This is a genomic window from Halomonas fontilapidosi (assembly GCF_014192285.1).
Lineage (GTDB): Bacteria > Pseudomonadota > Gammaproteobacteria > Pseudomonadales > Halomonadaceae > Halomonas > Halomonas fontilapidosi.
On the sequence record NZ_JACHXQ010000009.1, the window covers coordinates 1 to 113,194 of the forward strand.

100 protein-coding genes, 1 pseudogene and 1 riboswitch (1 of these 102 cut by a window edge) are annotated in these 113,194 nt (G+C 66.3%); of the genes and pseudogenes, 57 read left to right on the forward strand and 44 right to left on the reverse strand.

Features of this window, described 5'->3' with window-relative positions; all coding sequences use genetic code 11:
- Positions 1 to 38: 38 nt before the first annotated feature.
- Entirely contained in the window at positions 39 to 686 is a 648-nt protein-coding gene (locus tag FHR95_RS12760; protein WP_183314654.1) for an FAD-dependent oxidoreductase, read from the reverse strand.
- 422 nt (positions 687 to 1,108) lie between these two features.
- Here FHR95_RS12760 and FHR95_RS12765 point away from each other — a divergent pair, with 422 nt between their 5' ends.
- From FHR95_RS12765 to FHR95_RS12785, 5 genes are all read left to right on the forward strand, one after another.
- Positions 1,109 to 1,558, forward strand: coding sequence for an OsmC family protein (locus FHR95_RS12765; protein ID WP_183314655.1), 450 nt, complete (start codon positions 1,109 to 1,111; stop codon positions 1,556 to 1,558).
- A 27-nt stretch (positions 1,559 to 1,585) separates the two neighbouring features.
- Entirely contained in the window at positions 1,586 to 2,386 is an 801-nt protein-coding gene (locus FHR95_RS12770; RefSeq protein WP_183314656.1) for an enoyl-CoA hydratase, read from the forward strand.
- Between the two features lie 171 nt (positions 2,387 to 2,557).
- Positions 2,558 to 4,198: an AMP-binding protein gene (locus tag FHR95_RS12775; protein WP_183314657.1), complete on the forward strand. Its 1,641-nt coding sequence runs from the start codon at positions 2,558 to 2,560 to the stop codon at positions 4,196 to 4,198.
- 79 nt (positions 4,199 to 4,277) lie between these two features.
- The gene (locus FHR95_RS12780) at positions 4,278 to 4,760 is read left to right on the forward strand and encodes a methylenetetrahydrofolate reductase C-terminal domain-containing protein (protein ID WP_040184244.1); all 483 of its coding nucleotides are present in this window, start codon (positions 4,278 to 4,280) and stop codon (positions 4,758 to 4,760) included.
- Positions 4,757 to 5,800: a methylenetetrahydrofolate reductase gene (locus FHR95_RS12785; RefSeq protein ID WP_040184245.1), complete on the forward strand. Its 1,044-nt coding sequence runs from the start codon at positions 4,757 to 4,759 to the stop codon at positions 5,798 to 5,800. Before FHR95_RS12780 ends, FHR95_RS12785 begins: the two co-directional genes overlap by 4 nt.
- Positions 5,801 to 5,849: 49 nt before the next feature.
- On the opposite strand, the gene FHR95_RS12790 is transcribed toward FHR95_RS12785, so the two are convergent.
- The 3 genes from FHR95_RS12790 to FHR95_RS12800 form a co-directional block, all read right to left on the reverse strand.
- The gene (locus FHR95_RS12790) at positions 5,850 to 6,809 is read right to left on the reverse strand and encodes a LysR family transcriptional regulator (RefSeq protein ID WP_183314658.1); all 960 of its coding nucleotides are present in this window, start codon (positions 6,807 to 6,809) and stop codon (positions 5,850 to 5,852) included.
- 173 nt (positions 6,810 to 6,982) lie between these two features.
- On the reverse strand, positions 6,983 to 7,984 hold the full coding sequence (locus FHR95_RS12795; protein ID WP_183314659.1) for an ion transporter: 1,002 nt from the start codon (positions 7,982 to 7,984) through the stop codon (positions 6,983 to 6,985).
- 92 nt (positions 7,985 to 8,076) lie between these two features.
- Positions 8,077 to 8,931, reverse strand: coding sequence for a sirohydrochlorin chelatase (locus tag FHR95_RS12800; protein ID WP_183314660.1), 855 nt, complete (start codon positions 8,929 to 8,931; stop codon positions 8,077 to 8,079).
- 212 nt (positions 8,932 to 9,143) lie between these two features.
- Here FHR95_RS12800 and FHR95_RS12805 point away from each other — a divergent pair, with 212 nt between their 5' ends.
- The gene (locus tag FHR95_RS12805) at positions 9,144 to 9,392 is read left to right on the forward strand and encodes an HP1242/YdcH family protein (RefSeq protein WP_040184252.1); all 249 of its coding nucleotides are present in this window, start codon (positions 9,144 to 9,146) and stop codon (positions 9,390 to 9,392) included.
- 72 nt (positions 9,393 to 9,464) lie between these two features.
- On the opposite strand, the gene FHR95_RS12810 is transcribed toward FHR95_RS12805, so the two are convergent.
- The gene (locus FHR95_RS12810; protein WP_183314661.1) at positions 9,465 to 10,532 is read right to left on the reverse strand and encodes a phytoene/squalene synthase family protein; all 1,068 of its coding nucleotides are present in this window, start codon (positions 10,530 to 10,532) and stop codon (positions 9,465 to 9,467) included.
- A gap of 202 nt (positions 10,533 to 10,734) precedes the next feature.
- On the reverse strand, positions 10,735 to 11,067 hold the full coding sequence (gene hmuQ, locus FHR95_RS12815) for a heme-degrading protein HmuQ (protein ID WP_040184281.1): 333 nt from the start codon (positions 11,065 to 11,067) through the stop codon (positions 10,735 to 10,737).
- A 99-nt stretch (positions 11,068 to 11,166) separates the two neighbouring features.
- Between hmuQ and FHR95_RS12820 the strand changes: the two genes are divergently transcribed.
- Positions 11,167 to 11,862 carry an aspartate/glutamate racemase family protein gene (locus FHR95_RS12820; RefSeq protein ID WP_183314662.1) on the forward strand — a complete coding sequence of 232 codons (696 nt, stop codon included), beginning with the start codon at positions 11,167 to 11,169 and terminating at the stop codon, positions 11,860 to 11,862.
- Between the two features lie 55 nt (positions 11,863 to 11,917).
- On the opposite strand, the gene FHR95_RS12825 is transcribed toward FHR95_RS12820, so the two are convergent.
- Positions 11,918 to 12,205: a sll1863 family stress response protein gene (locus FHR95_RS12825; RefSeq protein WP_040184255.1), complete on the reverse strand. Its 288-nt coding sequence runs from the start codon at positions 12,203 to 12,205 to the stop codon at positions 11,918 to 11,920.
- 333 nt (positions 12,206 to 12,538) lie between these two features.
- Between FHR95_RS12825 and FHR95_RS12830 the strand changes: the two genes are divergently transcribed.
- A complete protein-coding gene (locus FHR95_RS12830) occupies positions 12,539 to 13,957 on the forward strand; it encodes a sensor domain-containing diguanylate cyclase (protein ID WP_183314663.1) in 1,419 nt (472 codons plus the stop codon).
- A gap of 148 nt (positions 13,958 to 14,105) precedes the next feature.
- Complete coding sequence (locus FHR95_RS12835) at positions 14,106 to 14,438, forward strand: DUF427 domain-containing protein (protein ID WP_183314664.1); 333 nt, start codon at positions 14,106 to 14,108, stop codon at positions 14,436 to 14,438.
- An 86-nt stretch (positions 14,439 to 14,524) separates the two neighbouring features.
- Here FHR95_RS12835 and FHR95_RS12840 read toward each other — a convergent pair whose 3' ends face one another.
- The 3 genes from FHR95_RS12840 to FHR95_RS12850 all read right to left on the reverse strand — a co-directional run bounded on the left by FHR95_RS12840 (position 14,525) and on the right by FHR95_RS12850 (position 17,199).
- Complete coding sequence (locus tag FHR95_RS12840) at positions 14,525 to 15,517, reverse strand: serine hydrolase domain-containing protein (protein ID WP_183314665.1); 993 nt, start codon at positions 15,515 to 15,517, stop codon at positions 14,525 to 14,527.
- 146 nt (positions 15,518 to 15,663) lie between these two features.
- Entirely contained in the window at positions 15,664 to 16,287 is a 624-nt protein-coding gene (locus FHR95_RS12845; protein ID WP_221199326.1) for a hypothetical protein, read from the reverse strand.
- Positions 16,288 to 16,542: 255 nt separating this feature from the next.
- Positions 16,543 to 17,199, reverse strand: coding sequence for a 5'-methylthioadenosine/S-adenosylhomocysteine nucleosidase (locus tag FHR95_RS12850; protein WP_183314666.1), 657 nt, complete (start codon positions 17,197 to 17,199; stop codon positions 16,543 to 16,545).
- 576 nt (positions 17,200 to 17,775) lie between these two features.
- On the opposite strand from FHR95_RS12850, the gene FHR95_RS12855 reads away from it, so the two are divergent.
- The 5 genes from FHR95_RS12855 to FHR95_RS12875 all read left to right on the forward strand — a co-directional run bounded on the left by FHR95_RS12855 (position 17,776) and on the right by FHR95_RS12875 (position 23,142).
- Entirely contained in the window at positions 17,776 to 18,690 is a 915-nt protein-coding gene (locus tag FHR95_RS12855; RefSeq protein WP_183314667.1) for an AbiJ-NTD4 domain-containing protein, read from the forward strand.
- Positions 18,691 to 18,826: 136 nt separating this feature from the next.
- Positions 18,827 to 19,900: an ABC-three component system protein gene (locus FHR95_RS12860; protein ID WP_183314668.1), complete on the forward strand. Its 1,074-nt coding sequence runs from the start codon at positions 18,827 to 18,829 to the stop codon at positions 19,898 to 19,900.
- Positions 19,900 to 20,400: an ABC-three component system middle component 2 gene (locus FHR95_RS12865; protein ID WP_183314669.1), complete on the forward strand. Its 501-nt coding sequence runs from the start codon at positions 19,900 to 19,902 to the stop codon at positions 20,398 to 20,400. Before FHR95_RS12860 ends, FHR95_RS12865 begins: the two co-directional genes overlap by 1 nt.
- A complete protein-coding gene (locus FHR95_RS12870) occupies positions 20,397 to 22,253 on the forward strand; it encodes a coiled-coil domain-containing protein (protein ID WP_183314670.1) in 1,857 nt (618 codons plus the stop codon). The genes FHR95_RS12865 and FHR95_RS12870 overlap by 4 nt, the downstream gene beginning before the upstream one ends.
- Before the next feature lie 100 nt (positions 22,254 to 22,353).
- Positions 22,354 to 23,142, forward strand: a complete 789-nt coding sequence (locus FHR95_RS12875) for a DUF2971 domain-containing protein (RefSeq protein ID WP_183314671.1) — start codon at positions 22,354 to 22,356, stop codon at positions 23,140 to 23,142.
- A 182-nt stretch (positions 23,143 to 23,324) separates the two neighbouring features.
- Here the strand turns inward: FHR95_RS12875 and recD are convergent, their stop codons facing one another.
- The 4 genes from recD to FHR95_RS12895 all read right to left on the reverse strand — a co-directional run bounded on the left by recD (position 23,325) and on the right by FHR95_RS12895 (position 33,748).
- A complete protein-coding gene (gene recD / locus FHR95_RS12880; protein ID WP_183314672.1) occupies positions 23,325 to 25,571 on the reverse strand; it encodes an exodeoxyribonuclease V subunit alpha in 2,247 nt (748 codons plus the stop codon).
- Positions 25,568 to 29,458, reverse strand: a complete 3,891-nt coding sequence (gene recB / locus FHR95_RS12885) for an exodeoxyribonuclease V subunit beta (RefSeq protein WP_183314673.1) — start codon at positions 29,456 to 29,458, stop codon at positions 25,568 to 25,570. The genes recD and recB overlap by 4 nt, the downstream gene beginning before the upstream one ends.
- Positions 29,455 to 33,156 (reverse strand): exodeoxyribonuclease V subunit gamma, encoded by a 3,702-nt coding sequence (gene recC, locus FHR95_RS12890; RefSeq protein ID WP_183314674.1) that lies wholly within the window; start codon positions 33,154 to 33,156, stop codon positions 29,455 to 29,457. Before recC ends, recB begins: the two co-directional genes overlap by 4 nt.
- Before the next feature lie 100 nt (positions 33,157 to 33,256).
- Entirely contained in the window at positions 33,257 to 33,748 is a 492-nt protein-coding gene (locus tag FHR95_RS12895; protein ID WP_183314675.1) for a methylated-DNA--[protein]-cysteine S-methyltransferase, read from the reverse strand.
- Positions 33,749 to 33,958: 210 nt separating this feature from the next.
- Between FHR95_RS12895 and FHR95_RS12900 the strand changes: the two genes are divergently transcribed.
- The 4 genes from FHR95_RS12900 to FHR95_RS12915 all read left to right on the forward strand — a co-directional run bounded on the left by FHR95_RS12900 (position 33,959) and on the right by FHR95_RS12915 (position 36,879).
- The gene (locus tag FHR95_RS12900; RefSeq protein ID WP_183314676.1) at positions 33,959 to 35,275 is read left to right on the forward strand and encodes a DUF2252 domain-containing protein; all 1,317 of its coding nucleotides are present in this window, start codon (positions 33,959 to 33,961) and stop codon (positions 35,273 to 35,275) included.
- 109 nt (positions 35,276 to 35,384) lie between these two features.
- Positions 35,385 to 35,837 carry a hypothetical protein gene (locus tag FHR95_RS12905; RefSeq protein WP_183314677.1) on the forward strand — a complete coding sequence of 151 codons (453 nt, stop codon included), beginning with the start codon at positions 35,385 to 35,387 and terminating at the stop codon, positions 35,835 to 35,837.
- A gap of 78 nt (positions 35,838 to 35,915) precedes the next feature.
- Complete coding sequence (locus tag FHR95_RS12910; protein WP_040184309.1) at positions 35,916 to 36,530, forward strand: flavin reductase family protein; 615 nt, start codon at positions 35,916 to 35,918, stop codon at positions 36,528 to 36,530.
- A gap of 97 nt (positions 36,531 to 36,627) precedes the next feature.
- The gene (locus FHR95_RS12915; protein WP_246378571.1) at positions 36,628 to 36,879 is read left to right on the forward strand and encodes a hypothetical protein; all 252 of its coding nucleotides are present in this window, start codon (positions 36,628 to 36,630) and stop codon (positions 36,877 to 36,879) included.
- Positions 36,880 to 36,915: 36 nt separating this feature from the next.
- Here the strand turns inward: FHR95_RS12915 and FHR95_RS12920 are convergent, their stop codons facing one another.
- From FHR95_RS12920 to dctP (FHR95_RS12945), 6 genes are all read right to left on the reverse strand, one after another.
- Positions 36,916 to 37,665: a haloacid dehalogenase type II gene (locus FHR95_RS12920; RefSeq protein ID WP_183314679.1), complete on the reverse strand. Its 750-nt coding sequence runs from the start codon at positions 37,663 to 37,665 to the stop codon at positions 36,916 to 36,918.
- A gap of 11 nt (positions 37,666 to 37,676) precedes the next feature.
- Entirely contained in the window at positions 37,677 to 39,194 is a 1,518-nt protein-coding gene (locus tag FHR95_RS12925; protein ID WP_183314680.1) for a malonate--CoA ligase, read from the reverse strand.
- Positions 39,191 to 40,546: a malonyl-CoA decarboxylase gene (locus FHR95_RS12930; protein WP_183314681.1), complete on the reverse strand. Its 1,356-nt coding sequence runs from the start codon at positions 40,544 to 40,546 to the stop codon at positions 39,191 to 39,193. Before FHR95_RS12930 ends, FHR95_RS12925 begins: the two co-directional genes overlap by 4 nt.
- A gap of 13 nt (positions 40,547 to 40,559) precedes the next feature.
- Entirely contained in the window at positions 40,560 to 41,894 is a 1,335-nt protein-coding gene (locus FHR95_RS12935) for a TRAP transporter large permease (protein ID WP_183314682.1), read from the reverse strand.
- Between the two features lies 1 nt (position 41,895).
- Entirely contained in the window at positions 41,896 to 42,411 is a 516-nt protein-coding gene (locus FHR95_RS12940) for a TRAP transporter small permease subunit (protein ID WP_183314683.1), read from the reverse strand.
- 65 nt (positions 42,412 to 42,476) lie between these two features.
- Positions 42,477 to 43,478: a TRAP transporter substrate-binding protein DctP gene (gene dctP / locus FHR95_RS12945; RefSeq protein WP_040184334.1), complete on the reverse strand. Its 1,002-nt coding sequence runs from the start codon at positions 43,476 to 43,478 to the stop codon at positions 42,477 to 42,479.
- 214 nt (positions 43,479 to 43,692) lie between these two features.
- On the opposite strand from dctP (FHR95_RS12945), the gene FHR95_RS12950 reads away from it, so the two are divergent.
- Positions 43,693 to 44,364, forward strand: coding sequence for a GntR family transcriptional regulator (locus FHR95_RS12950; protein WP_183314684.1), 672 nt, complete (start codon positions 43,693 to 43,695; stop codon positions 44,362 to 44,364).
- A gap of 58 nt (positions 44,365 to 44,422) precedes the next feature.
- Here FHR95_RS12950 and FHR95_RS12955 read toward each other — a convergent pair whose 3' ends face one another.
- Positions 44,423 to 45,307, reverse strand: a complete 885-nt coding sequence (locus FHR95_RS12955) for a DMT family transporter (RefSeq protein ID WP_183314685.1) — start codon at positions 45,305 to 45,307, stop codon at positions 44,423 to 44,425.
- 123 nt (positions 45,308 to 45,430) lie between these two features.
- Here FHR95_RS12955 and FHR95_RS12960 point away from each other — a divergent pair, with 123 nt between their 5' ends.
- Together FHR95_RS12960 and FHR95_RS12965 are read left to right on the forward strand one after the other, a co-directional pair.
- Entirely contained in the window at positions 45,431 to 46,303 is an 873-nt protein-coding gene (locus FHR95_RS12960; RefSeq protein WP_183314686.1) for a LysR substrate-binding domain-containing protein, read from the forward strand.
- A gap of 105 nt (positions 46,304 to 46,408) precedes the next feature.
- Positions 46,409 to 47,881 (forward strand): protein adenylyltransferase SelO, encoded by a 1,473-nt coding sequence (locus FHR95_RS12965; protein WP_183314687.1) that lies wholly within the window; start codon positions 46,409 to 46,411, stop codon positions 47,879 to 47,881.
- A 74-nt stretch (positions 47,882 to 47,955) separates the two neighbouring features.
- Here FHR95_RS12965 and FHR95_RS12970 read toward each other — a convergent pair whose 3' ends face one another.
- From FHR95_RS12970 to katG, 5 genes are all read right to left on the reverse strand, one after another.
- On the reverse strand, positions 47,956 to 48,348 hold the full coding sequence (locus tag FHR95_RS12970) for a cupin domain-containing protein (RefSeq protein WP_183314688.1): 393 nt from the start codon (positions 48,346 to 48,348) through the stop codon (positions 47,956 to 47,958).
- A gap of 83 nt (positions 48,349 to 48,431) precedes the next feature.
- A complete protein-coding gene (locus FHR95_RS12975; protein ID WP_183314689.1) occupies positions 48,432 to 49,334 on the reverse strand; it encodes a helix-turn-helix transcriptional regulator in 903 nt (300 codons plus the stop codon).
- 190 nt (positions 49,335 to 49,524) lie between these two features.
- Positions 49,525 to 52,917: an efflux RND transporter permease subunit gene (locus tag FHR95_RS17170; protein WP_246378573.1), complete on the reverse strand. Its 3,393-nt coding sequence runs from the start codon at positions 52,915 to 52,917 to the stop codon at positions 49,525 to 49,527.
- Positions 52,914 to 53,927: an efflux RND transporter periplasmic adaptor subunit gene (locus tag FHR95_RS12985; protein WP_183314690.1), complete on the reverse strand. Its 1,014-nt coding sequence runs from the start codon at positions 53,925 to 53,927 to the stop codon at positions 52,914 to 52,916. The genes FHR95_RS17170 and FHR95_RS12985 overlap by 4 nt, the downstream gene beginning before the upstream one ends.
- A gap of 377 nt (positions 53,928 to 54,304) precedes the next feature.
- On the reverse strand, positions 54,305 to 56,488 hold the full coding sequence (gene katG, locus FHR95_RS12990) for a catalase/peroxidase HPI (RefSeq protein ID WP_183314691.1): 2,184 nt from the start codon (positions 56,486 to 56,488) through the stop codon (positions 54,305 to 54,307).
- Positions 56,489 to 56,873: 385 nt separating this feature from the next.
- On the opposite strand from katG, the gene FHR95_RS12995 reads away from it, so the two are divergent.
- Complete coding sequence (locus FHR95_RS12995) at positions 56,874 to 58,883, forward strand: sensor domain-containing diguanylate cyclase (protein WP_343065216.1); 2,010 nt, start codon at positions 56,874 to 56,876, stop codon at positions 58,881 to 58,883.
- Positions 58,884 to 58,919: 36 nt separating this feature from the next.
- Here FHR95_RS12995 and FHR95_RS13000 read toward each other — a convergent pair whose 3' ends face one another.
- The gene (locus FHR95_RS13000; RefSeq protein WP_183314692.1) at positions 58,920 to 59,867 is read right to left on the reverse strand and encodes a LysR family transcriptional regulator; all 948 of its coding nucleotides are present in this window, start codon (positions 59,865 to 59,867) and stop codon (positions 58,920 to 58,922) included.
- A 250-nt stretch (positions 59,868 to 60,117) separates the two neighbouring features.
- Between FHR95_RS13000 and FHR95_RS13005 the strand changes: the two genes are divergently transcribed.
- Positions 60,118 to 61,617, forward strand: a complete 1,500-nt coding sequence (locus tag FHR95_RS13005; protein ID WP_183314693.1) for a CoA-acylating methylmalonate-semialdehyde dehydrogenase — start codon at positions 60,118 to 60,120, stop codon at positions 61,615 to 61,617.
- A gap of 58 nt (positions 61,618 to 61,675) precedes the next feature.
- Here the strand turns inward: FHR95_RS13005 and FHR95_RS13010 are convergent, their stop codons facing one another.
- Complete coding sequence (locus tag FHR95_RS13010) at positions 61,676 to 62,206, reverse strand: superoxide dismutase family protein (protein ID WP_183314694.1); 531 nt, start codon at positions 62,204 to 62,206, stop codon at positions 61,676 to 61,678.
- A 249-nt stretch (positions 62,207 to 62,455) separates the two neighbouring features.
- On the opposite strand from FHR95_RS13010, the pseudogene FHR95_RS17045 reads away from it, so the two are divergent.
- The 3 genes and pseudogenes from FHR95_RS17045 to FHR95_RS13025 all read left to right on the forward strand — a co-directional run.
- Positions 62,456 to 62,841, forward strand: a pseudogene (locus FHR95_RS17045) (peroxidase-related enzyme); the annotation flags it as partial.
- A 174-nt stretch (positions 62,842 to 63,015) separates the two neighbouring features.
- The gene (locus tag FHR95_RS13020) at positions 63,016 to 63,987 is read left to right on the forward strand and encodes a DUF3427 domain-containing protein (protein ID WP_343065217.1); all 972 of its coding nucleotides are present in this window, start codon (positions 63,016 to 63,018) and stop codon (positions 63,985 to 63,987) included.
- 102 nt (positions 63,988 to 64,089) lie between these two features.
- Entirely contained in the window at positions 64,090 to 64,677 is a 588-nt protein-coding gene (locus FHR95_RS13025; protein ID WP_183314695.1) for a peroxidase-related enzyme, read from the forward strand.
- 89 nt (positions 64,678 to 64,766) lie between these two features.
- On the opposite strand, the gene FHR95_RS13030 is transcribed toward FHR95_RS13025, so the two are convergent.
- Complete coding sequence (locus FHR95_RS13030; RefSeq protein ID WP_183314696.1) at positions 64,767 to 65,441, reverse strand: hypothetical protein; 675 nt, start codon at positions 65,439 to 65,441, stop codon at positions 64,767 to 64,769.
- A 114-nt stretch (positions 65,442 to 65,555) separates the two neighbouring features.
- Positions 65,556 to 65,674, forward strand: a riboswitch (TPP riboswitch).
- Between FHR95_RS13030 and FHR95_RS13035 the strand changes: the two genes are divergently transcribed.
- The 18 genes from FHR95_RS13035 to FHR95_RS13120 all read left to right on the forward strand — a co-directional run bounded on the left by FHR95_RS13035 (position 65,664) and on the right by FHR95_RS13120 (position 82,567).
- Positions 65,664 to 67,067: an SLC5/6 family protein gene (locus tag FHR95_RS13035; protein WP_183314697.1), complete on the forward strand. Its 1,404-nt coding sequence runs from the start codon at positions 65,664 to 65,666 to the stop codon at positions 67,065 to 67,067. Its footprint overlaps the riboswitch before it by 11 nt.
- Entirely contained in the window at positions 67,067 to 67,762 is a 696-nt protein-coding gene (locus tag FHR95_RS13040) for a TenA family protein (RefSeq protein ID WP_183314698.1), read from the forward strand. Before FHR95_RS13035 ends, FHR95_RS13040 begins: the two co-directional genes overlap by 1 nt.
- 154 nt (positions 67,763 to 67,916) lie before the next feature.
- On the forward strand, positions 67,917 to 69,605 hold the full coding sequence (gene ilvD, locus FHR95_RS13045) for a dihydroxy-acid dehydratase (protein WP_183314699.1): 1,689 nt from the start codon (positions 67,917 to 67,919) through the stop codon (positions 69,603 to 69,605).
- Between the two features lie 264 nt (positions 69,606 to 69,869).
- On the forward strand, positions 69,870 to 71,321 hold the full coding sequence (locus tag FHR95_RS13050; RefSeq protein WP_040184368.1) for a YfcC family protein: 1,452 nt from the start codon (positions 69,870 to 69,872) through the stop codon (positions 71,319 to 71,321).
- Positions 71,322 to 71,371: 50 nt separating this feature from the next.
- Complete coding sequence (locus FHR95_RS13055; protein WP_183314700.1) at positions 71,372 to 72,619, forward strand: arginine deiminase; 1,248 nt, start codon at positions 71,372 to 71,374, stop codon at positions 72,617 to 72,619.
- 18 nt (positions 72,620 to 72,637) lie between these two features.
- Positions 72,638 to 73,639: an ornithine carbamoyltransferase gene (gene argF, locus FHR95_RS13060; protein WP_183314701.1), complete on the forward strand. Its 1,002-nt coding sequence runs from the start codon at positions 72,638 to 72,640 to the stop codon at positions 73,637 to 73,639.
- 1 nt (position 73,640) lies between these two features.
- The gene (gene arcC / locus FHR95_RS13065) at positions 73,641 to 74,552 is read left to right on the forward strand and encodes a carbamate kinase (RefSeq protein ID WP_183314702.1); all 912 of its coding nucleotides are present in this window, start codon (positions 73,641 to 73,643) and stop codon (positions 74,550 to 74,552) included.
- 9 nt (positions 74,553 to 74,561) lie between these two features.
- A complete protein-coding gene (gene atpD / locus FHR95_RS13070; protein ID WP_183314703.1) occupies positions 74,562 to 75,956 on the forward strand; it encodes a F0F1 ATP synthase subunit beta in 1,395 nt (464 codons plus the stop codon).
- Positions 75,953 to 76,366: a F0F1 ATP synthase subunit epsilon gene (locus FHR95_RS13075; protein ID WP_183314704.1), complete on the forward strand. Its 414-nt coding sequence runs from the start codon at positions 75,953 to 75,955 to the stop codon at positions 76,364 to 76,366. Before atpD ends, FHR95_RS13075 begins: the two co-directional genes overlap by 4 nt.
- Positions 76,363 to 76,671, forward strand: a complete 309-nt coding sequence (locus tag FHR95_RS13080; RefSeq protein ID WP_183314705.1) for an AtpZ/AtpI family protein — start codon at positions 76,363 to 76,365, stop codon at positions 76,669 to 76,671. Before FHR95_RS13075 ends, FHR95_RS13080 begins: the two co-directional genes overlap by 4 nt.
- Positions 76,658 to 76,963, forward strand: coding sequence for an ATP synthase subunit I (locus FHR95_RS13085; protein WP_183314706.1), 306 nt, complete (start codon positions 76,658 to 76,660; stop codon positions 76,961 to 76,963). Before FHR95_RS13080 ends, FHR95_RS13085 begins: the two co-directional genes overlap by 14 nt.
- Positions 76,954 to 77,688, forward strand: coding sequence for a F0F1 ATP synthase subunit A (locus FHR95_RS13090; protein WP_183314707.1), 735 nt, complete (start codon positions 76,954 to 76,956; stop codon positions 77,686 to 77,688). Before FHR95_RS13085 ends, FHR95_RS13090 begins: the two co-directional genes overlap by 10 nt.
- The gene (locus FHR95_RS13095) at positions 77,685 to 77,972 is read left to right on the forward strand and encodes a F0F1 ATP synthase subunit C (RefSeq protein ID WP_183314708.1); all 288 of its coding nucleotides are present in this window, start codon (positions 77,685 to 77,687) and stop codon (positions 77,970 to 77,972) included. Before FHR95_RS13090 ends, FHR95_RS13095 begins: the two co-directional genes overlap by 4 nt.
- Before the next feature lie 3 nt (positions 77,973 to 77,975).
- Positions 77,976 to 78,746, forward strand: a complete 771-nt coding sequence (locus tag FHR95_RS13100; RefSeq protein WP_183314709.1) for a F0F1 ATP synthase subunit B family protein — start codon at positions 77,976 to 77,978, stop codon at positions 78,744 to 78,746.
- Positions 78,736 to 80,268, forward strand: coding sequence for a F0F1 ATP synthase subunit alpha (locus tag FHR95_RS13105; protein WP_040184390.1), 1,533 nt, complete (start codon positions 78,736 to 78,738; stop codon positions 80,266 to 80,268). The genes FHR95_RS13100 and FHR95_RS13105 overlap by 11 nt, the downstream gene beginning before the upstream one ends.
- On the forward strand, positions 80,252 to 81,196 hold the full coding sequence (locus tag FHR95_RS13110) for a F0F1 ATP synthase subunit gamma (RefSeq protein WP_040184391.1): 945 nt from the start codon (positions 80,252 to 80,254) through the stop codon (positions 81,194 to 81,196). Before FHR95_RS13105 ends, FHR95_RS13110 begins: the two co-directional genes overlap by 17 nt.
- 308 nt (positions 81,197 to 81,504) lie before the next feature.
- Complete coding sequence (locus FHR95_RS13115) at positions 81,505 to 81,693, forward strand: hypothetical protein (RefSeq protein ID WP_040184396.1); 189 nt, start codon at positions 81,505 to 81,507, stop codon at positions 81,691 to 81,693.
- Positions 81,694 to 81,778: 85 nt separating this feature from the next.
- Positions 81,779 to 82,567: an SDR family NAD(P)-dependent oxidoreductase gene (locus FHR95_RS13120; protein WP_183314710.1), complete on the forward strand. Its 789-nt coding sequence runs from the start codon at positions 81,779 to 81,781 to the stop codon at positions 82,565 to 82,567.
- Between the two features lie 154 nt (positions 82,568 to 82,721).
- Here FHR95_RS13120 and selD read toward each other — a convergent pair whose 3' ends face one another.
- The 8 genes from selD to dctP (FHR95_RS13160) all read right to left on the reverse strand — a co-directional run bounded on the left by selD (position 82,722) and on the right by dctP (FHR95_RS13160) (position 94,020).
- Positions 82,722 to 85,040, reverse strand: coding sequence for a selenide, water dikinase SelD (selD, locus tag FHR95_RS13125; protein ID WP_183314711.1), 2,319 nt, complete (start codon positions 85,038 to 85,040; stop codon positions 82,722 to 82,724).
- A gap of 105 nt (positions 85,041 to 85,145) precedes the next feature.
- Positions 85,146 to 88,259, reverse strand: coding sequence for a molybdopterin dinucleotide binding domain-containing protein (locus FHR95_RS13130; RefSeq protein WP_183314712.1), 3,114 nt, complete (start codon positions 88,257 to 88,259; stop codon positions 85,146 to 85,148).
- On the reverse strand, positions 88,252 to 89,433 hold the full coding sequence (nrfD, locus tag FHR95_RS13135) for an NrfD/PsrC family molybdoenzyme membrane anchor subunit (protein ID WP_183314713.1): 1,182 nt from the start codon (positions 89,431 to 89,433) through the stop codon (positions 88,252 to 88,254). Before nrfD ends, FHR95_RS13130 begins: the two co-directional genes overlap by 8 nt.
- Positions 89,417 to 90,193, reverse strand: a complete 777-nt coding sequence (gene dsrO / locus FHR95_RS13140) for a sulfate reduction electron transfer complex DsrMKJOP subunit DsrO (RefSeq protein ID WP_040184406.1) — start codon at positions 90,191 to 90,193, stop codon at positions 89,417 to 89,419. Before dsrO ends, nrfD begins: the two co-directional genes overlap by 17 nt.
- Positions 90,194 to 90,453: 260 nt before the next feature.
- Positions 90,454 to 90,732 (reverse strand): XRE family transcriptional regulator, encoded by a 279-nt coding sequence (locus FHR95_RS13145; RefSeq protein ID WP_183314714.1) that lies wholly within the window; start codon positions 90,730 to 90,732, stop codon positions 90,454 to 90,456.
- Between the two features lie 321 nt (positions 90,733 to 91,053).
- A complete protein-coding gene (locus FHR95_RS13150) occupies positions 91,054 to 92,337 on the reverse strand; it encodes a TRAP transporter large permease (RefSeq protein WP_246378579.1) in 1,284 nt (427 codons plus the stop codon).
- 125 nt (positions 92,338 to 92,462) lie between these two features.
- Entirely contained in the window at positions 92,463 to 93,008 is a 546-nt protein-coding gene (locus FHR95_RS13155) for a TRAP transporter small permease subunit (protein ID WP_040184410.1), read from the reverse strand.
- The gene (gene dctP, locus FHR95_RS13160) at positions 93,001 to 94,020 is read right to left on the reverse strand and encodes a TRAP transporter substrate-binding protein DctP (RefSeq protein ID WP_183314715.1); all 1,020 of its coding nucleotides are present in this window, start codon (positions 94,018 to 94,020) and stop codon (positions 93,001 to 93,003) included. The genes FHR95_RS13155 and dctP (FHR95_RS13160) overlap by 8 nt, the downstream gene beginning before the upstream one ends.
- A gap of 360 nt (positions 94,021 to 94,380) precedes the next feature.
- Here dctP (FHR95_RS13160) and glaH point away from each other — a divergent pair, with 360 nt between their 5' ends.
- The 5 genes from glaH (at position 94,381) to FHR95_RS13185 (ending at position 100,339) form a co-directional block, all read left to right on the forward strand.
- Positions 94,381 to 95,361 carry a glutarate dioxygenase GlaH gene (glaH, locus tag FHR95_RS13165; protein WP_183314716.1) on the forward strand — a complete coding sequence of 327 codons (981 nt, stop codon included), beginning with the start codon at positions 94,381 to 94,383 and terminating at the stop codon, positions 95,359 to 95,361.
- Between the two features lie 83 nt (positions 95,362 to 95,444).
- Positions 95,445 to 96,641, forward strand: a complete 1,197-nt coding sequence (gene lhgO / locus FHR95_RS13170) for an L-2-hydroxyglutarate oxidase (RefSeq protein ID WP_183314717.1) — start codon at positions 95,445 to 95,447, stop codon at positions 96,639 to 96,641.
- 172 nt (positions 96,642 to 96,813) lie between these two features.
- Complete coding sequence (locus FHR95_RS13175) at positions 96,814 to 97,773, forward strand: TAXI family TRAP transporter solute-binding subunit (RefSeq protein ID WP_183314718.1); 960 nt, start codon at positions 96,814 to 96,816, stop codon at positions 97,771 to 97,773.
- 6 nt (positions 97,774 to 97,779) lie between these two features.
- On the forward strand, positions 97,780 to 98,304 hold the full coding sequence (locus FHR95_RS13180) for a DUF1850 domain-containing protein (protein ID WP_040184414.1): 525 nt from the start codon (positions 97,780 to 97,782) through the stop codon (positions 98,302 to 98,304).
- A 25-nt stretch (positions 98,305 to 98,329) separates the two neighbouring features.
- Positions 98,330 to 100,339: a TRAP transporter permease gene (locus tag FHR95_RS13185; protein WP_183314719.1), complete on the forward strand. Its 2,010-nt coding sequence runs from the start codon at positions 98,330 to 98,332 to the stop codon at positions 100,337 to 100,339.
- A 68-nt stretch (positions 100,340 to 100,407) separates the two neighbouring features.
- Here the strand turns inward: FHR95_RS13185 and FHR95_RS13190 are convergent, their stop codons facing one another.
- On the reverse strand, positions 100,408 to 100,965 hold the full coding sequence (locus FHR95_RS13190) for a hypothetical protein (protein WP_183314720.1): 558 nt from the start codon (positions 100,963 to 100,965) through the stop codon (positions 100,408 to 100,410).
- Between the two features lie 221 nt (positions 100,966 to 101,186).
- Here FHR95_RS13190 and purE point away from each other — a divergent pair, with 221 nt between their 5' ends.
- The 6 genes from purE to FHR95_RS13220 all read left to right on the forward strand — a co-directional run bounded on the left by purE (position 101,187) and on the right by FHR95_RS13220 (position 106,679).
- Complete coding sequence (gene purE, locus FHR95_RS13195; protein WP_183314721.1) at positions 101,187 to 101,699, forward strand: 5-(carboxyamino)imidazole ribonucleotide mutase; 513 nt, start codon at positions 101,187 to 101,189, stop codon at positions 101,697 to 101,699.
- 11 nt (positions 101,700 to 101,710) lie between these two features.
- Complete coding sequence (locus FHR95_RS13200; protein ID WP_183314722.1) at positions 101,711 to 102,823, forward strand: 5-(carboxyamino)imidazole ribonucleotide synthase; 1,113 nt, start codon at positions 101,711 to 101,713, stop codon at positions 102,821 to 102,823.
- Positions 102,824 to 102,994: 171 nt separating this feature from the next.
- On the forward strand, positions 102,995 to 104,248 hold the full coding sequence (locus tag FHR95_RS13205) for a ferredoxin reductase family protein (protein ID WP_183314723.1): 1,254 nt from the start codon (positions 102,995 to 102,997) through the stop codon (positions 104,246 to 104,248).
- Positions 104,245 to 104,598 (forward strand): cytochrome b5 domain-containing protein, encoded by a 354-nt coding sequence (locus tag FHR95_RS17350; RefSeq protein WP_183314724.1) that lies wholly within the window; start codon positions 104,245 to 104,247, stop codon positions 104,596 to 104,598. The genes FHR95_RS13205 and FHR95_RS17350 overlap by 4 nt, the downstream gene beginning before the upstream one ends.
- Positions 104,599 to 104,686: 88 nt before the next feature.
- Positions 104,687 to 105,889 carry a cation:proton antiporter domain-containing protein gene (locus FHR95_RS13215; RefSeq protein ID WP_221199328.1) on the forward strand — a complete coding sequence of 401 codons (1,203 nt, stop codon included), beginning with the start codon at positions 104,687 to 104,689 and terminating at the stop codon, positions 105,887 to 105,889.
- Between the two features lie 55 nt (positions 105,890 to 105,944).
- On the forward strand, positions 105,945 to 106,679 hold the full coding sequence (locus FHR95_RS13220) for a glutamine amidotransferase-related protein (protein ID WP_183314725.1): 735 nt from the start codon (positions 105,945 to 105,947) through the stop codon (positions 106,677 to 106,679).
- A 76-nt stretch (positions 106,680 to 106,755) separates the two neighbouring features.
- Here the strand turns inward: FHR95_RS13220 and FHR95_RS13225 are convergent, their stop codons facing one another.
- From FHR95_RS13225 to FHR95_RS13250, 6 genes are all read right to left on the reverse strand, one after another.
- A complete protein-coding gene (locus FHR95_RS13225; RefSeq protein ID WP_221199329.1) occupies positions 106,756 to 107,526 on the reverse strand; it encodes a transporter substrate-binding domain-containing protein in 771 nt (256 codons plus the stop codon).
- A gap of 146 nt (positions 107,527 to 107,672) precedes the next feature.
- A complete protein-coding gene (locus FHR95_RS13230; protein WP_040184424.1) occupies positions 107,673 to 108,404 on the reverse strand; it encodes an ABC transporter permease in 732 nt (243 codons plus the stop codon).
- Positions 108,404 to 109,108, reverse strand: a complete 705-nt coding sequence (locus FHR95_RS13235; RefSeq protein WP_040184427.1) for an ABC transporter permease — start codon at positions 109,106 to 109,108, stop codon at positions 108,404 to 108,406. The genes FHR95_RS13230 and FHR95_RS13235 overlap by 1 nt, the downstream gene beginning before the upstream one ends.
- 24 nt (positions 109,109 to 109,132) lie before the next feature.
- Entirely contained in the window at positions 109,133 to 109,903 is a 771-nt protein-coding gene (locus FHR95_RS13240; RefSeq protein ID WP_183314726.1) for an ABC transporter ATP-binding protein, read from the reverse strand.
- A gap of 208 nt (positions 109,904 to 110,111) precedes the next feature.
- Positions 110,112 to 111,098 carry a succinylglutamate desuccinylase gene (locus FHR95_RS13245; protein WP_183314727.1) on the reverse strand — a complete coding sequence of 329 codons (987 nt, stop codon included), beginning with the start codon at positions 111,096 to 111,098 and terminating at the stop codon, positions 110,112 to 110,114.
- Positions 111,088 to 111,915 carry a DUF1338 domain-containing protein gene (locus FHR95_RS13250; RefSeq protein ID WP_246378580.1) on the reverse strand — a complete coding sequence of 276 codons (828 nt, stop codon included), beginning with the start codon at positions 111,913 to 111,915 and terminating at the stop codon, positions 111,088 to 111,090. Before FHR95_RS13250 ends, FHR95_RS13245 begins: the two co-directional genes overlap by 11 nt.
- A gap of 243 nt (positions 111,916 to 112,158) precedes the next feature.
- Here FHR95_RS13250 and FHR95_RS13255 point away from each other — a divergent pair, with 243 nt between their 5' ends.
- Both FHR95_RS13255 and wrbA read left to right on the forward strand, forming a co-directional pair.
- Positions 112,159 to 113,034 carry a methyltransferase domain-containing protein gene (locus tag FHR95_RS13255; protein WP_183314728.1) on the forward strand — a complete coding sequence of 292 codons (876 nt, stop codon included), beginning with the start codon at positions 112,159 to 112,161 and terminating at the stop codon, positions 113,032 to 113,034.
- 121 nt (positions 113,035 to 113,155) lie between these two features.
- Positions 113,156 to 113,194, forward strand: partial view of an NAD(P)H:quinone oxidoreductase gene (wrbA, locus tag FHR95_RS13260; protein WP_183314729.1) — the beginning only. It continues 558 nt past the right edge of the window; only the first 39 of its 597 coding nucleotides appear in the window; its start codon is at positions 113,156 to 113,158; its stop codon lies beyond the right edge, outside the window.

A 113,194-nucleotide genomic window follows, 5' to 3' on the forward strand; every position in this document is an offset into this window, starting at 1 on the left:
CGTTGTCGGAGATCTCGTAGCGTCCTGCCATGGGTCACCTATACTGCTTCGGCATCGACGACATTAGCAGATTCGACTTTTCGGACAAAACCTAGTCGATGAAGGGCCTGCCCCAGTTCCAGCGCAATCACTCCCGTACCGATCACGGCTACCGAGCGGGGCAAGTCTTCCAGCTCGAAGACCGTATCGCTGGTGAGAACGCGGGCCATGACGGGCTCGAACACCTTGCTGATCGCAGGTCTGGAGCCGCAGGCGAGAATGAACCTCTTGGCATTGACCTCGACTGATTCATCCACCCTGAGGCGACCGGGTCCGATAAACCGGGCGCGCCCCTCAAGCTTGTGGTGGGCCGGAATCTTGTCGACGTAGCGGAGATTGTTGGCGACAAATCGGTTATCCCGCTCTCGGCGCAATCGTTCGAACACCTTGCGGCCATCCACGCGACCCGTCGCCGTCACCCCGAAAAACTCGCTGGTCGTTAGGTGGTGTGCGTAATCGGCCGCGGTGATCATCAGCTTGCTGGGCATACAGCCGACGCGTGCACAGGTGGTACCGTAGGGGCCGTCCTGAATCATCACCAAGCTGTCGGTCTGGCGGCTGATCTTGGAGTAGGCGCCCAGCCCGGCGGTGCCGGCGCCGATGATCGCGTATTCAACATTCATGGTTTTCATGGCAGGTTCGCTCATGCGGCGCCTCATCGTAGAAGGTGTTTTGCTGTTCAAGTCGTCATTTGGCGGTTGAGGAGCGTCACAATTGGTTTCGACCCTCGACCAAGTAATTGTCGGCCAGTGAAGTGCTGTTCAAAAGCGTGCGGCGTTTTTCAAGTGAGACAGAGTCAATGCCCTCAGCCCAGGGCAGGCTATCCACGGCCTGTCTAGCGGTAAAGCGATAGATTCTAAGTGTTCGGGTTATTTTTTCTAATCCAAGGGTGATCGTCTTCCGGGCCGGACCGCACCTGGCGCAGGGTGAAGATGCGCACAGTTGCCGCCCTTGCAGGGTGGCAAGCTCTTGCGTTAGCTGGGCTAATCCTACTGCTTAGAAATCGTCGCTTTCCAGGCGTTTCCCGGATCACATACGATTCAAGGATTCGCAGACAGGAAGGCTCGCTATGTCAGTCCATCAGTCCGCCATTCAATGGCAACGCAATCCGCACGAAACCGATGCAAGCACCTACTCGCGTAATCATTCTGTGTCGTTAAATGGTGGCCAGCAAGTCAATGCTTCCGCGTCGGTTGAATTCAAGGGCGATGCCAGCTGCGCCGACCCGGAGCAAATGCTGGTCAGCGCGGTGTCCAGCTGCCATATGCTTTTTTTCCTGGCCATTGCCGATTTTCAGGGGTATCAGGTCGAATCCTATGACGACAACCCAGTCGGCTATCTCGAGCGCAACGATAAAAAGGGGATGGAGGTGACACGTATTGAGCTGTCACCCCGCATCACCTTCGGTGGTGATAAGGTTCCGGACCAGGAAGCGATATCCAGGATTCACGCCGGTGCCCATAAGAACTGTTTTATCCGTAACTCGATCACCGCCACCGTGACGATCAGTGCTATTTAATCAGCCAGCTATGGCGGGAGTTGTTTTATGAATCACAGTCAATCTTCAGAAGACATTCTTCTCAGGGATGATAAGGCAGGGGCTGTCTATCTCACGTTGAATCGTCCGGATAAATTCAACACCCTCTCCGAAGCCATGCTGGCTGTGTTGCAGAAGGAGTTGGATGCGATTGCTGCCGATCCGGCGGTCCGCTGTGTGGTAATCAGCGGCAAGGGACGGGGATTTTGTGCCGGACATGATCTGAAGGAGATGCGTGCCAATCCGGACCATTCCTATTACCAGGAACTTTTTCGCAACTGCAGCCGGGTGATGAAAAGCGTCGTCGCGCTGCCGGTGCCGGTCATCGCGCAGGTTCACGGTATGGCCGTGGCGGCGGGCTGTCAGTTGGCGGCCAGCTGCGACCTCGTTATCGCTGCCCGATCGGCCAGCTTCGGGGTGTCGGGCATCAACGTGGGCTTGTTCTGCTCCACCCCTGCGGTGGCGCTGTCACGCAGCGTTTCTCCCAAGCGGGCGTTTGACATGCTGGTGACAGGCGAATTTATCGATGCGGATACGGCATTGCAGTGGGGGCTGGCGAGTAGCGTATTCGCTGATGCCGATCTGCAGACTGCCGTGGCCGATAAGGTGGAAACGATCCTGAGCAAGAGTCCGACGGCGGTGCGTTTCGGCAAGTCCATGTTCCATCCCCAGCGTCAGATGGCGTTGGCCGATGCCTATGATTTTGCCGGCAACGTGATGGCCGACAATATGATGAGCCCTGATGCAAGCGAGGGGATCGATGCCTTTCTTGCCAAACGTAAAGCCCATTGGGCACAGCCAGGTCGCTAACGCCACTGTTTGCGTCGTGTGCATCCAGTGCCGTCCAGGCCGCGTGTCCCATGGCGTCATGGCAGGTGTCAGGGGTGGTGAAAGCCGAACAGCCAGTGGCTCGGCACGTTCGTCGTTCCGATCGTAAGGCCGGGTTATGAACCCTTCCTTAAAACAATAAGGGGTAAGACCGTGAGTGAAATCTGCCATTACAATGATGCTCTCGAGAAAACAGCGGCCAATTATGTCCCGCTGTCACCCTTGAGCTTTATCAGACGCGCGGCTGCCGTATATCCCGACCGGACGGCGTTGATCTACGACGAGAGGCGTTACAGCTGGCACCAGACCTATACTCGCTGTTGTCGTCTGGCCTCCCTGCTGAAGCATTTCGGCATCACCAAGGGCGATACGGTGGCCGTCATGTTGCCGAATGTCCCGGCCATGTATGAAGCCCACTTCGGCGTGCCCATGGTGGGAGCCGTGTTGAATGCGATCAACATCCGCCTGGATCCGGAGGCGGTGGCCTTTATCCTGGACCATAGCCGCTCGCGTCTGCTGTTGGTTGACCCTGAGTACGTTGAGGTGGTCGAAAAGGCCCTGGCCCGCCTGGAAGGACCGGTGCCCACGGTGATCAATGTCTCCGATCCGAGCCAGGCCATGGATCGCGCCATCGGCGAGCTGGAGTACGAGACGCTGCTGGCCGATCAACCGGCGTGGGACGACTGGCAGTTACCGGCCGACGAGTGGGATGCGATTGCGCTGGGCTATACATCGGGCACCACCGGCAACCCCAAGGGGGTTGTCACTCACCATCGTGGCGCCTACCTGAACGCGACCAGCAATGTTCTGGCCTGGAACCTGCCCCCCTCCGTGGTCTACCTGTGGACCCTGCCGATGTTTCACTGCAACGGCTGGTGCTTCCCGTGGACACTGGCGGCGATTGGCGCGACCAACGTTTGCCTGCGGCGCGTCGACCCCGAGCACATCCTCACGTTGATCAGGCAGCACGGGGTGAGCCATTTCTGTGGCGCTCCCATCGTCCACGCCATGATTGCCGACGCTGCCGATGCCGCGCAGGAGCCGATCGAGCACAAGGTCTGTGGGCTGATCGCCGGTGCGGCGCCGCCGGCATCGGTGTTTCATCGTATGGAAAAGATCGGCATTGAACTTACACACGTTTACGGGCTGACGGAGACCTATGGCCCCGCCTCGATTTGCGTCAAACAGGATAGCTGGGGCCAGCTTGCCCTGGACGAGCGGGTCCGGCTCAATGGACGCCAGGGCGTGACGTATCCTCTGCAAGAAAGCATTGCGGTGCTCGACTCGGTCACCATGGAGCCCGTCCCTGCCGACGGCCAGACGGTCGGCGAGATCATGTTTCGAGGCAATATCGTCATGAAGGGCTATCTGCGAAACGATGCCGCCACCCGTGAGGCCTTTTCCGGCGGCTGGTTCCACTCCGGTGACCTGGCAGTGGTGGAACCGGACGGCTACCTGAAGATTCGCGATCGGCTGAAGGACGTGATCATCTCCGGTGGGGAAAACATCTCCTCACTGGAAGTCGAGGACATCATTCAACGGCACGGCGATGTCGAACAGGTGGCGGTGGTGGCGATGGCGGATACCAAGTGGGGCGAAGTGCCCGCCGCCTTTGTCCAGCTGCGTCCCGGCAGCGAGCTGAGTGAAGACGCTCTGATCCGTTTCTGCCGGGAGAATATCAGTCGCTTCAAGGTTCCCAAGAAGATCATCTTTGGCCAGCTGCCAACCTCCTCGACGGGCAAGATCCAGAAGTTCCAGCTGCGCCAGCGGCTCGAGACCGGCGCCTCAGACTGAGTAGATCCAGGAATAGGCAGTTGACGCAGCGGCGCTGGCGCAGTGAGGCCACTACCCCTCGACGAAGAAGGAAAATGTCATGTACAGGATGCGTCGCTGGGTGGTTCGCCATTCCAACGTCTTCGAGATGATCTACCGACGCTTCGAGCCGTTGCTGGTCAAGCTCGACCCGGTGTGGCGGCGATTGGGTCACGAGCGCGTCGAGGCGCCGGTGAAGGTTGTGGAAAAGGCCGTCAAGGGAGCGCTGTTCGATTGCCAGATGTGCGGTCAGTGCATCCTCTCTTCCACCGGCATGTCGTGTCCCATGAACTGCCCCAAGTCACTGCGCAACGGCCCCTGCGGCGGGGTGCGTGCCAATGGGCACTGTGAAGTGAAGCCGGACATGATGTGTGTCTGGGTCGATGCCTGGGAAGGCAGTCGTCGCATGAAGCATGGCGATCGCATCGACGCTGTCCAGTTGCCGGTCGACTATCGGCTCACGGGAACGTCTGCCTGGCTTCGTGAGGTTCGTCAGCAGAACGGGTCTTCCTCTTCAACCGACAATAGCGAGACAACAAAATGAAGTTCGATGACGAGCCCGTGCCGGGCTACTCCCTGCCGATCCTGCCAGGCCATGTTTCCCCCGGGCGGCTGGAGCGGGTGCTGCGGGCAGGCAAGTTCGCGATCACCAGCGAGATCGACCCGCCGGACTCTGCCGACCCGGCAGAGGTGCTCAAGCGTGCCGCCATCTTCGATGGCTACGTCGATGCCATCAATGCCACGGATGGCTCTGGCGCCAACTGTCATATGTCCAGCGTCAGCGTCTGCTCGCTGCTGACCCGGGTTGGCTACGCCACCATCCTGCAGATATCGTGCCGCGACCGTAACCGCATCGCCATTCAGGGCGAGATCCTCGGTGGGGCGGCCATGGGCGCCTGCAACCTGCTGTGTCTGACCGGTGACGGTGTGCAGGCCGGCGATCATCCCCAGGCCAAGCCGGTGTTCGACCTCGACTCCATGTCGCTGCTCGAGATTGCCCGGCGGATGCGCGACGAGCAGCGATTCGATAGCGGGCGGCGCATCGAGATGCCCCCGCGGATTTTCCTTGGCGCGGCCGAGAATCCCTTCGTGCCGCCGCTGGACTGGCGACCACATCGGCTGGCCAAGAAGGTGGCAGCAGGCGCGCAGTTCATCCAGACCCAGTACTGCTTCGATATCGAGCGGCTGCGCGAATTCATGCTCAAGGTGAATGACCTCGGTCTGCTGGAAGGCCCCGACCGGGTCTTCATTCTGCCCGGGATCGGGCCGCTGGCCTCGGCCCGCAGCGCCCGCTGGATCCGCGAGAATGTCCCCGGGGTGCATATCCCTGACGCGGTGATCTCGCGGCTCGAGGGGGCCGAGAACCAGAAGGAGGAGGGCAAGCGACTGTGCATGGATCTGCTTCACGAAATCCGCGACATTCCCGGCGTCAGCGGCGCTCACATCATGGCCTATCGCCAGGAGCGCAGCGTGGCGGAGATCATCGAGGCGACGGGGGTGCTCGACGGCCGCGTGCCCTGGTACCCCGGGCGCGACGACCCGAAAGCGCTCAACCCCGAATCCCCGGAAGCCGTGCCGCTCTAATTTGATGGACCGCGATACCGGCACCGGGACGGTGCCGGCCTACCCCTCGCTAAGCCGGCGCGGCGTCACCGGCTAGGCCGGGCGAGGGGATATTGGCTTCATCCAGCAACCATTCACGAAACTGTCTGGCGATCGGTCGCTCCAGGCCTTCCCCCGCACTGACCACGTAGTACGCCTGGTCGGAGTTCAGGGGACGATCGGCCAACACCGACAACTTTCCGGCACACAGCTCCGCCTGGTGGAGATTCCGGCTGCCGAGCAGCACACCCTGGCCGGCGATGGCCGCCTCTAGCGCCAGCAGCCCGTTGCCAAATCGCAGCTCCCGCAGCGTTCCGATGTCACATCCCTGTTGCTTGAACCATTCTTTCCAACCGTAGGGCTCGTTGACGCGGGTGAGGGTGCTGTCACACAGCAACGACAGCCCGCGCAGTGCGTCGATATCCACCACGGTGGCGGCCAGTTCCGGTGCGCCGATGGGCACCAGATCCAGATTCATCAGCCGCTGGGGCGCCAGGTCCGCGTAGTTGCCGTAGCCAAGTCGCACGGAAACGTCGATGCCCGCGCGCTTGAGGTCGGTCACACCGAAGGCGCTATCACGGACGCGGTCCACCGTATGCAGGCTCGCCTGCAGCCGCACTTCGGCCTCCGGGCATCGGGCGTAGAAACGGTGCAGGCGTGGCACGATCCATTTGGTCGCGAACAGGGGCTCGGCGCACACGGTGACGATCAGGCGCTCTTCGCCATAGGCGCGGATCTGGTCAACCGCACGACCCAGTGCATGAAACCCCTCCTGCAGCTCAGGTAGGGCCATGCGCGCGGCCGGCGTCAGGCTGACCTGCCGGTGGTGGCGGACGAACAGATCGACGCCGAGATACTCCTCAAGCGACTTGATCTGGTGGCTGATCGCCGCCGGCGTGACATTGAGCTCCTTGGCGGCCGCAGCGAAGCTCCTGGTTCGCGCGGCAACCTCGAAATAGGAGAGGGCGATCAGGGGGGGGAGTCGTGACATGGCGAATTCTCACGGCAATGGCGGTGGGGCACGGCGTGATCAAGTGCCACGTTCAAGGGCGACGATAATGGCGGCTGGCGACTGAAGTGTAGCGCTCCGAATGACCCTCCGTGATCCCCGTCTGGCGGCGCGGAACCCGTGGCCGGCTCAGTCGCTCGCGGCCGGCGCGGGCATCAGGCGTACTTTTGCTTCCAGTCCTTGACCGCTATCTGCTCCTTGAGCAGCTCCAGCATGTCCACCATCACCTGCTCGCTGACCTGTTCGGTATGTGGGTCGGTGCGCAGCCAGGCCTCAAAGCCGCTCTCGGTCAGGTGCTCCACGAGCGCGGAGAACTCCGCCGACTGCAGGCCCGCCAGCGCCTCATTGACCAGCCGGCACGCCAGGTCGGAGAGCGAGGCCTCGAGCCCGCGGCTCAGCTGGCCGCCGAGCGGCAGTCGCGACAGTCGGCGAATCTCCGGACTCTCCGCCAGGGTGCGCCCGACCAGGCCCCGCACGTAGCGCAGGGTGTCGTCTCGGTTGTGGGCGTAGGCGCTGCCGGCCATGGCCTCCAGCCGCTGGCTGATCTCGTGGATCAGCGCCTGCTGGCGGGGGCGCATGACTCGCTCCACCATCTGCCCGGAAAGCCCGTCGCTGGAGCGAATCTGGGACTGCACGTTGTCGATCAGGCGAACGGCGATGCGGTCGGTGAGCTCCTCCATCAGGATCTCATAATACTTGACGACCACGCTGTAGAGGTACCAGCGGCGAACGTCGATCAGGCCCAGCCGCTGGAGGCGATGCAACAGCGAGATGACGCGCAGGATGCGCAGCAGCCGAAAGCCGCCCACCGGAATGCAGCCAAGCACGTCGTACCAGTGCACGAAGGGGTAGAAGAACCAGCGGTGATAGCGACGCTCGGCGATGGCCACCGCCCAGCCCAGCAGCACGTCGAGCAGGAAAACGGCCACGAAGGCCAGGTCGATAGTGATGAAGTTGGCACGAATGACCCGGCCATAGGCGTCGTGCAGGGCGGGGGCCGTGGCCTCGAAGGCGACATTCAGCGGTTCCAGCAGGAAGAGGCTGTCGAACAGCAGCAGCGTCAGATTGGCGACCACCAGCGCGATGACCAGCAGGTCCCACACCAGGTGAGCGCGCTCCAGCACGGGGTTGAGCGATTTTCTGCGGTTTTCCTGCATGGCGCCTCCTTGAGCTCGCTGTCGAAACGGTGCTGCCCTGTCTCCCCCATTGCGCGACCCCGGTGATGCTCGCTAACGCCCAGAGGCGGGTCTCAGTCGCTCGCCGGTAGCGCCAGCAGCAGCGGCGCGCCAACCAGACCCTCGGAGAGACGGGTGGTGAGCACCTCGAGGATGCCATCGTGCTCGCCGGCCAGGCGCGTCGTGGTGACGTTGAGGCCGGGCGATTGTGCCATCGCCTGCGCGCAGATCTCCGCAATGTCGCCGCCCTCGCCGGCGTGGCGCCCCGGGGAGAGAAACAGCATGGCCAGGATGACCTCGCTGCCGGCCAGGGTCGGTGAGGCCAGCAGGTCTTCCAGCAGCGGCTCGTTGAAGCGGTAGGCCTCGCCTTCGCGACGCTCCATGGAGGCAAAGGTCACGCAGCTGGCCTCCTCGCTGAGCAGCACGCTGAGCTGCCCGGCCAGGTAGTTGCGCACCGCCGTGACCTCTGGGATCGGGCTGCCGTGGTCGACCAGCACCACCTTGGGCTGGCCGCGACCCTCCATCTGCTCGCGCACGTTGTCGGCCAGCAGCTGGGCCAGGCGCAGGTCCGGGGGCGTCCGGCTATCCACCAGCGGCAGCGCCACCTTGATGGCCAGCCCCGGATAGCGGGCCTGCACCTCGGCCAGCCGTTCGGGCAGGTAGCGGGTCAGGGCCTGGCTGGGGCCGAAGAAGAACGGCAGGATGACCAGCTCGGTGGCGCCCTGTGCCGCCAGCTGCTCGGCCAGCGGGCCCAGCGACACCGCCTTGCGGCCTTCCAGGTCTTCCGCAGGAATCTTGTAGGAGTGCAGCAGCGAGGCGGCTTCGACGTCGTGGCCGGTGGTCTGGCTCAGCGCCTGGGCCAGACGTCGCAGGTTGAGCGTGGCCTGGGGGCGCAGGGAGCCATTATCGACAAGCAGGATCTTTCGCATGAGGGCCTCTTGGCGGGAGCGGAATTCGGGAACTGGCACGGGGGACGCCAGCTGACATCACACTACCGGGCGGACCTGTCGGTCAAGCGACGTTCCTGCCGGGCACCGCTGGTCGCGGTGGCAGACTGGCCGATCGGTCGCGCTTACTGGTAGGGTCTATTTCGATTCGCCTAGCCACTTGCAAAGCCACGACCCTCAATTCTGGAGTTACCATGAGCCACACGCCGCACCAACTTGCCGAAGAATTTCCCGATCATGCCGAGCGCATTCACGACCTCAAGGAGTCCGACGCCCATTTCGCCAAGCTGGCCGATGAGTACCAGGAGGTGAATCGGGAAATTCATCGCATGGAAACGGAAGTCGAGCCGGTTGCGACCCACATCGAAGAAGACGCTCGCAAGAGGCGCCTCGCGCTGAAGGACGCTATCGCGGCCTATCTCGGGCGCCCCGTCTCGACCTGAGTTTTCGCCTGGCGCCGACCGGCCAGCCGGCTGATACGCGCCCCGCACCAACGTACCCTCAGGGTCATGGGGTCATGGGTGGCCATCCCCCGTGACCCGCACCGCCAGCAGTTGCCCGATCTCCTCTGCCTGGACATTTGGCAGCCGATAGCCGCCGAGCCGAAAGACGCCGCGCAGCAGCGTATCGTTGCCGACCGCAAGATTGTTCGTGGCGACGATCAGGCGCAGGTGTCGGCGCGAGATCTTGACCTGCTCGCTGGCGGTGTAGCCCGGATGCTCGGCGATCTTGCGCAGCGTCGAGAGCGCCATGCCGATCGACCAGCTGCAGAAGCGCCGAATGCCGACCTCGGAGGCCGGAATGCGCAGCGTGTACTCCTGTGCTTGCCGCAGGTGATAATGGGCGACCCCCACCAGAAAGCGGATGCCCTCGCGATATCCCGCCTGATCCTGCCAGTCATCGGTTTGCACCAGGTCGACGCCGTGCGCCGCGAACAGATCCCGCGGTAACCAGCAGATGCCGCGCTGGCGGTCATCCCAGACGTCCTTGAGGATGTTGGTCATCTGCAGCCCCTGACCGAAGGCCACCGACAGCCGCTGCAGCGCCTCCTGCTGGTCGCGAATGCACGGATGACTCTCGGCGAACAGGCGGGTCAGCATCTCGCCGACGCAACCGGCCACCACGTAGCAGTAGTCTCGCAGGCAGCCGCCATCGGCCAGGCCATGCGGGTTCTTCATGCGCTCGAACTCGGCCATGCCATGGCACATGGTGGTAACGCAGTCGCGCAGGGCCGCCTGCTGTGCGGCCGGCAGTTCACCGAAGGCCTCCAGCACGCCGGGCGTCTGGGCGATCAGTTCCTGCTCCAGGGGAGATTGCACCAGTCCGGTGCCGAGCAGCGCGTCGGAGAAGTCGCGGGCCGCGCTGGCGTCATTCAGCCCGGCGAGCAGACGCCGGTAGTGGGCATCCTTGTCGTCGGCCGGCATCTCGGTGCTGTCTTCCACCGTATCGGCAATGCGGCACAGCAGATAGGCATTGGTGATCGCCGGGCGCAGCGCTACCGGCAGCTGCGGAATGGTCAGGGCGAACGTCCGGGAGACGCCGGGCAGCAACCGGTCCTGAAGGGCGAGTGATGCAGGCGTCATGTCGGCAACGGCCCCCGGTATGCGGCGGCGGCCGAGGGCAGCACGGAGTCGCCGGGCTCGGTGGCCCGGTGCGGAAGGATCGATTCGGTGCGGATACGATAGCTCATGCCGGCATTATCGCCGATTTCGGCGGCGGAGAGTGAGGCCGGCCCGTGGAGAAAGGCAACATGAGCCATGCCTCGCGACGAACCTCCGCGCGGAGTCAGTCGCCGCTCTCGTTGCCGATGGTCTGGATGACCTCGAACCCCTCGAACGTCGGCGGGCCCAGGTAGAGCCCCTCGCGACGGCTCTGGCCGGCGTTGGCGTGCGCGGCACGAAACGCCTCGGAGTGCGTCCAGGCCTCGAAGTCCTCGCGCGAACGCCAGATGGTGTGCGAGGCGTAGAGCACGTGGTCCTCTTTCTCGGGGCCACGCAGCATGTGGAATTCGACGAAACCGGGCAGGCCCTGCAGATGGGTTTCCCGCTCCAGCCAGATCTGCTCGAACTCTTCCCGTCTTTCGGGATTGACCTGAAAACGGTTCATGGCGATGTACAAGGCATTGGCTCCCAGGGTGGGTGGATGCTGCTGGGACGATGACATCCCGCTCGCGGCGAGGCAAGCTGGCACAAGGCACACGGCGAGGGAGAGCATGCCATGCAGACCATCGGGCTGATTGGCGGCATGAGCTGGGAGTCGACCCAGACCTATTACCGCCTGATCAATCAACAGGTGAGAGCGCGGCTGGGCGGCCTGCACTCGGCCCGGCTGGTGCTCTACAGCGTCGACTTCGCCGAGATCGAGGCCCTGCAGCAGAGCGGCGACTGGGTGGCGGCCGGCGAGATACTTGGCTCGGCCGCCCACTCGCTCGAGGTCGCCGGGGTGGACTTCCTGATGCTCTGCACCAACACCATGCACAAGGTCGCACCGTATATCGAGCGCGCCGTCGCGGTGCCCCTGCTGCACATCGCCGACGCCACGGCTGAGGCGTTGATCGCCGAGGGTGTGCACCGCGTGGGGCTGCTGGGCACCCGCTTCACCATGGAGCAGGCGTTCTACCGCGAGAGGCTGGAGGCGCACGGTATCGAGGTGCTGATTCCCGATGAGACGCAGCGCGAGGTTATACACGACATCATCTTTCGGGAGCTCTGCCAGGGCGTGACCACACCGGCCTCGAAAACCGCCTATCTCGAGGTGGTGGAGGTCCTGGCGGGTCAGGGTGCCCAGGGGGTGATCCTGGGCTGTACCGAGATCGGGCTGCTGATCCAGGCGGGGGATACCGAGATTCCGCTCTTCGATACCACCGCCATCCATGCCGAGCAGGCGGTGCGTCGCGCGCTGGCGCAGGGCTGAGCCGGCAAGGGGCGCCCCCCGCGGCCTGGTAACGGCCGACAGGGGCGCAGGTAGATTACTTGAAGCGCGAGCGGGCTGACTTGAGCGATTCGCTCAGGGAGTCCCAGGCGCGCTCTGCCCCAGCCTTGATGTCGTCCCAGGCGTCGTCGCTGGAGTGGCGCAGTTCCTCGAGCTTCTGGCGCATCTGCTCGCGCTTCGCCTCGAGTTCATCGATCTCCTTCTCCCGCTCGATACGCGCGTCGGCTTCGGCGGAATCCGCCTTGGCCTTCAGCTTGTCTACCTCGGCCTGCAGCTCATCCAGCTTGGCTTGCAGCTTCTGCTCGTAGGCATCCCTGTTGCTCATGAAGCACTCCTGTCCGTTTTCCGGTTCGTGGAAGCTTGAGGATAGCCCGTCCGCGAGCGGACGGGGGCACGACTTCAAGGGTGGCATACGGGGTGGGGGCTGTTCGAATGAAAGACGCGGAAGACCCCGTCATGCGGTAGGCGCGGTAGACGGAAAAGGCAGGCTTGGCATCCTGGCCCGGATCGGCGATGCTGGCCAGCATTCCCTGTTTTACAGGATGCTTACATTTTGTCAGGCCAACCTGCGCGCCCCCCGGAGCTGGCCGCGCCCGACCCCGCTCCAATCGATACCGCGGACTGCCTGGCGGCGCTGAGCCGAGGTGGCAGAACCCTGATGAGCGCCGACCATTGGGCAGAGGGCGTCGACCGCCTGCTGGCCGAGATCGGTCCCGTCACCGGGGCGAGTCGGGTCTGGATCTTCCAGCTCATGGAGGTGCAGCCCGATGCCGTGGTTCAGGACTACGTCTTCGAATGGGCCTCGTCGGAAGGCTATCGACAGCTCAACCAGAAGCGGTTTCGCTTCTTCTCCTCGCCGCTGAAGGACCCGATCTATTGTCGTCTGGTCGAGGAGCGCCAGGCGGGGATGTCCCACGACTTCTGTATTCCCGTCATGCCGCCGGGTCCGCTGCGCAGTGATCTCGAGGGCCAGGCGATCGAGTCCATGGCCACGGTGCCCATTTTCGTCAACGGCCAGTGGTGGGGCACCCTCGGCATCGATGATTGCGAGCGCCCCGTCAGCTGGCGCGGGCCGGGCCTCGACCTGCTCGAGGCCGCCGGCCAGCTGATCGCGGCGGCCGTCTACCGCTACCAGCTGAGCCATCGCTCCCGTCAGATCGAGCTCTTCCACAAGGTGGCCGACTGTGGCGTCTGGGAGGTCACGCTTCGCAATGGGCGGGTATGGTGCTCCCAGGCGCTCAAGACGGCGCTGGGCTACCCTGAGACCTATCCGCGGGTGTCCCTGCGACGCCTGCTCGCCCGCCTGCATCCCGACGATCGCGCTGCACTTCGGGCGCGCTTGAGGGGGCTTCGGGGCGCGGCCGAATCCACCCAGTTCCGCCTCGACGCGCGGGTGAGGCTGGCCGGCCCGTCATGGATCTGGCACGAGATCATCGGCGAGATTCAGCACAACGAGGCGGGCCGGCCGGTCGCTGTCGCCGGCCTGCTGCTTGATATCAGCCGGCGCAAGCAGGGGGAGCAGCAGGCGCTCGCCGCCTCGCAACTCGACGCCCTGACCGGTGCCCTCAACCGGCGCGGCATGACGCGGCACCTCGAGACGCTCGGCGCGGCCATGGAACCCGGCCACGTCATCCTGCTCGATATCGATCACTTCAAGCAGATCAACGACACCCATGGGCACCTGGTCGGCGATGTACTGCTGCGAACGATGGTGGAGCGACTGCGCCACGAGCTTCGCCCCGGTGATGGGCTGGTGCGCCTGGGCGGCGAGGAGTTTGCCATCCTCGTCGGCGGCATGCGCGATGAGCAGGCCATGGCGCTGGCCGAGCGCCTGCGTCGCAGCGTCGACGCCGACCCTTTCCTGGTGGAAATGCCCGACGACGACCAGCCATTGAGGGTAACGATGTCGATCAGCCTTGGGGTCGCCCGCCAGGACGATGACGCCTTCCAGTCGCCGGAACAGCTGATGGCCCAAGCCGACCAGGCGCTCTATGCCGCCAAGCACGCCGGCCGCAACACTGTGCAGTTCTTCAGCGCGGCGACCGAGCCTCGCGCTGTGAATCTCGATACCGAATAGGTCTGTTCGCCTCGGGGGCCGATCGCCTTCCGGCAAGATCATTCCATGCCGGTTCGTTGTCCCTCTGCACGCGACGAATCATTCTCTGCTGCTAGGCTGAATCTCACAACAGCATAACGACACCGTCCATGACGCAAGGGATCGCACTATGGCAACGCACGCCTCAGAGCCCCGCATTACGCTGCACCCGCACGCGCGCCGCGTGCAGGTCGTCCTCGACGGCACTCAACTCGCCGACACCACCCGCGCCATCGAACTCCGTGAACGCGGTTACCCACCTCGCCAGTATATCCCCCGCGGCGACGTGCGGATGGACCTGCTGACCCCGTCCAAGACCGTGACCCACTGCCCGTTCAAGGGCGATGCTAGCTACTACTCCTTTGGTGAACACCAGGATGTAGCGTGGAGTTATGAAAAGCCGCTGGAGGAGTTGAAGGACATCGAGGGAAGGGTGGTGTTTTACCAGGGCGTCAGTGAATGACCGCTGGTGACCCGGCGTGGCCGTGACCACTCCTGACTCGTGGCAGAGCATTGGTCTCGACGGGCTGCATGACTCGATGCTCCCGGTCACTGGTTCGCCAACTGCCTTATCGGACCCTCGAGCAGCCCCATGAGGTCACCGAAGTAGCCCTCCGAGCGGGCGGGGCGGTTCGGATCCGAGGTGATCGCGACGGCCAGGTCGAGCTCTGAGTGTGCCGCGATGATCTGCCCCCCATAGCCGCGTGCCAGCACGAAGCCGCTATCGCTGATGAACCAGCCGTAGCCATACCCCATGCCCGAATAGGGTGAGCGCCCCCTGGGCACAATGGAGGCGCGGATCCAGTCGGCGGGGATCACCTGCTGGCCGGCGAAGCGGCCGGCATCCCGCATCAGCAGCGCCAGCGAGAGCATCGCGCGGGGCGTCAGCGCCATCTCGTTGCCGCCGAGGTAGTAGCCCTGTGGATCGCGCACCCAGGGCGGCACCTCGAACCCCAGCGGCTCTCCCAGGCGCTGTCGGGCGAGCCGCAGCAGGCTCTGCCCCGAGGCCTCGGCCAGGGCGGCGCCCAGCACGTGAGTCGTGCCGGTGGAATAGATCATGCGGCCACCGGGATCGGCCACCATGGGCCGGGTCAGGGCATCGGCCACCCAGTTCGGCGACGCCACCCAGGCGCCGTAGCGTTCCCCCGAGGTGCTTTCGAGCCCCGCCTGCAGCGTCACCAGGTCCTCCATCGTCACCTCGTCCACGCCCTCTGTGGCCTCCGGGGGCACGATCGAGGGCGATACCTCGACCAGGCGGCTGGTGACCGAGGGAATCTCGCCCCTGGCGATGCAGGTCCCCAGCAGCAGCGCCACCACGCTCTTCGAGCAGGACTTGATGTTTGCCAGCCGCTCCAGGCCGGGGCCTCTCGGGGCTTCCGCCACGATCACCTCGTCGCCGAGCTGAACCTGGATCGAGTTCAGCTGGTCGAGCGCCGCCAGGGCCCGGTCGAGCGTGGCGATGGGCTGTGCGAGCGCCGAGGGCACGAAGGGGACGGCGAGTCCTGCCAGGGCGAGCTGGATGAAGGCGCGGCGAGTGAGCATGGGGCGCTTTACCTGTCGGGTGGCTGAGGGCACGGCCGGGGCGGCATTCACCGCCAACCATCTCACCGCGACGTGGCGGCTTGCCTTGTCAGGGCAGCTGGCACCCTGCGCGAAGCGGCCGGGTTTCAAGGCCCGGCCGCAGGGTGTCATGCCTTGCGGTGCTGGCAGGTCACCGTCGGGTTGAACGGCTCGAGGTTGCCGTTGGGGTTGTCGCGAAACCACAGGTGTTGATCGTAGTGGGCCTGGAAGTGGTGGGCCTCCTCGGTAGTCGTGGCCGGGTCATCGACCATATAGTCCCAGCTGCGCCCGGCAAGGGCCGGCGGCCCGCCGTTGCCCGCGGTTTCCCAGGCCTTACGGAACACCAGGTTCTCGACCCCAACCAGTACCAGGGAGCCGTCTTCCTGGGGTTCATAGAGCAGGATGGCGGGGTTCATGAAATCGGTATGGGTGCCGGTGCCGTCGACCCGCGGCGCGCTGACCGTCAGGCCAAGCAGGTCCGGGCGCAAGTAGTGGATGCCCATGGCACCCAGTTCGGCGGGCAAGCCATGGGCCTTCGCCGTCACGCACTCCCCGGAGGGATCCGGCACGTAGCCCTCCGCCAGGGACACGTTGACGTCCTCGAAGCGCCGCGTGGCGGCGCGCACCGATTCGATCAGTGCTGTCGCCTCGTCGCTTTGGATCGCGTCCTGGTCCGGCAGCGAGTGCGCTGCTATTAATGGCGCTGCCGTCAGACCCGCCACGATCACCCCACCCCACAGGATGGCACGCATGTGATTCTCCTCCCGGCGTTGCCGGGCCAGCCGCATCGGGCAGTGGCCCAAGAGCGTTACCAGCCGAGCCCCCTTGCGGCCAAGATGAGGTGGCTCGAAACGCGTCGACCAACCTTATCACTATAGTGGAGCCGGCCCCTTGGCGTGCCCTTCGCCGTGCCGCGAAACGAGATGGAAGATGCCATACGAGTGCCTGTTGCGCGGGGCATCAGCCTACGCCGAACCGGACCAGGCAATGGCCCCTTTGGCCATCCGTCAGCGCTTCACCAGCCCCTGGCCGAGCGCCGCACCGAGACGGTCCACGGCACCGGCCAGCTTTTCGTCGATGACGTGCAGGTACTCCGTCCAGTCGTCGATATGGTTCAGCTCCGCCTTGCCGTCGGAGATGCCGCGCAGCACCACCAGCGGCACCGAAAAGCGGGTGCAGGCGCGCAGGCTGGCGTAGCTCTCCATGTCCACCATGTCGGCTTTGATGGCGTCATAGGCCGCGCCCGAGACGATATCGGCGCCAGTCGAGAGCGTTGCCTCGCGAATCCCGGGAATGCGCAGCGGCAGGGGCAGGGTGGCCGGCAGGTCGAGAAAGGGCGTGACGCCCGTTGCGAAGCCGAGCGGCGAGGCGTCCATGTCGCGGTAGGCCACCGAGGTCGCCTGGTAGACCTCGGTCTGCTCCAGCGCCCGGCTGCCCGCCGAGCCCAGCGACACCACCAGATCCGGCAGCCGCCCGCGCGCCTCGAGTCCCGCCAGCGCCGCGGTGAGCTCCACCGCCGCCTCGACCGGCCCCACCCCGGTCATGAAGGGTGTGAAACGCTTCCGAAGATGCGGGCCGTATTCAGGCTCAGCCGCCATCACGAAGAGGATATTGCGGCCACCGAGCGCCGTCAGCGGCGCCGGTGCGCGTGGTGTCTGGTTCATCCCTTGAATCTCCCGCAGCTGATAAACGCCACCATCATGGCGGGCAGGGGCGCAGGCGCCAAGCGCTTGATAGTTCGGTGGGGTCGAGTGCGCTGTGATCTGGAGAAGGCGGACTAGACGAATTGACCTAAGAAAAATTGTCACTGAGCACTGACATTCTGTCTTTATCGCCCTACGCTGATGAATCAGCCGATAGCAATGGAACTGCCGATGGCCGATCAACGCGCTGAACCTCGCATTACCTTGCATCCGCATATCCGCCGGGTGCGCATTCTTGATGGCGACACCGCGATCGACGATGCCCGGTCGGCTGGACTTCGATCCCGGCAAGAATACGGAAATTGTGGAGTGAAGTCCGCTATCGACCCAAAGCGGCCGTGGCGGCATGCTCGTTCATTGGGGTATGTCGTATGCACGAAGATCGGTTTTATATAGCCAGGCTGTACTTAATTTTCAGTTTTTTCAATAAGATAATAGGCGGCTGACTGTGCGGCATAACATTATTGAGCGCGCGTGCACGTTCAAGTGGAATGTCAAGCACGCGATATAATACCTTTTCTGCGTCATAGGCAACGTATGTCGGAATATTTCAGCGATAGGGAACGGGGGCCTCAGCCACGCACTGAGGAAACGATTTCTCCCGCAGTTTGGGGCGGAGTTGTAGGGCTAATCAATTCTTTGGTTTCTACAGGAGCTTTGGGGGCAAAGTATCCCGAGCTATGTCCAGATGGTCAGGGGCCAATTGGAACCGATGAAAACAGCTTGCAACTGTCCTTGCTCGCTGAGATTCCTGGTTTGGCTTGGCCCTTGGAGACAACAGGCTCGGAGTCCGATGGCTTCCTTGTACGGCGTGAGCCATATGCTCCTGACACATTGCTGATACTCGATCTGGTTGAATTCGTTCACGATCGCGTGGCAAAACCGACCCAGGGAACATTTCATTCCTTCTTCAATCATCATCATCTGAACTTCGATGAGTCCGATGGACAGTTCGAGTTTAGGAGAGACATCAATCGACTGTTCGCGAGGAATGGCCTTTCGTACGAACTGGGAGAGGATGGTCGAGTTACACGTTTGGCTCCTACTGCGCTAAGGGAGACCCTGGCAGTTGCTGCATTCCGCACAGGGGACGCCACCTTGGACGGAATGCTCGAAGAATGCCGTGTCAAATTTATTAATCCAGCACCCACTGTACGTCGAGAGGCAGTCGAGCGACTTTGGGATTGTTGGGAGCGGCTGAAATCACTGGACGATCCACAGAACAAGCGGAAATCAGTTGGCACATTGCTAGATCAAGTGACTACAGAATCAGCGTTTCGTCAGGTTCTAGAAGATGAGGCAAGGGCCTTGACTGATATTGGCAACTCATTCCACATACGGCACTCGGAGGTCACACAATCTATGGTTGTGGCTCCGAAGCAGGTTGATTACCTGTTTCATCGTCTTTTCGCTCTAATTAGCCTATTGCTTAATGCGCGTGGTGAGAAATGACGCCGAACAAATCGCTGCAGCGGACATTTGACCCGCCACATGCTTTTGCTATCGCAAAATCAGGCGTCGCCTCAAATGCCGCTGAGCACAGGCGTTGGGCAGCCGGGCGTAGGCAGAGCGAGAGAGGACTCCGACCATGAGCCTTTTCAAGGCAGCGACGCAGCCGCTGAAGGAGCCCACAGTAGACACCGTGGCGCCAACGCCCGCGAGCAGCACGATTGTGCCCGCCATCGACCTCCTGCGCGTCTTCTCCCCAGGCCAGTGGGAGGACTTTGCTCTGGAGTGGGCCCACAGCCTGAAGAGCCGGTACCAACGCGTTGAGCGCTGCGGCGGAGCGGGCGACCTCGGTCGCGACGTTGTGGCATTCGTCTCCGACGACGAGTGGCACAACTACCAGTGCAAGCACTATAAGGACCCGCTGCAACCGAACCAGGTCGTCCTCGAGCTGGGGAAGCTCTGCTACTACGTTCACGAGAAGGCGTTTTCGGCCCCAACCGAGTACTACTTCGTGGCTCCCCAAGGGGCAGGGAACAGTCTGTCGCTGCTCTTCAAGAAGCCCGAGGAACTCCGCGCGAGGCTCATCAAGGACTGGGCGACAAAGTGCGAGGAGCACATCACCTCCACGAAGAAGGTCCCGCTGACCGGCGAGCTCCTGGATTTCGTCGAGGGCTTCGACTTCAGCATCGTCAGCTACGTCCCGCCGATGGATCTCATCGAGCAACATGCGCTGACGCGCTGGCATGCCGCTCGATTTCCAGGGGGCCTACCGCCTCGGCCGCCAGCCGAAGTCCCGCACATCGACGAGGAGAAGTTCGAGAGCCCATACATCGGTCGACTCCTAGAGGCTTACTCCGATCACACCGGCGTGGCCCTGAGTGTCGCGGACTTGGCCGCACGCGAGCCTCTCCATCGGCATTTGATGCGGAGTCGCGAGCGATTCTTTCATGCTGAATCACTCCGTAACTTCTCCCGCGACATCCTTCCACCTGGGCAGTTCGAAGATCTTCAGGAGGAGTTCTTCGATGCAATCATCGACACCGTGGAGGACATCACCCACGCCGATGGGTTACAGCGGGTGAAGGCCGCGACAGGAGTCGCGCAGCAGCTTGACCCGACGAACAACGCTCTGCGACAGGTACTCGGGGTCAAAGACAAGGCTGGCATCTGCCACCAGCTCGCCGACAACGCTCGACTCAAGTGGGTTCCGTGATGGGTGCGCCGGACGCGACAACATCGTGGGTGTTCAACTCGCCAGTCGAGCTTGGGCTGCGCTCGCTGTGCGTCCTCGTCGAGCTCGACCCTCACCGCCACGACCTTCAGCGGCTCGTTCTGCTCGACTACCTTCTGGTCCACTCGGCCGACGTGGATGGAGGTCCCGAGAGCCTCCATCCTGCTGTGCCACAACGCGGAGCTGAGGTTCTCGTGCGACGTGCCGTGCTGGAACCTGGCCTTGCCCTGTACGCCAGGCGTGGTCTTGTCTCAGTGACGATGGACGCGAACGGTTTCAGCTACGGCGCAACGGATCGGGGCGGCTGCTTCCTGGACACGCTGCGCAGCAGGTATGTCGAAGCCTTGCGGAGCCGCGCGAGCTGGATCGCCGCAAGCTTCGGGGAGTTGGAGACCAGCGAGATCACCCGATACGTCAGTACCGAGCTCGATCGGTGGGGTGGGCAGTTCGCCGAGTATGGTGGATTGGGGAGGACACCATGATGAACGGTAGCGCTCGACGCGGGTTCGAGCTTCGGGAGCTTCGTCTCTGTGGCCCGGGTCAGGTGCCCGGAAGTCTCGTCTTCGCGTCGGGGCTCAACGTCATCGAGGGCTCGTCGGACACGGGAAAGTCGTACGCGCTGAGTTGTATCGACTTCGTGATGGGCTCTGGCACGCCTCCCGAAGAGATTCCGCAAGCGCGACTGTACGATGTCGCCTATCTCTGCATCCAAGCGGCGGGCGGCCAGCTCTACACTCTGAAGCGTGCGCTCGTTGGCGGGAAGATCGGAGTCTTTCGTGGGCGGATTGATGATGCTCTCGGAGCCGATGACGAGTGGGAGGTACTGGGCGAGACCACCAACGCCAAGGAGTCTGTCTCCGGCTTCTTGCTTGGCCTGTGTGGCCTTGATGACAGGCGAGTCCGCAAGAACGACAGCGGGACGACTCAGGAGGCCAGCTTCAGGGTCCTATCCAAGGCCCTGCTCGTCGATGAAGAGCGGATTATCGCGAAACGCTCCCCCCTCTACGGTTCCCAGAACACCGGCAATACCGCCGCCGCAAGCACAATCCGGATGTTGCTAACGGGCATCGATGACTCCGGCATCGTGCAGCCAGAAGACCCGAAGACGTCCGCGGGCCGGTTGGCCGGACGGAAGGAGGCGATTGAGGGTCTGCTTGAGCGCGATCAAGCCGCGCTTGACGAGCTCCTCGAGAACATGGATGTGACGCCCGAGCTGGTGTCCGAACTTGAAGCCAAGCTGCGTGAGCTGGGCGAGCTGTCGAGCACGGCTTTGGCCGATCTTCGCGCCGCTGAGTCGAAGCGAAGAAAGCTCGTGAACCAGCAACGAGAGCAACGCGGACGGTTGGATGAGCTCGACGGGATGCTCGCACGTGCTTCGTTGCTCGACGCGCACTACGAGTCTGATCTGCTTCGGCTCGAGTCCATGGGAGAGTCTTCCTATCTCTTGCAGATGTACGGCGACAAGTCGTGCGACTATTGTGGCGCTGAACCAGAACATCAGCGGCATGCTGATGCGCAAGCACCCGAGTCCACGCTCCGGGCCGCTCAGGCGGAAGCGGCGAAGGTCCAGCGCCTCCGAGCGGAACTTCGCATTGCAGCGGACCAGCTGTCCACCGAGCAGCGTGTCTTTGCGGCGAGCCTGGGGGAGATCGATGCAGCGATCCAGGAGATCTCCGAAGAGATTGAGGTAGCCCTCGCACCGAAAGTCCGAGCCACGGCCAACGAACTCCGAGCGATCCAGGGCAGCTATGGAGCGTTCGTCAGGGTGGAGCAACTGCGCGACCAGATCGACTCGCTCAAGAGCCAAATGCTCGACCTGGATGCCACGCCCGACAAGGGGGAGAAGTTGGAGTTCATCAAGCTCACAGCGAACACCATGTCCGACGTGTGCTCGCGCATCAGGGCACTCCTCATCGCATGGAGGGTGGCTGACGACATTACCGTGGCATTCGACGAGAAGAGCGCTGATCTCGTTGTGAATGGCCGGAAGCGAACGAGTCATGGCAAGGGCGTGCGTGCGGTCATGTGCGCTGGCTACGTGATCGGACTGATGCAAGAGGCACTCGGGGCGAACACGGGGCACCCTGGCTTCGTCGTCCTGGATACCCCGTTGAACCCGTACAAGGAGGCCGACGCCGACGACGATGGTGAGGTCGCCACCTCGGTGAAGGATGCCTTCTATCGGAACCTCTGTTCGTCGAGCGCGCTTGGCCAGGTGGTCGTCTTTGAGAACGTGGCTCCTCCTGCCGATGTGCAAGCGTCCTGCAACCACGTCCACTTTTCGAGGAGCTCTTCGGGACGGTACGGCTTCTTGCCGGTTTCCATGCGGCCGTAGTGCTTCAGCTGCGCGTAAGTCGGAGTGAACGCGAACCTATTGCCTACGAAGATCCGAGAGACGCTGCCCAACTTTGACATTAGCTGTATTGAGGAACGCCATGATCCTTTACAAGTACATGAGCGCGGAGGTGGCGAGGAAGGTTTTGCACGGCAATTCAATTGCCTTTGCAATCGCCAGCGAGTTTAATGACCCTTTTGAAACTATCGCCGGATATCCAGTCCATCCATCAAACCCGATCGGAGAGCTATTCGATGGCATTCGTTCTTGGGGATCGCGTCATGTATGGACGGAAAACAGTGGTGTGCTGAGCCTAACTCGAACCGCGAAAAATCCGCTGATGTGGTCGCATTATGCAAATGAGCATCACGGTGCGGTAATCGGGTTTGATGCTCAGTTGGCAGGCTTTACCGACGAAGAGACCTGCCTCATTCCCGCCCAACATGGAAGCATTATTTACACGCAAACGCGCCCATCTACCCCCCTGACAGCTACTCCCAAAGGTGACCCCGTGAACGTCGGCCACACTCATCACTATCCCGTTGATCATCACGAGAAATTGAGTAGGCTCTTCTTGCATAAGTCCATGTGTTGGGCCTATGAGGAAGAGGTGCGAGTTGTGAAATGCATCGCCGATAGGGATGAGGCTGGAGCCAACGCCAGCGGACATTTTGAAGTGGTTGAAGCTAACGGACGTCGGTTGTATTGCTATCGCTTGCCAGCAGGAAGCATCAAGGAAATTTGCCTTGGGTTGAGGCACGAGGCGTTATCTTCCCACCAGGCATTTTCGGATTACTCTGCAACCGCAGAGCAGGTGCAGCCTGGAGTTAAGATCTTGACTTGTCGCATGGCAGATAAATCTTGGGATATTGAAGTTGGCATTCCGTAGCAAATAAGCAGCTAACAACACGTTGCAGCGGACATCTGACCCGTTACCCATTTTTGCTAGCGTAAAAAGGAGCATCGCCTCAAATGCCGCTGAGCTCAGGTGTCATATGAGGATTCTCAGAAAGTCCGCTTCTGGCCGAAAGCGGCTTTCCTTCCTCGCTTGCTTGAAATATGAGACGCCAATCAACTCCCCAACCCACTCACCCGCATCACCCGCCGCTGTGCTGCGTCCATCAGCTGGCCGCGGCCGGTTTCCACCAGCGTCAGCCAGTGGCGGGCGCGGGTGATGCCGGTGTAGACCAGCTCCCGGGTGAGGATGGGGTTCGGCGCGTCGGGCAGCACCAGGGCGGCGTGGGTGAACTCCGAGCCCTGGGACTTGTGCACCGTCATCGCGAACACCGTCTCCACCGCCTGCAGGCGCGAGGGCAGCACCCACTTGATGCGACCGGTGCCATCAGTGGCGGGGAAGGCCACCCGCAGCAGGCGGCGGCTGCCGTCGCCGGGCATGCTGCCAGGGCGTGGCATGTCCAGGGTGATGCCGATATCGCCGTTCATCAGCCCCAGGCCGTAGTCGTTCTTGGTAACGAGCACCGGGCGGCCGGGGTACCAGCGCTGGCGCCCGTCCTGGCTGTCGATCAACTTCTCTTGCTCCAGCGCCTGGCGCACCCGCTCGTTCAGGCCTTCCACGCCCCAGGGGCCGCGGCGCAGCGCGCACAGCAGCTGGAAGTGGCCGTGGGCCGAGAGCACGGCGCGGGCCCAGTCATCGAAGGCCTCCTGATCCGCGTCGTCCGCCGGGCGCCGCTCGGCCATCACGCTCAGGAAGTGGCGATAGCCCACCGGCGGCGCGTCGGCCGTTTTGGCACTGGGAAAGCGCTCGGGGCAGCCGGTCACCGCCAGGCGGGCCAGGCTGCGCTCGTCGTCGGCGGATAGCCTCAAATGCGAGAGGTCCGCGAAGCCTGCGGTGAGCGCCGTGGTGATGGCGCGGCGCTTGGCGGCGGGCTCGGCGTCCAGGTTGATCGCCGCGGCCAGTTGGCCGATGCCGCTGTCGGCGGTGAAGCGGTGGCTGACGCGCAGCATGGCGATGGCCTGGTCGAGTGGCTGGCCGCCGGCGTCCAGCGTGTTCGCGGGCAGCGGCTGGCCGGTGGCATCAAACAGCCACTCGGCGGTAGCCGGGGTGTAGTGGCCGCCCTCGGCCCGGGCGCACAGGTCGCCGAGCACCGAGCCGGCCTCCACCGAGGCGAGCTGGTCCTTGTCGCCGAGCAGCACCAGCCGCGCCCGGGGCGGCAGCGCCTCGAGCATCGCGGCCATCATGCCCACGTCCACCATCGAGGCCTCGTCCACCACCAGCACGTCCAGCGGCAGCGGGTTGTGGCGGTCGTGGCGGAAGCGGCGGGTGTCGGGTCGCGAGCCGAGCAGCCGGTGCAGCGTACTCACCTCCTTGGGAATCACCTCGCGCAGCCGCTCGGGATCGTCGGCCAGGCCGGCGAGGTCGAGCTTTGCCACCTGGCCGGCGATGGACTCGTTGAGCCGGGCGGCGGCCTTGCCGGTGGGGGCGGCCAGGCGAATGCGTAGGGCCTGCTTTCCTTCGTCCTCGCCTTCCCCCTGGCCTTCACCGAGCGCCAGCGCCTGGAGCAGGGCGAGGAGGCGCACCACGGTGGTGGTCTTGCCGGTGCCGGGGCCGCCGGTGATCACCGCGAAGCGCGAGCGGCCGGCGAGGGCGCAGGCGGCCTTCTGCCAGTCGATGGCTTGCGGGGCATCGCCGCGGTTGGGGAAGAGGGCGTCGAGGATCGGGCGCAGGGTGGCAGGATCCATCGGGCGCCTGTCGGCGCCATCGCGCAGCAGAGCTGAGCTCCTACAAGGGGAGTCGAGCCGCTCATTGATCCGGGTGTGGATATCCTGCTCGTGCTGCCAGTAGCGGCGCAGGTAGAGCCGGGGGCGGGCGGCAGTGCCGGCGAGTACCAGCGGCGTGCTGCCGGGGCCATCGGCCACGAGCTCGGGCTGGGCCAGCGCCGCACGCCAGGCGTCGAGGTCGAGCGTGGCCATCACCCGGCTGGGCAGCGGCGGCGGGTCCTCCAGGCTGTCGCCCTCCGGCGGCAGCGAGAGCGCCAGGTCCGGGGTGGCCAGCGTCTGGGCCAGGTCCAGGCAGACGTGGCCGCGGCCGAGCTGGTGGCTGGCGAGTGCGGCCGCGAGCAGCAGCAGGGGGGAGGCCTCACTTACCTCATGCCCCTTGCTCGCCTCGCGATGCAGGAAAGCGGCGAAGGCGCGGTCCAGCGAGCGCAGCCAGCCGCGCGCCACCCAGCGGTCGAGCAGGGCGAACAGCGCCGCATGATCGGCTAGCGCGTTTTCGGGCGCTTGAATTAGCGCCTGTTCGGGCGCTTGCATCAGCGCGGCTTCGGGCGCGGCAGTGTGGTTCGGGGTATCCGGCATCATGCGGCGTCCTCCTCGGCGCGGAACAGGGCATCGAGCGCGAGGATCAGCTCGCTCGGCGGGCGCTCGGCGTGCACGCCGCGGGAGGGCGCGCGGGTGCCGCGCAGGAAGACGTAGAGCGCCCCGCCCAGGTGGCGCTCGATGTCGTAGTCCGGCAGCCGGGTCTCGAGTAGCCGGTGCAGGGCCAGCAGGTAGAGGCAGTACTGCACGTCGTAGCGCTTCTCGAGCACGGCCTCGCCCATCGCCGCCTCGGTGTAGGCGGAATCACTCGCGCCCAGGTGGTTGGACTTCCAGTCGAGCACGTAGAAGCGCCCCTCGTGCTCCACCACCAGGTCGATGAAGCCCTTGAGCATGCCGTTGAGGGTGTCGGGCTCGAGCGCCGGCCGCGGCCGGCCGCCGAGTGTGTGAGCGCTTACGAGGGCGTCCAGCCGGCGGGTGTTCACCCGGTGGGCGGCGAACCAGAACTCCAGCTCGACCCGGTAGCCGAAAAGCGCATCGAGGCGCAGCGGCGCGGCCTCGCCATCGCCCGGCTCCGGCACCGGCAGCGGCGTGGTCAAGAGTTCCGGCAGCCACTGTTCCAGGGCAGCGATCTGGCCCTCCCAGCCGCGGCGGTTGGCGCGCCGGGCCAGGGTGTCGAAGCGCAGGTCGGCGTCCTCGGCCACCCGGGCGAAGCCCTCCTCGCCGGCCCACTCCAGCAGGCCGTGCAGGAAGGTGCCCGCCGAGGGGCCGCGGGGGAAACGGTGAAGCGAGCCTTCGCTTACCGTGGCGGCGCCGGCGTCGAAGGGCTCGTCGATCACCTCCATCGCCGTGGCTTCAATGGCGGTAGCGGGCTCGGGGGCCGGCTCGGCCGTGACGGCGATATCACCCCCTTCTTCCGGGGTGGCGCCGGTGCGCAGCGCCGAGTAGCTGGCGATCCACCAGTGCTCGCGGATCGTCCGAGTCGGGGCGCGGGCATGGCCGAGCGGCGTGTCGTCGGTGGCGAGGTGGACTGGCGTGGCATCGGCCTCGGGGGCGTCGATCACCGTCACCCGTCCCCTGTCGTGACCATCAGCGTCCGCCAGCGCCTCGAGCGCCGGGCGCAGGGCCTCGGGCGAGAGCGCTTCGCCCCCGGAGAGCAGGTGACCGACGGCGCTGCGCTCCATGGCCTCCAGCGGTGCCAGGCCGAGCCAGGTGGCGTGGCGGGCGCGGGTCAGGGCGACGTAGAGCTTGCGCAGGTCTTCCCCCAGGCGCTCGCGGTCGGCGCGGGCGAGGGTAGCCTCGTCGGCGCTCAAGGTTAGGCGCAGGTTCCCGTCGTCATCGTGCCAGCGCAGCGGCAGGTCGCCCTGCTTCACCGGGCGGAAGGCGGCGATGAAGGGCAGGAACACCAGCGGGTACTCCAGGCCCTTGGACTTGTGGATGGTCACCACCTGCACCAGGTCGGCGTCGCTCTCCAGGCGCAGGCGGTGGGTATCGGACTGCGCATGCGGATGCGCGCGGGACTCGGCGAGAAAGCGCAGAAGGGCGTGCTCGCCGTCGATCTCGGCGCTGGCCTCCTGCAGCAGCTCGCCGAGGTGCAGCAGGTCGGTGAGCCGTCGTTCGCCCTCGGGCACCGCCAGCAAGCGGCCGGACACCGCGAAGTCGGCCAGCAGCCGATGCAGCATGGGCAGCACGCCGCGGCGCTGCCACTGGCGGTGGTAATCGCGGAACTGCATTACCCGCGCCTCCCAGGCCAGCTCGTCCTGCTGGGGGCCGCCGTTCAGGGCGTCGAGTTCGGCGAGCGAGAGACCCAGGCTCGGTGTGGCGAGCGCGGCGCGCAGGGCGCGCTCGTCGTCTGGGGCGGCGCAGGCGGCGAGCCACCCCTCCAGCTCGGCGGCGGCCTCGGTTTCGAACACGCCCTCCTTGTCGGAGAGGTAGACGCTGCGGATGCCGCGGGCCAGCAGGGCGGCGCGGATGGCGCGGGCCTCGGAGCCGTTGTTGACCAGCACGGCGAGGTCCGACGGCGCCAGGGGGCGCAGTTCGCCATCCTTGGTAAAGCCCGTCTGGCCTGCCTGTCCCTCGCGCAGCAGGGCGGCCATCTCGGTGGCGCAGCGCCCGGCGAGTTCGCTGAGGTAGGCGCCCTTGGAAAGCGTCTCGTCGGCGGCCAGGTGCCAGAGCGTCAGCGCCGGCGGTGTCACGCCGTTTCGCGTGAGGGCGTCCTTGCGGCCGTTGGCGTCGACCGGCGCGAAGGGCACCGGGTTATCGTCGCCGCGGCGGAACAGGAAGGCGCCGGCGTCGCTGGCCTCGGCGTGCTCGAACACCCGATTGACCGCCTCGACCATGGGTTCGGCGGAGCGGAAGTTGGTGCCCAGCGTGACGTGGCGGCCGGCGGTGTCGCGCCGGGCCTGCAGGTAGGTGTGGATATCGGCGCCGCGGAAGGCGTAGATCGCCTGCTTGGGGTCGCCGATCAGCAGCACCGCGCTCTTTTCATCATCACCAGCGCTGCCACGATTCTTGGCCAGTTCATAGACCCGGTCGAAGAGCCGGTACTGCACCGGGTCGGTATCCTGGAACTCGTCGACCAGCGCCACCGGGAACTGCTGGCGTATGCGCGCGGAAAGCGTCACGCCGGCCTCGCCCGCGAAGGCGGCGTCGAGCCGGTGCAGCAGGTCGTCGGGGCCGAGCTCGGCGCGGCGGCGCTGCACGGTCTCGCGGCGTGCGGCCATCCAGTGCACGGCGTGGGCGAGCAGGTCGGCAAAGGGGTCGAGCAGCGCGGCGAGCTTCTCCGGCAGCTCGGCCAGGGCCTCCAGCGCCGGCAAATTCGGCACCGGATCTTCCTTCCAGATTTCGGCGATGCCCTCGGGCGTCAGGCGCTTCCAGGCGGCCTCGGTAAGCGCTGGCTTGGCCAGTTCCGGGTCATGGGCCCAGTCGCGCAGGGCGGCGAGCCAGTTGGCGCGGCTCCTGGCGTTGAGCTTCTGGCCGTTGAACGCCTTGCGCTGGGCGGCGGCATCGAGCAACTCCTCCAGCTCGTCGAGCCAGGCCGGCCAGGGCGCCTTGAGCTCAGCCAGGGCCGCGGCGCGCTGCTCGCGGTAGTTCGCTAGCGCCTCGGCGGGCGGCGGCGCCGCCGGCAGGGCGGCGGCGTGGGTGCGCAGCCGGCCGGCGGTGTCGTTCAAGGCGTCCGGCGTGGTCCAGTAGCGGGCGACGATCGCCAGCGCCTCGGGGTCGAGGTCGTAGTAGAAGCTGCGCCAGTAGTCCCGGGCGATCTCCAGGTCCATCTCCGACTGGTCCAGCGACATCTCCAGGGCGAACAGGCTGCCGCTGTCGAAGGCGTGCTCGCGCAGCATGCGGTGGCACCAGGAGTGGATGGTGGAGACGGCGGCCTCGTCCATCCACTCGGCGGCCAGCCGCAGGCGGCGGGCGCAGGTCGGCCAGCGCTCGCGGGGGTAGCTGTCGCGGAGTGCTATCAGCGGATCATTAGACGGGGCTTTCCCTGGGGCAGGTCTCTGCGGAGGCGCTGTGAACCCCTCCCTGGGCGCTACCGATGCCATCCCTGGCATAGGACCTCCGCTACGACCTGTCCCAGGCGCCCCTTCGGCCGCGTGATCTGGGTCTGTCCCCGATTGAAATGCATCGGCGGCTTCGACGAGGCGGGCACGGATGCGGTCGCGCAGCTCCTGGGTGGCGGCGTTGGTGAAGGTGACCACCAGGATCTCGGGCGGGGTCAGCGGCCGCGGGAAGCTGGCCGCGTCCTCGGCGTCGCGTGGGCCGAGCACCAGGCGCAGGTAGAGCAGGGCGATGGTGAAGGTCTTGCCGGTGCCGGCGCTGGCCTCGATCAGCCGGCTGCCGGTGAGCGGCAGCGCCACCGGGTCGAGGCGCGGCGTTTCGGCCGCCTGCACGGTTTCCGCGGTGTTTCGAGCGGATTCGGGCGAGTTCATGATGCCTTGCCTCCCTGGCCCTTGCCGCCGTTCTTCCTGTCGCTGCCTTTGCTCTTCACCACATCGTGCAGCGGGGCGTAGAGCGCCGCGGTCAGCTCGGTGAAGCGTCGGCCGGCGGCTTCATGGCGCACGAGGCTCGCAAGGTCGCGCCACTGGCGGGCGAGGTACGGGTCGCGGTCGCGCTCGCCGGCGGTGTAGTCGTCGCCCTCGAAGACGCGCGCGGCGGCCTTCCAGGCCTTGAGGTCGGCCTCTTCGGCTTTGCTTGTCTGTGAAGAGCCGTCGCTGCCGAAGACGCGGGCCAGGGCGCTCTCGTCGCCGCCCTTCTCATGCCAGGCGAAGGCGGTGTCCCGGGCCAGCGGCAGCGGGGCGGTCATGCCGGCGCGCCAGGCGCGGGCGATGGCCTTCAGGTGCTGGCGTGCGTCGGCCGCGTCCAGCGGCGCCAGGGTGCCGCCGCCGGCGCGGGAGAGCAGCACCGTGGTCATGGGGCCGAGGGCGAGCTGGCCGGCGAGATGGCCGACCCAGGGGGCGAGCCAGTGCTTCCAGTTATATTTGCCCTTGTTGACCAGGCTGCTGGTCATCAGCACCAGCCGGCAGCGCTCGCCGGCGTCGTTCTCGCGCAGGCCATCCAGCCAGTCCTCCACTCGTAGAGAATCAGTCGACAGCGGGCCGTCTGCGGTGGCGAGCTCCAGTGACACGGACGCCGGCGTCTCCCAGGCGTGGGGCCAGGCCTCGAGCTTCTCGGCATAGGCCTCGAAGAGGTCGTCCAGCGGCTCGACGAGATGCGCGCGCATCAGCTCGGCGAAGCCGCCCATGGCGAGCCGCCCCTCACGCTCCAGGCGCGCCAGGGTGTCGTGGACGGCGGGGGTGGGCGATGCGCCATCGTCCACGGCGCGGCGCCCGGCCTCGATCAGCGCCTGCTGGAGCTGCCAGTGATCGAGGCCGTCCAGGGCGAAGGGCTCGTGGTCGGGGCTCTCCAGCGCCTCGCGCTCGAGGTAGACGCCGAGTCGGGTGGTGAAGAAGGCCTTTACCGGGTCCTTGAGGAAGCCACTGAGGCGGGCCAGGGGCAGGGAGGTGTCGAGCTCCATCGGCGGCAGTACCCCGTCGGCCACGGCATCCGGCGCGGCCTGGTGCACCGCCCGCCATTCCTCGGCGTAGGTAAACAGCCGGGCGTTGTCGCCGAAGCTTTCTACCGCGCCCGACCCCGCGCGGAAGTATTTTCTGCTGAACGGCTGCAGCGGATGCTCGGTGGTCAGGGCGTCGACCAGCGCCTGGCCGGCGTCGTCTTCATGCTCTCGTCCGGCGAGGCGCCAGCCGGCGGCCAGGTGGTCGCGCAGCTGGCCGAGCAGCACCGAGGGCGGGCGCGGCTCGTTGTCGTGGATGCTGCGGCCGACCCAGCTGATCATCAGGCTGTCGCGGGCCGAGAGCAGCGCCTCGAGGAACAGGTAGCGGTCGTCCTCGCGGCGCGAGCGGTCGCCGGGGCGGTAGTCGTGGCCCATCAGGTCGATGTCGAGCGGGCGCTGGACCCGCGGGTACTCGCCGTCGTTCATGCCCAGCAGGCAGACGTGGCGGAAGGGGATGGCGCGCATCGGCATCAGGGTGGCGACGTTCACCGCGCCGGCCAGGAAGCGCTGGGAGAGGTTGGCTTCGTCGAGCTGGCCGAGCCAGTGCTCGCGCACCACCGAGAGCGGCAAGGCCTCCGTGAGCCTGGCGTCCTCGCTGGTCTCCTGCCACTCCTCCAGGAGCTCCTCCAGGCGGCTCAGGGTGGTAAGGTCGGCCTCGTCCTCGGCGGCGAAGCACGCGGCCATGAGGGCGCGCAGGCGGCGGCACCAGGTCGGCACGTCGGCGGGCTCCGAGAGCGCGCGCCACTGGGCCTCGAGCACGTCGAGCAGGTCCATCAGTGGGCCGGCCAGGGCCGCCTCCAGGCCGCCGATGTCGCCAAAGGGCTCGATGTCGTGCCAGGGGCCGTCGGCGGTGTCACCGACGGCGTAGCCGAGCAGCAGTCGGCGCAGGCCGAAGGCCCAGGTGTTGGCGGTGAGCCCGCCGGGCAGGTCGAGCCGGGCGCGCTGCGTGGCATTAAGCCCCCAGCGGATGCCGGCGCCCTCGATCCAGCGGCGCAGCACCGGCAGGGCGTCGGCATCCAGCCCGAAGCGCCCGCGCAGGGCGGGCACCTCCAGCAGGTCCAGCAGGTCGCTCACCGTCAGCCGCGATTCCGGCAGGTGCAGGAGCGCCTCCAGCGCCACCAGCAGCGGCTGGCGGTGGCGGCTGGTCTGGTCGGAGAGCGTGAAGGGGATATGGCGCGGATCGTCCGGCGCCAGGCGGCCGAACACCGCCTGCACGGCGGCGGCGTAGGTGTCGATGTCCGGCACCATCACCAGCACGTCCCGCGGGCGCAGCGTGGGGTCGGCGTCGAAGGCGGCGAGCAGCTGGTCGTGGAGGATCTCCACCTCGCGCAGGGGGCTGTGGGCGACGTGAAAGCGCAGGCTGCGATCGCGTGCCGGGTCCACGGCCGGCCAGGCCTCGCGGGTCTCCTGGGGCGGGCGCAGCTCGAGGATGTCGTCCTGCAGCTGCTGGAGCAGCCCGGGGACCTCGGCCTGCTCGAGGGGCGAATCGAAGAGGTCGATGCGCAGCGCCTCGGCGTCGAACAGCGCCCGGTAGGCGGCCTGATCGTCGAACTCGTCGAGCAGGCGCAGGTAGTCGCGGCCCTGCTTGCCCCAGGCGGCGAGCAGCGGCTGGGCGTGCAGGTGCAGCTGGGTGTCGTCGAGCTCGAGCGGCATGCCGGGGCGGTGGCGCTGGCGCCGGCGAGCGGCCCGCAGCAGGTCCTTGTGCTCGATGATGTCCGCCCAGTAGTGGCGGCAGGGGTTGTGCACGCAGAGCAGCACCTGGGTGACCTTCGACACCGCGGCCAGCGCCTCGAGGGTCTGGCGGGGCAGCGAGGAGATGCCGAACACCACCACCCGGCGCGGCAGATCTTTCGGTCGTCCCTTTCCAGAACCCCGCTGAAGGCTCTCAGGCGTCAATTCACGGCACGCCTCGAGGAAGCGGGTGTGCACCCAGGCGCGGCTGCTGGCCAGGCCGGCCTCGCCGATGTCATCTCGAAGCCGCCGCCACAGCGCCGGCTGCCAGCGCTGGTCCTCGGCGAGCGGCCGGGCCTGGCCGCGGGCGTCGATCAGCTCGTCGCGGCCCTCGGCCCAGGCGGCCAGCCAGTCGGCGCGGTAGACCTGGTACTGGTCGAACAGATCCGCCAGGCGTTCGGCCAATTGGTGGCGCTTGCGCCGGTCGGCGTCGTCGGCCAGGAAGCGCGCCAGGGGCGCGAAGGTGGCGTCGTCCGTGAGTTCGGGCAGCAGGCGCATCAGCCGCCAGACGAGGCGCGGCTTGTCCAAGGGGGATGCCGGCGGCACGGCGTCGGGGCCGTCCTGCTGGGTGAGCACCGCGCGGTAGGCCTGCCACAGGTAGCGCGCCGGCAGGGTGACGTCCATGGCCGCGGCGATGCCGGCGCCCTGGGGCGGGTCGGCAGCCAGCGCCAGCTTCAGCCACTGGCTGATGCCGTTGCTCTGCACCAGGATCACCTCGTCCTCGAGCGGCCCCAGCGGGTGGTGGCGCAGCCACGCCACCGTCAGGTCGCGCAGCGCCTCCAGGCGGTTGCCGTGGATCACCATGAAGCCGGGTTCAAGAGCGGGGCCCTGAAGATCAAGGGGCATGGCGCGGTTCCTTCCCTGGGTGCCGAAGCGATAGTCCATCATGGTGCCATATTCGTGGCCCGCATGATGCTGACGTTGCGTCTCGCCACCGCCCGACGGCTCAGCCCAGCGCGAAGGGAATCTCGCCGGCCTCGTGCGCCAGCAACCACTGCTTGCGGCCGATGCCGCCGGCATAGCCGGTGAGCCGGCCGTCGCTGCCGATCACCCGGTGACAGGGCACCACGATGGCCAGCGGGTTCTTGCCGTTGGCGGCCCCGACGGCGCGCTGGCCGCCCTTGCAGCGCAGCTGCTCGGCGATCTCCGCGTAGCAGCGCGTCTCGCCAAAGGGGATGGTGGCCAGCGCCTGCCAGACGCGGCGCTGAAAGTCGGTCCCCTGCGGGGCGAGCGGCAGATCGAAGGCCTGGCGGGTGCCGGCGAAGTACTCGGCTAGCTGAGTGCACGCGCGCTCGGTGTGGGCGTTCGGTCGGGCCGGCGCGTTCTCTTCCATGACGAAGGTGATCTCGGTGAGCCCGCCGGCCGTGGCCCGCAGGCGGATCAGGCCGAGTGCGTCGCTTTCCGGCGGCTGAAAATACTCCAGGGCATCGTCATTCATTGGCTTGGCTCCTGATGTGAGGGGACCAGTGTGAGGGGACCACGGCTGTTGAGGCCAAGGCGACCGCATGGAGTCACTGAATCAAGGCACTCGCCTTAAGCGTACCGCCTTTAGGGGCTTGTCGCTGTCGGCATCGGCTGTTTGACTGGCGAGGGCCGCGGGATCGTGGCCCTCGCCAGTCAAACAGCCGATGCCATCGGGAGTCCCTGCATGTCGCCACCCCTCACGCGCCACAATCGTCCTCGCCGGGTCCTCGACGCCATCGAGGCCGCCAATGCCACCCTGAGCGAGGGTGATCGCCAGGCCAAGTACGCCAAGCTGGCCGAGTCGCCTTATCGTTTCTTCCGCGGCACCAATCACCTCTACTGGGACGATGTCTGGTACGACTGGCGTTTCTCCCTCTATGGCGGCCTGCCGGCGACCCAGACCTGGCTTCAGGGCGACGCCCACGCCTACAACTTCGGTGCCTACGGGCATCACGACGATGCCGTGCGCTACGGCATGGACGACTTCGACGATGCCCTGGTCAGCGACTATCAGTATGACCTGTGGCGCCTGGCCATCAGCCTGGTGCTGGATGCCCGGGAGAATACCGAGCTGTCGGGCAAGGCGGTTCGCAAGGCGCTCAAGGCGCTGGTGACCAGCTACCACGATGAACTGGCTCGCCACGCGGAAGGCGAAGTGCCCGGCGCGGTCACCCTCGCCACCGCCACGGGGCCGCTGGGGCCCTTCATGAAGAAGGTCGGCAAGAAGAAGAGCCGGGCGAAGATGCTCGATAAATGGACGCAGCTCACGGAGGAGGGCCGGCGCTTCGCCGAACGTCCCGACAAGCTGGCAGCCCTGCCGGCGCACCTGGCCAGCCAGTTGCGCAAGGCGGTGGAGGAGGAGTATCGCCAGACCCTGCGCAGTGCGGGTGATGAGGCGGAAGAGGGCCACTTCCGGGTCAAGGACATGGCCCGGCGGCTCGATGCCGGTACCGGCTCGCTGGGTCTGGAGCGCTACTATGTGCTGATCGAGGGCGGACAGGACCACGAGCATGACGATGTCATTCTCGACATCAAGCAGCAGGTGCCGCCGGAGGGCTGGCGGCTGATGGGCGCTGTCGAGAAGCGCGCCTGGCGTCGCGCCTTCCCCCACGAGGGAATGCGCCATGCGGCGGCTTTCCTGGCCATTGCCGAGCATCCCGACCCCTACCTGGGCTGGCTGCACCTGGGCGACCGGGTGTTCTCGGTGCGTGAGCGCTCGCCCTACAAGGAGGACTTCCCGACCCACAAGCTCGACGGCGCCAAGGCCTATCGCAAGCTGGTCGAGCAGTGGGGGCGTATCCTGGCCAGGGAGCACCTGCGCGGCGCCCACGCTCTCAACCCGGAGGATCCCGGCAGCTTCGCCCGCGCCGTGGGGGCCTGCGTCGAGGGGCGGATGGAGCGCTGCGTGGACATGGTGACCACCCTGGCGCTCAACTACGCCGACTGCGTGCGTCAGGACTATCGCACCTTTCTGGCCTGGAACGACGAGCCCTCGGCATGAGCCGCGGGTTGTCCTGCGTCACCTTGCGACCTGGTCTCGTAAACTACGCTGAGAGGCAGGCCGTAGTTACGGCCCTGATCGATCATTGGAAATACCCAGGAGGCATGTCATGACACACGTGATTCCTTTCGCCAAGGGAACCCTAGGCTCGTTGGCCGCTGCCCTGCTACTGGCGGCGGGGCCCGCCCTGGCCAACGAGGGCCACGATCTGACCTTCAGCGGTGATGGCACCTTCGTTGCCCCGCATGGCGGCCAGGCGATCGAGGTAGCGCTCTTTGATGTGACGGCCGGCGAGGTCGTGGCTACCGATGCCGGCACCGTGGCGTCGGAGGAGCCACCGGCCTTCTCCTTCACCTTCCCCGGCGCGCTGGAGGAGGGCCGGCTCTATGACGTTCACTACTGGATCGACTCCAACTTCGGAGGCGGCAGCGAGGGCAGCTGTGATTCTGTGAACGTCGATCACCAGTGGCGCGTGGCCCTGACGGATGTCACCGAGCCGGTCAGCCTCCAGGTCGCCCACGATCCTGCCGAGCAGGCACCGGTCTGCACCAGCTTCGAATAGTGGCTTAGCGGTTCCTTGGACATCGGGCCCGACGGAGGCGACACTCTCGGGCCCTGATCCAAGGAGCGAAACCACACCATGAGCGACTACCTGCTGGAGGAGCACGGGCTGAGCCCGGGCAAGATCTACCGACTGCTCTCGGGCAGCATCTGTCCGCGCCCCATCGCCTGGGTGTCGACCCGGGACAAGGCGGGGAACACCAACCTGGCACCCTTCTCGTTCTTCAACGTGGTGAGCGTCAATCCGCCGGTGCTGGGCTTCTCGCCGCTTCTCGACGGCGATGCCAACCCCAAGGACACCATCCGCAACCTCGACGAGGTGGCGGAGTGCGTGGTGCACATCAGTGGCGAGGGGCTGGTCGAGGAGATGAACGCCACCAGCGCGGGATTGGCGCACGGCGACGATGAGTTCGCCCACGCCGGCCTCGAGAAGGCGGCCATGGCGGGCGTCTCGGTACCACGGGTGGCATCGGCGCCGGTGGCCTTCGGCTGTCGGCTGCGCGAGATCATCCGCTTCGGCGACCAGCCGTTGGCCGGCAACCTGGTGCTGGCCGAGGTCGTGTCGATCCATGTCGACGATGCCCTCTGGGATGGCCGGCATGTGAGCTTGGAGGGGCTCAAGCCCATCGGGCGCATGGCCGGCAATGACTACGCGCGCTGCACCGACCTCTTCGAGGTGGCTCGCCCCGCCTAACGCTACTCTCGCCATGTCCCCATCGACGCCACTGACAACGCCGGACGGCCGCTACCTCGTGGTTCGGGGCCGTTTGTGGCGCTGCACGAATCCGGCATTGCCGGAACCGGAACGCCACGGCTGGGTGCAGCGGCTGATGCGTGCCCGGCGGGGCGTGGCCCAGGCCAAGCGTGATCGAGACGCGCAGGCAGAACGCGAGGCCCGCGATCAGGTAGACGAGGCCAAGCGTGCGCTGGGTGAGCGCGGCCCGGTGTGGTGGGAAGACGGTGCGCCGGACTACACCCGGTGCAAGGTGGAGAATACGCCCTACGCCGACTGGTATGCGGGGTTGCAGGCTCCGCAACGATGATCCCGGTTGGCCGGTCATCCTCGCGTGCGGCGTTCTTCAATGGCGTGCGCCCCCGGGCAGGCCGAGCCGGTCGGCCAGATCTTGGATGTCGTCGGCGACCAGGTCGACGATGGGGTCGACGGAGAGGTCAGGCGTCGCGTCGGGGCCGTGCTCCAGCGGGCGTCGGATGAAGGCGGTACGGAATCCCTCGCGGTGAGCGGCCTGGAGGTCGTCCTGGTGGGCGGCGACCATCAGCATCCGCTCGGGGGGCTGGTCGAGCAGGCGGGCCGCCATGTGGTAGACCTCGGGGTCGCGTTTGTAGTGGCCGGCGAGTTCCGCCGAGAGCACGCAGTCCCAGGGCAGGCCGGCGCGCTTCGCCATGTTCACCAGCAGCGAGACGTTGCCATTGGAGAGGGTGGCCAGCACGTAGCGCTCGCGCAGGCGGGCCAGCCCGGCGACGCTGTCCGGCCAGGGCGCCAGGCGGTGCCAGACCCGGTTGAAGTGCTCCCGCTCGGCCTCGTTGAGGGCATCACCGATGCCGAACTCCTCCAGCAGGCGGTCCAGCGTCATGCGGTGCAGGTCATCGAGGCGCGTCCAGGGCAGCTCGCCGTGGCGCACCCGGTCCATGGCCGGCGCATAGCCGCCGCGCCAGGCGTCGGCGAAGGCCGCCCAGTCCACCGTCAGGTCCAGGCGCTCGCCCAGCGCCTCACCCTCGCGGATGACGCTGCTGCGCCAGTCCACCACGGTGCCGAAGACATCGAAGGTCAGGGCCCTGACATCGGCCAGGGCGGCAGGCGGTTGCGGCATGCTCGGGTCCCTCAGCGGTAGGTGTCCTGATACTGCTCGCGCAGCTGATTCTTCTGCACCTTGCCCATGGTGTTGCGCGGCAGGCCGTCGGCGAAGAAGACCCGCTTGGGCTGCTTGTACTTGGCCAGCTGGCCCTGCAGATGGTCGAGCACTTGCGCCTCGTCGAGGCTGGCCCCCGGTTCCGGTACCACCACCGCAGTGACGCCTTCCCCCAGGTCGGCATGGGGCAGGCCGATCACCGCGGACTCGTGGACGCCTTCGAGCTCGTCGATCACCTGCTCGACCTCCTTGGGATAGACGTTGTAGCCGCCGGAGATCACCAGGTCCTTGTCGCGTCCGACGATGTGCACGTAGCTGCGTTCGTCGACCATGGCCAGGTCGCCGGTGACGAAGAAGCCGTCCTCGAGGAGCTCCTCGCGGGTCTTCTCGGGCATCCGCCAGTAGCCGACGAAGACGTTGGGCCCGCGGATCTCCAGCATGCCGATCTCGCCCTGCGGCACCGGCTCGTGGGTCTCGCGGTCGGTAATGCGGTACTCCACACCGGGCAGCGGCATGCCCACCGTGCCGGCGCGACGCTCGCCGTCGTAGGGGTTGGAGAGGTTCATGTTGGTCTCGGTCATGCCGTAGCGCTCGAGGATGGCATGGCCGGTTTTCTGTTCGAACTCGCGGTGGGTCTCGGCGGTCAGCGGTGCCGAGCCGGACACGAACAGGCGCATGTTGGCGGTGACGTCTGGGGTCAGGCGCGCGTCGGCCACCAGTCGGGTGTAGAAGGTCGGCACGCCCATCAGCACCGTGCCGCGGGGCATCTCCTCGAAGATCACGTCGGCGTCGAACTTCGGCAGGAAGAGCATGCTGGCGCCGGCCATCAGGGTGACGTTGCAGGCCACGAAGAGCCCGTGGGTGTGGAAGATCGGCAGGGCGTGGATCAGCCGGTCACGCTCACTAAAGTGCCAGGCCTTGGCCAGGGTGGCGGCGTTGGAGCCCAGGTTGCGGTGCGTCAGCATGGCCCCCTTGGAGCGTCCGGTGGTGCCCGAGGTATAGAGAATCGCCGCCAGGTCATTGTCGTCGCGCTCGACGATGCTGTCGTGCGGCACGGCCACCTCGGCCTTCTCCATCAGGCTGCCGTCGGCCGTCGTACCCAGGGAGGCGACCTGGGGGCAGCCGGTGTCGGCGGCGATACTCTGGGCACTCTCGACATCTGCCGGGCGGCAGACGAACAGCGCCGGTTCGGCATCGGCGAGGAAGTAGTGGATCTCCTCCCCGGTGTAGCCGGTGTTGAGCGGCAGGTAGACCCCGCCCACGCGCAGCGTGGCCAGGTAGAGCAGGATCGTTTCCGGGCTCTTGTCGACCTGCACCGCTACCCGGTCGCCCGGCGTCACGCCCAGTTCGACCAGGGCACCGGCCAGGCGCTCGGTGGCGGCCAGCGCCTCTGCATGGCGATAGCCGCGGCCCTGGCGGGTGGTGATGAAGTCGGCGTCGCCGCGCTCGCGCATGCGCTTGGCGAAGGTGGCGAAAAGGTTCTGGTTCATTTTGACGTTTCTCCCTTGGCCAGTTTCCTGGCCTTGCGGGCGAGGTCCTTGACCTCGCTCGACCGGGCCACGGTGGCATTGGACGTATAATTCTCGTGATTGCGCTCGATGTCGTCGAGCACATAGAGGTAGTTGACCATCAGGCCGGCGGCCTGCCTCAGGCCCTTGGCCGAGACGTCGCCCAGCCAGTTGATGCGGTGCAACTCGGCGCCGTTGCCCAGATGGAAGCGGGCCACCGGGTTGAGCGGCAGGCCGCGGGCGTTCTTCTCCTCGACCAGATAGCGGGCGGCCAGCGGCTTGATCACCGCCTTGAGGCGTTCGCTCAGCTCGGCATCTTCGTGCCATTGCGGCGTGTCCAGTTCGGCGAGGGTCTCGCGCACCGTCTCAGGCAGGCGCTCGTCCTCGCGCCGCTCGGCCAGCCACTGGGCGAAGCCGGGCACCGGAGAAAGCGTGACGAAGTGCTTGAGCTGGGGCAGCTCCTGCTTGAGCTCCTGCACCACCTGCTTGATCAGGAAGTTGCCGAAGGAGATGCCGCGCAGACCGGTCTGGCAGTTGCTGATGCCGAAGAAGGCCGCGGTATCGGCGAGTTCGGGATCGTCGACGCCGGCATCCTCGCCGGCCAGGATCGGCTGGATGCGGGCCGGCAGCCCCTTGTGCAGCGCCACCTCCACGAAGATCAGCGGATCGTCGCCGATCGCCGGGTGGAAGAAGGCGAAGCAGCGCCGGTCGCGGGCATCCAGCCGGCGGCGCAGGTCGTTCCAGTCGCGGATCTCGTGCACCGCCTCATAGCGAATGATCTTCTCGAGGATCGAGGCGGGGGTATCCCAGTCGATGCGCTTGAGCATCAGGAAGCCGCGGTTGAACCAGGAGCCGAACAGGTGGGCGAAGTCGGCATCGATGGCCGAGAGCTCGGGATGCTCGCGCAGCAGCCCGAGCAAGTCCTCGCGCATGCGTACCAGCTCGACGGTGCCGCCGCTGGTCAGGTTGAGACGACGGATCAGCTCCTGGCGTCGCGGCTCGCAGGCCTCGAACAGCGCCTCCAGGCTCTGGTTGTCGCGCCGCTCGGCATAGCGGGCATAGGCGTCGTCGATCTGTGCCGGCTCGGCAGCGAAGTCGCTGGCCAGCCGCTCGAAGAAGGACTGTCGCTCCTCCGGTCCCAGGCGCTGGTACATGCCCAGCGCGCGGCTGGCCAGGACAATGCTCGAGGCCTCGCCGTCGCTCGCCAGCAGTGCGTGGCAGGCGTCCACCAGACGGCGGTGATCCGGCGGCGCCCCGTCTCCCTGGCGGCGACGCAGCAGGGCGTCGCGCTGGGTGATCGACTGGAACATCTCCTGCAGGAAGGTCATGTTCATGATGGCGTCTCCGTCAGCCCATGAGCAGGTCGGGAAGCCACAGGGCGATACCCGGGAAGAAGCACAGCAGGACGATCGCCAGCACCATGCACAGGGCATAGGGCAGGCTGCCCATCAGGATGTCGCGCAGCGAGATATCCGGCGCGATGCCCTTGATGATGAACAGGTTGAGTCCCACCGGCGGGGTGATCAGGCCGATCTCCAGGTTGATGGTCAGCACCACCGCGAACCAGTAGGGATCGAAATTCGCGGAGAGGATGATCGGCAGCAGGATCGGTGCGGTCATCACGATTACTGCCACGGGCGGCAGGAAGAAGCCGGCGACCAGCAGGAAGACGTTGATCACCGCCATCAGCACCCAGCGGTTGACCTCCAGGTCGGCGATGGCGCCGGCCACGGTCTGGGTGATGAACAACGAGGAGAGCGCATAGGCGAACACCTCGGCACAGGCGATCACCAGCATGATCATCACGCTTTCGCGCAGTGAGTCGCGCATGATCAGTTTGATCGGTCCGAGCTGCCACATGCGGTAGATGACGATGGCCAGCGCCAGGCACAGGAAGGCGCCGACGCCGGCCGCCTCGGAAGGCGTGGCCACTCCGCCGTAGAGCGCGAAGAGGATGCCCACCACTACCGCCAGGAAGGGCAGCACGCGCACCAGCGCCTTGAGGTTGGTGTCGACGTTGGCCTTGATGGTCTCCTTCATCTGCCCGGCGGCCTGGCTCATGGGATTGTTGTAGCCCCCCGCCATCTTGCAGGCGATCACCGTCCAGATCATGAACAGGCCGGCCAGCATGAAGCCCGGCACCACGCCGGCGATGAACAGCCGGCCGATGGAGGTCTCACTGGCAATGCCGTAGATGATCATGGTCACCGAGGGCGGGATGAGGATGCCCAGCGTGCCCCCGGCGGCGATGCAGCCGGCGGCGACGCCGTCCGGATAGCCGCGGGTGCGCATCTCGGGAATGCCCATCTTGCCGATCGCCGCACAGGTGGCGGGCGACGAGCCGGAGAGCGCCGCGAAGATCGAGCAGGCGCCGATATTGGAGACCGCGAGGCCGGCGGGCAGGCGGCCCATCCACAGGTCCAGCGAGCGATAGAGGTCGCGGCCGGTGGGAGAGGAAGCCACCGCGGCGCCCATCAGGATGAACATGGGGATGGCCACGAAGCCGAATTCCGCGAGGCGTTCGAAGAAGGTCTCGCCGAAGTAGGTGAGCTCGGGCATCCCGCGGTCGTAGAGCAGGGCGATCAGTGAGACGCCGCCCAGGGCGAAGGCAATGGGGGTACCGATGGCCATCAGCGCGATGAGGCCGACAGCGACGATGATACCCAGGGTGATCGGATCCATGTCAGGACTCTCCGCGCAGCATTTCGGCCACGTACTGCAGTGTGAGCAGGGTGGCGCCGAGGGCGACCGGCAGCAGCGCCGGCCATAGCGGTGGGTTCCATACCGTGCCGGTGGTCCACTGGCCGTGGAAGGCCTCGGCCACGTAGATCCAGCTGCCATAGGCCAGCGCCGCGCAGAAGGCGAAGCCGAACAGCGAGGAAACCCAGTACATGGCCTTGCGGATGGTGCCGCCGACCATGTCGGGAAGCAGGGTGATAGCCACGTGGCCACCGGTCATCAGCACATAGGCGCTGCCCATCAGCATGGCGCCGGTGACCGAGAAGATAGTGAACTCGGTCTGCCAACTGGTGCTCATGCCCAGCACATAGCGTACGAAGACCATGTGACAGATGGCGACGACCCCGGCCACGAACATGACCGCGGCGAGGTAGGCCGAGGCGCGGGCGATGATATCCATCAGGCGGATGTAGCCGTGCACCAGGGGCAAGCGTCTGGAATGGGTCGAGGGGTGGGGCATGTCGTCCTCCCGACGTCAGGGACACCGGCCGCCTGGGCCGGTGTCGATGGCTGAGAAGAGAGGGCTCATTCGACGGCCAGGGCGGCGTCGATCAGGGCCTGTCCGTTGGGGACGTTCTCGGCGAAGTTCTTGTAGGAGGTCTCCTTGGCGATCTCCAGCCAGGCGTTGTAGTCCTCCTCGCTCATGCTGACCACCTCGACGCCATTCTCCTGGAAGACCTCGACCATCTGCTGGTCCAGGCCGGCCGCCTCGGCAGCGAAGAACGCTTCGGCTTCCTCGGCGGCGGCCGTCAGCGCCTGCTGCTGCTCCTCGCTGAGCCCTTCCCAGCTCTGCTCGGAAATCAGGATCGGCTCGTACATGAACCACAGGGCGTGTTCGCCGGGCTCGGTGAGGCACTCCACCTGCTCGTAGATCCGGTAGGAGACGAAGGACATGGACGAGGTGTTGGCGGCATCCAGTACCCCGGTCTGCAGCGCGGTATAGATATCGGAGGAGGGCATCGAGGCGATCGAGGCACCAGCGCCCTCCAACATCTGCTCGAAGGCCGGGCCGGCGGCGCGGAAGGTCAAGCCGTCGACGGTCTCCGGGGCGGTGATGCAGTTCACGCTCGAGGCGAAGCCGCCAGCCAGCCAGGCGTCGGCCAGCACCCGAGCGCCGCCCTCGTTGATCACGTCCTTGATCATGCCCATGAACTCGGAGTCGTTGAGGCGCTGGGCGTGCTCGTGGTTGCGCACCAGGCCGGGCATCAGGGTGGCGGAGAACTCCGGGTGGCGGCCGCTGGCGTAGTCGAGCGGCAGGGCGGTGATGTCCAGGCGCCCGCGGGAGAGGGCGGCCCACTGTTCGCGTGCCTTGAACAGCGACTGGCCCGGGTAGACCTCGATTTCCAGGCCGACATCGGCCTCGGCGACCTTGTCGGCCATCATCTGCACCATCTCGTCGCGAACATCGCCTTGTCCGCCGGGGAACTGGTGGGAGGCGCGCAGCACGGTCTGGGCGGAGGCAGTGGAGCTCGCGGCGACGGCGGCCAGGGCCAGGCCCGCTACGATGGGAGTGAGTGAGGATTTCATGGCATCTCCAGAGACGTTGTTATTGTCGATTGTGGTGTGGTGAATTGTGATGTCGTAGAGCGAGTTGTTGTGGAATGAAATGTCCATCAGCGATGCTGATGTATACTTCAATAGACCCTTGGCTATACTAGTGTCAATTCGAGCGGGCTAGACAAAGGTGGAAGCCCAATCGCGATCAGCGTCGCAACGGCGCAGGGAAGGAGAGGAAAATCGCATGAAACGCTCCAATGCCCAGCGGCTCCGGGATGCCCTGGAGGACGACATCATCAATGGTCGCCGAGCCCCGGGAGAGCGCCTCGATCCCGAGACCCTGTGCCGCGACTTCGAGGTATCGCGGACGCCGGTGCGCGAGGCCATCCAGCAGCTGGTGGCCAGCGGCCTGGTGACGGTGACGCCGAAGAAGGGCACCTTCGTCGCCCGGGTGGGCCTCGACCAGCTGATCGAGATGTTCGAGGTGATGGCGGAGCTGGAGGGCATGTGCGGACGGCTCGCCGCGCGGCGCATTACCGAGGAGGAACTCGTCGCCCTGCGCGAGGCCCTGCTGCGCTGCGAGGCCGCGGCGAAGGCCGGTGATACCGACGAGTACTACTACGAGAACGAGGTCTTCCACCACGCCATCTATGCGGCCAGCCACAACGGCTTCCTGGCCGAGGAGGCGCGCCAGCTCAAGCAGCGCCTCAAGCCCTATCGCCGCCTCCAGCTGCAGGTCCGCAAGCGCATGGGGCGCTCCCTGGACGAGCATGGCGAGATCCTCAAGGCCATCGAGCACGGCGACGCCGAGCGGGCGGAGCGTCTGCTGCGCGAGCACGTGGTGATCCAGGGCGAGCGCTTCAGCGACTTCGTCTCCAGCGTGCGCCGCTTCGGCGCCCAGCTCGACGCCGTCTGACGGCGTCGCTCGGCCCGCAGAGACCGCAAAGCCGCACGCGTGGCAACCTGCCCGCTGATCAGCGCGAGGCGGTCATGCTGCCGGCGAGGACCAGCACGGCCGCCACCGGCAGCCGCCAGTCCGGCGCTGTGACCCCGGCCAGGACCAAGAACAGCGTGGCCAGCACCGGCACGGCATGGGCCAGGTTGCCGACCCGCTGTGCCTGCGGGTCGCGCATGGCGCGGTCCCACGCGAGCATGGCGATGCCGTAGGGGCCCAGGCCCAGGGCCGCGGTGGCCAGCAGGGCCGACGGCGAGGGCAGCTCGCTCACTCCGTCCAGCAGCAGGCTGGCGACGCCGGTCATGACGCTGGCAACGAGCAGCAGGTGTGGCATTCGCTCGCCGAGGCGCCAGCCCGGGACCTGACAGGCCAGGGAGTAAAGCGCCCAGCACAGTGCTGCCACCAGCGCCAGGCCGTAGCCGCCCCACGCCCCGGAGAACCCGCCCGACAGGACCTGCGGCGCGACCAGCAGTGCGGCGCCAGAGAACGCCAGCAGGGCCCCGCCGAGGGTGGCCAGCGGCAGGCGTCCCAGCACCCGCCAGCGGCTCGCCAGCAGGAAGAGCACCGGCCAGGTATAGGTGATCAGCGCGGCTTCGGCAGGCGGCGCCAGCGAGAAGCTGGCGAAGCAGGCGCCCACGGCACCGGCCATCAGCAGCGGCACCCCGGCATGGACCATCAGGCCATGGCCCCTGGAGAGCCCCGTGTCCCGGCGTCGCCCGCCACGCGCCATGGGCAGGGTGCCGAGTGCCCCGGCCAGCAGTGCCAGGGTCGAGAGACGAAGCGGCGGAAGCTCTCCTGCTCCGTCGACCAGCAGTGGCACCAGTGCCCAGAGTACTACCGCCAGGGCGGCGGCGCTGCCACCGAGCCAGGGGGAGCGAATGAGACGTGAGGCATGCAGCTGCATGGTCGTGGCCTCCGATATGGTGTGGACAAGAGCGGGGGAGATGGTGCCGCCATGCTATCCATGCCATATTCATCACGATAACGATCTTTATTGATCATATTCATCAAGAGTGGTGATGGTTTGATGCGTGCCCCGACCCTCGACCTCGGCCTGCTGCGTACCCTGGTGGCCGTCGCCGATACCGGCAGCGTGACCGCTGCCGCACGGCGCCTGGCCTATACCCAGTCCACCGTCAGCATGCAGCTGCAGCGCCTCGAGAGCGCACTGGGGGTCTCCCTGCACGAACGGGAAGGTCGTCGCCTGCGCTTTACCGCCGAGGGGGACCGCCTGCTGGGCCATGCTCGCCGGCTGCTGGCGCTCAATGACGAGGCGCTGGCCGACATGCGGGCGCGGCGCGTCACCGGCGAGCTCAACCTGGGGATTCCCGAGGACTACGCCAGCCTGCTCACCTCGGTGTTCTCCTGGTTCCATCAGCTCTACCCCGAGGTGCGCCTCCAGGTGACCTGCGGCACCAGCGCCCACCTGATGGAGCGGGTACGTGCCGACGAGCTGGACCTGGCGCTGGTCACCCGCCAGCGTCACTCGCCGGGCGGCGAGATGATCCGCCGCGAGCCGCTGGCCTGGGCGGTGGGGCTGCAGCACCAGCCCGCGCTCTCCGATCCGCTGCCCCTGGGGCTCTACTCTCCCGGGGCGGATCTGTTCCGCGAGGTGGCCGAGCAGGCATTGGCCGCCGCCGGTCGTGACTGGCGGGTGGCCTACATGAGCCAGTCCATGGTCGGCCTGGGCCCAGTGGTGCAGGCGGGGCTGGCCATCGTGGTGGTGACCCGCAGCATGCTGACCCCTCAGCTGCGTGCCCTGGACGAGTCGAGTGGCCTGCCGCCGCTGCCTGCCGTGGAGCTGGCCCTGCACCGCGCCGCGCGGCGGCCCACCGAGCCGGCCCGGCGCCTGGCCGAGCTGATCCGCGAGCAGCTCTCGCCGGTGGCCAGCGCGGAGTGAGCGCACCGATCGGCTATGGTCACGATAGGTCGAAAGGCATAATCCTGAGCGTTATACTCGGGTATTATCTTCCAGGCCTTGTCTCGGCCGCCGACCGGAGTCGCCATGTTTCCCGCGTTCACCCTTCGCTACGCCCGCCTGCCCGAGCACTTCTTCCTGCGCTTCGACCCCGTGCCCGTAGAGGCCCCACGACTGGTGGCCTTCAACCGGCCGCTGGCCGAGCAGCTCGGCTTCGACCTGGACGCCTTCGATGAGCACCAGGCCGCCGAGTGGTTCGCCGGCAATACCGTGCCGGAAGGCGCCGAGCCGCTGGCACAGGCCTACGCCGGCCACCAGTTCGGGCACTTCAACCCGCGCCTCGGCGACGGCCGGGCGGTGCTGCTCGGCGAAGTGACCGACCGCGCGGGCCGGCTGCGCGATATCCAGCTCAAGGGGGCCGGGATGACGCCCTTCTCGCGCGGCGCCGACGGCCGTGCCCCCTTGGGACCTGTGCTGCGCGAGTACCTGGTCAGCGAGGCGATGCATGTGCTGGGCGTGCCCACCACCCGGGCCCTGGCCGCGGTGACTACCGGCGAGCGGGTGTTCCGTCGCGTGCCGGAGCCCGGCGCCGTGCTGACGCGTGTCGCCGCCAGCCACCTTCGCGTGGGGACCTTCCAGTACTTCGCTGCCCGCGATGACCGCGAGGCGGTGCGCACTCTGGCCGACATGGCGATCGAGCGTCACTATCCTCAGCTTGCCGAGGTGGACGAGAGCGAACGCTACCTGGCGCTGGTGGAGGCGGTGGCTGCTGCCCAGGCGGCGCTGGTGGCCAAGTGGATGGGGCTGGGCTTCATTCACGGGGTGATGAACACCGACAACTGCAGCATTGCCGGCGAGACCATCGACTACGGCCCCTGCGCCTTCATGGAGGCCTATGATCCGGTCAAGGTATTCAGCTCCATCGACGAGGGCGGCCGCTACGCCTATCGCAACCAGCCATGGATCGCCCAGTGGAACCTGGCGCGCTTTGCCGAGACGTTGCTTCCGCTGATCGATGACGATCAGGAGCAGGCGGTCGAGAAGGCCACAGCGGCGATCAAGGCCTTCGAGCCGCGCTACGAGGCCGAATGGCTGGCGGTAACGCGCGAAAAACTGGGCCTCATGCAAGAGGAGCAGGACGACCGCGCGCTGGTGGATGCCTTTCTCGAGGCCCTGCGAGCCGGGCGCGCCGACTTTACCCTGGCCTTCCGCCATCTGAGCGAGGCTATCGAGCAGGACGCCCCCGCGCTGCTCGAGCTGTTCGAGACGCGGGAGGACATCGAGGCCTGGCTGCCACGCTGGCGCGACCGGCTGGCGAGGGAGGAGGTCGGCAGGGAGGCCGTCGCCGAGCGGATGCGAGCGGTCAACCCGCTCTATATCCCCCGCAACCACCGGGTGGAGGAGGCCCTGGCCGCCGCCGCCGAGCACGACGACTTCGGCCCCTTCGAGACCCTGCGCGAGGTACTGGCCGCCCCCTTCACCGAGCAGCCCGGCCGCGAGGCCTATACGCGGCCGGCGCCGCCCAGCGAGGCCGTGTTCCGCACCTTCTGCGGGACATGAGGGAAGCAAGGCGGAGTGGCCGGGGCGTTATGTCTCGGCAATGTCCCCGGCCAATTTCCCCAGTGAGCTGCGATTCACTCGGGCTGGGACACCATGATGGGCTCGCCCTTTGGGCCCACCTGGAAGACGATGAAGCTCGCACCGTCGGAGCTCAGGGTGCGTGCCACCATGGGTCTGTCGGGTGGCTCCTGGAAGGCCTCGCCGGCAGCAACTTTCCTGGCTTCCTGGCCCTCGACATCGATCTCGATACTCCCCTCGGTCACGTAGACGAAAACGTGTCCAGGGTGGATATGGCGATCGGTTTCCCAATCTTCATCCACATCGAAGCGGACGATGTTCGCCTCCATGCCCTCCACGCCCCCCAGCGTTGATGTCAGGATGGATGTTGTGTCCGCCTGGACCGGGATCAGGGCACTGGCGACAATGAGCGCTGTGGTACTACCGATGGTCAGCAGTTTCGGGTACATCGTGTTTTACCTCCATTCGGACGGAAACACCTCTTGCCGCGATGCAGGGCGGCACGCCCTTCAGCGGTACCGCTAGCCTAGGTCTAGGGGGCGGGCGCCGTCTTGAAGAAACCTGACCTCGCCCCAGGAGGACGCGCGGACAGGGAGTACCCAAGGCACTGGTGACGGTAGGTTGCCGGCGTACAGCCGGCCAGGGCATGGAACTCCCGGGTCAGGTGGCTCTGGTCGCAGTAATGGCACTCCAGCGCCACGGTCGCCAGTGCCTTTTCCGGCGTGCGCTCGAGGCAGGCAAGCGCTCTGGCAAGCTGCAGGTAGCGAGCCGCGGTCTTCGGCGTCATGCCGGTGTAACGCCGGAAACAGCGCACGAAGTGGCGATGGCTCCAGCCGAGGGTGCTGACGAGTTCGGAGACCGTCATGGCGCCCGCGGCCTGTTCCAGGCGGTGCCAGGCCCAGCGGATCTCGGCACGTACCCGCCAGGGTTGCCGCTCGAGGTATCGGCTCAGGGTTGTCTCCAGCAAGGCGAACCGCTGGCCCCAGGAGGCCGCCATGGTCAGCTGTTCGGTAAGCCGCTTTACGGTGTCGCCAAGCAGGGCGTCGAGCGGTATTACCCGATCTTCGAGCCTTTGGGTGCCGCCCCCGAACAGTTCGTAGGCCGTACAGGGCGAGAGGAGAAGCTCGAAACAGGTACGTTCCCCGTCATGCCGAATGATCAGCGGTGGGTGGTCGGGACCGACCAGGAAAGAGCCATAGGTGCCTTGCGTATCCGGTGCGGTCAGGGAAGTGATACGGATGGGGTCGCCCAAGCCGATAACCAGGGCGACGCGGCCGCGAGGGGGTTCCAGGCGCTGGACGGGGCTTGCCAGGCAGACGCTGAATGCCTGGAGCCGGCCAATGCGCTCGTTCAGGCCTCCGGAACGATGACGGTGACACTGCCAGGCGCTCTCTCCCGGGGCCGGGGGTAACCACACTCCTGCAGCGTGGGCCATTGTCGACACTCCTCGCACGGGGAGGTTCGCAGGCTGGAGATGTGCTGACGATGCGGCTTGCTTATCAACAGTTGTCGTCTACCGGCAGCCGGCTGTCAAAGGCGGGAAGGGCAGCCACTCGCCGCGTGCGGTATTCGGTATGGCATAGCCAGGGGGAGAGGGAAGGCATCGACAACACGACGCCCGGCCCTCATGGCGACGCACGTCCTTCCCTGGCACGCTCCAGGGCGTAGTAGAGCAGCGGCACCACCAGCAGCGTCAGCAGCGTGGAGGCGGCAAGCCCGAAGATCAGCGAGATGGCCAGGCCATTGAAGATGGGGTCGGCGAGAATGAAGAAGGCGCCGAGCATCGCCGAGACCGCCGTCAGGGCAATGGGCTTGAGGCGCACGGCTCCGGCAAGCACCACGGCATCGTCGAGCGCGACCCCCTCGTCACGCAGCTGGCGAATGAAGACCACCAGCAGGATGGAATTGCGCACGATGATGCCGGCAAGGGCGATCATGCCGATCATGCTGGTGGCGGTGAACTCCCGATCGAGCAGGGCATGGCCGGGCATGATGCCGATGAGCGTCAGGGGAATCGGTGCCATGACCAGCAGCGGCAGGAGGTAGGAGCGGAACTGGGCCACCAGCAGCACGAATATCATGAACACCCCCACGCTGTAGGCCAGGCCCATGTCGCGGAAGGTCTCGTAGGTGATTTGCCATTCACCGTCCCACTTGAGGCTCGCGCTTTCGGGCAGCACCGGCTGGCGGATGAAGGTCTGCTGCGGGGCGCTCTGCTGATCGGAAAGCCTCTCCACCATGCGGAACATGCCGTACAGCGGCGAGTCGATCTCGCCGGCCATGTCTGCGGTGACATAGGTCACCGGCAGGAGATCCTTGTGGTATCGCACCCCCGCCCACTCGACCTCCTGGATCTCGGCAATGCTGGCCAGCGGCACGCGGCTGCCGTCACGACTGCGCACGGCAAGGGACAGCAGCCGGGCGGGCTGGGCCTTGTCACCCTCCTCGAGGATCAGGCGAATGGGCACCGGATACTTGGCCTGAGGGTCGTGCAGATAGCTTGCCGCGCTGCCTTCCAGGCTGGTCTGGAGCGCCATGACCACCTGGGCCTGGGAGACGCCCAGGCGCGCGGCCCGGTCGCGGTCGACCACCACGTTCCACTTGCGAGTGGGCGCATGCAGCGTGGTATCGATATCGACCAGGCCTTTCACCTCGCGCATCTGCTCGGCCAGATGGCGCGCCAGGGCGGCACGCTGCTCGGGTGTCACGGCGTAGACTTCCGCCACCACCGGCGAGAGCACGGGTGGGCCCGGCGGCACCTCGACGATCTTTACCCTTGCCGCGTGGCGCTCGCCGATGGCCTGCAGCGGATCGCGCAGGGCAAGGGCAATGGCGTGGGAGCTGCGTTGCCGCGAGGTCTTGTCGGCGAGAGTGATCTGGATGTCACCCTGATAGGGCGCCTCGCGCAAGTAGTACTGGCGAACCAGGCCGTTGAAGTTGATCGGCGAGGCGGTGCCGGCATAGCTCTGCCAATGAGCGATCTCGGGCACGCTCTCCAGGTAGCGTCCCATGTCCAGCAGCAGCCGCTGGGTCTGTTCCATCGGTGTGTGCTCCGGCATATCCACCACGACCTGCAGTTCGGACTTGTTGTCGAAGGGCAGCATCTTGAGGATCACCAGCTGGAATACTGGGAGCGCGATGGCGCCCAGCAGCAGTCCCAGCAGCCCCAGGCCCAGCAGGCGACGTCGCCATGGATGCCGGCCGAGAAAGGGGCCCAGCAGGGTCTGGAAGAGGCGCTGGAGGAGGGGATTCACGCCTGTGGCGGAGTGGTTGTTCCCCGATGACGGCTGATCCTTCGTGTCTTCGTCTCCCGGGCCCTCGTCTCCCGGACCCTCTTCTTGCGTGTTCTGCTCGACGTCCGTTGCCTGCGGGGCAACGTCTTCGCTCTCGGTTGCCTGCATGGCCCGAGGCTTCTTGTCCCGGTTCTGCGTGTCCCGGTGCTGGGTGTCTCGTTTCCTGGCGAGCAGGCGCATGGCCAGCCAGGGCGCGACCACGAAGGCCACCAGCTGCGAGATGACCATGCCCGCCGAGGCGTTGATGGGAATGGGGCGCATATAGGGGCCCATCAGTCCCGAGACGAAGGCCATGGGGATGAGTGCCGCCATGATGGTGAGGCTGGCCATGATGGTGGGTGTGCCGACCTCGTCCACGGCCAGCGGAACGACGTGCCGGGCCGACGCCCGGCTGCTGGCAAGGCGCCGGTTGATGTTCTCGGTGATGACGATCCCGTCATCCACCAGGATGCCGATGGAGAAGATCAGCGCGAACAGCGAGACCCGGTTGAGCGTGAACCCCCACGCCCAGGAGAACACCAGGGTCAGCAGCAGGGTGATCAATACCGACGTGCCCACGATCAGGGCCTGTCGCCAGCCCATGGCGGCGAGCACCAGCAGCATCACCGCCAGGGTCGCCGTGACCAGGTCGCGGATCAGTGTCCGGGTCTTGTCGGTGGCGGTCTTGCCATAGTCGCGGGAGACCACCACCTCGATGTCTGGCGGCAGGAGGCGGTTGGTCAGCTCGCCAAGCCGGTTCTCGATGGCCGTGGTGATATCGATCGCGTTTTCGCCGGCCTTCTTGGCGATGGCAAGCGTCACGGCCGGATAGAGATGGCCCGGCGAGAATTCTGGCCGGTCCGTGTCTTGCGCCGGGCCGAAGCCCATCATCACGCTGCGGTCGGGAACGGTCCCCCCGCGGCGGATCTCCGCCACATCGGAGAGTCGAATGGCGGCCCCCTGGTGCATGCCCACCACCAGGTGGCGTACGTCGACCACCTCCTCGAGCAGGGTGCCGGCCTGAAGCGGCAGCGAGAGGCCGTCGCGCGTCACCCGCGTCTCGCGGCTGCTGGTGTTGGCCGCGGCAAGGGCATTCTGCAGGTCGTCCAGGGTCAGGCCGACGCCGTTCAGCCGGGCCGGGTCGAGACGTACCTCCACCCTGTCGGCGATGCCGCCGATGGTGTACACATCGCGAGTTCCCGGAATGCGCTTGAGGGCCACCTCGAGCAGGTGAGCCAGGCGAGTGAGTTCTTCCCCGCCATGGCGTTCATCGGGATCGAAGAGGGTCAGGGTCATGACCGGCACGTCGTCGATCCCGCGCGGCTTGACCAGCGGCTGGCGCGTGCCGAGGTCCGGCGGCAGCCAGTCCTGGTTCGAATAGACCTGGTTGTAGGTCCTCACCAGGGCTTCCTGCCGCGGCAGGCCCACCTCGTACTCGAGGGTGATCACGGCCTGACCGGGGCGCGATACCGAGTAGATATGCTCGATGCCCTTGACCTCGCTCAGCACCTGCTCGGCCGGGGTGGCGATCAGATTTTCCACTTCCGACACCCCGGCGCCGGGAAAGGCCACCAGGATGTCCACCATGGTGACCTCGATCTGGGGCTCCTCTTCCTTGGGCGTGATCAGGATGACCACCAGGCCCATCAGGATGGCAATTCCGGCGAGAAGCGGGGTCAGCTTCGAGTCCTGGAAAACCCGGGCAATCGCGCCGGAGGGACCGACGGCCGCGTGACGCGCCTTCATCGCTCGTGTGACCCTTCCGTGTCTGCCGGCGGCGCCTGTTCCAGGCGGGCAGCGGCGTCGGGGTCGGTCAGAATGCGTTCGCCGGCGTCGAGACCGGCCAGCACCTCGAGTCGTCCTTTGTTCTCGATGCCCACCCGAACCTGGCGCAACCGCGGTCGATCCTGGTCATCGAGCACGAAGACGGCGCGCAGCTCGCTCCGCCTGATCAAGCTCCTGGCCGGAATCCACAGCGCGTCGCGGCGCGCCACTACCACGGCCACCTTGACCAGCATGCCCGGGACGACGTCCGTTCCGGGGGACTCGAGACGCGCTCGCAGGCGAACGGTGTCGCTTGCCGGGTTGGCCCGGGGGTAGAACGTCAGGGCACCGCTCTCGAGCGGCTGCCCCTCTGGCAGCGTGATCCGGGCCCGGGAAGCCTCGCGCACCTGTGCCATGTAACGACGGGGCAGGTCGGCCTCCACCCGAAGGGGTGCCGGGGCGAGGGTATCGAACAGCGGCTGGCCGGGGCGCACGGCCTCGCCTGGCTCCACGTGGCGCAGGGCGAAGATGCCGTCGTTTTCCACGCGCACCTGGGTATAGCTCAGCTGCTGCTCGGCCTCGGACACCCCGGCCAGGCCTTGCTGGCGGCGTGCCCTGGCAGCGTTCAGTCGGTTGGTGGCCTGGTCGAAGGCCTGCTCCGAGGCGAGATCCTGATTGCGGATGGCCCGGATACGCTCGAAGCGCTGTCGGGCATCCACGAGGTCAGTTTCGGCCTGCTCGAGGTTTGCCCGGGCCTGTTCCAGGCGGGCGCGCTGCTCGCTGTCCTCCAGGCGCAGGACGCGAGTCCCGGCGGTGATGCGGTCGCCGACCTCGAAGGGCAGCTCGACCACTCGGCCGCTGGTCTGGGCCGAGACGGTGTTCTGCCTGACGGCCTCCACGAGGCCATCGAGCACCAGCGTCTCCTTCAGCGTTTCACGAGTGACAATGGCCGTGGCCGGATCGTCATTGGCGGCACTTGCCGGGGACGACACGAATATCACGGCCAACGTCAGGGCGAGCAGCGGTCGGCAACAAAGGGGCATGGGCATAGGGCCGAATATTAAGAATAAGCATATGCCCTGTAGTTTAGCAGAGCTATTTCCTGGCAACGCCCCGTTCTGCAGGCATTGACAGCGGAAAACCCTGACGTGCATCAGGTGCCAGCCGGAAAGCGCCTCGCCGCCGAGTGCCGCGACAGCGCTAAGGGCACCCTGGAAAAGCGCAGGGCAGGTCGTGGCAAAGGCAGCACTGACCTTACCATCGGCTGTGGCATCACCCCGTGAACCAAAAAAGGGCCGGGAATCATCCCGGCCCTTCCTTTCTGCCTGCTGCCGGGCTCGCCGCCCGGCCTCATGGCGTGTTCACGACCTCATGATTTCTGCAGCTTCTCGAGATCGAAGCGGTCGTTGTTCATCACCTTGGTCCAGGCCTTGACGAAATCCTTGACGAACTTCTCCTGGTTGTCGTCCTGGGCGTAAACCTCGGAATAGGAGCGCAGGATGGAATTGGAACCGAATACCAGATCGATGCGGGTGGCGGTCCACTTCACCTGGTCGGTCTTGCGGTCGCGAATCTCGTAGAGATTGTTGCCCGCCGGCTTCCAGGTGTTGCCCATGTCGGTCAGGTTGACGAAGAAGTCATTGGTCAGCTGGCCTTCGCGGCCGGTGAAGACGCCATGCTTGCTGCCACCGTGGTTGGTGCCGAGCATGCGCATGCCGCCGATCAGCACGGTCATCTCCGGGCCGGTGAGCCCCATCAGCTGGGCGCGGTCGAGCAGCATCTCTTCCGGCTTGACCACGTAGTCCTTCTTCTGCCAGTTGCGGAAGCCATCGGCCAGCGGCTCCAGCGGCTCGAACGACTCGGCATCGGTCATCTCGTTGCTGGCGTCACCGCGACCCGGCGAGAAGGGCACCAGGATCTCGTGGCCGGCCGCCTTGGCCGCCTGCTCGATGCCCACGCTGCCGCCCAGCACGATGACGTCGGCTACGCTGGCACCGTTATCGGCCGCGATCTTTTCGTAGACCTTGAGCACCTTGGCCAGGCGGTCCGGCTCGTTGCCCTCCCAGTCCTTCTGCGGGGCCAGGCGGATGCGTGCGCCGTTGGCGCCGCCGCGCATGTCGGAGCCACGGAAGGTACGGGCGCTGTCCCAGGCGGTGCTGACCATCTCGCCGACGGAGAGGCCGCTATCGGCGATCTGCTTCTTGACCGTCTCGACCGAGTAGTTGCTGCTGCCGGCCGGTACCGGGTCCTGCCAGATCAGGTCCTCGTCCGGTACTTCCGGACCGATATAGCGGGCCTTCGGCCCCATGTCACGGTGGGTCAGCTTGAACCAGGCGCGGGCGAAGCAGTCCTTGAAGTATTCCGGGTCCTTCATGAACTTCTCGCAGATGGCCCGGTATGCCGGATCCATCTTCATCGCCATGTCCGCGTCGGTCATCATCGGGTTATGGCGAGTGGACATGTCAGTGGCGTCGACTGGCTTGTCCTCCTCCTTGATGTCGACGGGCTCCCACTGATTGGCTCCGGCGGGGCTTTTCTTGAGCTCCCACTCATAGCCGAACAGCATGTCGAAATAGCCCATGTCGAACGTGGTCGGGTCCTTGGTCCAGGCCCCTTCCAGGCCGGAGGTAACGGCGTTGGCTGCCTTGCCCTGCATGTTGGGGTTGCGCCAGCCGAAGCCTTGCTCCTCGACGTCGGCGCCTTCCGGCTCCGGCCCCAGAGCCTCGGCATCGCCGTTGCCGTGCGTCTTGCCGACGGTATGGCCGCCTGCGGTCAACGCGGCGGTTTCCTCGTCGTTCATGGCCATGCGGGCAAAGGTCTCGCGGACCTGTTCGGCGCTCTTCAGCGGGTCGGGATTGCCGTTGACGCCCTCGGGGTTTACATAGATGAGGCCCATCTGCACCGCCGCCAGCGGATTTTCCATGGTGTTGGGCTTTTCGACATCTTCATAGCGGCTGTCGGAGGGCGCCAGCCACTCCTTCTCGGCACCCCAGTAGGTGTCCTTTTCCGGGTGCCAGATATCCTCGCGCCCGAAGGAGAAGCCAAAGGTCTTGAAGCCGAAGGACTCGTAGGCCACGTTGCCGGCCAGGATGAAGAGGTCGGCCCAGCTGATCTTGTTGCCGTACTTCTTCTTCAGCGGCCACAGCAGGCGCCGCGCCTTGTCGAGATTGCCATTGTCCGGCCAGGAGTTGATGGGCGCGAAACGCTGGTTGCCGGTACCGCCGCCGCCGCGGCCATCGGCGATACGGTAGGTGCCTGCCGCGTGCCAGGCCATGCGAATCATCAAGCCGCCATAGTGGCCCCAATCGGCCGGCCACCACTCCTGGCTCTCCGTCATCAGGGCGTGCATGTCCTTCTTGAGCGCGTCGAAGTCGAGCTTCTTGACCTCTTCCCGATAGTCGAATTCCTCGCCCATCGGATCGGTCTTGCGATCATGTTGATGAAGGATGTCCAGATTCAGGGATTCCGGCCACCAGTTGGTGTTGGAATGACCGCTGGCGGTCTGGCCTCCGTGCATTACCGGGCATTTGCCGGCGTTCTGCTGATCACCCATGTCCTCGCTCTCCAATCTGGCTGCGTTATGTTGACCGTCACCTGTTTATAGACGATGGCGGTTCGACGAGACAATGAGCCGTATCAACCATCAGCCTCCGAGGGTGAGGATTGCGGCTTCTTGCTCGGTTGTCTTCAACCTACGCTCCCCGAGTCCATTAGCACAATGCGAGATCGCCGACCGCATCGATAGCAAATATTTATCAACTTGACCTCGTAATCCCGGCAGGCTTCCATCAGGCTTCCGCTTTCGCGGGATTGGCGGGTTGAGAGCAGCCCGCCAATGTCGTAGTAAGATACCTCTCGTATGCCACAAATGGCATGACATGCCTCCGGGGAATTCATCGCTCAACCCGAGGGGGATTGGCGTCCAGGCTGGAGTTGGTGTGTTCAAAAAGATGATGCGCGGTGCCCTGGCGCGCCGCCTCCAGACACTGCAGGGTCGGCTGCTTGTCGGACTGGTGCTGACCTGGCTGGCCATCATCGGCCTGTTGCTGGGCGTGGCCTGGGGCATCGGCCAGACGCTGGTGGGTGAAGCCAATCTGACCCATCTGGGTTATCAGGCGGAAATGCTGAGCCGAGGGTTGCAGGACCGCCTCGGCCAGCGCTTCAATGCCCTGACGCATTTCACCGAACAGCTCGCCGACGGGCCGGCCGATGAGGTCGGCGAGCGCCTGGACGAGAACCGGAGTCTGCTGGCGTATTTCGAGGGGGTGGTGATCATCGAGGCGGACGGCACGGTGGTGGCCGACATTCCGGAGGTGCCGGGTCGGGTGGGCCTGGATACCACGTCCCGTGAGTTCTTCCAGAGCATGCGACACGCTCCCTGGCCCTTCGTCAGTCGGCCCTTCGTCGGTCGAGTCAGCGAGGAGCCGCTGGTGCTGATGCTGGTGCCTCGGTTCACCGCCGAGGGTGAGTTCAATGGCATGGTGGGGGGGCTCCTGAATCTGGCCCATGGCCATTTCTTCCGCAGCATCGCCTCGCAGTCCTTCGAGCACGAGGGGCACGTGGCGATCTTTCAGCCCAACGGCGAGCCTGTCTTCGTGCCGCATTCCCTTAACGGGCAGGTCGAGACCCTGCAACGACAGGATCCGCTGGATTTTCAGCTGGCGCTGGATGGCTGGCAGGGCGAAACCCGTCATCAACTGGGTGGCGAGAGCATGCTGGTGGCCTATCGGCAGGTCTGGGAGGCCGACTGGATCGTTGCCATGATGATGCCCCGCAGCGCGGTGCTGGCGCCGCTGCATGCCTTCCTCGAACGACTGTGGTGGACCTGGCTGGTGGCTATCCTGCTGATGCTGGTCGCCACCCGCTGGTGGGTCGGCCGGCAGCTGACGCCGCTCCACCGACTCGAGCAGCAGATTGACGAGGTCGGGGCCGGCACCCGGCACCAGCTGGCCATCTCGTCCAACCTTACTGAGCTGACCCAGGTCTCCAATGCCTTCAATAATCTGGAAAACGAACGTCGCGAAGCGCTGAATCACCTGCGCGATCGGCAGACTTTCCTCGATGCCGTGCTGGGCTCGACCCCGACCGGGATGTTCATTGCCGACCTCGAGGGACAGATTTCCTACCTGAACCCGGCACTCGAAAGCCTGCTCGGTCTGCCCGAGAAGGATCCGACCAGCGTCATCTGGGAGCGCATCCACCAGGAAGATCGACAGGGCGCCCTCGACCTGTGGCGCCATACCCTGGCGCACGGCAGTGATTTCGTCCGACAGCTGCGCGTCCATGATGCCCAAGGAGAGCTGCTGTGGGTCGAGGTGCATGCCAGCCAGGTACAGGGAAGTGACAAGCCGCTGGGTATCGTGGGTACCGTCAAGGACATCACCGAGCGGCGGCATCAGGAGGCGCTACAGCGATGGGAAGCCGAGCATGATCCCCTGACGGGCCTGCTGAACCGGCGCGGCTTCGAGCGCCGCCTGGAGGAAGCGCTGGCCGATTTCACCAAGATCGGTACGCCCTCGGCGCTGGTCCTGTTCGATCTGGATCACTTCAAGCCGGTCAACGATGAGGGTGGGCATGCCCTGGGCGATGAACTGCTGCGCCGTGTGGCAGCAGTGGTGACCCGAGAAACCCGCCGCAGCGATCATCTGGCTCGCCAGGGGGGCGACGAATTCGGCCTGCTGATGCCAAGCTGCACCCTCAGGCAGGCTGAAAAGATTGCCGAGTCGATACGCACGGCCATTGCCCAGGCAAGCGTCCGTCATGCCGGAAAGGACTACTTCGTGACCGCCAGCCTTGGCCTGACCAGCTTTCGGCCAGGCGATGACTCCCTCGCAACGGTGCTGGACCGCGCCGATGCCGCCAGCTATGACGCCAAGCGGCAGGGTCGCAACGCCATCATGGTGGATGGGGACGCTACCGCGCCATCATCGTGCGGTACCGAGGGCTGACGCGTTCTCTCCTCACCGGCCCTCGGACAGTGCCGCTTAGCCGTCACCTCCCGGCAGGGTCAGCTTCCTTGTCTCGCCCATCAGGAAGGCACGATTGGTCTCCAGCGCTTCGCGCAGGAAATCCCACAGCAGGCGCACCCGGGCCAGGCGGCGCTGTTCCTGGCGGGCGGTGATCCAGAACTGGCGGTCGATTGCCACTTCGTCGGCGAGCACGTTGACCAGCGTTGCCGATTCGCTGGCCATGAAGCAGGGCAGCACCGCGAGCCCCGCGCCATGGAGACAAGCGGCATGCTGGGTGGTCACGCTGGTACTGCGCATGGCGAAGTGCGGCCCGGGCTGGCCCACTACCGCGGGGTCGAGCAGCGGCTCCAGGTAGCTGAGCTGCTCGCTGAAGATCAGGTCGTCGACATAGCCGACCAGGCGGTGCTTGCCGAGTTCGGCGATGCGCTGCGGGGTGCCGTGACGGGCCAGGTAACCTTCGCTGGCGTAAAGGCGCAGCCGATAGTCGCACAGTCGCGAGATCACCAGGCCCGGGCTCACCGGGCGTTCCACGGTGATTGCCAGGTCCGCCTCGTGGCGGCTCAGGTTGACCACCCGGGGCAGGGCGAGCAGGTCCAGCGTGATGCCCGGGTGCCGGCTGCAGAAGGCCGAGAGCAGCGGGGCGATGACCCAGGTGCCGAAGCCCTCGGTCACGCCGAGGCGGATCTGGCCGCTGATCTGGTGGTTCTTGTCGGTGAGGCTCTCGCCGGCCTCGAAGGCATGGCGGGCCATCTCCTCGGCATGGGCGAGCAGCTGCTGGCCGGCCTCGGTCAGGTGGTAGCCATGGGTGCTGCGTTCGAACAGCTGGGTATTGAGCGCCTGCTCGAAGCGCCGGGTGCGCCGCGACAAGGTCGAATGGTCGAGTCCCAGACGGCGGGCGGCGTCGGTGAGCCGCTCGCTGCGTGCCACCTCCAGAAAGATCTGGATGTCTTGCCAGTCGAGCATGGTTATCCTTGTCGGCCGCGGGTCTTGCTCGGCGTTTGTGGTCGGCGCCTTTGTGCATGAATGCACAAGCAATGTGCCCGAGTGCGCGTTGTCACGCCATCCGACGTCTGTATAGACTCTTCACTATAACGATTCGTGTATAGATACACATAAAGTCTAATGCCTCGACCCGTCAGCGCGTCGCTCGACCGCAGCCGGCCAGCGTCACGACCCGGGTCGGGGCAGCAACAGCCCAGAGGAGCATGCCACCATGTCCGTTCGCGAAATTCCCATGTATATCGACGGCCAGCCCGTTCAGTCCCAGAGCCAGGAGTGGCGCGACGTGGTCAATCCGGCCACCCAGGAAGTGGTGGCCCGGGTGCCGTTCTGCACGGCAGAGGAAGTCGAGCAGGCCGTGGCCAGCGCCAAGGAAGCCTTCAAGACCTGGCGCAAGGTTCCGCTGGGCAAGCGCATGCGCATCATGCTTAAGCTGCAGGCGCTGATTCGCGACAATACCGAGGAGCTCGCGGCACTGATCACCGAAGAGCACGGCAAGACCCTGCCCGACGCGGCCGGTGAGGTGGGTCGCGGCCTCGAGGTGGTGGAGCACGCCTGCTCGATCACCTCACTGCAGCTGGGCGAGCTGGCCGAGAATGCCGCCAGCGAAGTCGACGTCTATACCCTCAACCAGCCGCTGGGGGTAGGCGCTGGCATCACCGCCTTCAACTTCCCGATCATGCTGCCCTGCTTCATGTTCCCGCTGGCCATCGCCACCGGCAACACCTTCGTGCTCAAGCCCTCCGAGCAGGACCCGAGCTCCACCATTCGCCTGGTCGAGCTGGCCCACGAGGCGGGCATTCCTGCGGGTGTGCTCAACGTGGTGCATGGTGGCCCGGACGTGGCCAACCAGATCGCCGACCACAGCGACATCAAGGCGCTCTCCTTCATCGGTTCCTCTCACGTCGGCTCGTTGCTCTACAACCGTTCAGCTGCCGCCGGCAAGCGCATGCAGTCGATGATGGGCGCCAAGAACCACTGCGTGGTGATGCCGGACGCCAACCGCAGCCAGGCGATCAACAATCTGCTGGGCTCTGCCTTCGGTGCGGCCGGCCAGCGCTGCATGGCCAACTCCGTGGTGGTGCTGGTAGGCGAGGCCCGCGAGTGGCTGGACGATATCGTCGACGGCGCGCGCAACATGAAGGTTGGCCCCGGCACCCAGCGCGACGCCGACCTCGGCCCGCTGGTCTCCCCGCAGGCCAAGGAGCGCGTCGAGCGGCTGATCGCCACCGGCGAGAAGGAGGGTGCCAAGCTGCTGGTCGACGGTCGTGGTTGCCAGGTGGAGGGCTATCCCGACGGCAACTTCGTTGGCCCGACGCTGTTCAGTGAGGTCACCCCCGAGATGACCATCTACCGCGAGGAGGTCTTCGGGCCGGTGCTGTGTGTGTTGAGCGTCGACACCCTGGACGAGGCGATCGAGTTCATCAACGCCAACCCCAACGGCAACGGCACCTCGATCTTCACCAACTCCGGCTGGGTGGCGCGTCGCTTCGAAACCGATATCGACGTCGGCCAGGTGGGCATCAACGTGCCGATCCCGGTGCCCGTCGCCTACTTCAGCTTCACCGGCTCGCGCGGTTCCAAGCTTGGCGACCTCGGCCCCAACGGCAAGCAGGCCATTGCCTTCTGGACCCAGACCAAGACCGTTACCGCCCGCTGGTTCGAGCCGGAAAACGTCTCCAGCGGCATCAACAGCACCATCTCGCTGAGCTGATCACACCCGCTCGGTAATAACGCGGCCCCGCCTCGAGAGAGGCGGGGCCGTTTAGCGACTACTGCTCGATCACGCCACAGGCGAGCCGGGAGCCTGCATCGCCCGTGGCCAGGGTGGCATCGTCGGGCGGCGGCTCATGGTAGCGCTCAGGGATGTTGGCGTAGTTGTCCGGTGCGGCATGGATGATGATGGCGCTGCCGTCGTTGTCGAAAAGGTCGGCAACGGCGAAGCGGTCGGTGTCGAACGTCATGGCGGCGGTGCCATCTCCCATCACCAGCAGGTTGGGCAGGTCGCCGGCATGATCGCCGTGGTCGACTCCCGACGGATTGAAGTGGCCGCTTGCTGAGGTGAAGTCGGAGGCGCTGCAATCGCCCACGGCGTGAATGTGAAAGCCATGAAAGCCCGCGGGCAGCGCCTGAGCCTCGATGCTCACCGTCACCTTGCCGTTATCCTCGCTCAGCGTAACGCTGCCCACCGCCTTGTCGTTGGTATCGTGCAGCTCAGCGTTAGCCGTATCGGCGTTGGCCTGGGCCCCGATGGCCAGGGTCAGCGCGAAGACCGCCGACGCGCTTGCCAGCTTATGTCTCATGATACTTCCTCCACCTCGGATTTCGGTAGCCCGGGCACATCGCCGGTGCCTGGGTCGTGAACGTGCGGTGTTGGCGTCTTGTCCGGCGCCTGTGGCGAAGGCTGCCGTTCATTGGAATGTAGCAGAGTGGCGGGCTGGTCGAGAGAGCTGGTGCGTGTTCTTCCGTCTTCGACCTTTTGACAGAAGTTGACGTTAACGTTAACTGCTATTTTGGGGATATCGAGAACAATGACCAAGCATGGAGTCGCCATGACCGCCCCGATCAGCCGCTTCCCCGTTCCTGAATCTATCCATCAACTGCCCGATGACGTTCGCGATGCCATGCTAGCGGTGCAGGAGAAGGCCGGCTTCGTGCCCAACGTCTTCCTGATGCTGGCCACCGCCCGGCCGAGTTCCGTGCCTTCTTCGCCTACCACGATGCCCTGATGGAGCGGGAGTCCGACACGCTCACCAAGGCCGAGAAGGAGATGATCGTGGTGGCCACCAGCGCCCGCAACCGCTGCCTCTACTGCGTGGTGGCCCACGGCGCCCTGGTGCGGATCTACAGCAAGGACCCGCTGCTCGCTGATCAGGTGGCCATCAACCACCGCACCGCGCCGATCAGCAAGCGCCAGTGCCTCACCGTGTTGGACTTCGTGGGGCAGACCCATCGGCGCTATCGGTTGGATACCAAGTTCACCGCGCTGCTCTCTGGACGGCGCCAGCGGCTCGACCGCGAGGTGGTGGCCGACTTTCCCAGTCTTCCTCCCGGCTGCAGCATCCAGCTTGAGAGGGTCGCTCGAGATCGTGTGCTGAACAAAATCCGTTCGGTGCTGGCGGATCTCAACCAGTTTATCCCCGAGACATTGCGCACCTGGTCGGAAGAGGCCGGGACGCCGCGCACCTTCGGACGCTTCCTGGAGATGACCGGGTTGACGCCGGTGCGGGTGCTGTCGCGTCGCAGCTGGTCGGAGTGGAAAGCACTGGCCGACCGACAAGCACCACCCGAGGATCCCGATATCGACCAGGCGCGCAAGGCGCTGTCGCGCATCGCACTGCGAAGCGATCCCGAGCTGCTTTCGGCCATCGAGACCCTGGGCCAGCCTGATGGCGTCGAGGAAGCCTTGGGGCGCTATGACACCGCACGGCAAACGGCATTGCACTATCTTCTGTGGGGCCAGAAGGGGGGCCTGGTTGGCGTCGACAGCCTCGAGGAATCACTGCGGAAGTGGCGCGCCAATTCAAGTATCGCGGCCGATGCCGCCGAGATCGCCGCCTGGCGGCGGGCTCATCAACAGGTGCCTCTGCAACGGCTGAGTGAGCTGCCTTTCGACTGCGGGCTACTCCTGCATGGCGCCTACGGTTTGCCAGAGATCAAGGCGGCACTTGGGATAGCGAGCTTGGAAAAGCCGGGTGCCACCGGCGTGGGGGTGATCCATGCAAAGGACATTCGTGCCTATATCCATCTGGTAACCTTTCAAAAAGATGACACCGACTTCTCTCCTACCACGCGCTATCGAGACTATCCCATCAGTCGCACGCTACTGCATTGGGAGAGCCAGTCGAACACCAGTCAGGCCAGTGCAACGGGGCAGAACTACCTTCACTTCGAGGAGCGCGGCTACACGATTCTCTTCTTCGCTCGCCTCACCAAGCGCATCGAGGGTGAGACGGCGCCATTTGTCTTCCTTGGTCCAGCCAAAGCGCTTAAGAGCTATCACGGCGATCGCCCCATCGCCATGACCTGGGAGCTGGCGTACCCCGTGCCTGCCGAACTCTTCGAGGAGGCGCGCCCGGCGTAGCGAACCCAAGGTCAGGGCCATGCGACTTTGGCAGTCATGTTGACGTTGACGTTAACTGCTATCTTGGTGTCGTCGCCAACAACCACAACACCTGGAGCCTCCATGTCCGCCCCGATCAGCCGCTTCCCCGTTACCGAATCGATCCACGATCTGCCCGATGACGTCCGCGATGCCATGCTGGCGGTGCAGGAGAAGGCCGGCTTCGTGCCCAACGTCTTCCTGATGCTGGCCCACCGGCCGGCCGAGTTTCGCGCCTTCTTCGCCTACCACGATGCCTTGATGGAGCGGGAATCCGATACGCTCACCAAGGCCGAGAAGGAGATGATCGTGGTTGCCACCAGCGCCCGCAACCGCTGCCTCTACTGCGTGGTGGCCCACGGCGCCCTGGTGCGGATCTACAGCAAGGACCCGCTGCTCGCCGACCAGGTGGCGACCAATCATCGCACCGCGCCGATCAGCGAGCGCCATCGCACCATGCTGGACTTCGCCCTCTACTGCGGCCTGGAGGTGGGAGAGCTCACCGACGAGTGGGAGGCCCGCCTGAAGACGGCCGGATTCACCCACGACGACATCTGGGACATCGGCGCCATCGCCGCCTTCTTCGGCCTCTCCAACCGCCTGGTCACCCTGACCGGCACGCCCCCCAACGAGGAGTTCTATCTGATGGGGCGTGTGCCGCGGGAGAAGTGAATCGAGTGGCTTTTCGAGTGCAGCCATCGCTGCCGGCACTCATCCGTTGGGTACTGACTTGCCCAGCACTACCATGAATGCTGCCGGTGTTAAGTGCCGTGACTCGCCTCCAATAGCTGCAGCACCGGCGCCAGCTGACTTTCGTGCAGCAGCAGCACGCTGTCGCCGCTGTCACCTTCGCGAGGTGCCACCACGGCGAATTCACCTTCCTCCAGGTGGAATTCATGTATCTCGCAGGGCCCGCTGGGAGTCTGGCAGTAGATCGAGCGATAGGCATCATCTTCGCTGTAGGTGAGGCGGTGGTAGACCTTGAAGAAGGTATAGAGACTCAGGCCCTGCGGAAAGGCGGGCCAGCGGGCGGGAATGGTTCGGGTCGCCTCATCGAGCGAGTGGCCATCCGTCTCGGCGTCAGTGATGGCGCGCACCAGCGGCTCGGCCAGCAGTGAGGCGTTGTCGCGGGGCAACGGCTGCAAGCGCTCGAAGGCTTGTCGGTAATCTTCGGCCACCTGGCCAAGTGCCGACAGCGAGCTCAGGCGGTGGTCGCTGTGGCATAGCTCGGCAGGCTCGAAGCTGCCGTTGGCCCAGCCGTGGATGACGCGAAGTAGCAGATTGCCCTGCCGCATCGGCGCGAGGATCAGCGTCTCGGTGGCCACGCGCAGATGCAGCAGGCGCTCCGTCGCCGTGTTGTCAAAGGCGCCATAGGGGTCGACGAAGATCGCATGTAAACGCCCGGGGGCATGTTCCTTGGCTTCGCTGTAGGGCATCTCGGGGCTCCGGCACGGGGTGGTCGTCACGGCGAGGCGGCGCTATGATGCCTCTGCATCTCGTCTCTATCGGCCACTTCGGCTCAGGATTGAGGCGCGATCCCACAATTCATTCACTGTCGCCAGGGGAGTCCCGTTGCCGCATGTGGCGGAGGGGCTGAGAGAGCGCATGGCGCTGACCCTGGAACCTGATCCGGTTCATACCGGCGGAGGAAGTGCGACATGCCCTACCTGACGTCTGCCGTGCTCGGCGCGGCGCTGCTGTGCTTTGCTTTCTTGGGCCTGCGGGCTCGCCGGGCCGACGGCCCGCTCGATGACTACGTGACCGCCCGCAACTCCCAGGGGGCCCAGGCCATCGGCCTGTCGTTCCTGGCCTCGAGCATGGGCGCCTGGATTCTCTTTGCTCCACCGGAGATCGGCGCCTTCGTGGGGCCGGTGGCGCTGGCCGGCTATGCCATCGGCTCGTCGCTGCCTTTTCTCGTGCTGGGCCTCTACGGCCCCGCCATCCGCCGTCACTTGCCGGAAGGACGCAGCATCGGCGAGTTCGCCGAGGCCTGCTATGGCAGCGGGGTGCGGCGCTGGGTCTCCTTCGTCTCCGTGGCCTACATGGCCTGCTTCCTGGCCGCCGAACTCACTGCCATCGGTGCCATCGCGGCGCTGCTTTCCGACGTGCCGCCGGCGCTGGTCATCCTCGGTGTGGCGCTGGCCACGTTGGCCTATACCTCGCTTGGCGGGCTACGGGCGAGCCTGGCGACGGACCGCTGGCAGGCCTGGCTGCTGCTGGCGCTGCTGGTGCTGGTCGGCGGCGTGGCCTGGTGGTGGCTGCCGCCGATGCCGGCCGAGGCAGTGATGCCCTCGGTGCCCGCCGGCAGTGCGCTCTCCGTGGCGCTTACCCTGGTGATCGCGGTCACCGCAGCCAACCTCTTCCATCAAGGGTACTGGCAGCGCATCTGGGCGGCCGAGGATGACCGCGCCCTGGGGCGTGGAGCGCTGCTTGGCGCCGCCAGCAGCCTGCTGGTGGTGATGGCCATCGGTGGCCTGGGCATGCTGGCGGCCATGCATGCGCTACCGCTGGGTGAGCCGCCGATTCCGTTCTTCGCGCTGCTTTCTGCCGCACCGTCCTGGTTGGGCCTGCCCGCCCTGGTGCTGGCGGTCACCCTGGTGGCCTCCAGCGTCGATACCCTGCAGAACGCCATCGCCTCCATGGCGGTGGCCAGCAGCGGTCGGCGCGGCCTTTCGGTGCGTGCCGCGCGGCTGGTTACGGTGGCGCTGATGGTGCCGGTGGTCGGGGTGGCCCTGCAGGGCTTCTCGGTGTTGCGCCTGTTCCTGATCGCCGACCTGTTGTGCGCGGCCATCGTGGTGCCGGTGCTGCTGGGCCTGTGGCGGCGCATGTCGCCGCTGGCGGCAGTGGCCGGCGGCCTGGCGGGCCTGTTTGGCGCGGTACTGCCGGGCTGGATCAGCCAGGGCAGTCTTTCTGCCGGGGTGCTGGCGGCAACCTTCCCGGGCAGCATCCCGACCCTGGCACCCTTCCTGGGGGCGCTTCTCGCCTCCACCCTGGCCAGCCTGCTGATCGCCTGGCGTCGTCCGGGGACCCGATTTCACCTGGCAAGCAAGGGAGAGGCATGATGACCACGCGTACTGACTGGAACACCTGGGCCGAGGGCCGCGACGCCGCGCGCCTTACCGATTGGCTGCGCGAGGTCAGCGAGCCCGACTGGTCGGCCACCGTGGTCCATCCGCTGTTCGACGCCCTGGCCGAGGGGAGGTTGTCGGAAGGCGACTTTGCCGGCTACATGGTGCAGGACTACGGCTTCGTCGACCCCTTCACCGCGCTGCTTGGCCATGCCATCGGCCAGGCGCCGAGCATGGATGACCGAGTGGTGCTGGGGCAGTTCATGGGCATGCTGACCAGCGACGAGAACAGCACCTTCCAGCGCACCTTCGACGCCTTCGATGTCTCGGCTGCCCAGCGCGAGACGCCGGACTACCTGCCGGAGACCCTGGCGTTTCGTGAACTGCTGCACGATACCGGCCAGGGCGGGGGCTATGCCGAGATCCTGGCGGTGCTGGTGGTCACCGAGTGGATCTACCTCGAATGGGCGCTGCGCGTCACTCGCGTGGATGGGTTGCATCCGCTGATGGGGGAGTGGATCGACCTGCACGACAATCACGCCTTCCAGGAATTCGTCGGCTGGCTGCGCCGCCGTCTTGACGAGGAAGCGGAGCGGCTTGATGACGCCGCCTTCGCCCGGATGGCCGAGCGCTTCCGAGAGACCGTTGCCAGGGAGCGTGCCTTCCACGATGCCGTGATGCCGCGCTGAGTAGCTCGGGCAGCGAGACGAGGTCTCGCGCTCTGGCCTCATCCTGTAGCGACTGCCGAACCGAAAGGGTCCGAGCGATCGGCTTGAGGAGTTGTCAGGCCGGGCCAGGCGGGTCACTCTTTGGGGACAATCATGACCGACCAGAGGAGGCCCCATGTCCGATACGCCCGATGATGCCCGCCGCCGCCATTCCGCCGAGGTGGTGGATGGTGTCGGCAAGTCTGCCAGCCGCGCCATGCTGCGCGCGGTGGGCTTTACCGACGAGGATTTCGCCAAACCCCAGGTGGGTATCGCGTCTACCTGGAGCAACCTCACCCCCTGCAACAGCCATATCGACGAATTGGCCCGTCGGGCCAGCGATGGTGCCGACGCCGCCGGCGGCAAGGGCGTGATCTTCAACACCATCACCATCTCGGATGGCATTGCCAACGGCACCGAGGGCATGAAGTACTCGCTGGTGTCGCGCGAGGTGATCGCCGATTCCATCGAGACGGTGGCCGGTTGTGAAGGGTTCGACGGCCTGGTGGCCATCGGTGGCTGCGACAAGAACATGCCGGGTTGCCTGATGGGGCTGGCGCGGCTCGACCGGCCGAGCGTCTTCGTCTATGGCGGGACCATCCTGCCGGGTGCCGGTCATACCGATATCGTTTCGGTGTTCGAGGCCATGGGCGCCCACTCGCGCGGCGACATGGACCTCATCGAGGTCAAGCAGATCGAGGAGACGGCGATCCCCGGCCCCGGCTCCTGCGGCGGCATGTATACCGCCAATACCATGGCCTCGGCCATCGAGGCGCTGGGCATGAGCCTGCCGGGCAGCTCGGCACAGAATGCGGTGTCAGGGGAGAAGCGCGCCGACTGCGAGGCGGCCGGGGCGGCCGTGCTCGAACTGCTCGAGCACGACATCAAGCCCTCCGACATCATGACCCGCCAGGCCTTCGAGAATGCCATCACCGTCGTCATTGCCCTCGGTGGCTCCACCAATGCGGTGCTGCACCTGATCGGTATGGCCAACACCATCGGAGTGGAGCTCTCGCTCGCCGACTTCACCGAGATTGGCCGTCGCGTGCCGGTGGTTGCTGACCTGCGCCCCAGCGGCCACTACATGATGAGCGAGCTGGTGGCGATCGGCGGCATCCAGCCGCTGATGAAGACCCTGCTCGAGGCAGGCCTCCTGCACGGCGACTGCCTGACGGTGACCGGCCAGACGCTTGCCGAGAACCTGGCCGGCGTTGCGCCCTATCCCGATGACCAGGCGATCATCGCCCCGCTGGAGCGGCCCGTGAAGGCCGAGAGCCACCTGCGCATCCTGCACGGCAACTTGGCACCGGAAGGGGCAGTGGCCAAGATCACCGGCAAGGAGGGCACACGCTTCGCAGGCTCCGCCCGGGTGTTTGGCTCCGAGGAGGAGGCGCAGGCGCGCATCAACGACGGCACCGTGGTGGCCGGCGATGTGGTGGTGATCCGCTATGAGGGGCCGAGGGGCGGTCCCGGGATGCGCGAGATGCTCACCCCCACCTCGGCGATCATGGGGCGGGGCCTGGGCAGCGAGGTGGCGCTGATCACCGACGGGCGTTTTTCCGGCGGCAGTCACGGCTTCGTGGTGGGCCACGTGACCCCCGAGGCCTTCGATGGCGGCCCCCTGGCGCTGGTGGAGGATGGCGACCGGATCACCATCGACGCCGAGGCCGATACCATCGATGTCGACCTGTCCGACGAGGAACTGAGACGCCGCCGGGCCGCCTGGCGGCAGCCCGAACCGCGCTATACCCGCGGGGTGCTGGCCAAGTATGCCCGCACGGTGAGTTCGGCCTCCACCGGGGCGGTGACCGACCTGCCGGAGTGACGCTCCTCGGTTTCCGCTGCCTCCCCGTCTGAGGCCTGCGTCGTTTTGCCGCAGGGACCCGCCAGGCACCGCGCGGCCCCGGCACGGCCGCGCGGTGCTCCCCAGCTGTAGGTTGATATACGTCATCGCCGGGCATCGGGTCCGGCGGCGTGGACTATCCTGCTACAAGGCAGGCTAGCGTCGCGTCTCGTAGTGCCGGTGCCTGCCGCGGTGTCCAGGGGCCCCAGGGGCCTCGAGCGTGCGATCGACGACAGGAGGCGCACCATGAGCGAGGCCGACAAGCCACCCCCGGACGCGGAACGTGACCTCGCCTCGCGCTTCCCGACCGCCTACACCATCCTCTTCGGCCTGATCATCCTCGTCGCCGCCCTGACCTGGATCATCCCGGCCGGACAGTACGACCGGGTCATGAACGAGGAGGTCGGCCGCGAGGTGGCCGTACCCGGTACCTACCAGACGGTGGAGTCCAACCCGCAGGGGTTCGTCGAGGTCATGCTGGCACCCACCGCCGGCTTCTACGACCCGGACAGCTATGCTGCCAACGCCATCGATGTGGCGCTGTTCATCCTGTTCCTCGGCGGGTTCCTGGGGGTGATGAACGCCACCGGGGCCATCGACACCGGCATACGCAGCGCCATGCGACACCTGGAAGGCCATGAGATCTGGATGATCCCGATCCTGATGACGCTGTTTGCCCTGGGCGGAACGACCTATGGCATGGCGGAGGAAACCCTCGCCTTCTATGCCATCCTGATCCCGGTGATCCTGGTGGCCGGCTACGACGCCGTCACTGGCGTGGCGATCATCCTGATTGGCGCGGGCATCGGGGTGCTCGGTTCCACCATCAATCCGTTTGCCACCGTCATCGCGGCCAACGCGGCCGATATTCCCTTCACCGATGGCATCGTGCTGCGCTTCATCCTGCTGATCGGCGGCCTGCTGATCTGCATCGCCTATGTCATGCGCTATGCCGCACGCGTCAAGGCCGACCCCTCCCGTTCCGTGGTGGCCAAGCAGTGGGACGCCCACCGGCGGGTGTTCCTGAAAGGGCAGGAGGGCGACGACATCGAGAACGCCACCCTCAACACCACCCAGATCATCGCGTTGTCGATCTTCGCCCTGACCTTCGCGGTCATGATCTGGGGCGTCTCCACCCAGGGCTGGTGGATGGCGCGCATGGGCGCCCTGTTCTTCGGCGCCGCCATCGTGATCGGCCTCGTCGCGCGTCTGGGCGAGAAGACGCTGACCAGCAGCTTCGTCGACGGGGCCCGGGAACTGCTGGGCGTGGCCCTGGTCGTCGGGCTGGCACGCGGCATCGTGGTGATCATGGAACAGGGCATGATCGCCGACACCATCCTGCACAGTGCCGAGGCGTCGCTGGGGGGGCTGCCCGAGCTCGCCTTCATCAACCTGATGTTCTGGATCGAGGTGGGCATGAGCTTCTTCGTGCCCTCGTCCTCCGGCCTCGCGGTGCTGTCCATGCCGATCCTCGCCCCGCTGGCGGACTTCGCGAACGTCGGGCGGGACCTGGTGGTGACCGCCTACCAGTCCGCCAATGGCCTGGTGAATCTGATCAATCCCACCTTCGCGGTGGTGATCGGCGGCCTGACCATCGGTCGCGTCTCCTACGACCGCTGGCTGGTCTTCATCTGGCCGCTGCTGCTGATACTGACCGTGTTCATCAGCCTGGTCATCAGTGTCGGGGCCTTTCTGTGATGAAGGGTTGTGAAGAACGGCCGTGACGCCCGACGGAAAGGAGTGTTGCCATGTCTGATCCTGCCCATGACGCCCCACCCGAACTCGGCGTGCATTCCGAGACCGGCACCCTGCGCCAGGTGATCGTCTGTCGCCCTGGCCTGGCCCATCGGCGGCTGACCCCTTCCAACTGTGATGCGCTGCTCTTCGACGACGTCTTCTGGGTCAAGCAGGCCCAGAAGGATCATGATGTCTTCGCCGGCGTGATGCGGGGCCAAGGCGTGGAGGTCCTCGACGTCAACGCGCTGCTGGCCGAGACCCTCGATATCGGAGAGGCCCGCGCCTGGGTGCTGGACCATCGCATCACCTGGAACCACATCGGGGTGGGCATGGTGTCGGACCTGCGTGCCTGGATGGATGAGCTGCCGAGCGTGACCCTGGCCGAGTTCCTGATCGGCGGCCTGGAGGTGGGCGACCTGCCCTTCGATCCGGTGGGGCTCTTCGGCAACCATCTCGGCCACTTCGGCTTCGTCCTGCCGCCCCTGCCCAACTTCCTGTTCACCCGTGACAACAGCGCCTGGATCCAAGGTGGCGTCACCCTCAACCCGATGTTCTGGAGCGCACGCAGGCCGGAGACCCTGCTGATGGCCGCCATCTACGCTTTTCATCCGGCCTTCGCGGGCCGGGTGAAGGTGCACTGGGGGGATCCCCTGGCGGACCATGGCCTCGCCACCCTCGAGGGCGGAGATGTCATGCCGGTGGGGCACGGCACGGTGCTGGTGGGCATGGGCGAGCGCTCCTCGCCCCAGGCCATCGGCCAGCTGGCGAAGTCGCTGTTCGAGGAGGGCAGCGTACGCCGGGTGATCGCCTGCCAGCTCCCCAAGACCCGGTCGGCCATGCACCTGGACACGGTCTTCACCTTCTGTGGCGGCAACGTGGTGACCGCCTTCAAGGAGGTCGCCGATGCGGTGGTCTGCTACGACCTGCGTCCCGGCGAGGGGGGCAAGACGCTGGCCTTCCGTCAGGACCCGCGCCACCTCTTCGACCTGGTTGCCGAGGTCCTGGGGTACGCGGCGCTGGACGTGGTGCCTACCGGCGGCGATACCCCGGAGGAACGCGAGCGCGAGCAGTGGAACGACGGCAACAACTTGCTGGCGCTGAGCCCCGGTGTCGTCGTGGGCTATGACCGCAACGACGATACCAATGCGGCACTGGAGGCGGCGGGCATCGAGGTGCTGGCCATTCCCGGTGCCGAGCTGGGCCGGGGGCGCGGTGGGGGGCGCTGCATGAGCTGCCCCACCCGCCGTGATCCGATCTGACAGGGAAGGAACCGCACCATGGCATTCAATCTCAAGAACCGGCACTTCCTGACGCTGCGTGAGTTCACCCCGCAGGAGATCGGCTTCCTGCTGAAGCTGTCCGCGGACCTGAAGGCCGCCAAGTACGCCGGCACCGAGGTGCTGACCCTCGAGGGCAAGGACATCGCGCTGATCTTCGAGAAGGACTCCACCCGCACCCGGGTCGGCTTCGAGGTGGCGGCCTACGACCAGGGGGCCCGCGTCACCTACCTCGGCCCCACCGGCAACCACCTCGGCCACAAGGAGTCGGTGAAGGATACCGCCCGGGTCCTGGGCCGGGTCTACGATGCCATCGAGTACCGCGGCTTCGGGCAGGCCATCGTGGAGGAGCTGGCCGCCCATTCCGGCGTGCCGGTCTACAACGGCCTGACCAACGAGTTTCACCCCACCCAGATCCTCGCGGACCTGCTGACCATGCAGGAGCACGTGGAGAAGCCGCTGCGCGAGGTGTCCTTCGTGTTCGTCGGCGATGCCGCCAACAACATGGGCGACAGCCTGCTGATCGGCGGGGCCAAGATGGGCATGGATGTGCGGCTCTGTGCGCCCAGGGCCTGCTGGACATCGCAGGCCGTGCAGGAAGAGGCCAGGGCGCTCGCGGCAGAGACCGGAGCCAGGATCATGATCACCGACGACATCGACGAGGCCGTGGCCGGGGTCGATGTCGTCTACACCGATGTCTGGGTGTCCATGGGCGAGCCCAAGGAGAAGTGGGCCGAGCGCATCAAGCTGCTGATGCCCTACCAGGTGAATGCCGACCTGATGGCCAGGACCGGCAATCCCCGGGTACGCTTCATGCACTGCCTGCCGGCCTTTCACAACACCGAGACCACGGTGGGCAAGGAGATGCAGGACACCTTCGGGCTCGATGCCATGGAGGTGACCGACGAGGTGTTCGAGAGCCCCGCCTCCATCGTCTTCGACCAGGCCGAGAACCGGCTCCATACCATCAAGGCGGTTCTCGTCGCGACCCTGGGAGGCTGACATGCTGGTGGTGGCGGCACTGGGCGGCAACGCCCTCCTCAAGCGCGGCGAGCCCCTGACGGCCGCCGCGCAACGCGGTAACGTGCAGCTGGCGGTCCGCGCGTTGGCCGAGATCGTGCGCGCCGGGCATCGCTTGGTGATCACCCATGGCAACGGCCCCCAGGTGGGCCTGCTGGCGCTGCAGGGCGCGGCCTATCGGCCGGACGAGGCCTATCCGCTGGACGTGCTGGGCGCCGAGACCGAGGGCATGATCGGCTACATGATCGAGCAGGAGCTGGAGAACGCGCTCGACCATGACCGCCCGGTGGCCACCCTGCTGACCCAGGTGGTGGTGGATCCTCGGGATCCCGCCTTTGCCCATCCCACCAAGTTCGTCGGGCCGGTCTACGAACGGGACGAGGCCGAGCGTCGCGCGGCGGCGGCCGGCTGGCAGATCGCCCGGGACGGCGACAAGTGGCGTCGGGTCGTGCCGTCGCCGACGCCGCTGGAGATCCCGGACCTGCGGGTCTTGCAGCTGCTGCTCGCCCAGGGCGTGGTGGTGGTCTGCACCGGGGGCGGCGGGATCCCGGTCCTGCGCCGGGAGGATGGCAGCATGATCGGCGTGGAGGCGGTCATCGACAAGGACGCCGCCAGCGCGCTGCTGGCGCGCCAGCTGGGCGCCGACGCCCTGCTGCTGCTGACCGATGTGGTGGCGGTGTACCGGGATTACGGTACCGACGCCGCCTCCCCGGTCCACGCCCTGACGGTGGCCAGGGCCCGGGAGATGGCCCTGCCGGCTGGCTCCATGGGACCGAAGCTGGCGGCCGCCTGCGACTTTGCGGAGGATGGGGGCATCAGCGGCATCGGCCGGCTGGTCGATGCCCTCGCCATACTGGAGGGAACGGCGGGCACGCGGGTGTCGGCCGACGCATAGGATGCGCTGATGACGCAACATGAAGCCCAGTTGGAGGCCGAGGAGGCCACCGGTTCCATCGTCGCCATTCGCGGCGGCGTCGTGGACGTCAGGTTTGCCGGGCAGGGCCCCGGCATCCGGGAGCTGCTCCATGCCGGGAAGATCGGCCTGGAGGTGGCCGGCCTGGCGGACGATGGGGTGGTGCGCTGCATGGCGCTGGGGCCGGTCAGGGGGCTGGGGCTCGGCATGCCGGTGCGGGCCACCGGCGCGCCGATCAGTGTGCCGGTCGGCGACGCCGTGCTGGGCCGCATGCTCAACGTGTTCGGTGCGCCGATCGACCGCAAGCCTGCACCGGTGACCGCGGAACGGCGCGCCATCCACCAGGCGCCTCCCCGGCTGGAAGACCGTGTCGTGCGCAGCAGGATCCTGGAGACCGGCATCAAGGCCATCGACCTGCTGTCGCCCATCGAGCGAGGCGGCAAGACCGGCCTGTTCGGTGGCGCCGGCGTGGGCAAGACCGTGTTGATCACCGAGCTGATCAACAACACCGTGCAGCAGCACAAGGGCGTGAGCCTCTTCTGCGGCATCGGCGAGCGCTCCCGCGAGGCGGAGGAGCTCTACCGCGAGATGGGCGAGGCCGGCGTGCGCGACAACACCGTGATGCTGTTCGGCCAGATGAACGAGGTGCCCGGGGTTCGATTCCTGGTCGGCAAGGCCGCGCTGACCATGGCGGAGCATTTCCGCGACGAGCAGCAGCGGGACGTGCTGCTGCTGATCGACAACATCTTCCGCTTCGTGCAGGCCGGCTCCGAGGTCTCCGGGCTGATGGGGCGCATGCCCTCGCGGGTGGGCTACCAGCCGACGCTGGCCACCGAACTGGCGGAACTGGAGGAGCGCATCACCTCCACCCGCCAGGCCGCCATCACCTCGGTCCAGGCCGTCTACGTGCCGGCCGACGACTTCACCGACCCCGCCGCCGCGCATATCTTCTCCCACCTGTCGGGCTCGGTCGTGCTGTCGCGCAAGCGGGCCAGCGAGGGCCTGTACCCGGCCATCGACCCCCTGGCCTCCTCCTCGGTCATGCTCACGCCCTCGGTAGTGGGGCAGCGGCACTACGACATCGCCCGGGCGGTGCGCCGCACCCTGGCCGAGTACGAGGAGCTTCGCGACATCATCGCCATGCTGGGCATCGAGGAGCTCTCGGCCGCCGACCGGGCCACCGTGGCCCGCGCCCGCCGGCTGGAGCGCTTCCTGACCCAGCCCTTCTTTACCACGGGCTCGTTCACCGGGACCGAGGGCAAGCGCGTGTCCATCGACGATACCCTCGAGGGGTGCGACACCATCCTGAACCAGACCCGTTTCGCGCATGACGAGGGCGACTACTACATGATCGGAGCCATTTCCGACCTGGAGGAGGAGGCATGAGCCTGTCAGCCGAGATGCAGGTGACCCTGCGGCTGCCGACCCGGACCCTGTACGAGGGCCCGGCGACCCGGCTGTCTGCGGAGGCGGAAAACGGGGCCTTCGGGATGCTGCCGAACCATATCGACTTCGTCACCGCGCTGGTGCCCTCCGTGCTGATCCTGACCCTGGCGGACGGCGAGGAACGGATCTTCGGCATCGACGAGGGCATCCTGGTGAAGAAGGGGCATGACGTGGATATCGCCATCCGGCGGGGCGTCCAGGGCAGCGACCTGGCCTCGTTGAGGGAGACCGTGCAGGAGAGCTTCGTCGAGGTGGATGAGGAGGAGCGCGTGGCCCGCTCCGCCCTGTCTCGCCTGGAGGCGGGCATCGTGCGCCGGTTTGCCGACCTGCAGCGGCCCAGGACGCCATGACCCGGAAGCGGAAGTCTCCGGTGGAGGACATCGGTCGTCGCGCACGGCGCCGGGAGAAGGCGCGGGACGACCCGGGCGAGAGCCCGCTGCGGGGGCTCGGGGTCTTCGGCATGATCGGGTGGTCGGTCGCGGTGCCCACCGTGGGCGGCGCCTTTCTCGGGCTGTGGCTCGACCGCCACATGCCGCAGGCGTTCAATTGGACCATTGCCCTGATCCTGGGGGGCGTGGCGCTGGGCAGCTTCATTGCCTGGGCCTGGGTCAGCAAGGAAGCCAACGACAAGGGGAGCGAGCATGATGACGATTGACTGGCACGCCGTGATCACCGGCTTCGGCGCCGGTGTCGCCGTCAGTATCCTGTACTTCCTGGGCCTGGCGCTGAGCGTCCGCCTGGCGCTGCGCCTGACTCGGCCCGTCTCGGTCCTGCTGCCCAGTGCCGCGCTGCGGATCGGTCTGCTGCTGGCGGCCGGCTGGTGGGTGACCGACGGGGGCACCCTGGGCGGGGCTTTCGCGGGCTATGCGCTCGCCTTCTTCCTGGTGCGCTTCATCGCCACCCAAGTGGCCCGGCTACCCCGGGTGAAGGAGGCCGGATGCAACTGACACCCGACGAGACGACGGTCTTCACCCTCTGGGGCCTCGGGATCAACGAGACCGTGGTCAATACCTGGATCGTCATGGCCATGCTGACCGTTGCCTCGATGCTCGTGACCCGGAAACTGCGGCCGGACGTGCCGCCGAATCGCTGGCGAACGACCCTGGAGGTGATCGTCACCGGGATCCAGCGGCAGATCGAGGACATCTCGTCGCAGTCGTCGCGCCACGTCCTCTACTTCTCGGGCACGCTGTTCCTGTTCATTGCGCTGTCCAACCTGCTGCTGGTCGTGCCGGGTTTCACGCCGCCCACGGCCTCGCTGTCGACCACGGCGGCCCTGGCCCTGTCGGTGCTGATCGCCGTCCCGCTGTTCGGCATCACCCGACAGGGCATCGGCGGCTATCTGAAGACCTACATCCAGCCCTCCATCGTCATGCTGCCCTTCAACATCATCAGCGAGTTCTCCCGGGGGATCTCGCTGGCCATCCGCCTCTACGGCAACGTGATGAGCGGGGCGGTCATCGCCGGCATCCTGCTGGGCGTGGCGCCGTTCTTCTTTCCCGTGGTGATGGACGTGCTGGGCCTGCTGACCGGCCTGATCCAGGCCTACATCTTCGCCATCCTGGCGACCGTCTATATCTCGTCGGCCACGGCCCCTGTCCACAAGCCCGTCAAGACGCCGGGCCATGAACCTGAGCGCGGACGTGACCATCATAAGGAGCAAGATCGATGACTGATGCAGCCCTGATTGCGGCCATCTCCATCCTCACTGCGGGACTGACGGTGTCGTTCGGCGCCCTCGGCCCGGCGCTGGGGGAGGGGCGGGCCGCGGCCGCCGCCCTGACCGCCATCGCCCAGCAGCCGGACTCGGCCTCCACCCTGTCGCGCACCCTGTTCGTGAGCCTGGCCATGATCGAGTCCACGGCGATCTACTGCTTCGTGGTGGCGATGATCGTGCTGTTCGCCAACCCGTTCATGGATGCCTTCCTGCAAGCCACCCCACCGGCGGCAGGCTGAGCCATGTCGATCGACTGGGTCACGGTCCTCGCCCAGATCGCCAACTTCCTGGTGCTGGTCTGGCTGCTGAAGCGCTTCCTCTACAAGCCGATCCTCAAGGGCATCGATTCCCGCGAGGCCGAGATTGCCCAGCGGATGGGGGAGGCCAAGCGGGCCAAGGAGAAGGCTGTTGCCGCGGAGGCGGACTTCGTGGCACGCCAGCAGAAGCTGCAGGCCGACCAGGACGCCCTGGCGGAGCGGGTGCGCGAGCAGGCGAAGCAGCAGCGGGACGCCCTGCTGGCCGAGGCCCACGAGAAGATGGAGCAGGAACGCCAGGATAGCCTGGCGCAGCTGGCTCGCGAACGGGAGCGCTTCACGTCGGAGCTCTACCAGGCGAGTGCCGACACGCTCTACCAGCTGGCCGGCCGGGCGCTGCAGGACCTGGCCAACGAGCGCCTGGAGGAGCATATCGCCCTGCACGTGATCGGCAAGCTGGACCCGCTGTCGGACGAGCTGGCCTCGGCCGCCGAGCATGCCGAGGAAGCGGTGGCCACCACCCATGCCCCGTTGCCGGAGGGGGCCTGCCACGAGGTCGAGGCCGCCCTGGCGGCCCGGGTGCCCGGCCTTCCCCTGCGCTTCGCCACCGATGAGAGCCAGTCCCCCGGCCTGGTCCTGCGCATCGGCAGCCTCGAGCTCGCCTGGACGGTCGAGAGCTACACCGACGAGCTGGTCGAGCTGCTCAAGGAGCGCCTGGCCAGCGGCGAGTCGGGCAGGGTGAACGCCCATGGCGGATGACACGCACCGGCCCGACGTGCAGGACTTCATCGACCTCCTGCTGGACAGCCCCGCTCCCTCGCCGGTGCTGGCCGAGGTGGGGACGGTCGCCACGGTGGGCGACGGGATCGCCGTGGTCTCGGGGCTCGGTCGGGCCCTGTCGGATGAGCTGCTGGTCTTCGCCTCGGGGGTTCGCGGCGTGGTGCTGGACCTCGAGCCGGGCCGGCTGGGCGTCGTGCTGCTGGGCCCCTCGGAGCGGGTGCGCGCCGGTGAGGATGTCTGGCGCACCCACAAGGTGATCAGCGTGCCGGTCGGGCCGGGCCTGGTCGGCCGGGTGGTCGACGCCACCGGCCAGCCCCTGGACGGCAAGGGCCGGGTGACCGCCGTGGCCGAACGGCCGGTGGAGGCCCGGGCGCCGGACATCCTCAGCCGCGCGGCCGTCAAGCGCCCTCTGGCGACGGGCCTCAAGGCGGTCGATGCCGCGGTGCCGGTCGGCCTGGGGCAGCGGGAGCTGATCATCGGCGACCGCCAGACCGGCAAGACCTCCATCGCCCTGGATACCATCCTCAACCAGGCCCGCTCGGAGGTCCTGAGCATCTATTGCGCCATCGGCCAGCGCGGGGACGCGGTGGCCAGGGTCATCGAGGCGCTCCGGGAGAGCGGCCAGCTGGCCAACACCATCGTGGTCGTCGCCGGCGACGAGGACGCGCCGGGACTGGCCTATATCGCGCCCTATGCGGCGATGACGATAGCCGAATACTTCGCCGACCAGGCCCGGGACGTGCTGGTCGTCTTCGATGACCTCACCCACCACGCCCGCTCCTATCGCGAGCTCTCGCTGCTGCTGCGGAGACCGCCGGGGCGCGAGGCATTCCCCGGGGACATCTTCTACGTGCATGCCAGGCTGCTCGAGCGGGCCGGCCAGTTCACCGAGGAGGCCGGCGGCGGTTCCATCACCGCCCTGCCCGTGGTGGAGACCCAGGCGGAAAACCTCTCGGCCTACATCCCGACCAACCTCATATCGATCACCGACGGCCAGATCTACCTGTCGCCGCGACTGGTGCGCAAGAACCAGTTCCCGGCCGTGGACCTCGGGGTGTCGGTGTCGCGGGTGGGCGGCAAGGCCCAGCACCGCGCCTTCCGGGACGTCGCCGGCAACCTGCGCGTCACCCTCTCCCAGTTCGAGGAGCTGGAGGACTTTGCCCGCTTCGGTACCCGGCTGGATGACGCCACCCGGGCCCGCCTGAGCCGGGGCGCGGCGGTCCGGGCGGCATTGCGCCAGCCCGAGCGGGACCCGGTACCGGCCGTGGAGCAGCTGCTGGTGCTGCTGGCGGCGATGGAGGGCCTGTTCGACGGGCTGTCGGAGACCGAGGTGGTGGCCGCCATGGAGACCATCCGGGCCTCGGTGGGGGACGCCCTGACGGGGGTCGCCGCGCGCATCGCCCGCAACGAGCCCCTGGAGGAGGAGGACCGCGCCGCCATCCTCTCGGTGGCGCGGTCCGCCCTCGGCAAGCCGGAGGACGGCCGTGACGCAGACACTTGAAACCCTCTCCCGCCGCTTTGATACGCTGACCAGCATCCGCGGGATCGTGCACACCATGAAGACGATCTCGGCCATCAATGCCGTACCCTATGAGCGTGCCGCCCGCTCCATCGAGGCCTATCACCGCACCGTGCGCAGCGGACTGCACGCGTTCGTCGCCAGAACCGGCCCTATCGCCATGCCGTCCGTGGAGCTGGCCGACAGCGTCGTGGTGGTCTTCGGCTCCGACCATGGCCTGTGCGGCAACTACAACGAACTGCTCGCCGAGAAGGTAGCGGCGGAACTTGTGCCGGCGACGGCCGGACACGCCGCCCTTCGGGTGCTGTGTGTCGGCGCGCAGATGCATGACGCCCTGGCGGGGCAGGGCCTCAGCCCCGAGAGCGTGCTGCTACCCCCGGCCTCGGCGGAGGGTATCGGGCGCTTGGCGGGCAGCATCGTCACCCGGCTGGACGACATCGGCGGCGGCGAGCCTCACCATCGCAAGGTCACGCTGGCCTTCACCCAGCGCGCCGGGCGCGGGCAGCACGAGCCGGTGCTGATGCCGCTGCTGCCCCTGGGGCAGGCGTTGCTCTCGGAGCTTGTCGGCCGGCCATGGCAATCCCGCTCGCTGCCCGACTATTCGATGCCCAGCGCCGAGCTGTTTGCCGCCCTGTTGCGCAGCCATATCTTCGCCAGCGTCTTCCGGGCCTCGGCGGAGGCCATGGTCACCGAGAATGCTGCACGCCTTGCCCTGATGCAGCAGGCCGAGAAGTCGGTGGACGAGCGCCTGGACGAGGTGAAGGGGCAGCTGAGATCGGTGCGCCAGGATGAGATCACCACCGAGCTGCTGGACGTCATCATCGGCTTCGAGGCGCTGCGCACGCCTTCCCGCCGCTCTCCTCACCAGACGCCTCACCCCTCTCCTCCCAACGCTCCGCGCCGGACCTGAGGGTCCGAGCCCAGGGAAGGCGTGCAGGCGCCGCGTCGCTCAGCGCGCGCAGGCCCGAGAGCGCCTCCGCCGGCCGGTCGCGCGGGGTGCTGTCGAAGTACGTCTCCTCGCAGGCTTGTCGCCAGGTCAGCCCCGAGCGAGAGGCCTATCTGCCACAGTCCTGTCGGGTGGGGCTTTCACTATTCGCGGCTGGCCTTCTATGCTGGTGGTAGACGGTGCCGATGCAGCGAGATGCCGCTCGTTGCCATCCGGCCATGGACGATGTTGCGGCGGAAACGTCGCAACCGTACTCAGCGACAGGAGGTAGCATGCCGAAATCCGGTCCCAAGCAAGCCCGAGTCGAGCCGATCCGCGAAGCCCAGGATCAGAACCTGCCGGTCATCGGGTGGCATGTCATCGACGAGACGGATCCCGAGAACGAGATCGCGGTCTCGGAACATGACACCGAAGCAGAGGCCATTCGCGCTGCGGAAGCGTACGAACAGCGCGAGGAGTGAGATCTGCACGATTCCCCTGGCCAGTGGTCGAGCGATACCCACAGGCCCGGCCAAACGGTAGTCGAACGATTGTGAGGAGAGGTCAATGAGTGAAGCAACCGCTGGCAAACGTCTGGAAGGCAAGGTGGCCTTGGTGACGGGTGGGGTACATGGTATCGGCAGAGCCATCTCCCTGCGCCTGGCCGAGGCCGGCGCCAGCGTGGCGGTCACGGATATCGACGATGATGCGGGGCAAGCCCTGGTCGAGGAGATCGAGAATAGGCAGGGAACGGCACGTTACTGGCATCTCGATACCTCCAGCGAAGCGCAGGTCAAGAGCGTCTTCGAGGAGACGGTTCAGGCGTTCGGCAGTCTCGACGTGCTGGTCAACAATGCCGGTATCTCGGGCGTCAACAAGCCGACCCACGAAGTGACCGCCGAAGAGTGGAACGAACTCATGGCGGTCAACGTCAACGGCGTCTTCTACTGCACGAAGCATGCGGTTCCCTACATGCAGAAGGCAGGCCAGGGCAGCATCATCAACCTCTCGTCCATCTATGGCATCGTGGGGGCGGCCGATCTGCCGCCCTATCACGCCTCCAAGGGCGCCGTTCGGGTGATGAGCAAGAACGATGCGCTCTTCTATGCCAAGGACAAGATCCGGGTCAACTCCGTGCATCCCGGCTTCATCTGGACGCCGCTGGTGGAGGGGATCGCCAAGGAATCCGAGGATGGGGTCGAGGCATTCCGTCACCACCTCGATAGCCTGCATCCCATTGGCCATGTGGGCGAACCCGATGACATCGCCTTCGGGGTGGTCTATCTCGCCTCCGACGAGTCGAAGTTCGTGACCGGCAGCGAGCTGCTGATCGACGGTGGTTATACCGCCAAGTGAACCCGGCCGAGGGCGGGGTGTTGCACCACACCGTTCCATCGGCTGGTTCACCGGATAACGACGCCGACAGACGGCGGGCCTTCGGGTCCGCCGTCTGTCGTCTGATGACACTCGAACCGCCCGCGGCTGAGGGGCTGACGAGGTCTCTTCGTTGTCAGCCCCTCAGGTGGATGGGTTCCTGCGCTTCGCCGGACTCGAGGACGCGGCCGATGATCGCGGCCCGCGTATAGCCCAGGGCCTGCAGCGCCGCGAGGCACGCCTCGGCGTGCTCGGCGGGCACGCCGGCCAGCAGGCCCCCCGCGGTCTGCGGGTCGAACAGCATCGGGTAGCGGGGGTGTTCGACCCACGCGGCCGGGTCGCGGATGGCCCGCCGCAGGCGCACGTTGGCGGGCTGCAGGGAGCTCAGGATGCCGGCAGCCACGGTCTCCTCCGCGCCTTCCAGCAGCGGCAGGGCTGAAAGATCGAGCTCGGCATCTACGCCCGAGGGGCGGGTCATCTCGATCAGGTGCCCGAGCAGGCCGAAGCCGGTGAGGTCGGTGCAGGCGGTGGCGCCATGTTCGCGCAGGCAGCTCGCCGCCTGGCGGCTGGACTGGCACATGCTCTCGAGGGCGGCATCGATCCAGCGCCCGCGGGCGCCGAGCCGGGCATGGGCGGCGAACAGGGTGCCGGTGCCGAGGGGCTTGGTCAGGATCAGCGCCTGGCCGGGGCGCAGGTCGCCCTTGGTCATCAGGGCCATGCCGGCCCGACCGTCGTCCTCGGTACTCTCCCCCACGCTGCCGCTGTCGATCAGGCCATTGACGGCAAAGCCCAGGGCCAGCTCGCTGCCCTCGCCGGTGTGCCCGCCGACCAGGGCGCAGCCGGCCTCGTCGAGCACCTCCACGGCGCCGGCCATCATCTGGTAGACGGTGTCCTCCACCTTGGCCTCGAGTCCCTGGGGCACCGTGGCCACGGCGGTGGCGGTCTGCGCCTCGGCGCCCATGGCGAAGATGTCGCCCAGGGCGTGGTTGGCGGCGATCCTGCCGAACACATAGGGGTCGTCGATGAAGGCGCGGAAGAAGTCGATGGTATGCACCATGTCCTTGCCCGGCGGTACCCGCACCACGGCGGCGTCGTCCGGGGCATGCAGGCCGACCAGGACCTCCTCGCGCGCCACCGGCGCCAGCGTCGAGAGGGCCCGGGAGAGCACCGAGGCGCCCACCTTGGCCCCGCAGCCGCCGCAGCGCATGGCGACGGCCGAGATCGCCTGGTCGTGCTCCTCCTCGTCCAGTACCACCCGGCTGGGGGCTGTGGCCTTCATGGTGTCCTGCGTCATGGGCGGCAGGTCGTTGAAGCGGGCCATGAAGCGCCGGTCGATGCTGTCCTTCCAGCGCCATACCCAGTCGCCGGACAGGCACAGCGGGCCCCGGGAGGCCACGGCGTGGCGGTCGCCGGTGCTGATCAGGGCCAGCCATCGCGCCTGGGGGCGGTAGGGCGTGAGCGGTCGGCCGGTCACGGCGGCGCGCAGGTTGTCGGCCAGCGGTCGGCCCTGGCGCACGGCGAAGACCCCGGCCTTCTCGCGCGGATGGTTGACCTGGCGGGCGATGTCGCCGGCGGCGAAGATGCGCGGGTCCGACGGCGAGCGCAGGGTGTCGTCGACCTGAATGAAGCCGTCGTCATCGAGCTCGAGTCGGGTGTCCCTGAGCCAGGCGGCGCCGCCGGCGTTGGTCACCCAGACGATCTCGTCGGCGCCGTACCAGCTGCCGTCGGCGGCCTGCAGGCGGCCTGCCTCGACGTCGACGATCTCGGTGGCGGTATGCACCTCGACGCCGCGGCGAGCCAGGGTGTCGCGGAACTGCGCCCGCACCCGCGCATTGTGGGTCGGCAGGATACTCTCGCCGCGGGTGAAAAGCGCCAAGGCAAGCTCCGCCGGGTCGCGCCCGCGGGCGGCCAGTTCCCTGCCCAGCCGGTACTGCATGGCCAGCAGCAGCTCGACGCCGCCGGCGCCGCCGCCGACCACCGCGACGCGCGTCCGCCCCGAGTGCGCCTCGATGCGCCGAAGCAGCGTCTGCCAGCGGTCGTTGAACTGGTGGATTGGCTTGACCGGTACGGCATGCTCGGGGGCCCCACCGAGCGCATCCATGCGCGGGGTCGAGCCGATATTGATCGATAGCCAGTCATAGGGCACCGGGGGGCGCGAGCGGCAGAGCACCCTGCGCGCGTCGTGGTCGATGCCGATGGCCTCGTCGCGGAAGAAGCGTGCTCCGGCATACTCCGCCAGCCGGCGCAGGTCGATATGCACGTCGTCATAGGTGTAATGTCCGGCGACATAGCCCGGCAGCATGCCCGAGTAGGGGGTATGGGTGTCGCGACAGATCAGGGTGAGCCTGACACCCGGCTCCGGCCGCATGGCAAAGCGTTTCAGTACCCCGACGTGGGTGTGCCCACCTCCGACGAGGACGATATCGCGCAAGACCGGTTGCCGCGCTTGCTGCATGGTTGGATTCGCTCCGGGTTGATGGGAGATCGGCGCCGGCACAGTCTAAAGCAAAAGCGCGTGGCGGTTTCCCGGCACGCGCTGTTGGTGCAGTCACGAGGCTGTTCAGGCGTCGATACGGGTGACCCGGATCGGCAGGCCTTGGCGCACGGCGGCGCCGCTGATGGGCTCGAGCCAGGTGCCGTCCACGCGGCGAGTCGGGTCCTTGAAGCCCAGGTCGTTGATATTGATGCCGGCGCGCAGCCACTCGAGGTCAGGCTGGGATTCGCCGTCGATCACGTGGGGGGTGGCTCCCAGGTCGCGGTGGCCGTAGCCGTGCTCGATGCCCAGGGCCCCCGGTATCACTCCCTCGCCGACCAGCGCCAGGGCCGCCACGCTGCCGCCAGGGCTCTCGATGCGGATGGTATCGCCGTGGCGGATGCCGAAGCGCTCGGCGTCCTGGCGGTGCATCATCACCGGGTTGTAGGGCTTGATCATGCGCAGCCGCTCGAGGCCGATAGCGTAGGAGTTCATCAGGTTGGACTTGAACGAGAACGCCAGCAGCGGCCACGCCTCCTCGGTGAACACCTCGCGCATGGCACGGCCGTCGGCCAGTGGTGGCAGGGCATGGCGCGGCACGCCGCGGTTGGGCTCGCCGGTCTGGGTGTTGATGCTGGTGCCCACCTGCTCGTTGTAGACGCACAGGGTGCGCTTCCAGGCGCTGGTGAGGTTCTCGCCCTTGAAGTGGTCCGAGAAGTCCTCGAAGCGCCCACCGCGGGCGTAGAGGTAGGCCACCGGGCCGTGCTCCTCGGGCTTGAGGGTGCGCTCGAGCCTGGGCAGCAGGGGCGCGATCCCCCCATGGGCGATGTCGCTCTCGTCGGCGTCGGGCAGCGGCTCGCCCTGCATGGCCACGTTGGCGGCGGCGCGCAGGAAGAAGTCCTCGGCACGGTCGAGCGGGTGCAAGTTGCCGTCGGCGTCGGGGATCGCCCCCTCGCCGAAGCCGGGCAGCCCCAGGCGCTTGGCGGTGGCGATGAAGAAGCTCTCCATGGAGACCGGCTCGCCTGCCGCGGTCTTCTGCTGGCGCGGCTCCACCACCGGCCAGCAGGCGGTGGTCATCCGGCCCAGGGTGCCGCGCCAGGCGCCGGTGAAGCCCCATACCTCGTACATCACCGAGTCCGGCACGAGGTAGTCGGCGTAGCGGTTGGTCTCGTTGAGGAAGCCGTCGACGGCGACGTAGAGCCCCAGGCGCTTGGGGTCCTTGAGCTTGTCGGCGATCAGCGCCTCCAGGCCCGCCTGGCCGTAGATAGGGTTGGCCATGCAGCCGATGACTGCCTTGATCGGGTAGGGGTAGCCATCCAGCGCCGAGGGCAGGTGCTCGGTCAGCGTCGGCGGTGCCAGCGAGCGCCAGGGCGCGCGGGCGGGGTAGGGGTTATCCCCGGCGGCCACCTTGCGCTGGTACTCGGAAGACTTCTCGTAGGGGAAGCGCGAGCGGGAGAGGAAGATCCCCTGGGGGCCGAGCTTGCCGGGGAAGTTGGCCAGATCATAGCGGGGGCCTTCGCCCACGCCGTTGAACTGGCCACCGCCTGGAGCGCTGCCGCCCTTGCGGTTGTGGTTGCCGGCCAGCACGTTGAGCATCTGCACCGCAAAGGCGGCGTAGAAGCCGTTGCCGGACATCATGCCGCCGTGGCAGTTGGTCACCGCGCGCCGACCGTGGCGAGCGTAGCGCTCCGCCAGGTCGACGATGGTGGCTTCGGGGATGCCGCAGTGCGCGGCATACTCGGCCAGGGAGTGCTCGTTGGCGGATTCGCGCAGCAGGGTCATGCTGCTCTTGACCCGCACGCTCTCGCCAGGTCCTTCCGACGCACCGGCGAGTTCCACCTCGCGGTCAACGAAGAGCTCGGCGGCCAGGGCGTCGGTGCTCTTCACCAGCTCGCCGTCGGCTACCACCATGGGCACGTCGGCGTCGCTTCCGGCCTCGGCCAGGCCCAGGTCGCTGGCGCTCAGGAAGCGACCGCGGCGCGGGTGGCCCTCGGACGCGATCACCAGGTGGGTGGCATTGGTGTGGGTCGCCTCAGCCGCGGCGTCCGCGGCGGGCTGGCCGGGCAGTTCGAGGAACGCCTTGGCATAGCCCTCGTGGTCGAGCAGCCACTGGATCACGGCCATGGCGAAGGCGCTGTCGCTGCCCGGGCGGATCGGCACCCAGCGGTTGTGGTCGTCGGCGTGGGAGGCCGAGGCGTTGAGTGCCGGGTCGACCACCACGTACTCCAGGGTGCCGGCGGCGCGGGCCTGGGCGATCAGCCGGCCCTGGCGCTTGAAGGGGTTGCCGGCCTGGCTGGGCGCGCAGCCGATGTACATGATGAAGCGCGCGTTCTGGATGTCCGGTTTGACGTGGGCGAACTTCTGCATGTCGTTCATCACGGCGCCGGAGCCCATGCGGAAGGCGAGGCCGCAGTAGGAGCCGTGGTGGCCGTAGTTGCGGGTGCCGAAGGCGTTGAAGGCGAAGCGCTTGAGGATCGCGGAGCGGCCGTAGTCGGTGGCCTCCATCACCATCAGCTGGTTGGCCCTGGGGCCGTACTCGGGGTTCGCCGGGTCGATCGGGGTGTCGACATCGTGGATGGCGCGCAGGCCGTCGACGTGGCCCTCGCCGAAGAGGTCGCCGCCCTCGCAGATCTCCTCGATCACCTGCTCGAAGGGCACCTTCTGCCACTCCCGGCTGCCGCGCTCGCCGACCCGCTTGAGGCAGTGGGTGACGCGGAAGGGGCTGTCGATCTGCGCCATCATGGCGTTGCCCCGGGCGCAGGCGGTGGAGCGGTTCTGCTGGCCCTGGTCACCGAAGGCGCTGACGCTGCGCAGCGCCTTGGCCACCGGGGTGCGCATCGGCAGGTGCTCGTCGGCGGAGAGCGGATGGTAGGGGTTGCCGGCCACGCGCAGCACCTGGTCGCTGGCGTTGTCGACGCGCACCCGCACGCCGCACTTGGTGGTGCAGCCGTAGCAGACGGTGAAGGCCACGCGCTGGTCCGGATTGAGGGTCAGCTCGCCGCTCTCGGGATCGACGCGGTACTCCGGCGCCAGGGAGTTGCCGTGGATGCGGTGCTCCGGTGTCTCGCCGGCGCTGCCGGTGACTCCCTTGGCCATCTTGACCAGCGGGTCGGAGTAGCCGGCGGCGAAGGTGGCGGCACCGCCGGCGGCGGCGGCGCCCTTGAGGAAGCGGCGACGTGAGGTGTCGAGTGACTTAGCCATGATGGAGGGCTCCTTCGACGTCAGGGTGTTCGGGTGCGGCGGGTGAGGCGTCGGCGGCGCTGCCGCCCTGGGAGGCCTGGCGCCACGGCACGAAGAGGTCGACCAGCAGGATGGCGGCGAGCCACAGGCCGAAGGTGCCGACGATGCCGAGGATGCCGGACGAGCCGGCGGGGATGCCGTAGTGGTGGAAGCCGGCGCTATGGCGGGCCACGGTCTGCACGTCCATCAGCACCACCCAGCGGAACATCCAGCCCACGTGCAGGGCCACCAGGCCGAGCACCCAGGCCCAGGCGTGGAGGGCCGGGCGGCGTGACACCGGGCGGGTGAGCAGGAAAAGCACCGCGCCGAACAGCCCCAGGCCGGTGAGGCCGCCCCACAGGGCGGTGCTGCGCCACTCGGCGCTGTTGCGTACGGATTCCATGGCGGCGGCCACCGAGCCGACGTGGGCGTTGATGCCGTCGAGGAACCAGCTGCCGGCGACGAGCCCGGCGACCAGGCAGGCCCCCAGCATCACCTTGAGCATCTGCCGAGTGACGGTCATGTCGCGCAGGCCGCTGACCCGATTCAACACCATGACCAGGCCGGTCGCGGCGATGAAGCCGGTGGCCACGAACATCGGTGGCAGCCAAACGGTGTGCCACAACGGGCGGGCCTTGACGATGGCCACCTCGGCGCCGGTGTAGAGCATGATGCCGGTGGAGAGGGCCAGTGTCCCCAGGCCCACCAGCACCACCAGGGCGCGCGGGGTGGGGGTGTCGCCCAGCGATAGCCAGCGTGCCACGAAACCACTGAGCCCGGTGGCCTGGCGATGGGCCTGCAGCGCCGGGCGCCAGGCCAGCCACGAAAGCACGATCACGCCGACCACGTAGAGGGGCAGCACCAGGCTGCCGACGGACATCCAGGAGTGGCTGTTGGCGTAGGCGTAGAAGTGCCAGAAGCGCAGCGGCTGGTGCAGGTCGGCGAGCAGCGCCACCGGCGCCACCAGGGTGGTGGTCAGGCAGGCGAGCAGTGCCAGGCGCGCGGTGGGCAGCCAGCGCTGCCGGCCGAACACCAGCGCCGGGGCGGCCAGCCACAGGGTGGCGTAGGAGAGCGCGATCATGAAGAAGTACTGCACCGCCCAGGGGTACCAGGCGATGTCGTAGCGCGGGGCGAGCAGCTCAATGGCGGAATTCATAGCCCATCTCCTTGCCGTGGGGGTCGAGGACGTCCAGGGCCACCGGTTCGGCGTCGGGGCGAGTGACGAAGCGCTCGTCCATGCCGAGGTAGAAGACCTGGGGCAGGGTGTTCTTCTCGGGCTGCAGCACCATCAGATCACTGCGGTGCTCGGCGATCATGCGGCTGATCTGGCTCTCCGGGTCGCGCATGTCGCCGATGATCCGTGCACCGCCCACGCAGCTCTCCACGCAGGCCGGCAGTAAGCCCGCCTCCAGGCGGTGGGCGCAGAAGGTGCACTTGTCGGCGGTCTGGGTACGCTCGTTGATGAAGCGGGCGTCGTAGGGGCAGGCGTTGACGCAGTAGGCGCAGCCCACGCAGCGGTCGCTGTCGACCACGACGATGCCGTCCCGGCGCTGGAAGGTGGCCTCCACCGGGCAGACCGGCACGCAGGGCGGGTTCTCGCAGTGGTTGCACAGGCGGGGCAGCATGAAAGTGGCGACCTCGCCCGTCTCCTGGTGCGCCACCTCGTACTGGGAGACAGTGGTGCGGAAGCTGCCCAGGGGGGCGGCGTTCTCGATATGGCACGACACGGTGCAGGCCTGGCAACCGATGCACTGGCGCAGGTCGATGAGCATGCCGTAGCGCTTGCTGGGGTCGCCCTCACGGCGGGGTGGCTGCTGGTTGATGCCGGCGCTGGCGATGCTCGAGAGCGGCACCATCGCGGCGCCCGCGCTGAGACGGGCCAGCTGGCCGAGCAGGGTGCGGCGAATGGGGTCCATGGCGCCTCCGGTGGCCTGGGTGGGGCGGGGATTCCGCCGTCGGGTCAGGGTGATACCGGAAGGCTACCTGCGACCAAGGTCTAGGCGCTTGACGCCGATCAAGATATCGTTAGCAAGCTCTTAATCCTGGCATAATGTTCCTTCAAGTCATTGAGGGAAAGGGACTTTCTGCCGTCCTGGCAGGCAAGAAAAAACGCCCTGCCGGGAGGGCAGGGCGTTCGCTGTTCGTTGTCGTGCATTCCTCTCGCGGGAGGTCACGATCAGGGCGGTGGACCGCTCGGGTCGATGGTGCGGTAGACGAGACGGAGTTCGTCGACGGAGAGGTGCTCCAGCTTCCCCGACAGGAGGTCGCTGATCTTCTGCATCGGCAGACCGGCGCTGCGGGCGATCTCGCGGCTCCCCAGGTCTGACACGGCGATCAGCCGCGTGATGATGCGCATGAGGCGTGTACGTTTTTCCAGGTCCCTGACATCGAGGTCAGGGCAGCTTCGCGGGGGGTCGGTGAGTTCCGCGTGGGCGGTGTGACGTGCCGTGCTCATGATGCTCCAGTGGGCGGTTTCGACAGCCACACTATGGGGTCTATACGACGATTTTGCCAGTATCGATTGGGTGATTCTTTGGTGTGAGAAAGGCCCTGTCGGCGGCGCGTCCTGGAGGGCAGCCGGGGCCTCGCCGCATACCGGGCTCGGTAGGCTGTTGTCGGCTCTGCGAAAGCCCTGGTCGGCGGTTCGCCAGGCCCCCGGGACGTTGCCGCGTGCACAACAAGGCCCCGCCGGAGCGAGGCCTTGGGTCTTGCAGCGATTCCGTGGTGTGGTGGCGGCAAGCAGATGGTCACCGCTCGCCGACCTTTCATTCCACGCCTAGAACAGCAGGTTGGGCAACCACAGGGCAATGCTCGGGAAGGCGACAATGATCGCGAGCCCCATGATCTGCAGGGCCACGAAGGGCAGGGCGGAGCGGTATATGTCCACGATGGTGATGGATTTTGGTGCCACTGATCGCATGTAGAAAAGGTTGTAGCCGAAGGGTGGCGTCAGGTAGGCCGACTGCATGCTGAGGATGAACAGCACCGCAAACCAGGTGGTGTCGAAGCCGAGGTCACGCACGATAGGCACATAGAGAGGCACCGTGATGAACAGGATGGCGAAATCATCCAGGAACATGCCCAGCACGAAGAAGCTGATCAACATGAAGATGATCACGGCATAGGGAGAGAGGGCAAAGTCCTCGATCATGTCGCCGATCACCATGCCGGCACCAAGCCCCATGTAGATCCGGCTGAAGAAGACGGCGGCGATGGCGATCCACAGCAGCATGCCCGTGATCTGCGTGGTGTTGAGCATCACGTAGCGGATCAGCTTCCAGCTGAGCTTGCCGCGCAGCGTCGCGATCAGCAGTGCGCCACCCGCGCCTACGGCAGAGGCCTCCGAGGGCGAGGTGACGCCGCCGATGATGCACCCCAACACCGTGACCACCAGCAGGCCGGGCGCCAGAATATGACGCAGCGAGGCCAGCTTTTCCTTGGCAGAGAAACGCTCTTCCACGGGGGCCGCAGGGCCCAGGGCCGGGTTCAGCCTGCAACGTATCAGGATATACGCCATGTAGATGCCGGCCAGCATCAAGCCGGGCATCAGGCCGGCCGCAAAGAGCTTGCCGACCGACTCCCGGGCCAGGAAGGCATAGACGATCATCAGCACGCTGGGCGGGATGAGAAAGCCCAGGGCGCCGCCGGCCATGATGGTGCCGGTGACCAGCCGCTTGTGATAACCGCGCTTGAGCATGGCCGGCAGGGCAATGATCCCCAGGCTGACGGTGGCGGCGCCGGAGACCCCGGCCATTGCCGCGATCAGCGCGCAGATCAACACGGTACCGACGCCAAGCCCGCCGGGCAGACTGCCCATCAGCTTGTGGATCATCTCGAAGAGGTCATCGGTGATGCCCGAACGTTCCAGCACCAGGCCCATGAAGATGAACAGCGGCAAGGAGACCAGCAGGAAGTTGTCCATGGCGCTGAACGCGGATGCCAGCAGCAGGTCAAGCCCGCCGGGTCCAAACATCAGATAGGCGCTGCCCATGCCTGAAATCATCAGCGCCCACGCCAGGGGGGCGCCTATTGCCATCAGTACCAGCATGGAGAAGAACATGATGGCAGTAATCGTGAGGGGCTCGAGGCCAGTCATAGGAAAGCCCTTTGCGTGCTATGCCGGGGGTTACCGTCACAACGGTGGTTTGTCTGCCCCGCATTCGCAGTGGTCAGGTGAACGTCTTGTCAGCGAGTCTCGCCAAACTCATCGTCTCTCGGGTCGTCATACCGCACGCCGAGCAGCCTCAGCACACCGCGAAGCCACTCTGCCAGGCATTGCAGAATCAACAGACCGACGGCCAGCGGAATCGTGGCCTTGATGGGGTAGAGAGGGGGACGCCAGAGACTGCTGTTGGAGTATTCGCCGATACTCCAGGAGTAATAGGCGAAGTCCACCGCCATGAAGAAGAAGACCAGCAGTACGGCGATACCGAGGGTGTAGACCACGACATCACAGAATGCCCGGGCCCGCAGCGGCATCAGACGGTAGATGACGTCACTTCGCACATGGCCTTGATGACGGAGGGTGTAGCTTCCTGCCAGGATACTCAGCGCACCGAAGAGCATGGTCGACAGCTCATGGCCCCAGATCGTGGGCGAGTTGACAACGTAGCGAGCCACGACCTCGTAAAGCAGTACGCCAATGATTCCCAGCGTCAGCCAGGAGATGACCCTTCCGACCCAGTCGGAAAGGCCATCCTGCACCCTGAGATAATGGGTGACCTTACTCACTGATTCTCCCTTGCTCTTTGGCATTGTTGATCAGGATCTCGACCGCCCGCGCGTTGCGTTCGGACTTCTCGGCCTCTTCCTGCCAGATGGGCAGCGCGGCCTCGGCCAGCTTCTTGGAGTCCTCTTCGGGCAGCGTCGCGAACTCGAACAGCTCACCTTCTTCGACGATGCGGTCGTTGCCCTCTTCCAGCCAGTTATGGACATCCAGCAGGTACTGGTCGATCTCGCTGGTCAGGATTTCCTGCTGCTCTTCGGACATGCTGTCCCAGGTGCGCGGGTTGATCAGCGCATTCTCCGTCCAGCCCGGGTTGAGCAGCTTGATGAAGGTGTAGTGATCCGCCACCTCATTGAGCTTGAGCTGCTCATATTCCACGGGGCCGCCATAGATGGCGCCGTCGATCACCCCAGTGGAAAGCCCGACATAGAGCTCCTCGCCCGGCAGGAAGACGGTGGGGATATCGAATTTTTCCAGCACGGTAGCGATGGAGCTGGTGGCCCGGATACGCATGTTGGAGAGATCCTCCAGGCTGCTGACCGGTTCGCGCGTCAGCAGGCCATAGTCGCTGCCGAAGCCCCGTCCAATCAGCTTGACGCCCTGCTCGGCATAGGCTTCGGTGACCAGCTCGTCGAGACCCTGTTCGGCAAAGATATCGCGTGCTTCTTCTACGGAGACCCAGGCACCCGGCAAGCCACCCTCGATGGTGCCGATGTCGACACGGCCCGGCCAGTAGCTGCCTACGCCATGGGCGATATCAATCGTGCCACGCGCCACGGCATCCACGAACTGGTCGCTGTCGACCAGCTCACCGCCACGGAAGAACTGGATGCGAATGGAGCCGTCGCTGGCCTCTTTCACCCGATCGCGAAGATCTTCAGCAATCTCGTCGACTTCTGTGCCGTAGAAGGTGTGCATCCGCAGTCGCACCGTGTCGGCATAGGCAAACTGACCAACGATCATCGTCGTGGCGACGGATGTGGCGAGAGCGCTTTTTACGAAAGTGGAGAGCTTCATAGGACCTCGTTGCAGTGCAGTCTGAATTTGTACGTTGTTGTGACCCGTGGCCGTGATGCCAGCTGTCACGATTTTCGTCCGCATTTTCAGTTAAGCACAACAACCATACGTGATCCATCATAATTTCTACATAATTAGCATAATGTCGAAACTTTCTTATCTCCCTGACTAATTGGTTTTTATATAATTATTAACCAGCTAATTAAATGGCGGATGCGGCGACCAGGCGGGTGATACACCATCTCCCTGTTATCCGGCGAAGCCATTGGCATTTTTCAGGGCGAGGGTATATATTTTGACAAAATAAAAAAATATAGATATTTTGAAACTGTATCTACGAAGCCCCATGGAGTCCCCGACATGACCGTATTGACCCAACTCCCCGAGACCGCCATGCCCCTGCCTGCCGATATCCACGGCTTCACGCTGACGCCGTCTGCCCAGTCACCGCGTCTGCTGCAGCTGACCGTCAGCCGCGAGATTGTCGAGGCCTTTCTCGAGGCCGTTGCCGAGTGGCCGGTGCAGGCGCTGGAGTACAAGTCCATGCTGCGCTTTCGGGTGGCGAGTATCCTCGATGATCTGTGCGAGAACACTCTGCAGCCGGTGTTGGTGAATACGCTGGTGGATCGCGCCACCGGTGGCTTTCAGGTGGTTCCAGAAGGGCTCGACGCCGTCGAGCAGGCCGACGAGATGGTCAAGTTCGCCACGGCCGTGGCACACCTGATGGGGCGTTCCAACTACGACGCCATGAGCGGGCAGTACTACGCCCGCTTCGTGGTCAAGAACGTCGACAACTCCGACAGCTACCTGCGTCAGCCCCACCGGGTGATGGAACTGCACAACGACGGGACCTTCGTCGAGCAGGACACCGACTACGTGCTGATGATGAAGATCGACGAGCAGAACATGGAGGGCGGTAACTCGCTGCTGCTGCACCTGGACGACTGGGAGGGGCTGGAGCGCTTCTATCACCATCCGCTGGCACGCCGGCCGATGCGCTGGACCGCGCCGCCCAGCAAGAATGTCGGCAAGGACATCTACCATGCGGTGTTCGACGTTGACGCCAGCGGCTTGCCGATCATGTCCTACATCGACCAGTTCGTGCAGCCCAAGGACTTCGAGGAAGGTAACTGGCTGACCGACCTCTCCGAGTCGCTCGAGAACAGCCCGGCGATCCTCTCGGTGCCCAACCCGGTGGGCAGCTTTCTGCTGATCAACAACCACTTCTGGCTGCACGGCCGCGACCGCTTCAAGGCACACCCGGACCTGCGCCGCGAGCTGATGCGCCAGCGTGGCTACTTCACCCATGCCAAGACCCTGCGCAACCCGCGCCAGGTCTGAGACCTGCGTCAACCGACGAGGTACCCTGACGAGGCCACGCCGTGACGACGGTGTGGCCGTCTCATTGGAGGAGCGAGCACGGCATGTACGATTTCATCATCATCGGCGGCGGCATCCTGGGCATGTCCACCGCCATGCAGCTCAAGCAGGCCTATCCCGATCGCCGCATGCTGGTGGTGGAGAAGGAGGGCGAGGCGGCGCGCCATCAGACCGGCCATAACAGCGGCGTGATCCACGCCGGCGTCTATTACACGCCGGGCAGTCTCAAGGCGCGTTTCTGCCTTGAGGGTAATCGAGCCACCAAGGCCTTCTGCGAGGCCCACGGCATCCCCTACGACAGCTGCGGCAAGCTGCTGGTGGCCACCAACGACCTGGAAATGCAGCGCATGAAGGCGCTGTGGGAGCGCACCGAGGCCAACGGCCTCACGCGCGAGTGGCTGGGTCCCGAGGCGCTTCGCGAGCGTGAGCCAAACATCACCGGGGTTGGCGGCATCTTCGTGCCCTCCAGCGGTATCGTCGACTATGCGGCGGTGACCCGGGCCATGGCCGCGGAGTTCGAGCGCCTGGGTGGCGAGATTCGCTACAACGCCGAAGTCACTGGCCTGGCGGAGCGTCGCCGGGAAGTGGTGGTGACGACCGGTGCCGGCGAGTTCACCGGACGCTACCTGGTGACCTGCTCGGGGCTGATGGCCGATCGGGTGGTGCGCATGCTGGGCCAGGACCCGGGCTTTACCATCTGTCCCTTCCGCGGCGAGTACTATCAGCTTCCCGCCGAACACAGCGACATCGTCAACCACCTGATCTACCCGATCCCCGACCCCTCCATGCCCTTCCTGGGCGTGCACTTGACGCGGATGATCGACGGCTCAGTCACCGTCGGCCCCAATGCCGTGCTGGCACTGAAGCGCGAGGGCTATCGCCGCCGTGACGTCTCGCCCCGGGACCTGGCGCAGATGCTCACCAACCCCGGCATCCTCAAGGTACTGGGCCGCAATCTGCGACCGGGCCTTGTCGAGATGAAGAACTCGCTGCACAAGCGCGGATACCTTGAGCTGGTGCGCAAGTACTGCCCCAGCCTGGAGCTGGAGGATCTTGGCCCCTATCCGGCCGGGGTGCGGGCCCAGGCGGTGTCGCGTGACGGCAAGCTGGTGGATGACTTCCTGTTCGTGAATACCCCGCGCACCGTCAATGTGGGCAATGCCCCGTCGCCGGCGGCCACCTCGGCGATCCCCATCGGCGCGCATATCGTCGACAAGGTGAAGGCCCTGGTCGAGGAGTGAGCGAGGTATCGACCTTGGATGAATTGCCGAAAATGCCGCGGATCGTAGAAATAGTGGAATTGGGTTCTCACGCAGCGACCGTGCTAGCGTGAAACCCGGCGCCAGGGATGACGGCGCCGGAAGACTTCACAACAAACCTGACAAACCTGGTTCGAAAACCCGGAGGATTGCCATGCGACTTCTCAAGTGCACCGCGGCCGCCGCCCTGCTGGCCACGGCCCCGCTGGCTGCCGCCCAGCAGCTTTCCATCGCCACTGGCGGTACTGGCGGCACCTATTATCCCCTCGGCGGTGGTCTGGCCGAGATGATCGGCAAGCATATCGAAGGCTACGACGCCGTGGCCGAGGTGACCGGTGCGTCGGTAGAGAACATGGGCCTGGTATGGCGCGGTGATTCCGACCTGGCGCTGGCGCTGGCCGATACCGTGCATCAGGCCTACAACGGCACCGGTGATTTCGAGGGCCGTCAGCTCGAGAATATCCGCGCGCTGGCATCCGTCTACCCCAATGCGGTGCAGATCGTCACGCTGGCCGATTCCGGCATCGAGTCGCTCGCTGACCTCGAGGGCAAGACCATCTCTGTCGGCGCGCCGGGCAGCGGTACCGAGCTCAACGCCCGCGCAGTGCTCGAGGCCAACGGCATCACCTACGACGACATCGACCCGCGTCGTCTCAACTTCAACGAGACCGCCGATGCCATCCGCGATGGCGACATCGCCGCCGGTTTCTGGAGCGTGGGGCCGCCCACCAGCTCGATCATGAACCTGGCCACCACGCGCGACATTCGTCTGGTTGGGCTGAGCGACGAGGAGGTCGCCAATTCCCGCGAGGAGTCGCCGGTGTTCGCCCGCTACAGCCTTCGCGAAGGCCTTTACGAGGGCATGGAAGGCTCGGTGCAGACCCTCGGTATCCCCAATGTGCTGGCGGTGAGCAGCGAGATGGACGAGGAGCTGGCCTATCAGATCACCAAGATGCTCTTCGAGCGCACCGGCGAGCTGATCGATATCCATCCGGCGGCCAACGATACCACCGTGGAATTCAGCATCGAGTCCACGCCGATCGCCTTCCACCCCGGCGCGCTGCGCTATTACGAAGAGATCAATGCCGAGATCGCTGACCATCAGCGTCCCTGAAGGCGCATGCATGCATCACGCCTGAGCAAGGGGCGGGCCTGGCTGCCCGCCCTGATGCTTTTTGTGGGCCTGCTTGCGCAGGGCTCGGCGGTTGCTGCCGAGGAGGCTCGGCTGGAGGTGCTCGACGCCGACGGAAAGCGCCTGGTGAGCCTGCCGATGCCCGAGGGAGACGGCTGGTGCCTGGAGTGGAACCACTCGGTCGAAGGGTTCCCGGTGCAGGACTGCTATCGCCACCGGAGGGGCCGCATGGTCCTGGTGCGCAGCCACCTGCCCGACTTTGCTGCCGGGCTTGATCATATCCCCGGGCGCGGCCGCCAGGTCTCCGACGGCGAGGGCGGCTACTGGATCGAGGCGATCGACGAACCGGTGCCGGGCAATGCCTACCGGCTGAGGGTGGGGGCGATGCGCGTCGACCACCGACTGGTGGTCGACGGCGAGCGCATCAGCCTGAGTCGTCTGGCCGAGAACCAGCGGGTGACCCTCCGTCTGACCCTGCCCAGCGTTGCTCCCGCTATAGACGACCCTCAGTGAACAATAATCCTGCGAGACCATCACGATGAGCGATTCGGGCAACTCTCCCATCATTCCCGGCAGTCAGGCGAACCATTCACGCCCGGTGCTGTGGTTGATCACCCTGGTGGCGGTGGGACTGTCACTGTTCCAGCTCTATTCTGCCGGTATCCAGCCGCTGGGCCTCTTCTACCAGCGCAGCATCCACCTGATGCTGATCATGATGCTGGCCTTCCTGATGTTTCCGTTGCCGGGGCCGAGGCATGATCGCGGGCTCGTCACCGGGCTGGTCGATACGCTCTTTCTGTTCGGGGCGCTGATCACCGGGGGCTACCTGGTGCTCTTTCTCGACGAGATCATCAACCGCGCCGGCTTCTGGAGCCAGACCGACATCGTGATCGGCTGTATTGCCACCGTCACCGTGCTCGAAGCGGCACGGCGGGCGGTGGGTCTGGGCATGACCATCATCGGCCTGATCGCCATCCTCTACGCCCTGGCCGGACCGCGCGGCGACCTGCCGTGGCTGGGCCAGTTTCTGCCGGGCATCCTCGAGCACCGCGGCTACAACCTCGACCGCCTGGTGGGCCAGCTCTACCTGGGCCAGGAGGGCATCTTCGGCCTGCCCATGGGCGTGGCGGCCACCTATATCTTCATCTTCGTGCTGTTCGGGGCCTTTCTGGAGATCACCGGCGCCGGCAAGTTCTTCATCGACCTGGCCTATGCCGCCACGGGCCGCCAGCGCGGCGGCCCGGCCAAGGCAGCTGTGATCGCCTCCGCCGGCATGGGCTCGATTTCCGGCAGCGCCATCGCCAACGTGGTGACCACCGGGGCCTTCACTATCCCGCTGATGAAGCGCCTGGGCTACAAGCCCCACCAGGCCGGCGGTATCGAGGCGGCGGCCTCTACCGGCGGGCAGATCATGCCGCCGCTGATGGGCGCCGGGGCCTTCCTGATCGCCGAATACACCCGGATGCCCTACCTCGACGTCGTCAAGGTGAGCATCCTGCCGGCGATCATGTACTTCGCCACCGTCTATCTCTTCGTGCACATCATCGCCCTCAAGCAGGGCATGCAGGGCATGGCGCGTTCCGAACTGCCCCAGATGCGCGACGTCATGGGCGCCGGCTGGCACTTCCTGCTGCCGCTGCTGGTGCTGGTATGGCTGCTGGTGATGAACATGTCGCCGATGCGGGTCGGCTACTATGCCATTCTCACCATGCTGGCCGTGGCGGTGCTGCGCTTTGCGGTGTGGTTCCTGTTCATCGCCCCCCGCGAGGGGCAGAGGGTGACCGCGGAGACGCTGCGCGAGGCGTGCAAGGTCGGGCTGATCAAGCTGGTTGGCGGCCTTGAACTGGGCGCGCGCAATGCCGTGGCGGTCTCCATGGCCTGTGCCGTGGCCGGCATCATCGTCGGCGTGGTGGGCCTGACCGGACTGGGGCTGAAGTTTTCCTCCATGATGATGGCCTTCTCCGGCGGCAACCTGCTGCTGGCACTGGTGATGGTGCTGCTGGCCAGCCTGGTGCTGGGCATGGGCCTGCCGGTCACCGCCAGTTACATCGTGCTGATCGTGCTGGTGGGGCCGGCGCTGACCGCCGAGTTCGGGGTGCCGCTGCTGATCGCCCACCTGGTGGTGTTCTGGTACTCGCAGGACTCCAACGTCACGCCGCCCATTGCTCTGGCCGGTTTCGCCGGTGCGGCGATCGCCGGGGCCAAGCCCATGGATACCGGCTTTCAGGCCTGGAAGTTCGCCAAGGGGCTCTATCTGATTCCGCTGTTCATGGTCTACAACCCGGAAATCATCATGGGGGGACCGCTGCCCCTGCTGGTGTGGACCGCCTTCACCGGCCTGCTGGCGCTGGGGGCCTTTGCCGCGGCCCTGGAAGGGTACCTGTTCACCCGCATGGGCTTGCTGGCGCGCGCGCTGCTGCTGCCGGGGATCGTCGCGGTCTTCTATCCCGACCTGCTGGTAGAGGTCGCCGGCGCCGTCGTGATGGTGCTGGTACTGGCCGGTAACTGGCTGGTCAGTCGCCGTGAGGCTGGGGCCGCGCTCGGCTGACGCGCCGAACGAACGCCGTGGGCCCGCCCGGCAGTGCCGGACGGGCCCAGGCATTGTGTCTTGGTGACTTACGGTGAGGTTTCGGTCTCGCCCTCTGTTGCGACATTCTCGGCCGATTCGCCGTTGGTGTCGGTCGCCGCCTCGTTGCTATCCGCGTCACCCGAGGTCATTTCCCTGGCTTCGTCGACCAGCTCGCTGGCCTTCTGCTGGGCGGCGTCCACGGCGTCGGCGGTGACTTCGCGGGCCGACTCGACGGCATCGGCAGTGGCGTCACGAGCGGCGTCCAGGGCGTTTTCGGCCTCGTCTGCCGCTTCTTCGCCGACGTTATCGGCTGTCTGGGCGGCCTCGCTGGCCTCCTGTGCCGCCTCGTCTCCAGCGGCATCGAGGGTGTCTCCCGCCTCGTCGGCGGCCTGTCCGGCTTGCGTTTCCACAGCTTCGACTGCCTCTCCGGCGGCCTCGGCCGTCTCTTCGGCGGTCTGCTCTGCCGACTCGACGGCTTGCTCAAGCTCCTGCTCAGCCGGTTCTTCCTGCTGTGTGGTCGGCTCGCTCGGTTCGCTGTCGGAGTCGCAGCCGACGAGCAGCAGTGAGCCGGCCAGTGCCGTGGTAAAGATCAGTGAACGCTTCATGGTGTTCTCCTTGAGAGTTTCCCGTCGGGCTTGTCCTTGCTGCCCTCTCATCATGACCCTAGCAATCAATTGCGGATTCAGCATGCAAACCCTTGTCTTCCGAGAGCGACAGTCCCAAGGAAAGCAATAGCTGTCCGGTTGGTCTAGATGACTGTCAGGACCCACAACGCTAGAATGTGCGGTTTCCTTTTTGCAGGTAGGCGGTCGCCAAGGAGCAAGCCATGCAGTCCGATACACAGGCGCCGAAGGTCGGCGTGATCATGGGGTCGAAGTCCGACTGGCCGGTGATGGAGCATGCCGTGGCAATGCTCGAGCGGCTTGGTGTGCCCTGCGAGACGCGGGTGGTGTCCGCCCACCGTACGCCTGACCTGCTCTTCGACTATGCCAAGGGCGCCGCCGAGCGAGGGCTTCAGGTGATCATCGCCGGTGCCGGCGGGGCGGCTCACCTGCCGGGCATGGTGGCCTCCCAGACGGCGCTGCCAGTGCTGGGGGTGCCGGTGGAATCCAAGGCACTCAAGGGCCTGGACTCACTGCTCTCCATCGTGCAGATGCCCGGCGGCATCGCCGTGGGCACGCTCGCCATCGGCAAGGCCGGCGCCACCAATGCCGGCCTTCTGGCCGCGCAGATTGTCGGCCTGCAGGACGCGACAGTGCGCACCGCCGTGGAGGCCTTCCGCGCCGAGCAAACGCAGACGGTGCTCGACAACCCCGACCCCCGGCCTGAAAGCGAATGAAGGAGACCACCATGAATATCGGCGTCCTGGGTGCCGGCCAGCTCGGCCGCATGTTGGCCCTCGCCGGCTACCCGCTGGCCAACCGCTTCACCTTCCTCGACACCACCGGGCACCCCAGTGCCGGCATCGGGGACGTGATGATCGACACCGATCGCCGGCACCTCGAGGCCTTCCTGGAGAAGGTCGACCTGGTGACTTACGAGTTCGAGCACCTGCCCGTTTCGCTCGTCCAGGCGATCGAGGAAGTCAGGCCCGTCCACCCCTCCAGCGAGGCTATCCGCGTCTGCCAGAACCGCGCCGAGGAGAAGGCGCTGTTCGACCGCCTGGGCATCCCTACGCCGGCCTACCGCCTGGTGGAGCACGCCGACGAGCTGGAGACGGCGGCCCGCGAGCTGGGCTGCCCGGTGGTGGCCAAGTCGGTCACCGAGGGCTACGACGGCAAGGGCCAGGCGGTACTAAAGGACCCGACCGAGGCCCAAGACGCCTGGCGTGCGATCAACCACCCGCGGCTGGTCGTCGAGGCCTTCGTCGACTTCGTGCGCGAGGTGTCGATCATCGCCGTGCGCGGGCGCGATGGCGAGGTGGCCTTCTACCCCATGGCCGAGAACCAGCATGTGGACGGCATCCTGCGCTATTCCATCGCGCCGATGCCGGACCTCGACGCGCGGCTCCAGCAGGTTGCCGATGGCTATATCCGTGCGCTGCTCGATGAACTCGACTATGTGGGCGTGCTGACCCTGGAGCTGTTCCAGACACGCGACGGGACCCTGCTGGCCAACGAGATGGCGCCCCGTGTGCACAACTCCGGCCACTGGTCGATCGACGGCGCGGTCACCAGCCAGTTCGAGAACCACCTGCGTGCCATCCAGGGCCTGCCACTGGGCGATACCGCGGCGCGCATGCCGACCTGCATGGTCAACGTGATCGGCCGGGAAGGTGACCCGGCGGCGATCCTGGCCCTCCCGGATGCCCACCTGCACCGTTACGACAAGAGCGAGCGCCCCGGCCGCAAGCTGGCCCACGTCAACCTGCTGGCGCCCACCCATGAGCTGCTGCTGGAGCGGGTGCGCGACTGCGCGGCGCTGTTGCCGGACGCCCCGGCGCCGCGCTTCAGCTTCGAGTAGGCCGGGTTCGCCCGCCGCCATGAGGAAGGCCCCGCAAATGCGGGGCCTTCCGTGTTTCCGGGCCTGCCCCGGCTGACCGGGATCAAGGAAGCGTCGACTCGTGACGCTTTCGATTGATCCCGGCGCCGTCAGGAGAACAATGGGAGGACGACACCGGGGCAGGGAGGGAGGATGAAACACCATCCGAGAGCGGGTGATCTCGCCCTGGCGGCGGCGGTGCTGTTGCCGCTGGTGGTGGCCCTGCCGCGGCTGGGCTGGCCCGCCGATGATGCCGGCGCCTGGCTGGCCTGGGTCGGCCGTGCCGCGGGGATCCTGGGGCTCGCCATGCTGCTGCTGGCGGCGGCGACCAGCATCCGGGTGCCGGGCTGGGATCGTCCCTTTGGCGGGTTGGCCCGGCTCTGGCGCCTGCACCACGCTCTGGCGCTGGCACTGGCGGCGGTGCCGCTGGGAATGCCGGTGGCGGTGGACGTGCTCTTCCCGCCCTTATCCCGAGGCCCCGTCTGGCTCGGCTGGTTGGCCTGGCTGGCGATGCTGCTGTTCCTCGCCCCCACCTTCGGCTTCTTCGGCCGGCCCCGCTACCAGACCTGGAAGCGTCTTCACCTGGTGTCGGCCGCGGCCCTGCTGCTGGCCCTGGCCCACGCCCTGCCGCTGGCGGGGGAGGCCTGGCCTTGGTGGCTGCTGGGGCTGGCCGGCCTGGCGGCCATCGCCTGGCGCAAGCTGGGCTCGCATCGGGCGCGGCTGGCCTATCGCATCGAGACGGTGGAGCCGCTAGCCCGCGGGGTGGTGGAACTGGTGCTCGCCCCGCAGGGACGGCGGCTGGTTCATGAGCCCGGGCAGTTCGTCTACCTGGCCCCGTTGGATAAGACCCTGGCGGCCGGCCGCGGCGAGGAGCATCCCTATACCATTGCCTCGGCCCCGGCCGATGACCGCCTGCGCATTGGCATCAAGGACCTGGGCGATGCCAGCCACGCCCTGCAGTCGGTGACGCCGGGGTCGATGGTGCAGGTCGAGGGCCCCTACGGCGACGTCTTCGGCCGCCATCCGTCGGGGCGCCACCGGCTCTGGCTCGGCGGGGGGATCGGCATCACGCCCTTCGTTAGCGGGGCCCGCGACCTGCTGGCCCGGGGAATGGTGGAGGGGAAGGTGCTGCTGGTCTACCTGGCCAACCGTCCGCAACGGGCCTACTACCTGGACGAGCTCGAGGCGATCGCCGAGCGGCTGCCGGGCTTCTCGGTGGTGGCGCACTACTACCTCGAGCGGGGCGCCCTGGACGTGGCCTTCCTCGCCACGCACTGCCCCGACGTCGCCGAGCGGGAGATCCATCTCTGTGGCCCGCCGGCCATGAACGCCCACCTGAGACGTCTGCTCGTCGGCCAGGGGGTGCCGCGCTCACGCATCCATAGCGAGGTCCTCGATTTCCTGTGAACACCGTCGCCTACACTGCCTTCGTCGCCTTCCTCTCCAGCGTGCTGACCCTGGTCTCGATCAATGCGCTCTCCTCGCCGGACCCGGCGGCCCCTGACGATCCCGAGGCCATCACCCGCGAGGCGCTGGCCCGCCACGACAGCGCCGAGAGCTGCTGGAAGGCCATCCACGGCTCGGTCTATGACGTCACCGGTTTTATCGCCGACCACCCGACCTCCGCGGCGGTGATGCTGGCGTGGTGCGGCCGCGACGCCAGCAAGGCGTGGGACAACAAGCGTCCCGGGCGGCCCCACAGCAGCTTCGCCGAGGGCATGCTGGAGCGCTTCCGGATCGGCCGGCTGGTCGACTAGGCTTCGCTTCTCCGGGCACGATGCCCGGCGCCGCCATGCTAGGCTGGGTGTTCGGCAACCAGTCCCCTAGCGATGAGGAAACGATACGGTGACGCTCCCCGACACACTCGCCTGGCTGCCTATTGACCCGAGCTTTTCCGCGGTCAGCCTGATACTGCTGGGCGTGATCCTCGCCACGAGCATCCTCGCCGACGCGGTGGCCAGCCGAACCCGACTGCCGCGTATCTCGCTGCTGGTAATGGTGGGCGTCGGGGTGGCGGTCATCCAGCAGTGGGGCCTGGATCAACCCGGCGCCCGCCCGCTCGACGGCCTGGCCGAGCCGCTCATCCAGGTGGCCCTGGTGATGGTGGCCTTTCTGCTCGGCGGCGAGCTGACCCTGGAGCGCCTGCGCAGCACCGGGCCCCTTATCCTGATCGTCTCGCTGTCGGTGATTCTGGCCGGGGTGCTGTCCGTCGGCCTTGGTCTGCTGGCGTTGGGCTTTCCGCTGGTGGTGACGGTGTCGCTGGCCGCTATCTCGGTGGCCACCGACCCGGCGGCGGTCAGCGAAACGATCCATGAGAGCGGCGACAGTCGGCTGCGTGCTCGGCTACTGCTGGGCATCGTCGCCATCGATGACGCCTGGGGCATCCTGGCCTTCGGCCTGGCCATGGCACTGCTCGGCTGGTGGCTCTCCGGGGACGGGGGGGTGGCGCTGCTGCATGCGACCTGGGAACTGGGCGGGGCGCTACTGCTGGGCACTGCGATCGGGCTGCCGGCTGCCTGGTTGACGGGGCGCCTGCGCCCGGGAGAGCCGACCCAGGTCGAGGCCATCGCGCTGATCCTGCTGCTGGCCGGGATGTCCTCCTGGCTGGGTGTCTCGGCGCTGCTGGCCGCGATGGTCGCCGGTGTGCTGGTGGCCAATCTCTCCACCCACCATACCCGCTCCTTCAACGAGATCGAGCAGATCGAGTGGTCCTTCCTGGTGTTCTTCTTCGTGCTCTCGGGAGCCAGCGTCGATCTGCAACAGTTGGACGAGGCGCTTGGCCTGACCCTGGCCTATATCCTGCTGCGCCTGGCGGGGCGCTACCTCGGGGGTTTGCTGGGCGTGCGCCTTGCCCGGGAGCGCCAGGCCGAACTGCCGAGCAATATCGGCCTGGCGCTGACGCCCCAGGCGGGGGTCGCGATGGGCATGGCGCTGCTCGCGGCCGAACGTTTTCCCGAACACGGTCCGGTGCTGCTTGCGACAGTCGTGGCCTCTACCGTGTTCTTCGAGATCCTCGGTCCGCTGCTGGTCAAACGGGTGTTGCGCTGATGCCGCCGCGAGTCGTATGGCGTGAGAGGGGCAAGACGATGCGGGAGAGAAGGACATGATAATCGGACTGCTGCAGTGTGACGACGTGGCGCCGGCGCTGCGCGGCGTCCACGGCAACTATCCCGAGATGTTCGAGGCGCTGTTTCAGCGCGTCGACCCGAGCCTGACGTTCCGGGTCTGGCGCTGCCTGGACGGCGAGATTCCCGACGATGTCGAGGCGGTGGATGCCTGGCTGACCACGGGCTCGAAGTTCGGGGTCAATGACGACCTGCCCTGGATCGCCGAGCTCGAGGCCTTCGTGCGTACCCTCTGGGCGGCGGGCAAGCCGCTGGTCGGCATCTGCTTCGGCCATCAGCTGATGGCCAGGGCGCTGGGTGGCGAGGTGGCGAAGAGCGACAAGGGCTGGGGCGTGGGCCTGTCGTTCAACCGGGTCACCGAGCGGGCCGACTGGATGACACCCTGGCAGGCCGGGCTCGACCTGGTGGTGAGCCACCAGGATCAGGTGGAACGGCTGCCGGAGGGCGCCCGTGTGCTGGGTGGCAGCGACTTCTGCCCCACCTATCTGATGCAGGTCGGTGAGCACTTTCTGGGCGTGCAGGGGCATCCGGAGTTCACCCGGGGCTACTCCCGGGACCTGATGGCGCTGCGGGCTGACCTGGTCGGCGAACATCGGGTTCGCGAGGGGGCGGCGTCGCTCTCGGCGCCGGTAGATGACACCCTGATGGCCCGCTGGATTCTGGCCTTCATGCGCCAGGCCATCGAGAAACGCGAGAACGACGCTCGAGCCTGATCATGAGGGCGCGAGCAGAACGCATGACCGGGGCCCTCGGGCCCCGGTCGGATCGGCTTGCCGCTTGCTGCTGGGTTTACTCCTCGCCGAAGTACCTGGCGTGGATCTCGTCGTAGGTGCCGTTCTCCTGCAGGGTCGCGAGCGCCTCGTTGAAGGCTTCGGCCAGTTCCTGATCGCGCTGGCGGAAGGCGATGCCAAAGCCTTCGCCGAAGTACTCCTTGGGCTCGGTAATCTTCTCGCCGACCACCTTGTAGTCACCCGCCTCGCTCTCCAGAAGGGTAGACTTGCCGATCGGGAAGTCGAGGAACGCCGCGTCGAGGCGGCCCGAATCCATGTCCAGCACCATGTCGTCGGCGGTGGCGTAGCGGTTGACGTCGGCCACGTCGCCGTACATGTCGGTCACGTAGTTATCCTGCAGGGTGCCGCGCTGGACGCCGAGGGTGAGGCCTTCGAGGGTCTCCTCGGACGGGGTGCCGATCTCGACGTCTGTCGGGGCGAACCAGGCCGACGGCGGGGTGATGTAGGGATCGGAGAACAGCACTTGCTCACGACGCTGCTCGTTGATGGTCATCGAGGACATGATGGCGTCGTACTTGCGCGCCTGGAGGCCGGGGATGATGCCGTCCCAGCCCTGCACGACCCACTCGCAGTCGATGCCGATCTCGGCGCACAGGGCGTTGCCCAGGTCGATGTCGAACCCGGTCAGCTCGCCCTCGGGGGTGCGGTACTCCATGGGCTCGTAGGGCACATCGACGCCGATGCGGATGTCGCGGACCTCGGCACTGGCGCTGCCGGCAACCAGGGCGGCGCCGACCACGCCGAGACTCAGGATCTTGTTTATTTTCATGGGTGTCTTCCCGTGTTGTTGGTGGTTTCACCTTGTGGGTGATGACGTGACCACGATAGCGGATGCCCGGGTCGGTCGAAAGGGGGAACCGGTCGCTTTCAAACGCCGGTTCCCAACGCTTGTTTTACGCTTGTCGTCGTCACCTGTCAGCCGCTGGCGGGCTTGAGGTGTGCCAGCAGGCGCCGCTCCAGGTAGCGGAACAGGTAGAGGATCGCGAAGGTCAGGCAGAGATAGATGGCCGCGACGAACAGGAAGGCCTCGAAGGGCGCATAGAACCGTGCATAGACGAAGCGGGCCGCCCCGGTCAGGTCCATGATGGTGACCACGCTGGCAATGGCACTGGCATGGAGCATGAAGATCACCTCGTTGCCATAGGCCGGCAGGGCGCGTCGGAAGGCGCTGGGCAGCACGATGCGGCGCAGCATCAGCCCCCGGGACATGCCGTAGGCCCGTGCTGCCTCGATCTCGCCGCGCGCGGTGGACTTGATGGCGCCGCGAAATATCTCGGTGGTGTAGGCCGCGGTATTGAGGGTGAAGGCGATCAGCGCCGGGACGAACGGCTTCTCGAGGATCACCCACAGCCAGGTCTCCTGGATGCCGTCGACGAACACCACGCCATAGTAGATCAGGTAGAGCTGCACCAGCAGCGGCGTGCCGCGGAACACATAGCAATAGAGGAAGATCGGCAGGCTGATCCAGCGATAGCGCGAGCCGCGGCCGATGGCCAGCGGCACCGCCAGTACCAGGCCGATGATCAGCGACAGGAACACCAGCTGCACGGTGGTGACCAGGCCCTCGCCGTAGTAGCCGAGGGTCTGCAGGGTGAAGATGCTGTTGTCGGCGAGCTGGGCCTCCAGCCAGGTCATCAGGGCGTCCATCAGTCTGCCTCCCGGAAGCCGACGTCATAGCGTTTCTGCAGTCGCGCGAAGCCCCACTCGGAGACCGTGGCGATCAGCAGGTAGATAACGGCGACGATGATCATGAAGGTGAACGGCTCGCGGGTGGCCTTGGAGGCCTCGGCGGCCACGCGAACCATGTCGGTCAGGCCGATCACCGAGACCAGCGCGGTGGTCTTGAGCAGTACCATCCAGTTGTTGGAGAGACCCGGGATGGCGTGGCGCATCATCTGGGGAAAGCGGATACGCCGGAACAGCAGCCAATGGCTCATGCCGTAGGCGCGCCCGGCCTCGATCTGGCCGCTATCCACCGCCAGGAAGGCGCCGCGGAAGGTCTCGCCCATGTAGGCGCCGAAGATCAGCCCGATGGTGACCACCCCGGCGACGAACTCGTTGACGTTGATGAAGACGTCCCAGCCGAAGCGTTCGTAGAGCTGGTCGGTGATCATGTTGATGCCGATCTGGCCGCCGAAGAACAGCAGCATCATCAGCACCAGATCGGGTACGCCGCGAATGACGGTGGTATAGAGGGTGCCGATGCGGTGGGCCAGCCAGCTTCGCGACATCTTGGCGGTGGCGGTCAGCAGGCCCAGCACGATGGCCAGGATCAGCGAGAGCACTGCCAGCTCGATGGTGATCAGCGCGCCTTCGGCGAGACGCGGGCCGTAGCCGTGAAGGTCGATCATGGGAGTCTCCTCGTCCGGGTCGCCTCAGTGCTTGGGCGCCAGGAACTGCTTGAGTCGCTCGGAGCGCGGGTTGCCCAGCACTTCCTGCGGCGGGCCGGCCTCCTCGACCCGCCCCTGGTGGAGGTAGATCACCTCGGTGGAGACATCGCGGGCGAAGGCCATCTCGTGGGTGACCACGATCATGGTGCGACCCTCGTCGGCGAGGTCGCGCATCACCTTCAGCACATCGCCGACCAGCTCCGGGTCCAGCGCCGAGGTTGGCTCGTCGAAGAGCATGACCTCGGGGTCCATCGCCAGCGCCCTGGCGATGGCCCCGCGCTGCTGCTGGCCGCCGGACATCTGGGCCGGGTAGTAGTCGGCGCGCTCAGCCAGTCCGACCCGCTCGAGCAGCTGTCGGGCATGGGCGATGGCCTCCTTCTTGGGCTTGCCGAGCACGTGTATCGGCGCCTCGATGACGTTCTCGAGCAGCGTCATGTGGGCCCACAGGTTGAAGCTCTGGAAGACCATCGAGAGCCTGGCGCGCATGCGTACCACCTGCTTCCAGTCGGCGGGCTCACGGCCGTGCTTGGTCTCCTTGAAGCGGATCTCCTCGCCATGGACGAACAGGTCACCTTCATCGGGTTGCTCGAGGAGGTTCATGCAGCGCAGGAATGTGCTCTTGCCGGAGCCGGAGGCGCCGATCAGGGTGATCACATCGCCCTTGTGAGCCTTCAGGGAGAGGCCCTTGAGGACCTCGGCGTCGCCAAAGCGCTTGGTAATGTTGCGCACTTCCAGCGGAATCGGGGTATCGGCCATGGAACAGGCTCCAGATCGTGGGCGGTCCGCCGCATCGCGGGTCGGCCGCTGCGGGCCGGGAAAAGAGGGCGATTCTAACAGGCCGGTGGCGTTCCGGAAGGGGACCGCGGCGCGTCGGGTATTCTACCGCTATCGGGAAGGGCGATGGCATGGGTCATGGGGAATCTCCTGGCAATTGTTGTTGTGGGATGCCGGGGGCAGCGGGGCATCACGCCGGCGGCGGGCTGGGTGCCACCAGCAGTGCCGCCCGCGCGCCGACCTCGACGTCGGCATTGGGGAAGACCACCGACAGCGGGGTCTCACCGACGCGAGTCTCACCGCCGATGGCATCTTCCGCCAGCCGGGTGCCCGGCGGGAACTCGGTGAAGTTGGGGGTATCGTCGGGAAAGCAGAGCCGGAAGGCCTCGCTGTGGCGCAGCAGTTCGTGTTCGGCGCGGAAGAAGGCCATGCTGCCGGCGTCGCCGGCAGCCGGCTCACGACCCTCGACCAGCGCCTCGAGCAGCCGTCCCATGGGAGCCAGCGGGGCGAGTTCGTTGTGGCCGAATGGCAGGGCACGACCCAGTTCCAGGGTGAAGGATGCCGCGCCGTGATAGTGCTTCGCGTAGTGCGAGAAGGTCCAGCTGTGGCGGTGCTGGTGCAGCACGGCCTGGATGCCGGCGGCGGCCAGCCAGCGCCACTGCTCGGCAGGCGTCGGGGCCGTGCCGAAGGGCTCGACCACGAAGCGCGGGAAGCGGCTGTCGCGGATCGCCGTGTGCAGATCATAGTGCAGGCGCTCCCGGTCGACGTGACGGCCATAGAAGGCGTCTACCTCGGCCATCAGCGCCCTTGCGCGGTCGGGTTCGGCACCCGTCTCCGCGAGGTCGCGGCGGAACAGTCGGTTGAGGTTGGTGGTGACATAGCGCTGGCCACGCCGGATCGCCTCGGGGTTGCCCAGGATCACCAGCAGCGGCGCCCCCAGACGCACTAGGCCGGCTTCCAGGCGAGCAAGAACCTCGCCGAGCAGCTCCATCGGAGCCGTCTCGTTGCCGTGAATGCCGACCGAGAGCACACAGGCTTTGGCGCCTGCCGAGGCGGCGTCCGGCACGAGTTCGAGCACTCCCGGGGCCAGCAGACGGAAATCCCCCCCGGCGACCCTGCCGCCGGTGCGGGAGGGGGTGCGTCCTTCCAGGCCCTGGTCGAGCCACTCAGCCAGCATGGTCGGGGCGAGCGTCGGTGGACTCGAAGATCCGGTCGGCGCTGGCGGCGACGAAGCCTTGATAGAGCCGACCGTCGGCATCCGCATAGCGCCGGGCAAACTCGTAGTAGCAGGTGGGAATCTCCTCGACTCGGCCGCCGGAGAAGGTGAAGGGCATGCGGTCGGCGAGCGTCGAGGCCTGCTCGAGCAGCACCTCGGGAGAGCCCTTGATGCGGCCACCGGAGGCGTTGATGCCCAGTCCCAGCGATTCGACCCTGGTCAGCAGCTTCTCCAGGGTATCGTGATGGCGCAGGTGGTTGACGCTGACCGTGAAGTGGTTGGCCCGCAGCCCGATGATCGATAGCCAGGCGGCGTATTCGCTCTCTTCCGCCAGGGTCTGGTACTCCGCCCAGGTCGGCGCTTCCCACAGGCGGCCCGCCCACATCACCTCGGGTGAGGCGACTCGCGCGGGGTCGATCTGCTCGACCAGCTCGTCGATGATCCTCTGGGCACTGGCCGAGAGTTCACGGCACTTCAGCTCCGAGAGAAAGACCCTGGGCTGGTCATCCCTCGGCGGCAGGTAACCCCAGGCACGCAACTTCTTGGCCTCGAAGTCGTAGGGCTCCAGCGGCGTGTAGCCCAGTGCCAGCAAGTGAGGCTCCAGGTCGGCCAGGCGAATGGGGCCGCGGTCGAAGGTGCGAAAGGCCACATGATCGTTGACGATGGTCTCGCCATCGGCAACCAGAGCGTCATGGATGCGGCTCGCCTGGGGCGTCATGGCGGTATAGTCGTCCCACAGGCGGGCGAAGAACTGCTCGAGGCTCATCTCGGAAGGCATAGGGGCACCTGTTGTCGATGTTGTGGTGTCGTGCTGACACCATCCTGTTCGTCGCCGTCGGACTCAAGAGCGAGGGTCGGTCGGATGAAAGTGGCGGGGCCCAGGGTGAAACTCTGCATCGGGCCGGGCAAGAGCACCCCTCGTCGTTGCTTCCGACTGAGGCAAGGCCGTGACCTTTGCACGATGGGGCGTGGCGCCATCTCCGGCTAGAATGGCGACGCCGTCTGCCACCAGGAGAGTACCGTGACCGACCATGCCCGCCACCTCGATGCCCACTATGACGCACCCGGCGTGGATTCGCCCGGCGTACAGAACGGGCTGGGCCTGCTGACGCGCCTGCGAGCGGCGTTCCGCGACGCAGGATTCGACCCCGACCACCTTACGTTGGACGAGATCGCCGGCATCGACCAGTTGCATCTGGGTGGGCGACGGGCCAGTCGCTCTCTGGCAGCCCAGGGTGAGCTCGCTCCCGGCAGCCGGGTGCTGGACGTGGGCTGCGGGACTGGCGGGGCGAGCCGGCTTCTGGCGGCAGAATTCGGCGCCGAAGTGACCGGGGTGGACATCACCGCGGCCTTCATCGAGGTTGCCGGCTGGCTGAGCCATGCGACCGGTCTCGATGACCGCACACGCTTCCTGTGCGCCGATGCGGCGCAGACGCCGCTCGCGAGCGCCACCTTCGACGCGGTGTGGTGCCAGCATGCGCTGATGAACATGCCTGATATTGCCGCGGTACTCGCCGAGTGGCGCCGGCTGCTGGTGCCGGGCGGTACGTTGCTGCTGCACGAGGTGGTGGTCGGCAGCGACACCTCGCCGCTGTGCCTGCCGGTCCCCTGGGCGCGTCGCCCCGAGACCAGTCACCTGCGCTCTCGTCAGTCCCTGGAGGCGCTGCTGGCCGAGGGAGGCTTCGCCCCGGTGGCGGTGCAGGACGTCACTGAGACGGCGCTCGCCTGGCGGCGCAAGCACAGCCAGCGGGAGGGCGATGGGGCGCCGTCGGGGCCGGCGCTGCCCGGGCCGGCGCTGATCTTCGGCGAGGTCTTCGCGACGATGGGGCGTAACCTGCGTGACAACCTGGCCGCCGATCGGGTGCGAATCATCGAGGGCGTGTGGCGCAGCGGGTAATGATTCGCTCATGTCGACTGTTGGCATCGATTTTCTTCGCTTCCTTTCGCCCTGTTCGTTCCTAGACTGGTCTTGTTTCGAGGAACGTCTTCGAAGAACACCGACGACAGGAGATAAGCGAATGACCAGGATGCTGGTGCTCTACCACTCCATGTACGGC

Bases quoted from the DNA above. Each gene is read 5' to 3' on its own strand.
- FHR95_RS13075 (WP_183314704.1), top strand. From the start codon at position 75,953: ATGAGCCTGTCAGCCGAGATGCAGGTGACCCTGCGGCTGCCGACCCGG.
- dctP (WP_183314715.1), bottom strand. From the start codon at position 94,020: ATGAAGCTCTCCACTTTCGTAAAAAGCGCTCTCGCCACATCCGTCGCC.
- FHR95_RS12825 (WP_040184255.1), bottom strand. From the start codon at position 12,205: ATGAGCAACAGGGATGCCTACGAGCAGAAGCTGCAAGCCAAGCTGGAT.
- FHR95_RS12770 (WP_183314656.1), top strand. From the start codon at position 1,586: ATGAATCACAGTCAATCTTCAGAAGACATTCTTCTCAGGGATGATAAG.
- FHR95_RS12955 (WP_183314685.1), bottom strand. From the start codon at position 45,307: ATGCAGCTGCATGCCTCACGTCTCATTCGCTCCCCCTGGCTCGGTGGC.
- arcC (WP_183314702.1), top strand. From the start codon at position 73,641: ATGCTGGTGGTGGCGGCACTGGGCGGCAACGCCCTCCTCAAGCGCGGC.
- recD (WP_183314672.1), bottom strand. From the start codon at position 25,571: ATGATGCCGGATACCCCGAACCACACTGCCGCGCCCGAAGCCGCGCTG.
- FHR95_RS13010 (WP_183314694.1), bottom strand. From the start codon at position 62,206: ATGAGACATAAGCTGGCAAGCGCGTCGGCGGTCTTCGCGCTGACCCTG.
- argF (WP_183314701.1), top strand. From the start codon at position 72,638: ATGGCATTCAATCTCAAGAACCGGCACTTCCTGACGCTGCGTGAGTTC.
- FHR95_RS12975 (WP_183314689.1), bottom strand. From the start codon at position 49,334: ATGGCCCACGCTGCAGGAGTGTGGTTACCCCCGGCCCCGGGAGAGAGC.
- FHR95_RS13115 (WP_040184396.1), top strand. From the start codon at position 81,505: ATGCCGAAATCCGGTCCCAAGCAAGCCCGAGTCGAGCCGATCCGCGAA.
- glaH (WP_183314716.1), top strand. From the start codon at position 94,381: ATGACCGTATTGACCCAACTCCCCGAGACCGCCATGCCCCTGCCTGCC.
- FHR95_RS12795 (WP_183314659.1), bottom strand. From the start codon at position 7,984: ATGCAGGAAAACCGCAGAAAATCGCTCAACCCCGTGCTGGAGCGCGCT.
- FHR95_RS12760 (WP_183314654.1), bottom strand. From the start codon at position 686: ATGAGCGAACCTGCCATGAAAACCATGAATGTTGAATACGCGATCATC.
- FHR95_RS13105 (WP_040184390.1), top strand. From the start codon at position 78,736: ATGGCGGATGACACGCACCGGCCCGACGTGCAGGACTTCATCGACCTC.
- FHR95_RS12805 (WP_040184252.1), top strand. From the start codon at position 9,144: ATGAGCCACACGCCGCACCAACTTGCCGAAGAATTTCCCGATCATGCC.
- atpD (WP_183314703.1), top strand. From the start codon at position 74,562: ATGACGCAACATGAAGCCCAGTTGGAGGCCGAGGAGGCCACCGGTTCC.
- FHR95_RS12970 (WP_183314688.1), bottom strand. From the start codon at position 48,348: ATGTACCCGAAACTGCTGACCATCGGTAGTACCACAGCGCTCATTGTC.
- FHR95_RS13245 (WP_183314727.1), bottom strand. From the start codon at position 111,098: ATGCTGGCTGAGTGGCTCGACCAGGGCCTGGAAGGACGCACCCCCTCC.
- FHR95_RS13040 (WP_183314698.1), top strand. From the start codon at position 67,067: ATGACCACGCGTACTGACTGGAACACCTGGGCCGAGGGCCGCGACGCC.
- FHR95_RS13205 (WP_183314723.1), top strand. From the start codon at position 102,995: ATGAAACACCATCCGAGAGCGGGTGATCTCGCCCTGGCGGCGGCGGTG.
- lhgO (WP_183314717.1), top strand. From the start codon at position 95,445: ATGTACGATTTCATCATCATCGGCGGCGGCATCCTGGGCATGTCCACC.
- FHR95_RS13225 (WP_221199329.1), bottom strand. From the start codon at position 107,526: ATGAAAATAAACAAGATCCTGAGTCTCGGCGTGGTCGGCGCCGCCCTG.
- FHR95_RS13050 (WP_040184368.1), top strand. From the start codon at position 69,870: ATGAGCGAGGCCGACAAGCCACCCCCGGACGCGGAACGTGACCTCGCC.
- FHR95_RS12930 (WP_183314681.1), bottom strand. From the start codon at position 40,546: ATGAACATGACCTTCCTGCAGGAGATGTTCCAGTCGATCACCCAGCGC.
- dsrO (WP_040184406.1), bottom strand. From the start codon at position 90,193: ATGGACCCCATTCGCCGCACCCTGCTCGGCCAGCTGGCCCGTCTCAGC.
- FHR95_RS13030 (WP_183314696.1), bottom strand. From the start codon at position 65,441: ATGCCCTACAGCGAAGCCAAGGAACATGCCCCCGGGCGTTTACATGCG.
- FHR95_RS13025 (WP_183314695.1), top strand. From the start codon at position 64,090: ATGTCCGCCCCGATCAGCCGCTTCCCCGTTACCGAATCGATCCACGAT.
- FHR95_RS12960 (WP_183314686.1), top strand. From the start codon at position 45,431: ATGCGTGCCCCGACCCTCGACCTCGGCCTGCTGCGTACCCTGGTGGCC.
- FHR95_RS13080 (WP_183314705.1), top strand. From the start codon at position 76,363: ATGACCCGGAAGCGGAAGTCTCCGGTGGAGGACATCGGTCGTCGCGCA.
- FHR95_RS13005 (WP_183314693.1), top strand. From the start codon at position 60,118: ATGTCCGTTCGCGAAATTCCCATGTATATCGACGGCCAGCCCGTTCAG.
- FHR95_RS12830 (WP_183314663.1), top strand. From the start codon at position 12,539: ATGAGCGCCGACCATTGGGCAGAGGGCGTCGACCGCCTGCTGGCCGAG.
- FHR95_RS12895 (WP_183314675.1), bottom strand. From the start codon at position 33,748: ATGAATGACGATGCCCTGGAGTATTTTCAGCCGCCGGAAAGCGACGCA.
- FHR95_RS12875 (WP_183314671.1), top strand. From the start codon at position 22,354: ATGATCCTTTACAAGTACATGAGCGCGGAGGTGGCGAGGAAGGTTTTG.
- FHR95_RS12950 (WP_183314684.1), top strand. From the start codon at position 43,693: ATGAAACGCTCCAATGCCCAGCGGCTCCGGGATGCCCTGGAGGACGAC.
- FHR95_RS13185 (WP_183314719.1), top strand. From the start codon at position 98,330: ATGAGCGATTCGGGCAACTCTCCCATCATTCCCGGCAGTCAGGCGAAC.
- FHR95_RS12840 (WP_183314665.1), bottom strand. From the start codon at position 15,517: ATGCTCACTCGCCGCGCCTTCATCCAGCTCGCCCTGGCAGGACTCGCC.
- FHR95_RS12905 (WP_183314677.1), top strand. From the start codon at position 35,385: ATGACACACGTGATTCCTTTCGCCAAGGGAACCCTAGGCTCGTTGGCC.
- FHR95_RS13090 (WP_183314707.1), top strand. From the start codon at position 76,954: ATGCAACTGACACCCGACGAGACGACGGTCTTCACCCTCTGGGGCCTC.
- FHR95_RS12925 (WP_183314680.1), bottom strand. From the start codon at position 39,194: ATGAACCAGAACCTTTTCGCCACCTTCGCCAAGCGCATGCGCGAGCGC.
- FHR95_RS13175 (WP_183314718.1), top strand. From the start codon at position 96,814: ATGCGACTTCTCAAGTGCACCGCGGCCGCCGCCCTGCTGGCCACGGCC.
- FHR95_RS17170 (WP_246378573.1), bottom strand. From the start codon at position 52,917: ATGAAGGCGCGTCACGCGGCCGTCGGTCCCTCCGGCGCGATTGCCCGG.
- FHR95_RS13240 (WP_183314726.1), bottom strand. From the start codon at position 109,903: ATGGCCGATACCCCGATTCCGCTGGAAGTGCGCAACATTACCAAGCGC.
- FHR95_RS13200 (WP_183314722.1), top strand. From the start codon at position 101,711: ATGAATATCGGCGTCCTGGGTGCCGGCCAGCTCGGCCGCATGTTGGCC.
- FHR95_RS12870 (WP_183314670.1), top strand. From the start codon at position 20,397: ATGATGAACGGTAGCGCTCGACGCGGGTTCGAGCTTCGGGAGCTTCGT.
- FHR95_RS13130 (WP_183314712.1), bottom strand. From the start codon at position 88,259: ATGGCTAAGTCACTCGACACCTCACGTCGCCGCTTCCTCAAGGGCGCC.
- FHR95_RS12835 (WP_183314664.1), top strand. From the start codon at position 14,106: ATGGCAACGCACGCCTCAGAGCCCCGCATTACGCTGCACCCGCACGCG.
- FHR95_RS12900 (WP_183314676.1), top strand. From the start codon at position 33,959: ATGTCGCCACCCCTCACGCGCCACAATCGTCCTCGCCGGGTCCTCGAC.
- FHR95_RS12855 (WP_183314667.1), top strand. From the start codon at position 17,776: ATGTCGGAATATTTCAGCGATAGGGAACGGGGGCCTCAGCCACGCACT.
- dctP (WP_040184334.1), bottom strand. From the start codon at position 43,478: ATGAAATCCTCACTCACTCCCATCGTAGCGGGCCTGGCCCTGGCCGCC.
- FHR95_RS12965 (WP_183314687.1), top strand. From the start codon at position 46,409: ATGTTTCCCGCGTTCACCCTTCGCTACGCCCGCCTGCCCGAGCACTTC.
- FHR95_RS13085 (WP_183314706.1), top strand. From the start codon at position 76,658: ATGATGACGATTGACTGGCACGCCGTGATCACCGGCTTCGGCGCCGGT.
- FHR95_RS13180 (WP_040184414.1), top strand. From the start codon at position 97,780: ATGCATGCATCACGCCTGAGCAAGGGGCGGGCCTGGCTGCCCGCCCTG.
- FHR95_RS13035 (WP_183314697.1), top strand. From the start codon at position 65,664: ATGCCCTACCTGACGTCTGCCGTGCTCGGCGCGGCGCTGCTGTGCTTT.
- FHR95_RS12785 (WP_040184245.1), top strand. From the start codon at position 4,757: ATGAAGTTCGATGACGAGCCCGTGCCGGGCTACTCCCTGCCGATCCTG.
- FHR95_RS12920 (WP_183314679.1), bottom strand. From the start codon at position 37,665: ATGCCGCAACCGCCTGCCGCCCTGGCCGATGTCAGGGCCCTGACCTTC.
- FHR95_RS12935 (WP_183314682.1), bottom strand. From the start codon at position 41,894: ATGGATCCGATCACCCTGGGTATCATCGTCGCTGTCGGCCTCATCGCG.
- FHR95_RS13150 (WP_246378579.1), bottom strand. From the start codon at position 92,337: ATGTTCTTCTCCATGCTGGTACTGATGGCAATAGGCGCCCCCCTGGCG.
- FHR95_RS12910 (WP_040184309.1), top strand. From the start codon at position 35,916: ATGAGCGACTACCTGCTGGAGGAGCACGGGCTGAGCCCGGGCAAGATC.
- FHR95_RS12800 (WP_183314660.1), bottom strand. From the start codon at position 8,931: ATGCGAAAGATCCTGCTTGTCGATAATGGCTCCCTGCGCCCCCAGGCC.
- nrfD (WP_183314713.1), bottom strand. From the start codon at position 89,433: ATGAATTCCGCCATTGAGCTGCTCGCCCCGCGCTACGACATCGCCTGG.
- FHR95_RS12850 (WP_183314666.1), bottom strand. From the start codon at position 17,199: ATGAACCAGACACCACGCGCACCGGCGCCGCTGACGGCGCTCGGTGGC.
- ilvD (WP_183314699.1), top strand. From the start codon at position 67,917: ATGTCCGATACGCCCGATGATGCCCGCCGCCGCCATTCCGCCGAGGTG.
- FHR95_RS12865 (WP_183314669.1), top strand. From the start codon at position 19,900: ATGGGTGCGCCGGACGCGACAACATCGTGGGTGTTCAACTCGCCAGTC.
- FHR95_RS13220 (WP_183314725.1), top strand. From the start codon at position 105,945: ATGATAATCGGACTGCTGCAGTGTGACGACGTGGCGCCGGCGCTGCGC.
- FHR95_RS12860 (WP_183314668.1), top strand. From the start codon at position 18,827: ATGAGCCTTTTCAAGGCAGCGACGCAGCCGCTGAAGGAGCCCACAGTA.
- FHR95_RS12820 (WP_183314662.1), top strand. From the start codon at position 11,167: ATGCAGACCATCGGGCTGATTGGCGGCATGAGCTGGGAGTCGACCCAG.
- FHR95_RS12790 (WP_183314658.1), bottom strand. From the start codon at position 6,809: ATGTCACGACTCCCCCCCCTGATCGCCCTCTCCTATTTCGAGGTTGCC.
- FHR95_RS13250 (WP_246378580.1), bottom strand. From the start codon at position 111,915: ATGCCTTCCGAGATGAGCCTCGAGCAGTTCTTCGCCCGCCTGTGGGAC.
- FHR95_RS13055 (WP_183314700.1), top strand. From the start codon at position 71,372: ATGTCTGATCCTGCCCATGACGCCCCACCCGAACTCGGCGTGCATTCC.
- FHR95_RS12780 (WP_040184244.1), top strand. From the start codon at position 4,278: ATGTACAGGATGCGTCGCTGGGTGGTTCGCCATTCCAACGTCTTCGAG.
- FHR95_RS13120 (WP_183314710.1), top strand. From the start codon at position 81,779: ATGAGTGAAGCAACCGCTGGCAAACGTCTGGAAGGCAAGGTGGCCTTG.
- FHR95_RS12845 (WP_221199326.1), bottom strand. From the start codon at position 16,287: ATGCGTGCCATCCTGTGGGGTGGGGTGATCGTGGCGGGTCTGACGGCA.
- FHR95_RS13230 (WP_040184424.1), bottom strand. From the start codon at position 108,404: ATGGACGCCCTGATGACCTGGCTGGAGGCCCAGCTCGCCGACAACAGC.
- FHR95_RS13095 (WP_183314708.1), top strand. From the start codon at position 77,685: ATGACTGATGCAGCCCTGATTGCGGCCATCTCCATCCTCACTGCGGGA.
- FHR95_RS13100 (WP_183314709.1), top strand. From the start codon at position 77,976: ATGTCGATCGACTGGGTCACGGTCCTCGCCCAGATCGCCAACTTCCTG.
- recB (WP_183314673.1), bottom strand. From the start codon at position 29,458: ATGAACTCGCCCGAATCCGCTCGAAACACCGCGGAAACCGTGCAGGCG.
- FHR95_RS13000 (WP_183314692.1), bottom strand. From the start codon at position 59,867: ATGCTCGACTGGCAAGACATCCAGATCTTTCTGGAGGTGGCACGCAGC.
- purE (WP_183314721.1), top strand. From the start codon at position 101,187: ATGCAGTCCGATACACAGGCGCCGAAGGTCGGCGTGATCATGGGGTCG.
- FHR95_RS12765 (WP_183314655.1), top strand. From the start codon at position 1,109: ATGTCAGTCCATCAGTCCGCCATTCAATGGCAACGCAATCCGCACGAA.
- FHR95_RS13190 (WP_183314720.1), bottom strand. From the start codon at position 100,965: ATGAAGCGTTCACTGATCTTTACCACGGCACTGGCCGGCTCACTGCTG.
- FHR95_RS13235 (WP_040184427.1), bottom strand. From the start codon at position 109,108: ATGATCGACCTTCACGGCTACGGCCCGCGTCTCGCCGAAGGCGCGCTG.
- katG (WP_183314691.1), bottom strand. From the start codon at position 56,488: ATGGGTGATCAGCAGAACGCCGGCAAATGCCCGGTAATGCACGGAGGC.
- FHR95_RS13145 (WP_183314714.1), bottom strand. From the start codon at position 90,732: ATGAGCACGGCACGTCACACCGCCCACGCGGAACTCACCGACCCCCCG.
- recC (WP_183314674.1), bottom strand. From the start codon at position 33,156: ATGCCCCTTGATCTTCAGGGCCCCGCTCTTGAACCCGGCTTCATGGTG.
- FHR95_RS12810 (WP_183314661.1), bottom strand. From the start codon at position 10,532: ATGACGCCTGCATCACTCGCCCTTCAGGACCGGTTGCTGCCCGGCGTC.
- FHR95_RS12940 (WP_183314683.1), bottom strand. From the start codon at position 42,411: ATGCCCCACCCCTCGACCCATTCCAGACGCTTGCCCCTGGTGCACGGC.
- selD (WP_183314711.1), bottom strand. From the start codon at position 85,040: ATGCAGCAAGCGCGGCAACCGGTCTTGCGCGATATCGTCCTCGTCGGA.